This is a genomic window from Anaerolineales bacterium (assembly GCA_003105035.1).
In the GTDB taxonomy this organism is placed as follows: Bacteria; Chloroflexota; Anaerolineae; order Anaerolineales; family UBA4823; genus FEB-25.
This window is the reverse complement of record PQAL01000013.1, coordinates 1-111801: the sequence shown is the minus strand read 5'-3', so window position 1 is coordinate 111801 and position 111801 is coordinate 1. Positions and strand designations below refer to the sequence as shown.

The following is a 111801-nucleotide window of genomic DNA, read 5'->3' as shown; positions in this document are numbered from 1 at the left end:
CCCCGGACGAAGTCAAGATGACCGGTGCGGATGAGGTCAAAGCCCAGGCGCAGAAGTTTCAGGCTCCTGATGAGGTCAAGATGACCGGCGCAGACGAAGTCAAGGCCCAGGCGCTGAAGTTTCAGGCTCCCGACGAGGTCAAGATGACAGGTGCCGACGAAGTCAAGGCCCAGGCGCTGAAGTTTCAGGCTCCTGACGAGGTCAAGATGACCAGCGCCGATGAGGTGAAGGCTAACCGTTTGCTCTACGCACCCGATGAGGTCAGGATGGCTGGTGAGGATGAAGTCACGGCTCACTCAATGCCCGTCAGCATGCTGACAAAACCTGGCTTCCCCAATCCGGTTTGGGTCAAGATTATCTACGATCCTCAAATGGAGTGCTACAAGGTCATCTAACCTTGTGCTGAAGTCATTGAATAAATAAGTAAATTCTGCAGCGCAGACCAGCTAGCTGGCTCGCTGTAGAATTTTCGCGTATGATTGGATATCTACTATAGATGGAGAAAATAGCCAATGGTCGACACCACTGAACCTCAAGAAGATAATCCACTGGTCGATGAGATTCACCGGTTGCTGCAATCCTTGGAAGCCGCGGGTAAGGTGACGTTGCTGGGAACCCCGGATGCCCTCTTGAAGTCCATCATTGAGGCAGCTGCCCGGATATTCGGAGCAGCTGCGGCGTCTATACTATTGGTAAACGAAGCTGAAGGTGTTCTGGAATTTAAGGTGGCCTATGGAGCTTCGAATAAAGACCTGGTTGGCATTCGCATCCCCCTAAACCAGGGGATTGCCGGGTATGTCGCCATGTCGGGGCAACCTATTGCGATCTCAGATGTTACCCAGGATATGCGTTTCGACCAGGATTTTGCTAAAAGTACCGGCTATGTACCCCACTCAATCCTTGCCACTCCACTGCTAGCAGGTGACCAGGTGTTGGGGGTAATGGAGGTATTGGATAAGATCAATGCTGCCTCATTCGGTATGCAAGACATGGAACTGCTTGGTCTGTTTGCCGGTCAGGCTGCTCTGGCGATTAACCAGGCTCAGATTATCGAAAACCTGAGCGTAGTTTTGGTGACGAACCTTAAGCGATTGGCTGCGGTTGATATGGAGGGTTCCACTGAACATTTACGTGAGGTTTTGGAAGTTTTTCCTTCCGTTGGTAGCCAGGAGGATATGCTTAAGCTGGTGGAGTTGTTCGCTGAGTTTTTCCGCATGGGAGATGCTGAGCGTGAAACCGGGTTGAAAATCCTGTCCGCGTTCGCGGAGTACAGCCAGCGACAACGCCAGCTGAGCAGGGGAGGCAGCTGGTAATGACTGAAGAAGCGCAGATCCTTCCGGCACATTCTCAGCCATTCCTTTCAGCAGCCATCCGTCAATTGACCTCCTCCGGGCCAATGGCAGAGATCACTCCCGAATGGGCCTGGGGTGGTTCAACCGGTCAGGGAGTTAAGGTTGCCATCGTAGACACAGGAGTGGAGTACGATCACCCAGCGTTGAGTGATATGGTGTGCGGTGGGGTAATCATTGAATGGGACGAGAGTGTCCAGGATAAGATCCGTCATATCCCTGATCTAAAGCCTAGCGATGTAGCTGGCCATGGCACAGCCTGCGCTGCCATCATCCACAGTATTGCTCCCCAAGCGCTGCTGTATAGTGTGCGCGTATTGGGGACCAATATGAACGGGCGGGCATATCAATTTGCGGCTGGAGTGGATTGGGCGATGGAAAATGGCATGGATGTGGTCAACCTCAGCTTGAGCACTTCGAAAAAAGATTATTTTGCCCTGTTTCACTCGCTCTCCGACGAAGCTTATTTTAAAAATGTCATGCTAGTGTCAGCAGCCAGTAATTTCGATGAGCCGAGTATGCCATCGCTTTACTCTTCGGTATTCTCGGTGGCTTCACATGCAGGGAAAGACCCGTTTACCTACTACTACAATCCCACCCCCCCAGTGGAGTTCGGTGCCCCGGGGATTGATCTTCGGGTGGCCTGGAAGGATCACTCATATGTGCTCAGCACAGGTAATAGCTTTGCTGCTCCGCATATCGCTGGCATCATCACCCTGATCCGGGCCAAGCACCCCGAGCTGACTCCTTTCCAGGTCAAGTCAGTTTTATGGGCATGCGCGGCGAATGTGCGTCGTGAGTGAACCATCTACGCAAGTACGGGTAAAATAATAGCGGTATTACCAACAATTAAATAATTGCATTGGAAAGCTCTTACAAGCTCTGCCCATTTCGATGATATTTATCCATGAGGAGCATTAGGGTGATACTCAACCGACGTGCTTACCAATCTGAAGAGGATTTTTGGCGGATTCGAAATTTTCTGCGCCAGGTATCTCTAACGAATGACCACCACATGTTCTCCTGGCCGGTAATTCGCCTGGATTACTGGCGGTGGCATGGCATACGTAATTTGGGGGATGGTTCTTTAGAGCGGGACGTAATTATTTGGGAAACTGAAGACCAGCAAATCGCGGCTGCACTGAACCCTGAGGAGCGAGGGCAGGTGTTCTTACAAGTCCATCCCTCACATAAATCCTCTGAGCTTGAAGATGAGATGGTGGCTTATGCAGAAGCCCATTTGCAAGCCCCAAGCCGGCGAGGCGGCCAGGTGATCTGGATTTGGTCTGATTCAAACGATAGCCAACGGCAGGCAATCCTGCAAGCCCGCGGCTTTATTCCAATCCATAATGCGACTGAGCACCAGTGGCGGCGTAGCCTGGTTTTACCCCTGCCTCAGAGATCCATCAGTGACGGATACATCATAAGACCCTTGGGTGATGTTTCGGAGCTACCTTCGCGGTCCTGGGCATCCTGGAGGGCATTTCATCCTGACGAACCGGATGAAAAATATGATCCTGACTGGTCCTGGTACCAGAATATTCAGGCTGCGCCATTGTACCGATCCGACCTGGATCTTGTCGCCGTCGCACCAACCGGTGATGTGGCAGCTTTTACCACGATCTGGTACGATGATGAGACCAATTGCGGCTATTTTGAGCCAGTAGGGACTGTGCCGGAGCACCAGAGACGAGGTATTGCAAGCGCGTTGTGTTGTGAAGGTCTCCGCCGGCTGAAGGGAGCCGGTGCCACTTTTGCGATGGTCGTCGGTGGTACAGTGCATGCCAATGCCCTTTACCGGTCCGTATTCGGTCCAGAATTTGACCTCTCCGTGCCGTGGGAAAAACGCTGGGATTGAGCGCTGGTCAGCCTGCTACTTAGATTAATCATCTCTGGTGAAAACAAGGAGATTGCAATGAAAGCAACCATTCGACAATTACAAGGGCAGGAAATGCTTGAAACACTTTATATGCTCAATTCCTATGCCCTGCACCCCTCGCCGCCGTTACAAAATCGAGAGGAATGGTTTACGATCGTAAGCGCTCGCCAGGGTATCACCTGTTATGCAGTATTCGAGGGGGATGAGCCAGTTTCTGTTGTAGCCAGCACACCTTTGACGCAAAATATCCGTGGCAAGTTATTCCCGGCCAGCGGGATTTGGGGAGTTTCTACTTCGCCGGCTGGGCGGCGTAAAGGTTATTGCCGGCGGGGTATGCAAAGCCTTTTGTCTGCCAATCATGAAGAAGGCAAGATATTCTCGGACCTGTATCCCTTCCGTGAGTCGTTTTATGAGCGTATGGGCTATGTGGGTTTCCCACTTTTCAAGATCGTGCATTTCAACACACTTAGCTTGCAGCCGTTACTTAAATTTAAAATAGATGGTCACATTCGCTTGCAGTATATCGGTGATTCTTTTGATGCATACCGCCAGTATCTTTTTGGAATGCGCCAACACTGCCATGGCATGGCCTGCTTCGATTTTGGTGACCGGGTACGCGCTGACCAGAACTTGTTCTGGATCGCGCAAGCGATTTTTGAGGATCAACTCGAAGGCCTGATGATGTATCGAACCTTGGGTGAAGAAGTGTCGAAATATAACTTCATTGCCTCTCGGTTTTATTACGCAACCAGCCGGGCGCGTTACCTGCTGCTCAATTGGATTGCCCGTCACATCGACCAGGCTGACAGGGCTGAGCTCTGGCTTGCTCCTGATGAATTTCCCGAAACATGGCTGTCGGATCTGCAGGTCAAGGTTGAAGCCGCCGTGCGCCCTGCCATGTGCCGCGTGCTTAATGTGGAAATGATGGGTGGCATGCAGGTCGGTGAGGGTAGTTTTTCTGCCAGGGTTGTCGATCCATTATGCCCATGGAACGAAGGAATCTGGCATTTTGAGTCGCTGGGAGGCAAGCTCGAGGTGTCTCGGGCGACGATGCCAGATTGCGAGCTCACCATCCAGGGTTTATCTGCCTTGATCAACGGCACGCATGACCCACAGGATTTTCCATTACGCGGTTGGGGCAACCCTGATTCACGACTTCAGCAAGGCATGCGAACCATGTTCGCGGCGATGATACCGTATATGCATGAGCTCTTTTAACCTTGTATTGAAACGTTACATGCCCAGACAGCTCATTTTCCTTAGATGACCCACTCAAGTAAACCTCTCTGGAAATCCTTGGAATATTGTTACATCGTATTGGATCCTCGAATGGAAATATGATCTGAGATGAAGCCTTTTCGTGAGCTCTCCAGGCGTGGCAGGTTATTCAGGCTACGAAAACTTGCCAATCAAAGCCTCAAATCCTATGGGTTAATGGACGCACATCTGAATTTTATTCAGTATAGTCAGAATATTATCTATCGCGTGGATTGCCCGGGCGGAATACCCATGGGTGGCATCGCGGATTGTTTCGTCCCTAACCGTTTCGTATTGCGCATCCTTGCCTCAAGTGATGCAGATATGATCGCATCTGAATTGGCCTGGCTGGCAGCTTTAAGCACAGAAGGTGGTTTACCAGTGCCAGCGCCTGTCCCTAACACTGATGGTGAACTGGTAATAAAAATCAAGACTGATGGGATTCCAGCTGGCCGGATGGTATCACTGATGCACTGGCTGGATGGGCGCAGATTACATGCTAGATTCAAGCCAAAGCATTTTACGGCGTTGGGGCAGACTGTAGCCCGGTTGCACGCTTTTTCTTACGGATGGCAGCCTCCAGCCGGGTTTGATCGCCCCCATTGGGATTGGGATTCTCAGCTGGGTGGGAGCATGTTCAGGCACCCGATGGCAGACGTGGTTGCTACGATCCCAGAGAAATTCCAGCAGCCGTTCCACACGATATCCAGCGAAGGTAGGGATGCCATGGAACGCCTGGGTAAAGGTCCTGATGCGTATGGGTTGATCCATGCTGATCTATACCCGGAGAATATCTTATTCAAGGATAATAGAGCCTTGCCCATCGATTTTGAAGATTGTGGTTATGGGTATTGGATGTGGGATATTGCCGTTGCCCTATGCGAGTGGGCCTGGGGGCCTGAATGGGAGATCATCAGGGATGCGTTTTGGGATGGATATTCGAGTATTCGGACCTTGCCCGATACCCAATGGTCCTTGCTTGATCTTTTCATCGCCATTCAGTTTGCTACGATGGTGTTATGGTCTTCAGCCTTGCTAATCAACGATCCCAAGCGCATTGGAGAGTATGAGCCCTGGCGGAACAAGGTTGGAAACCAATTATTAGGATACTTCAAATTATGAGTGACGAATATCCATCGATGCAAACAGCACGCCTAACCTTACGCCCGCTAGATGAGAACGATGCACCTGTATTGTATTGCATCTACCAATCGGAAGGGGTGCTGAGGTATTTCCCAAATCCCAATCCACCTCCGCTGGACCGGGTGCAACGCTTTATCCAGCAACAGGAAATGCATTGGGAAAAATATGGCTATGGGGATTGGGGCATCTTGCCCGAAGGGCAAACCGAGATCGTTGGCTGGGCGGGTTTGCAGTATCTACCCGAGCTGGATGAGACTGAAGTTGGCTTCCTGCTTGACCGTCCGTTTTGGGGTAAGGGCTATGCCACTGAAGCTGCCCAGGCATCCATAAATTTTGGCTTTGGTCAGCCAGGCCTGGAGCATATCATCGCCCTGGTGCACCCGGGTAACCTGGCTTCACAGCGAGTCATTGTTAAATGCGGGATGGAGTATCAGCACATACTTTCTTTATGGGGGATAGAGTTGCAGCGTTATCGAATTGACCGGTCCTTATCGATATAAGCCTCGCAATATGTAAGTGAGAACCGACCTGGTAAGCCTGGTCAGGTTGCGGGGTGATCAACGTGAAACTTGGTTACCTTATCGCGCTTCGTCTGTTTCGATCAAAGTAAGACCGAAGATGAATAAAGGTTAATATTATTACCAAGATTATGCAAATAATAATCTGGACAAATTTGGTATGATATATATAATATAATATTGTTACTGTTAGTAAGGGGTCGATTAATCCTCGCAAAAAACTTCGACGTTCATTTTGTCCATCAGATGTATCGTTTGCGAGAAACGTAATCTTCAGTCTACTAAATGGGAAATGGGGAAGGAAAAACCTTCTCTACTATATTTTCATAGGAGGAATATCATGTCTGACATGCAAACTGAGATGATGAAGGCTACCGCTATCAGTCAAGATGCGCTAGCCGCACTACGCATGAAGCTGCGTGGTGAGCTTATCCAACCGGGCGAGCCGCAATATGAGTCGGCTCGCAAGGTCTATAATGCCATGATCGACAAACATCCAAGGCTGATTGTCCGTCCCGTGGATGTCGCGGATGTGAGCAGTGCAGTCGGATTTGCAACTGAACAAAGGCTGGAATTAGCTGTGCGTGGAGGGTCTCACAATGGGCCTGGTTTTGGCACGGTGGATGGTGGGTTGGTACTAGACCTCTCGCGGATGCGTGGAATCCGAGTCGATCCAGAGCAGAAGACTGTGCGAGTGGAAGGTGGTGCATTGCTGGGTGACGTGGATCATGCAACTTATCCATTCGGGTTGGCTGTACCATCGGGCACATTTTCGACCACTGGTGTGGGGGGGTTAACCTTGGGAGGTGGTATGGGTTATCTTTCTCGTCGCTATGGATTATCTATAGATAACCTGCTTGGTGTTGATCTGGTGCTTGCAGACGGTTGTTTTGTGACCGCTAGCAAGGAGCAAAATGAAGATCTTTTTTGGGCGGTGCGCGGAGGAGGTGGCAATTTCGGAATTGTCACTTCCTTCCTGTTTCAGGCCAGACCGGTGGCGACCGTCTATGGTGGCCCAATGATGTGGTCCATTGAAGAAGCCTCTGTGATATTTCCATATTGGCAGGATATGATCCTAAAGGCACCCGAAGAGCTCTATGGCATCTTTGTTTTCTTGACCATTCCCCCAAGCCCCCACTTTCCTGAGCAATATCACCTTAAGAAAATGTGTGCAGTCATTTGGTGCTATTCTGGCGCACTGGAAGATGCCGAGCAGGTTCTGAAACCAGTAAGAGAGTTCCGAAAGCCAGCTATTGATATGGCTGGACCAATTCCATTCCCTGCCTTACAGAGCATGTTTGATCCGTTATATCCCGCAGGGTACCAGTGGTATTGGAAAGCAGATATCTTTAAACGCTTTGACGAACAAGCCATAAAAGATCTCATCAAAGGTAGCAGTGAGTTGCCGACTGGCCTGTCTGCAATCCATATTTTCCCCATCAATGGTGCTGTCGGGAGAGTCGGGCCGCATGAAACGCCGTGGGGTTTTCGTGATTCGAATTTTTCTATGGCGATCATTGGAGTGGATCCGGACCCAATAAACAACGAGCGTGTCACCAAATGGGCCAAGGATACCTGGTTGGCTCTTCATCCGCATGCAACAGGAGGCACATACCTAAACTTTGCGATGGATGAAGGCAGCGACACTGTAGAATCAGGTTATAAGGAAAACTACTTGCGCCTGTCGAAGATAAAAGCCAAATACGACCCGAATAATTTCTTCCATATAAATCAAAATATCCTTCCTACGGCATAAGGATATTTTCATCAACTCTTGCAGCCAGCTCCAGGTTTAAGCTGGCTGCATTTTTTTCGGTGATTCCTGTAAGATGTTGTGTTTACTTCTCTACCGGTTTGCTAATCAGGCAGGAGCGATTTTGCTTCGTGGGCAGCTGCTTCCATTTTCTCGAACATCTCATGGGCTTCCTTCGGGGTTAGTTTTTCATCCAGCAGGGGAAGGTAAACTTCCTCTTCCTTTACGAAGTGCACCTTCACCAAGGCATACAAGCCATACAATACGCGCCGAAGTGCCATAGCCTGGATCGAGGTAATGGACAGCTGAGATCTGTGTACACGCAGCGTTCCCAGCTCTTCGGTTAGCCGGGCAACCTCCATGTGGTCATGGCTCATCGTTGCTGTAGCTAGTTCTGCTCCCATCACTTTTTGGACCACGGGGTAAAGGGCCTTCTCCTCCGCTTGGGCATGTGGTAATAATTGGCGGGTCAGGAAGTTGTAAGCTTCTTCAATTCGTTCATGAGCCTGGCTTGTCAGGCTTTCATTCACCAGATCACCTGCCTGACGCAGGGTTTCGACATATGGGTATAAGTCTTTATGCTCATCCCTCAAGGGTTGGGTTATGCTTGCCATTGATTTTTCTCCTTAGATATGCTTGCATTTTTCTAGTATATTATATCTTCCTGCAAAGCCTGACATCAGTTTATCTGAGGTAATGCCAACCCATTAACCTCCGAATGTTTTCACCCGTTTCCACGAGCCTGCCACAAATGACACTACCCCTGCCAGTTCTCCCAACCTGCCCAACAGCACGAGTATTGGTTTTGAGGTCAATGATCCAAGGATGACCAGGATGATACCCGGGTTAATCAGCCAAATTGCTGACCATGCCAGGCCCACCGCACCGCGTGGCGCTGTGCCTGATATCCTGGGAAGGATCCAGTATGCCATCCCAACCGCCAGCTGAACGAACCATCCCACTAAAAGCACCTCGGCGTGGATTGGTAACAATCTCCAAACCCGGGTGTCAATCTGGATACCCTTATTGACCAGCAGGACGGCTCCAAGGGTGAAACCGAGTGCCAGGTATACCAGGGAGAGGCGTATGAAGTTTCTGCTCAAAAGTGGCATTTACTTCACCTTCACCCGTCCCCAGGCATTGAACACAAATGCTATCCCGCCCAACCACTGCAGTAGCGCTGCCAGGATCAGGATGGCTGCCCAAAATGTCGCCCGTGAATCATCTGACCCAATGATGGGTTCACTGATAATGCGTAACAGAAGCCCAGTGTTCAGTAAGAGATAGCTTGCCCAACCTAACCCCTCGATACCGCGTGGTTTCTCCTGGCTGAATTTGGGGAACATCCAGATCGCCACACCGATGATGAGCATGGTGATCCAGCCTTCCGCCATCAGGTGGAGATACGTGGGGTAGATGGGAACAGCTGGTGTGGGGAAACCCCAGGTTGCCTGGACCCCTAGCAATACTCCTACCAGAAGAGCCAGAATGAAATAGATAAATGATGTCTTGATGAACCAGCGTGAAAGGGTACGCATCAGTCGATGACCTTTACAGGAGGATAATCCATGTCCAACTGATTATATATAGTGTGGAAATCTGCCAACGTTCTTTAGGATAATAATCGGATTAAAGTCATAGAGTTAATTATTTCATTGTCAGGGCTATGAGGAGGCCTCCAAGGAAGTTTCCTCGCTTATTTTAGAACTTATATAAGATGGAATTATGACGCCCTTTTTTCAAGCGTTGCTGGGAGAATCGCCAAGCATTAACGAGTGCCCATTTCACGGAGATCACAATGACTTTCCATAAACTAGACCTGTTCTTCGCGCATGGTTAGCTTATGGCTGGCAGTTTTATCAACCAGCCAGATAGGATGCTTGCCAGCAGGGCGGATTAATTGGGCGGGTAGCTGGTTTGGTTGATATGGACCTTCCAGCACATCTTCGAGTACCTGGGCTTTGTCTGCCCCTGAAACGAGGAAAACCACCTGGCTGGCCTGGTTGATGTATGGGGCAGTGAAGGTTACGCGGTACATCCCCAGCTCTTCTATGTACACTTCCGATACCCAACGCTCCTTTTCGTCAAGCACGGAGGTGTGTGGGAAAAGTGAGGCAATATGCCCATTGGCACCTAATCCTAAAAAGATGAGGTGAAAATCGGGGTTGGACGTGCTGAAGAATTTTCTCAGCTCTGCTTCATAATCGAGGGCAGCCTGGTGAGGCGAAAGGTCACAATGGATTGGATGGAGATTCTCAGGCGGGATAGACACATGGTCAAGCAGTGCCATGCGCGCCATGAGAGCGTTATTGCGCGGGTCATCTGCAGGCACGCAGCGCTCATCACTCCAAAAGACATGCACTTCGCTCCAGTGGATTCGATCACGATAAGGTGGCATTGCCAGGATCTCGAATAAGCGACGAGGGGTATCTCCTCCGGAGAGGGCCACGCAAAAACGTCCGCAGATCAGGCTGGCCTGGCGTGATTGGAGCATGAATAGCTCGGCGGCAGCCTGGCTCAGCGCTTCCAAGTCATTGAAAACACGGATCATTTCATCCTCCTGTTTTGGGTTGATCAAGAAACATGGGTTGGAGCCACCTACGGCCATCCTGGGCGATCAGAGCCTCGGCACTGGGAGGCCCCCAGCTACCGCTGGGATAATTTGGGAAGTCAGAGGGTGCCACGTTTTCCCAAACTTCCAGGACCGGTGCAATGACTGACCAGGCGCTTTCCACCTGGTCGGCACGCATGAACAGGGTCGCATCACCCCGGATTACATCCAAAAGTAGGGTTTCGTATGCTTCTGGCGGGCTGGTATGGAAAGCATCAGAGTATCGGAAACGCATTTCTTGTGAGCTCAGTCGTAAATCTACTCCTGGTACTTTGGCCTGAAAATGCAGGTTAATCCCTTCGTCGGGTTGGATAACGATTTCCAGGCGATTGGGAAGCCAGTCCTGATTGGCAGAGGCTGGAAAAGCTTGGTGCGGAACCGGTCGGAATTGGATGACAGCCTGGGAGACTTTTTGAGCCAGGCGTTTGCCAGTACGTAAGTAGAAGGGTATATCCTGCCAGCGCCAGTTGTCGATAAAAAGCTTCAAGGCTGCGAAGGTCTCGGTGTTCGATTGGGGATCCACATCCGGCTCGTTGTGGTAACCATCTACACGTTCTCCTTCTATCCACCCCGGCCCGTATTGGCCTCGGGATGCGAATTGGTGCAGCTCGTCGATGGGGATGGGTCGAATGGCACGCAGCACATCGACTTTACGGGCGCGTATTTCGTCTGCGGTAAACGCGGCTGGTGGCTCCATAGCCACCAATGACAGGATCTGCAGCAGGTGGTTCTGGATCATGTCGCGCAGTGCCCCAGAATGATCATAATATCCACCCCGGTGTTCCACCCCAACCTGCTCAGCCACGGTGATCTGCACATGGTCGATATACCGCCGATCCCAGATTGGCTCGAACAAGGCATTGGCGAAACGGAACGCCAGGATGTTCTGGACCGTCTCCTTGCCCAGGTAGTGGTCGATACGGAAGATCTGGTTTTCATCAAGGGTTTTCAAAAGGGTCTGGTTCAGATGGCGGGCAGATTCCAGGTTGTGACCGAAGGGCTTTTCAAAGACCAGGCGGGCACGTTTACGATCATGAACCAGGTGCGCCAGCCCCAGGTTGTGGACGATAGTATCAACGACGGTTGGAGGAGTAGCCAGGTAAAAGACGCGCTCAGCGTGTTCGCCCCATGATTTATCCTGGTCGTTTAGAGCCCTGGCAAGTTTATCAAAGGTGCTCTGATCACTGAAGTCCCCCGTCAGGCAGGCTGTGATGTGGCTGGAAAATTCATTCCATTGGCTGGCTTTGGCTTTTCCTTGCCGCGAAAACTGATTCACCCCTTCCAGAAGTCGTTTACGCAGGTCATCAAGGCTGGTAGGCTTGGCATCCACCCCATAGATGGCAAATTTTTCCGGCATCAGCTGATCCAGATACAGGTTATAGAATGCCGGTATCAGCTTACGCCAGGTAAGGTCACCAGCGGCGCCAAAAATGGTGATGATTACGGGAGGTAGCTCGAGTCCATTCATCCAGTCACTCCTCCTTGGTCCATTGTGTATGGAATATGCCACGTTGATCAACGCGCTCGTAAGTGTGGGCGCCGAAATAATCACGCTGTGCCTGGATCAGGTTGGCAGGTAAGTGGCTTGAACGCAGGCTGTCAAAGTAAGCCAGTGAAGCCATACTGGCTGGGACGGGGATGCCCATCCCGGTGGCAGCTTGAACCATCCCGCGCAGCTCTTCAATATGCTCCAAAACCAGCCCTGATAAGGTGGGATCAAGCACCAAATTCATTAATCCGGGATTCTGCTGGTAAGCCGCCTGGATAAACTCCAGCAACTTAGAGCGGATGATACATCCGCCCTTCCAGATACGCGCCACGGCAGACAGGTCAAAGTTGTACTGGTAAGCTTTGGACGCCCCCTCGAGCTGGGCAAATCCCTGGGCGTAGGTCAGGATAATGGCAGCATATAAACCGCCCCTGGCAAGCTTGATGATTGCTTTGGGGTCACCTGGAAGCTGGCTTACCACACTCCCAAATTTCTGGTTGATGGCATGCCGCTGGTATTCCATCCCCGAGAGGTTACGCATCGATACCGCGGTGTCTATGGTGGGGGTTGGCACATGCAGAGAGAAGGCGTCCTGGGACGTCCACATACCCGTGCCAAGCTGGTGAGCGGCATCCAATACTACATCCACCAGGCGCTTGCCGGTGACCTCATCCACCTTCCTAAAAATGTCGGCGGTGATCTCCACCAGGTAGCTGTTCAACTCAGCTGCGTTCCAGGATGAAAATAGCTCACCGAGTGCATCATCATTCAGCCCTCCCCCGCGCTTCAGCAGGTCATATGTCTCAGCGATCAGCTGCATGATTCCATATTCAATGCCATTGTGGACCATTTTTACATAATGGCCTGCCGAGTGTGGCCCCAGGTAGGTAACACAGGGTGTTCCATTCACATGCGCAGCAGTTGCCTCAAGAATATCTTGCACGCGCTGATAAGCTGCTTGGGCACCACCAGGCATCATGCTTGGTCCATATCGAGCCCCCTCCTCTCCGCCTGAAACTCCCATTCCAAAAAAGTGCAATCCTTTCGCTATCAGGGTTGTCTCGCGTATGTCCGTATCGGTAAAGTGTGAGTTGCCTGCGTCGATGATCGTATCTTCAATTTGCAAGTATGGCAACAAGTCATGGATGACATTATCGACAACCGGCCCGGCTGGTACGAGAAGCATTATTGTGCGTGGCACCTGGAGTAATGAAACAAAGCTTGCCACATCTTTTGCTGACTGAATGGGAAGCCCACCTGCCGCAGAACTTAAAAGCTGGACTTTCTCTGGATCTTTATCATAGCCAGCCACCCTGAAGCCGTGTTCTGCCATGTTGAGCAGCAAATTTCGGCCCATCACCCCCAACCCTACCATGCCTATACGGTAATTTCCTTCAGTCATTTTTTTTTCTCCTTGTAAATCCCAGCGAGACCCTATATTTTCAAACCCAGCTCAGCCAGCCGACCTCGCGTGGTGGCCACATCGGTGTGTAATATGCCATGGATACCCAGGCTGCCAGCTACTTCAATGAATAATGCACGATCATCAATATATGCCACCGCTTCAGGCTGTGCCTGTGCTATATCCAATGCAATCCGATAGATATCCAGATCGGGTTTACGGTAATGCACATAACAGGATGAGACAAACGTATCAATTGTCTCGTTCAGCTGGAATGTCCGAATGCGGTAATCGTTGATTTCCCTACCCTCATTATTCACGGCTACAGTCATGATTCGATATTTCTTTTTTATAGCCTGGATCAGCTGAATCGTCTCTGGGAAGGATTGCGAGCGGCTCAGCATAAATTCTTTGAATGTGTCCATCGAAAAGGGGCGTTGCTGGTAAAAGACCACCCTCCGCAGGTATTCAGCCAGGCTGAGCTTGCCTGCTTCGTATGTGTCATAAGTCAGGTGATGGCGTTCTTCAAGATCCGCATGATCCAATTGAAAATGCTCAGCTGCCTGCTGGCGTGCAGTACGGTCCCAACCATTGGTAAGCAACACGCCGCCGATATCAAGAAACAAGGTGCTTATCTGGGGAACATTCATTCCAGGCATCCGTTTTTGATAGCGTCGTTTTCTGGCAAAGGGGTAATCAGGCGTACTACTCGCTCATACAAGAGGTAGTCCATCGACCAATTGAGGAACACCAGCAGGCGGTTGCGGAATCCGATCAACCGATACAGGTGGATAAGTGCCCAGATGATCCAGGCAAGGAACCCGGTGAAAGTGACGGAACCCAGGCGGACCGCGGCGGCATTCCTTCCTACGACAGCCATCGTGCCTTGGTCCTTGTATCGAAACGGCAGAGGAAGGCTACCCTTAACCTGCCGGAGGATATTTTGGGCTGCCCAGGTACCTTCCTGTGTAGCGACCGGTGCAACCATTGGTAGGTTGCGCCTATCTTCCTTCACATGAGCCAGGTCACCAACCACATAAATTTCAGGGTAATCAGGCACTTGTAGGGTCGGCAAGAGGTTTACTTGCCCATTGGGTAAAGTGGGGAATTTCCACTGTTGTTTCAATCCTGCGCCTTGTACTCCTGCTGTCCATACCACGGTTTCAGTCGGGATAATTTGACCATCATTCAGTGTCACAGCAGTTGATGTGATCTGCTGGACATGTGAATTCAGCCTCACTTCTACGCCCATCCTGGTGAGACGATCGAGTGTGTATTGATGCAGGCGTTTGGGGAGGCCGGTGAGCAGACTTCCCGTCGCTTCCAGTAAAATGATGTGCACCTGACTCATATCGAGGCTGGGATAATCCCTTTCCATGGGCTTACGAACCAGTTCAGCCAGGGCCCCGCAATACTCAACCCCTGTAGGCCCACCGCCCACGATCGTGAAAGTTAGAATCTGCCGGCGTATTTCTTTATCCACTTCATAATTGGCTGCTTCAAACTTACACAAGATATGGTTGCGTAACCGGACTGCATCATCCATATCCTTCAGGGGGAAGGTGTGTTCTGCGGCACCATGGATGCCATAGTAATTCACTGCACTACCCAGCGAGAATAGCAAATAGTCATATCCGATACGGCGTTGTTGGGTGTTCACTACCCTTTGGAGCGCATCAATGCTGGTAACTTCGCCTAATACAAAATGGACATTTGGATATTTATGAAAGATGCTCCTCACCGGGTAGATAATATCATCCGGCTCAAGCTCCGCAGTTGCCACCTGGTAGAGCAAGGGAGAGAAAGTATGGTAATTATTCCGATCCACCAACCACACATCCACCCCTGAACAAGCCAGTGTCTTTGCGGCCCATAAACCGCCGAAACCTGCCCCGATGATCACTACCTGGGGACGATTGAGAACTGTCATTCTACTTCACTGATTTCAGCTGTTTTTCGAGATAGGCTCTGAGGGAGACGGCATTATTACGCTCCAGCTCTGTAGTGCTAAAGAGCAGCGTGATATCACCCATTCGCGCGGCTTCAAGCAGAGGTTGCCAGGTTTCTGGATGATCATCCAGTTCCTTGAAGTACCTCTCATTAAATTCACACCACTTATCAGGGTCGTGTCCATACCATTGGCGTAATTCATTGCTTGGGGCAACTTGTTTGAACCAGGCCTGGATCACTAAATTTTCCTTTTTGATACCCCTTGGCCACAGGCGATCCACCAAGAACCGCGGCCCATCTTCTGTTTTGGCAGGGGTATACACCCGTTTTATTCTGATCATAGGAAACTCCTAGGTTTTCAAAAGCTGACTTTTTAACGTTTTCACCAACCAAATTTGGTATTCATCAATTGACCAGCCAGAGTGCCTCACCAGCTCATCGAAGACTTCGGGTAGGCACAGTGCCTGCAGGATGGAAGCTGCATGGGTTGCATCCAGCCCTGCTCGCAGGTGCGGTTCCAGGCTTTTCGCGAAGGTCTGCAAACCTTCCCTGCGCCCGATCAAGGCTTGGGTCAGCTCTGCAGCTGCCCGAGGATCGGCTGCTGCGGCACCGGTATAGATGGCGGTTACTTCCGCACCCATTTCCCACTGCTTGCGGGTCGCCTCAGCCAGTTGATCAAGCCGTTCTTCCGGGCTGGCTGAAGCCTGGCTGCTGTTCAACACTTCTCTGATATGGGTACGTTCATGCCACGAATCGCGGATTGCCCGAAGGATGCCCCGCTTCGAGCCGAAAATTGCATAAACTGTGCTGGTAGCCACACCGGCTCGCTCGGCAATCGCATCAATGGTTGTGCAGATATAGCCTTGTTCCAGGAACAATTCCTGCGCTGCAGCCACGATCATCTTGCGTGTTTCCTGAGCTTGTCGCTGTCGGTGGGAGATTTTTGTCTGAGTATTGACATCGGTCATGTTGTGTAGTATACCTATATTCATTAGAGTTAGACTATATTATATTAGAGGTGGACATTAATGTCAAGAGACGAGCAATTTAATACGGTTGTAATTGGGGGTGGGCAGGCAGGTTTGGCCACTGGTTATTTTCTTAGCCAACAGAGAAAACATTATCTCATCTTAGATGAAAATCCCAGGTTGGGCACACCCTGGCGTAAACGTTGGGATAGTCTACGCTTGTTCACCCCAAACCACAGCAACCACTTGCCGGGCATGAAATTTCCCGGTGAGGCATCTGACTTTCCTACCAAGGATGAAGCTGCAGCCTATCTTGAGGCTTATGCCGGGAGATATCAGCTGCCAATCCAGCAAGGTGCAAAGGTGACCAGGCTGGCGCGTAATGAGTCAGGCTATCAAATTTCCGTTGGCGACACGAGCTACCATGCCGATCATGTCGTTGTTGCCACAGGAGCATTTCATACCCCCTTTATCCCCCCAATCGCCCAGCAGTTATCCCCAGATATTTTTCAGCTGCATTCTGATGATTACCATAATCCTGGGAATATCCAGGGGAAAAATATCTTGGTTGTAGGAGCGGGAAATTCTGGAGCTGAAATTGCCACGGAGCTTTCTAGGGCCGGTATAAATGTTTGGCTGGCTGGAAGAGATGTTGGACGTATCCCTGCTGATACGTTTGGAAAAATTCTTGGAGGCAAGCCTTACTGGTGGTTCATGCGGCATGTCATGACCATTAACACACCGCTTGGGAGGCGGATGAAATCTAACGTTCTCACCCATGGCAACCCGTTGATTCGTGCTCGGCGTGAAGAAATTCGCGCATCCGGAGTGGAATTTACACCTCGCCTCGCAGGAGCTGTCTCCGGTAAACCCCAGCTGGAAGGGGGGCGTATCCTGGCAGCAGACAGTGTGATCTGGGCGACAGGTTTCAAGCCTGATTACCAGTGGATCGACTTGCCAATATTTGACAGCTCAGGTCACCCGTTTCACGAGCGAGGTGTCATTGGTGATGCACCTGGACTGTTCTTTGTGGGCCTACACTTTCAGACCGGTCTCACGTCATCATTAATGGGTGGTGTGGGTGAGGATGCAAAATATATAACCAGTCAGATATAATTGCTGAGGACCGTTTACCGAAAGGAAATCGTGATGCAAAGTGCTACCCAAGCCTCAAAAACGATCGATGAGTATATCGCTCAATTTCCCGAAGAAATGCAATTAATTCTCCAAAAGGTCAGGGAAGTGATCAAAGAAACCGCTCCAGGGGCCGTGGAGAAGATCAGCTATCAGATGCCGGGTTTTTATCTAAAAGGAATGCTGGTATGGTTCGCGGGTCATAAGAACCATATCGGTTTTTATCCCACTGGCGAAGGTATCGAAGCATTTAAAGGAGAGCTATTGCCTTACAAGTTCTCAAAAGGTGCAGTGCAATTTCCCCTAGATCAGCCTATCCCGTATGACCTGATCCGAAAGATGGTTAAATATCGCGTTGAACAAAATTTGAAGAAAAAGTGAGTTTCGATGATTACCTATGAGCAATTAGGGGGTGAGCCGTACCCTTAACTATCCCCTGCCTCAATCCTAGATTGAGCCATCGCTTGTTTTTCTCTGTCCAGGTTAGCCCCCACATGGTCTCCCAACTTCTCGCGTGCGATCGCTCGTGCTGAGTAAGCCCTCGCCACTCCTGGCCAGTTCTCGAGTGGTTCCAGGATTTCCAATGCTTGCGAGGCGATATTTTCCAGGTCAACCGGGTCCTTCTTGATCAAACCGGCATTGGCTAAGTCAGCCTCCAGGATCCAGTACCACCCCAATCCTTGCCGGTGGTCATAACTCTTGCCTTGTTCAAACAATTGTCTAGCTTCATCGATCAGCTTAAATCCATCGTCGATCATCCCAGAAACGATGAGGTTGGTGCCATTGGACATCAAAGCCCTCGCCAGGGTGATGTCGTCTGCAGATCGGCGGGCAGCTAAAATCTCCTGCTCACTCAACGGTAGGGCTTCATCAGGTTTTCCGAGCTGCCTTAGGATATTTCCCTGACGCATCAGGCAGTAGGACAACACCCTTTGCTGGTCAGCATACTCTGGCTCTTCCTGCCCAATTTCTAATGCACTCAGCAACTGCCCGTACTGCTGGTAGCGGTCAAGTGCTTCGTCAAGTTTCTCATGCAGCTCCAGCTCATGCAACGCATTCTCGATTTGGTTTTCAATTGTGAGAATTTCTTGTGACGCTGTGCTCATGGGCTCTTTCCATGCTCATTCAACCATGCGGTCAGCATTTCCAGGTGCTCCTGATGGTGGTCGTATGAACCCATGACGCTGGCCGAGAGTGAATAGCCCCCCATCCATTTAAATCTTCCCACAGTGAGTAAATCTTCATCAGGGATTTGAGCGATCAATTTCAGGTATTTCGAAAACTGGGTCGACCAATCCACATACACTTGCTGCCAGGGTTTCTCGCGGCAGCGCTCATAATTCCAGGCATTGGTGCGGTCGACATCTTCATTGGGGTCCGGGCCGAATAATTCCCACCAGGTGGGATAATGTGGATCGTTGCCTTGCAGTACAGCCTCGGCACGCGCCACTGATGCCTCCTGCCAGAACCAAAGGTGAGCAATCACATCCTTGGTCGTCCAGGGGGAGGGCTGGAGTGCTGTAGCAATCTGCTCTTGATTTAGACTGGCAAGCAGCTCCTGCCAGCGGTTGTAAATGTCTTCGAGTCTCGAAATGACCAGCGACTTTTCATTCATACTTTGTCTCCTTTCCAGTTCATAGAATTGGAGCCACACAATTGTAGCACCGAACCCCAACCCTTAATGGTATGACGCAGGTTGCCCAATATATTTTCTCATGCCTGGCCACACAGTTTATTTTCGCGGGTTAATGAGAATAACAAGCTCTTCGTCTGATCAATACTGGCTGATTAATCACCAGCTTAGAAGACAATATAGACTATTAATATAATATTTATCATATACGGAACGAATTTTCTGATATGGTCGTTATAATAGTGAAAGGAAATTGACCGATGAAAACAAAATCGATTTTTGCATTTTTGCTTATTGTGAGCTTTTTAGCTGCCTGTACCCAGGCCACACCCTCAGCTTCGTACCCACCACCTGGGTCAATATCCGCCACGACTACAACCGCCATCATTTATCCAGGCCCTACCGTAGTGGCGTCACCCATACCGACCGTTGCGACCATGATCCCTGCGGAGCAAGCTGCAGTGGATGCCCTATCAAAAAAGTACAACATCCCGGTTGGCCAAATCAGCATTGTTAGCACTGAAGCAGTCACCTGGACTAACGGTTGCCTGGATGTTGTCATTCCTGGCGTCCTGTGCACGGACGTGATGGTGGATGGTTATCGCATCATCATGGAAGCCATTGGCCAGCAGTATGAATTCCATGCCAATCTGGATGGTACCAACGTGATGGATGCTTCCCAACAGCTGGCTACGCTTCAGTTTGTGGTCCGCACCCCAGGGCAGGCAGTGACAACCTTTACGCCTGATTTCAGCCTTGGCCCAACGTATAATCCAGCATTTAATGGTTTTCTACCAGTTGGGGGATCTATCAATGGGATAGCATATGTGTATGATGCAGCCCAATCAAAAGTTTTGGCTGTGGATACCAATGGCGAACATGAGCTGCCCTTTATTCAAAGCCCCACCTACGGGTTAGCAATCTGGCGGGGCGGCTTGGGATCACAGCCAATCCTTGCATGGGGAACCCAGCTTTATCCCGCTGATAGCTCTGCGTTGATGATCGCTAATCCTGATGGCTCGAATCAGGAAACCCTCTTAACCATTAGCTCTACAAACGAACCGCCGGTACAGATTGTGGCTGAGACTTGGTCAGCTGATGGACAATCGCTGTACTTCAGCAAGGAACCGGTGGGGATTGGCGGATATATCCTGTTTTCAGGCGCTTCGAACCTGTACAAGGTTGATATTCACTCCAAGGAGGTAACCGAAATCATCCCGCAAGCCTCACCAAGTGGTCCCCAGACCTGCCTGGACGCCATCTCTGGAGATTATCGGAATGTTGCTGATCATTGTGTTGCAGATATGATTACTATCCGTGACCTGCAATCCGGCACTTTGACCACAATCCAAGCGCCATCCGGTTTTACGAGTTACAAGGTGATGGGCAGTACACAATTCAGCCCGGCGGGTGATCGAGTGGCATTTGCTATGGCCAAAAACAACCCGGACGATGAGCAGGGGTGGGTGGCAATCGGGAACACTGCTGGAGGAACGGCGAATATCATCCTGACCAGCGGTCCAGGTGAGTATTACACCGTTCAAGGCTGGCTGGATGACCAGACCTTGCTGGTGCAGTCCTTCTCGGTGGGAAATCCGGGTGGGGTCAACCAGATATGGACGATTTCGGCGGATGGCAGTGTTTTGACGAAGATATCTGATGGCACCTTTCTTACCCTGATCGACAACCGTTAATCAATTGTTCATTTGACAAATGCGATAAATGGGAGTAAGATAGTCTTGTATGACCAATAAGGTCATCATGAGGTCGAGAACAAATATCAGCATAATATCTGATTGTGGAGAACCTTTATGATGAAATTAGAATGTAAAGATTTGGGAACGAATTGCAGTTACGTGGCCAGGGGGAACACACTCGAAGAAGTGAAAAAGAAGGCCATAGAGCACACTCAAAGCGTGCATCCGGATTTCCTGGCAAAGATGTCACCACAGCAGAAAGCAGATTTGGATAAGACCTTGACGCGCCTGACTCATTAGCTATATGCTTAGGGGGAATTCTGCTAAAATCACGCGACGTATGAGGTGCATGGGCACCTGAATTGAGCAGGGGGAAATGGGTTCCGAGGATAAAATATATACCACCTCCCAAACAAGCGTTTGGGAGGTGGTAGCTTTAAAATCATCATCTCGTTTTATTAATACCCAATCTTATGATTTTGTCTAGTACCTTCGATAAGCCTGGATATCATAGGATGTATTTCCATTAATCTGAGAATCACATGTTTTGATTTTCGTTATATACTTAAAATCTGGCCTAAGAATGTTCGCTAAGGAGTAGTCCCATGCAGGATGTTGTTGTTCAGGTACATGATTTCCGCAAGGTCTATGGTGAAACGGTGGCCGTGGACAAGATTAGTTTTGAAGTCAATCGTGGTGAGATTTTTGGATTGTTAGGTCCTAATGGAGCGGGAAAAACCACTACGATGGAGACCCTGGAGGGCCTGCGCCATCCCACTGCTGGATCATTAAATATTTTAGGCGTCGATCCGGTCCACTCTCCAACCCGCGTGACCAGCCTGATCGGTGTCCAGCTGCAATCTTCAGGGCTGCCAGGCAGCATGACACCGCATGAGGCGATGGAATTTTTCTGTGCATACCATCGGGTCAGCCCCCGCCACGACATGTTGGAACGCTTGGGGTTAGGTGAGAAGTTAAACGCCCAGTTTTCCACGCTCTCAACGGGTCAACAGCGACGGCTCTCACTGGCACTCGCAGTTGCCCATAACCCGCCGCTTGTGCTGCTTGATGAACCCACTGCTGGATTGGACGTCGGTTCACGGGTCGAGCTCCATGAGGTCATGCGTGAGCTGCAGGCCAAAGGAACGACGATCATCCTGGCAACCCATGACATGGCTGAAGCTGAAAAAATGGCTAACCGTGTGGCGATTTTACTCAAAGGCAAGATCGCGGCTACCGGTTCACCAACTCAGCTGACTGCTACTGGAAGCGGGCTGGTCAAGATTTCCGTTTCTTCTGAACTATCAAGTTTATCTAAGGGTACGCATGAGTTTCCTGCAGTCTCTCAGATGTTTAGCAAAGATGAGTATGTGGTTTATTACAGCCGAGATGCTGGTGAGACAGTTCCCGCAGTCTTAGCATACCTCAAACTGAACGCAGATAAACTGATCGACTTGCGTGTGGAACGGCCGTCGCTTGAAGACCGCTTCCTTGAGATTACCCAACCCGAAAACCTCACCGGAGACAAGCTATGAACGCATTTTCACATCATTTTCTCTATGATTTTCGGACTGGCCTGCGCGATAAATCACTGCTCTTATTGAACTATCTGTTTCCACTTGGCTTCTATGCCTTGATGGGCTTGCTCATGACAGGCCTTAACCCTACCTTCGCACCCACCATGATCCCCGCCATGATCCTGGTAGCGATGATGGCCTGCACCCTTTTAGGCTTGCCTAATCCGATCGTAGACGCACGCGAAGCCGGGATTTTTCGTAGTTTCAAGATCAACGGCGTTCCTGCACTCTCGATCATCACAATTCCTGTTTTGAGCAGCTTTGTTCACATGCTTTTGGTTGCCCTGATCATTACCTTCACAGCTGGACCGCTATTTAAAGCTGGCATACCCATAAATTGGGGATATTTTATCCTGGTCTTCGTGATCACCGCCTTCACTTTCGCCAGCCTTGGCATGTTAATCGGGGTGATATCACCCAATTCACGGCTGATTGTCTTATACAGCCAGGCCATCTTTCTGCCTTCCATGATCCTGGGTGGCTTGATGATTCCTGCCAGCATGTTGCCACCTGCGTTGTACCGCGTATCACTCCTCCTCCCCACGAGCTACGCCATGAACGCCTGGCGCGGGTTGGCATTTGGCATGCCACCTTCCTTCGACCCGATTTGGTCGGTTGTCATTTTACTTGTTAGCTGTATTATTTCCTTTGGATTATCTGTCTACCTATTTAGCTGGGATAACAAAAACCGGCGAAAAGGCCGGAATCCGCTACTTGGCCTGTTAGCACTGTTACCCTATGTGCTGGGCATGATATTTTTAATCCAATAATCTATGGAGGTAGGGAGAAGTAACGACTGAATACTCATGCTTATTTAATCCCCCTATTTTCGATAATTGATGTATGATTAATTTATCCGAGTAATTCGGCTCGGAAAATTATTCTCATACCATCCAAATGAGAAGAAAGGAGCACATCTATGGCATTCAGTTTTAAAAACTCGAAGGGGCAAACTTATTTTCTCCATGCCACGACGCGTGTCCTAAAGAGTGGAAAGAAACAGCACCTTTATTACTTTGCAAAGACTCAAAAGGCGGGCGCATTGGATTTGGTTCCACAAGGTTATGTGGTGACCGAAAGCAAGACCGGGCTGCCCGTTTTGAAGAAAAAGTAAATCGTCTGTTTTTACACTGGCTTGCCAACCAACCAGTGGATCTCTGCTTTCAATAAGCGAGAGATAGAAGCAACTCTCATTTGGTTGGATTTACGAAATTAAACGGTGCACTTCTGAAGAAGTGCATCGTGCTTTTAACCTTTATAGTTTGCTAATGAAGACCTTTACTACCTCGGGATCAAAATGCCTGCCCGACTCTCGCAAGATATATTCCAAAGCTTGCTGTTCGGACCAGGCATAACGGTAAGGCCGTTTCGAAGTAAGGGCATCCCATACATCAACAACGGCAAAGATGCGCGCCGAAAGCGGGATGGCAGTACCCTGCAAGCCTTGTGGATAACCTTTCCCATCCCACCTCTCATGGTGGCAGTATGGAATCTCAAGGGCTGGGGAGAGGTAATCGATGGTCTTCAGCATCTCAAAGGCATGCAATGGATGTTGACGCATGATCTCCCATTCAGCTGGGGTAAGTGGGCCAGGTTTTAACAATATTGAATCGGGAATGCCCATCTTACCGATGTCATGCAACAATGCACCTCGTCTTAAGTGAAGCAACGTTTCGCCGTCGATTCCGAGTATGTTCGCCACTCGCAACGTCATTTCAATCACCCGGTGAGCGTGACCAACCGTTTCACGGTCGCGCAGCTCGAGAGCCTTGGCCCAACCTTCCAGGGTAGCGTCATACGCGATCGAAAGCTCACTGTTCGAATCCTGCAATTGCTCAAACAGGGATGAGTTATCGAGTGCGATGGCAGCCTGCCCAGCCAGTGCTTCAAGAAATTCCAGCCGTTCAGGGTCGATCGACCGGGGTGCGCGTAAAAAGATCTCCAGCACGCCTTTCAGCTGCTTCTTAGCGATCAGAGGTATCCCGTAGTACCCTCGAAATCCTTCCGCTTCGATAGGCAGGGGTTGAGCTCCCATATTTGATTCGGGAGGTAGGTCCGGGATATGGATCATCTGCTGCGTTAAAGCCACCATCCCTGCGAAACCTTCACCCATACGGATCATCTTATTGAGCAAGGCTTCTGTGCGGAATCCGCGCCAGGCACTATACTCGAGAACCGGTGAGCCAATCTTATGCAGGAGAATGGAGGCAGCATCCACGTTGAGCTGGGCCACAATCTGCTCGAGCAGCACGCCCAATGTAAATTGCAGGTCAGGTCCCGCGGAGATGGCCGTGTCGATCGTGCGTAGCGCTTGCAGGCGGCATACCTGGCGCTGGATCGTTTCCTCCGCAACCTTCCAATCGGTAATGTCGGAGATGAAACCTTCCAGGTACTGGTGTGATCCGTCTAGTTTTAGAGGGCCACTCCCGACTTCCCTGACCCATTTGATCTGGCGGTTTTGGGTATGGATGCGGTAGACCAACTCAAATGGTTTCTGCTGCACAATGGCATTTTGGATATTGATCCACACCATTTCCCGATCATCCGGGTGGATCAGGTCGCCATAGGCAGTGAGCCGGTTCCTAACCAGGTCCTCCGCCAGATATCCGGTTAGTTCCAGACATCCCCTGCTGGCGTATTCCAGAGTGCGCCTAGAATCATTGCGACACTGGTATACCATGCCAGGGATGTGATCAAGCAATGTATTAAAGCGGGGATTTAATTCCCGCAGCACAACATCTCTGTTCAGGCTAGAAATTCCTTCTACTAGTAATATTTGTTAATATCTAGTTCTAATTCACTCTCACATACTGTCTGACAGGTTCAACGGGTAGATTTACCCGGCTTTCCTGGGCATTTTTCTGGTAGTTCGCCAGGTTGGCAGCAAAATCCACCAGGCTGGTGGGGCGCATGGATGAGAGCCAGCTCTGATCCTCATCGTTCAGGTTGAATGTCTCTCCCTGATACCCGGATGACGCAGCGAGTGTTGGATTTGCCATCAGCATGCCGCGGAAGCTCTTGCTTACCACAGCTGCACACAACAGGCGATTCAGCTCATCATTCGATGACGGATGATCAAGCTGTGTACTGATTTGTGTTGATGGGGAATCAATCATTAACATTGGATTTTCCTCGATCATTAGGATCATATGGATATTGGTGATGATTTCTGATTGGCATGTGTGGATTGGCTGGATACCAATTATCCACTCACATCACCAGGCATGGGCAGGCCCATGATAACAAAACGACCCGAAGCGACTAATGTGATGATTACGAGGGCAAAGCGAACATAGCGGGCATCGAACTTGGCGAACTTTAAATAAATATTGGAAAGGCAGGTGTTCATTTGAATATCTCCTCTTAAAAAATGGTATATGATCGTACTTTATCTCCATATTATTACACAATCAAGTCCTCGAAACAGTCTGTTAAAGATTAATAAATCACCAATTCTATTGCATGGATTGATTTGCTTCTGAGTGGTTAATTGATTAATTTATAGAGTTGCTCTGTGTCTGATGAAGGTTCGAGCCCCAACTCTTCCATCAGGTATTGCTTACATTGCTCATACTGGTTCTTTATCCCCGAGCGGTTGCCCAGTGCGGCATAGGCTTGCATAGCCAGTCGGTGGGCCGATTCCATGCAATGATTATCTGCCAGGATTAGCTGAGAGTACGATAACGAAGCTTTAGCTTCGCCCTGCTCTAATAGCAGTTGTGCCAGGGTCAGTTGTGCGTGCTCGTGAAGCTCACCTAATCGCTGGCGCTCAGTCACAACCCACATCCCCTCTCCTTCTGGGAAGAACTCTCCCTGGTAGATAGCCAGGCCTTCCTGAAGCAGGGCGATTTTTTGTGCGGGCGTTTCTGCACGTTCTGACTGGAGCACTTTGTGCTCAAAATCCTGCGCATCATAGCTGTAATCGAGGTCAGCATTAAAATTGTACCGGCGATCACTGCTGATGACCACATCTTGTCCGAGGGAATAGCGGATGTAATATAACGTATTCCTGAACTGAAGCCGCAGCTGTTCCGTTGAGCTATCGGGCCACAGGACCAATCCGATTTCTTCCTTGGTCAGGCTTTTGTTCGGATGGGTAGCCATAAAGAAGAATAGCTCACGTGCGCGCTTCTGGTTAGCCCAGCTCGGAGTAGTCACTGGTTTACCATCCAGTTTTACCTGGGCACGGCCAAGCGCATGGATGCTGAGTTTTGGAGGAATGAGTAGCACCGTCGCGGTATGCGGTCGAAGCTTGCGTCGCAGCCCTGGGATTTGCCGCTCAAAATTCTCGATCCGGTTAAGTAGCTTTACAACTGGAGCTCCAATTCTGACATCTTCCATATACTTTCGAAGTACTTCTTTAGCAACCCGACCCGCCACGATCAGTGGTTGGATGCTTTCCAAATCATGCACCCAATCAAGCACTTGCTCCATCGATGTTTGTGCAGCTTGTAAGTCACCTTTAAGGGAGTAAGTATTACATAGCAGCAGAGCCGCACTAGCGGCTTCTAATTTCTGCCCACCTTCACTGAAGATGTCATAGGCACATCTCAGATGTTCAAGGGCAGCCTCCAGCTTATTCTCAGCGAGGGCGACATTCCCTGCCTCCAATGCCCACAGGCTATTTTCGAAGCTGGAATGGCTTTTTTCAACCAGCTCTTTAGCCGACCGCAGATATGCATTGGCGCGCACGTATTTACCTTCACGCCTGGCCAGCGTGGATTCGGCCAGCTCCACATTGAGCAGCAGGAAATGGTCATCCAATTTCTGGCAGATATCGCTTGTTTTCTGGAATGCGTCGCGAGCGCTGTCGTTGGCTTCAAGGTCTGCATACAGGTTACCCAGGTTAAATAATAAGTAGGCTTCACTGCGCAGGAAGTTGTTGCTCCTCGCCAATATTAGCGCCTGTTCAAAGAGCTTGGCTGCTTCAGAGTAAGCTCCTGCCAGGTGGTATAAGCTCCCCAAATTGTTCAGTACGGATGACTGGCGGGTCGTATTGCGTACTGCCTGCCAATATGACAGCGCTTGTTCATTATGGCTGACCGCACCGCTTGTATCCCCTTGATATTGGCTGCAGATACCCAGCTCCATATGAACCAGCGCCACGTTCTGGTCTTCTCTTAGTTCTTTAAAAATCGATAACGATTGGTGCAACATTTTCGCAGCTTTTTCAAGCTGCCCCTGGTAATACAGGCTTATCCCGATTGACCGGAACGCTCCAGCGCGAACAGAACGTAACTCACGCAATCCTTTGGAAAGTTCCAGCGTCTCCGTGCCATCCTGAATTGAAGCTTCGTAATTACCGCGATACCGGTGAGCAGTTGCGCGCCGATCAAGTGTGCGTGCCAACCCAAGGCAATCATTTGCCTGCCGTTGGGCAGCTTCGGCTCGGTCAAGATATTCCAGGCTTTTCTCCACCTGCCCCTGGATTAATAATACCGTGCCCTTGAGGGAAATCAAGGTTGGCCTCACCTCCAAAAGGTCAGTCGGCAGTTCATCCAGCCATTTAGCCAATAGGCCTGACTGGGTATTACGGATGAGCGACGTGCCGGCTTGTTCGAGCAGATCAGCGGTAGCCTGAGGGTCACCGAGGCGATTGTAAATTGAATGGGCGTTTACCCATTCTTCGCGCCCGGCATACACTGCGGCGATCCTGCGTAACAAGCCATCCAGTTGCTCGGGCTTTTCTTTCACAAATTGAGCTCGCAAGAACTCCCCGAATAAATGATGGTAGCGTAGCCACCTGCCATCCTCTCCCACGGGTAGCACGAACAGATTGTTTTGGATCACCTGATTAATCAGCGCGCGCCAATTGGCTTCAGTTCCCCAGATGGCACTACACAAGCCTGCATCGAACTCGTATAAGAATGAGGTGCGCAGCAGAAAGTCTCTTACTTCCGGGGTCTGTTGATCCAGGATCTCTTCAGCCAGGTAGGTATACAGCTCAACGCCTGTCACTCGTGCTGCCCGCATCTGGTTGGTCATCCCCGGTCCCATCACCTGAGCAGACAACATCAACCCGGTGATCCACCCTTCTGTGTCACGTGCCAGGTCCTGCGAGGCAGCCTCGGATAACGTCACGTGGTAGTACTGCAATACAAAAGATTGGATCTCATCCGCCCGGAATGCTAATTCTTCAAAGCCCATGCCACCCACTTGCGACCGGGCGACCAGCAGTGGCAGGTCTGGCAGGCTGAGAAGGGTGCGCGAACTCAAGATTAAGTGGCAGTTCTCGGCTGATTCATTGATGAAGCGGTTGATGAATGCCTGGATTTCCTTTACACTACTGACGAAATGATAATCGTCCAGGATGATCAGGAAATGCTCCTGGATGTGTTCGTAGGCATCGTTAACGATCACCGAGACAAGCTGGTTGATATCCGGGTTGAAGGGGTTGATCGCCGCCAGGGCTGTTTTCGATGACTCACCAAAAGCCGGGAAGCGCTGGTTGAGGGCGGCGATGAAATAGGTGAAGAAACGCTCGGGCGTCTGGTCGAGCTCATCCACCGCATACCAGCACACCGGTAGATCTACCTGGTAAGAAAAGTCGATCAGTAAGGAGGTTTTTCCATAGCCAGCAGGGGCGATCACCAGGATGAGCTTCTCGTCCAGCAGGTCGTACAGCAAGTTGATCAAGCGCTGACGGGTAAACAGCTCCTTACGGCGCTGAGGTAGTATGACCTTGGTGAGCGTGGGTTTCCGTGCCATGTGTTTCTGCTTTACTTCTAGGCCTTATTTTACAGTATAGCATAATCCGGTTGGTTTCTACATTATATAAATTACATCAAGAATTTGACTACCTGGCCGATATACTATAAACTATTGCATCCCACCTCCTGGGTATTTTCGATCTCGTAATCTGTTCTGGGCACTTCACATCAAAACACCAGTAACGAGGGCAGTGTTGCGAAGAATAGTATTCATCCTTTTGGTTTTATCCTGCTTGTTAATTCTTCCCCAGCAGGTATTGGCAGATGAATCGCTATACGTGTATTACGCTGGCCCTGTGGGTGGCGTATCCACCGCCTTGAGCCTGGATAAAAACATAAAACTCGTCACCGATCCGAATGTTGCCGATGTCTTCGTCTTGAATGGCAAGATCCCCGCCGATCTTTCGATGCAAACCAGGATCATGAATGGCGCTGGATTGGTGCTGATCATGGGATCAGATATCACCGCCTCCCAGCTGAGCTCATTGTTTGGCGAACAGGTTTCCATTGAGTATAAGGAAGATCCGCTCAGGTTGACCACTTCTCCATCGGCTACAGATCCAATTCTCGCTGAAATCGACTGGATGAGTGCCCCACAGGTCCGCAGCCGCGATCTGGTCAGCAACACCAGCTTCTCACCAATAATTATCGGTTACGAAGATGGCTCGCTGGTGTTGGGAAGCCACTCCACCGGGGTGGGAACAGCCTATCTCTTTACTGCATTTCTTAATGGGGATAATCCACAGTTCCAGGAATGGGGCTATTTCAACTATTTCATTTATTACATGGTCGAAAGTGCGGCTGGGCGCACACCTCTCTCGTTTGGAGAATATCCTGCCTCGCCAGTGCCACATACCCGTGACCAGCTCATCTTATACATTTTGCTGGCCGGTTTGCTACTTGCATCTGTCGTCGCCTTCTGGGTGGTCAGGCGTTATAGCGTCAGTCACCCTGAGGCGCTGAATATAATTGTCGCGGATCGGGCAAAATTTTCCGTGCGTGAAGCCACAACCGACTGGGAGAATATTGGCTTTCACCGTCCACTGGCTGGTTTCTTAACGGCATTCTTTTTAGGCATCCTTATTTTTGTTCCGCTGATCATCTACCAGAACCTGATCCTGCCGGTATACCTGCTGCCATCCGCCCAGGCGATCGGAATTTGGGGACGGGTGACCCAATTTTTCCTCGTTGTCTGGAGCTTCTTTGATATGGGGACAAGCATCGCTTTTGCCAAGTTCTTGTCTCAGCATCGAGTGAGTGATCCACGGCGGGCCGTACAGTATGGTCAGGTGTTTGTCTGGTGGCAGGCGCTCTCGGGAGCTGTCCAGGTTGCCCTGGTGGTGGCCATTGCCGGCTCTATTTTGCCGAAGACTGCCCTTGCCATCTATGCCTGGAGCATTATCATCCATACGTTTATCCAGATCCCTGGTTTTTATCAGGTGATGCGTTTAGCCCTGGTGGGTTTACATCGTTACGATTATGCAGAGATCGTTGAAATCGCCTGGTCGGTCGTCTTTCCCATGATCACAGAGCCAATTTTCGTCACAGTTATGGTCGTCTGGGGCAAGGCACATCCAGCCTTCGGTTCATCCATGGGCGGTTTGTTTGGTTTGGGGATAGCTGCCTACGCGACCGAGCTACTGACCTTCTTGTCCGGATTATGGTTTTATAAACGCCTGGGCTACAATGCTCGCATCTATTTCATGGCACATTTCGACTGGTTGGTGATTAAGGATTCAATTCGTTTTGGAGTTTTTGAGATGCTGGGATCGGTTGCCTACGGAATTGGCCAGGCAGCAGAAGTTGCCATCAGCCAGATTTATCTGGTCAACTACACTGAGATCTGGGGGAATTGGAGGCTGGCGCAAAACTTCGTGTACGCCTTCAATGTTATGCAGCCCCTGATGAACAACCTGATGCCCTCCATTTCTGAAGCTATCTCCCATGGACGAAAGAAGCTAAGCCAGTATTACTCGGCCATGGGTTACAAGTGGGGCGGTATGATCAGTGCCATGCTGGCTGCTATCTTGCTGGCGGTTGCCGACCGCTTCATCTTAGGCGCCAGTGGGCCAGAGTTCGTCAGGGCTGCCCAGTACAGCATCCCGTTGTTGATTTGGGGTACCATCCAATACCCTTCGTGGGTGGGTGATAATATCCAGCTAGGTTCCAATAAGCCGTGGATGAAAAGCGGTCTGATTGCCATGGAACAATTCATGCGCATCGTGCTGGCTTACCTGTTAATGCCCAGCTTGCAAATTAATGCCCTGATCATTGCCTATATTGTGGCCATCATGACGAAAAATATCGTGGCCTACATCGCCAACCATAAGCTGTGCTTTCCTCAGCGAATTTATTTCTGGCAGTCCCTGGGGGCTCCGATTCTGGCGGGGGTGGTGCAATACGGCGTGATACGCTGGATCACTGGCCTCATCTGGCAGGGCGATCAGGTCACCAGCATCCTGATACTCACCATTGCCATCCTCCCATCTTACCCAATCTATGCATTCGTATATGGCTTGTTCGGTGGCTGGGATGATGCCACGCTTGAAGAAGTTCACCGTGCCGCACAGATCAGCACCATCACGAAGCCATTTGCCTGGTTATTCTGGAAAGCAACTGCAATTGGAGCGCGCCTGAGTCCGCTCCATAATCGTTTTCCCATATCCAACCGCCAGGCTGCATTGGACGAAGCCCAGTCACTTATCCAGGAACGCGTCACCCTGTAAAAAAAAGCGAGCCTTCAGCAGGCTCGCAGAATACCAGTTATTCAGTTTTATTTGTCCCTGAGTTACTCTACCCAGGCACATCCTTCCATGATCATCTCGAGGGCCATGGTGTGACTGCAGGTCTGGCGTGTCTTGAAAAAGTCACAGTCGCACTGCCAGGAATTCTTATCATAGATGACATTATGGGGGTTGTTATCCCCGTCGAAAGTAACCAACAGCGACTTAACATGGATACGTTCACGCTGTTCAGCATAGCGTTTTGCTTTCTCTCGCTTGCGGATCAAGCCAGAATCCATATTTTTAAATTCGTCTCCTTTCGTTTGTCAATATCTGGATAAAAAAAGCACGCGTCAAGTAACGCGTGCCACCGTTAACTACAGTCACTATTCAGTTTTGAGAGAGAAACTCGCATAGCGGTATCTTCTCCGTTCAATTTCAGTATAAGCCAATTCAATGGGAAAGTCAACCGACTTTTGGTTTTTATAACCTACGATTCACCTACAATCGGAGGGCGATCATAGCTCGATGAGTCTGTTTTCCATCCAGATTAACGTCTGGTGGGGGTAAAAACCAGCTGCTTGTAATAAGTCCACGGCCGTTCGTGCCGGGAAATTGAGGCTCAAAGGCTGTTCCCTGCGCATGCTGCTACGGGCGGAGATCAACAAGCTCAGGATGGCTTCATGATCGAATAGCTCGGGGATCGCCAGCCAAAGGGTATCCGTAAACCCGGTAGAATGTTTCCAGCTCAAGACACCCTTGAGCACGCCATCACGTTCCACACTCCAATGCCGCAGGAACTCGAGGCTGAACGCCCGGTAGAACTTACCCCAGATATCGGGGCGGAACAGGTTCCAATCAAAGGGGATGTTCCAGGCCATATCTCTCGGATAGAGTGCCTTCAACCACAGGCGTTGACTGGCCCAGTGATAAGGCTGGCGATTGACCACATTGACTCCCGCAGGAGTGGTTTCATTGGGAAAACTTGGACCGCTAAACCAGCTTGTGCGGCGTAGCCGCTCAATAAAACCATTGGTCTCATAGATATGGATGGCACTCGGGTTGTCCTCGCGTACCTGTAGCCACACCGAGCTCACTCGGTGTTCACGCGCATGCCTGAGAGAAGCGATAGTCAGGGCAGTGGCGATCCCCTGCCCGCGATAATCGGGGTGGGTGGCTACGTTGGCGATCATGTAACCCCGCTTCCCCTCGATTGTGACCGGGATCAGGCTGCAATTGCCCACCAGCTGGCCAGCCTCCTCCCACACATAGCCGGAGGGCATGAAGGCAGATTCCTCCATTAGGCTATTTGCCAACCTGATGACGGATGGATTTTGAGCGGCCCTACGCATCTCGTTGAGATACTGCCTGCCTTCCGGGTCGAGCGTGTCGAAGAAACACAGCTCCACCAGGTCAGCAACCCTGGTCAGGTCTTTGCGTACATCCAGGCGGCGTAGATGCTCTTTGGCATTTGTGGATAAAGCAGCTTCCATACTCGTCATCGACATCATTTTACCCCAACTGCCAAAGTTCATGAGGCAGGAGCCTGGCGGGCAATATGCGTAGAATGCTCGCAAGCCAAACTTCATAAAATCAGTTCAATAGCGGTGTATCTGGGCTAGTTGATCTGCCGATTAAATCTAATATCCCTTATATAGAACTTATATACAATTCTTACGGGGCATATCTCTTGCATTAACTTACTCGATGTTATAATCTTCCCGATAAGGAAGGATTATTGCCTATGATGCGATTTGATCGATTTACTGAACGTGCCCAAGAAGCTGCCCAGCGGGCAGCCGAGATCATTCAACGCTATGGGCACAATCAGATTGATACTGAACATATTTTGCTGGCGCTGATTGAGCAACCCCAGGGCGTCATTCCACAGATCCTGGAATACCTCAAGGTTGATTCAAATGCTCTTACCGAGCGCCTGGATTACATCCTGCGGACCAGCCCGAAGGCCAATATCTTTGGCGGAGGCGCCGGGCAGATTTTCATTACCCCGCGTGTCAAGCGAATCATTGACTTGGCTAACGAGGAAGCCAATCGCCTGAAAGATGAATACATCTCCACCGAGCATATGTTCCTGGCCATCTTGAATGAGCGCAGCACACCAGCAGCCCGCTTGCTTGAAGGGGCTGGAGTGACGCGTGAACGTGTCTACGAAGCCATCCAGCAAATCCGCGGTGGCCAACGGGTTACCGACCCGCAAGCCGAGACCCGCTACCGCACGCTGGAGAAGTACTCACGTGACCTGACCCAGATGGCGCGGGAAGGCAAGCTTGATCCCGTGATCGGGCGTGATACCGAAATCCTGCGTGTTATCCAAATCCTTTCCCGCCGCACCAAGAACAACCCTGTTCTCATCGGTGAGGCTGGTGTGGGTAAGACTGCTATCGTGGAAGGATTAGCTCAAAAAATCGCCTCCAACGATGTCCCCGAAATTCTGGTGGGCAAGCGAGTGATTGCCCTTGATCTGGGAGCCATGATCGCCGGTTCGCGCTTCCGGGGTGAGTTCGAGGAGCGTCTCAAGGCCGCCATCGAAGAGATCCAGCGGGCCCAGGGAGAAGTCATCCTGTTTATTGATGAGCTTCACACGGTGGTAGGTGCTGGTGCCGCCCAAGGTGCCATGGACGCTTCCAATATGTTGAAGCCTGCCCTGGCCCGTGGAGAATTGCAGTGCGTAGGCGCCTCCACCCTCGATGAATATCACAAGCATATCGAGAAGGATGCCGCTCTTGAACGGCGCTTCGCACCCGTATATGTTGAAGAACCCAGCGTGGATGACACCATCCAGATGCTGCGCGGTTTACGCGACCGATACGAGGCCCATCACAAGGTGACTTTCTCAGACGATGCTCTGGTTGCCGCCGCACGCTTATCCTCCCGCTACGTGACCGACCGCCACCTGCCGGACAAAGCCATCGACTTGATGGATGAAGCTGCCGCCAAGTTGCGGGTAGCACTGTATTCGCTTCCTCCCGAACTGAAGGTCATGAAGAGTGAGGTCGATCGCCTGCAGGCTGAAGAAGAGCAGGCTGGGCTGACGCGCGATTACGAGCGGGCTGCCGAGAAGAAAGCTGAACGGCTGCGCCTGGAAGGTGAGTTCAATACCTTGCGCGATAAATGGGAAAGCGAGCACAAGCTCGACGAGGTGGTGGATGTAAACGACATCGCTGCCGTTGTAGCCCAGTGGACGGGCATCCCCGTTTCTCAGATGATGGAAACCGAGTCTGAAAAGCTACTTAGTATGGAAGAACGTCTGCATGAGCATATCATTGGCCAGGATGAAGCCATCCATGCCATCTCTGATGCCATCCGGCGATCCCGGTCTGGCTTAAAGGATCCGCGTCGGCCGATCGGCTCATTTATTTTCATTGGCCCCTCCGGTGTAGGAAAGACGGAGCTTGCCAAGGCGCTGGCTGAATTCCTATTTGACGATGTGGATGCACTGGTACGCATCGACATGAGCGAGTATCGCGAGCAGCATACCGTATCGAGGCTGTTCGGTGCCCCACCGGGATATGTGGGTTATGAAGAAGGTGGCCAGCTCACCGAAGCTGTCAGACGACGACCATACCGGGTGATCCTCTTCGATGAGATCGAGAAAGCTCACCCTGAAGTGTGGAATGCCCTGTTGCAGATCCTGGACGATGGCCGATTGACCGATGGCCAGGGACGGGTGGTGGACTTCCGCAACACCGTGTTAATTATGACCAGCAACCTAGGCACAGAATACGTACGTAAGTCGGGCAGCCTGGGATTTGTACCGCCGACCTCCACGACAGAGGACCGCGAAGCCCAGGATAAGATCCAGAAAGCGCTCAAGAGTACTTTCAGGCCTGAGTTCCTCAACCGCATCGATGAGATCATCACTTTCTCACCGCTTTCTCTAGAAGACATGGTGAGGATCGTCGATTTGCAGATGAAGGAGATTGAGGAACGCATGGGAGACAGCGGGTTTACCATCCAGTTGACCGATGCCGCCCGTAAGTGGCTGGCGGAAACTGGCTATGACTCGGCATTCGGTGCCCGGCCGCTGCGCCGTGCCCTTCAGAAATTCCTGGAGTCACCTCTTTCGCTCAGCCTGCTGAGCCGTGAATTTCCACGCGATGCCCACATCCTGGCGGATGTGAATGAATCCAGGGATGGATTGGTGTTCAGCACATCTGAGAAACCTATCCCTGTAGAAATACCTCAAGAAACAACCAAGTAACCTCATGGGTCGGGATAGAACTCCCGACCCATTTTCTTTTATCTATTTCTGTCAAGAGAACGGTGAGGAATGGGGGTATAGGCAAAATCACCATATATCCGGCTAGCTTGTTATGATTTCCGCCATAAAATCACCATGCACCTGTAACCTGTATAGGGTGATATTTGTCTTTCATATGAGGATATTAACCACTTGGTAATTTACCCCTATAGTATAAAATTTTTATCGTGGAACATCAACACATGGACGCTGAGGTTTTTACTAGCCTGTTCCTCTTCCGGGATCTTTCACAAGAGCATCTGCAATTGCTCCTACCTCTCTTCATGGCGTACGAATTTACAGGTGACACGATCCTGTTTGAGCAGGGTGACCCGGCAGAGAACCTGTTTGCCGTCGTTAGTGGCGAAGTGCTGGTAAAATTCAAGCCGGATGACGGACCGATAATCGAAGTTGCCCGGGTGCAGCCTGGCAGCATCGTGGGCTGGAGTGCGGCACTGGGAAGCAGGCGCTATACATCCACCGGGGTATGCACCACTTCCACTCAGCTTCTCCGTGTGCGCGGAGATGACCTGCGCCGCCTTTGTGTGCAACATCCAGAGACAGGCGCCATTTTCCTAGATCGACTGTCCACCGTCATCGCCGAGCGGTTGCACTCCACGCATGACCTCGTTCTTTCACTGCTGCAGCTTGGGCTCCAGGCCACCCCTGAACCAAGCGGAGGATAAATTATGGCAACTCCAAGCAATGGTAATGCCCCAGTTGAAGAGCAAGTGCGCGTGCTCGTCCAGCGCTTGAGCGCATATATCGAGCAGTTCCACGGCGGCTCGGTGGAATTCATTTCTTTTGACGGAAAGGTTTTGAAAGTCAGGCTGGGGGGTGCCTGTTTGGGCTGCCCACTATCGCCCAACACCCTGCATGGCTGGGTGGAAGGCACAGTCAAGCAATTCTTCCCGCAGATTGAAAGCGTAGAGTCGGATGCTTGACTCTTTAGAATGACCGAATGGTAAGGGAGGGTGAAAGCCCTCCCTTATTTTTTAACCCTTTCACTCCACACCCGGCATATTGATGATCATTGGGCTCAGGTACGGGATCAGCCAGATAAACCACACCACCAGGCTGAATTTATGGAAATTTAGGATCATCTGTTCTTCCTTGCGAATAAGCACCACCGTGGCCCACACAGCGTGGATCAACATCAGTCCGATGGCAATCACTCCGGTGATTCCATGGATATCAGCCGTCAGCCCACCCGCCATTTCGATCATTAGTCCCGTCCCCCAGGTGTCGCATACCAGCCCCAGGTAAAAGAATACCAGGTGCCAGGGTTTTAGTCTGCCCTGGATACGCTCACTCCATACGCCGATCGTGTAAAAAACCAGGGCCAAGCTGATGATGATGAGTGGTGTAGTAGCCATTCCGGTCATGTGATCTCCTTATATTTGTTGATCCATACCACGTTGAATGCGGGGTGGTACTTGATTATGCCTGTAGTGCCCTTGAGATAGCCGGGCTCAAGTTCGATGACCATGAATACTTCGGGCGGAACATCTTACTCGCACTTGATTCCAAAGTTTACAGACGGGGTAAAACCCGAAGCGGGGGTAATAATCCTTGTGACCCAGCACGACACATGCCCCGAAACCCGATCGCTTGCACTGCTCCAGGCCTGCCTTGATCAATGCTGAGTCTGTCCATTGATCCTGATGCTCAGGGAAAATAACGATCAGCTCGAGGCACATAAGCTTGAGTTCTGGACGATCTCTGAGATTGATTGGAATGAAGAGGCTATGCTCAATGAGAAAGCCATCTTCTTCAGCAACCAGAGAGATGTGTGGTTTCTCCATTTGCCGAAGTTCTTCAACGAGGTTAGCTGCTGCTTCTGTGTTGAAGGATGAAGCATTGGTCGCACTAACGATCTTGTAATCTTTGGGTGTTTCATTCCGGATGATCATTTTGCTTCCAGGAAAAAACACTTGTTATCCGTCATGGAGTTGTCATTGCACAGCGGAAACCTATGTTGTCAATGGCATCATATGGCTTGCTCCACATGCGGATAGATGAGCGTATGTCTAGGTTACTGTGGTTCCAGCTGCCACCCCGGAATACACGGCCTTCACCGGAGGTGGGACCAATTGGGTTAGTATCTGGCGCGGAAAGATAGTACGTCGCCCGGTACCAGTCGTTCACCCATTCCCACACATTGCCTGCCATATCCAGCGCTCCATATGGACTAGAACCTTGAGGAAATGATCCTACCGGAGCCGTAAACCGATAACTGTCGTTAAGGGCAGGGTCTACTGATTCTGGATAGAGGCTAACATCGCCAAAGTTGAGCAAGCTGCCAGAAGGTGCCGCCTCGCCCCATGGATATGTACGGCCATCGATTCCCCGTGCCGCTTTCTCCCATTCTGCTTCGCTGGGTAAGCGGGCCGCCACCCACTCGCAATAGGCTTTGGCATCGTACCAGGATATATTCACCACGGGGTGAGCCTCCATCCCTGTAATGCTGCTGTCTGGTCCCTGTGGGTACTGCCAGTTTGCTCCTTGTACTTCGCTCCAACCGGCGCCGTCAAAGACCCAGGCACTACTTCGCCATTCTGCATGAGTCTGGTAGCCAGTTGCTTTCATGAAGCGTGTGAACATGGCATTGGTGACCTCGGTCTGGTCTATCCAATATGCATCCAGCCTCACCTTGTGAAGGGGGCTTTCGTCCGGGCGCAAATCGTTACCCATCCAGAATTCTCCACTAGGTACATAAACCATCATCATGCCATCTTGCTGGCGTATCTGGGTGGTTATCTCGAATAGTTTCGTATCGACGGTGGGGGATGAAGTTGGCTGAAGAGTTATTGTCGGGGAAAGAGATGGGATTGGAGATGGGGTAGATGTACTTGACGTAATAACAGTAGGTGTTGACTCAAGTGATACAGTCAGGGTTGCAACTGATACTTTTGATGTTGATCGGACTATGGTCTTTAGTGGTGCAATAGTTGAAGTAACCCCAGCCTTTGGTTGGTTGCACGCTAAAGTTAGCCAAAAAAACAACACAAAAATTTGAACATAATGCAGGGGTTTCTTTTTCATTACGGTCAATTCTCCAATCCAACCAATTCGGTTGGTTCCACACCTTCCCGACTTTTGTGCACCAGGTAGATTCCGATCAGCACCACCAGGCCTCCGAGCCACTGCTCAGTTCGTAAGGCTTCCCCCAGAAGTGGAATCGCTAACAGGGCGGTGACCACCGGTTGGCCAATCAGCGTGGGAGAGACCACCGAGGCAGGCAAATGCCCTAAGGCATACCCAATGGAAAGGTAGCCTCCCACCTGGGAAATTAGAGCGGCGCCCAGAAAGGCCAGGTATGTCTGGGAGGGGTAACCCGTCAATGGCATGCGCATCCCGAGGCTGATAGCCAGCAGGGTCAACGCGGCGATCACATCCACCAGCCAAATGTAAGAGAGTGTATCCAGCTTTTTGCGGCCGCGCTCCGTGACGATGAAATAACCCGCATAGAAAACACCTGCCGCAATCGCCAGCAAGTCACCCATTCCAATCGCGGGGTGGAGCAAAAAGTCGCTTCCCAGCACGATCACCGCCCCGCCCAACGCGCAGGCCAAACCCAGCCAGAACAATCCCTTTAATTTTTCACGAAAGACCAACCAGGCAAATAAAGCCACCCACAGCGGTGCCGTGTTGCCAAGCAAGGTGGCATTGGCGGCCGAGGTGTACCGCAAGCTGGAGTTCCATGTGCCATGGTCCAGGGCAGTGAAGATGCCACCCAGGATGGGGAATAGCAGGATGGCCCATGGGAACTTCACTCTATTTTTCTGTTTGCGATAAATGAAGACCGGGAGCAGGATCAGGGCTGCCAACCCGATGCGATAGAACCCAATCACCGGGCCGGGTGCGTTGGCCCACTTGCCGAACATGGCAGAGAAGCTCAGACAGAGGATGCCGAGTAATAGGGCGAGGTACGGCAGGATGGGGCGCTTGGATGGCATGCTGGATGTCAGGGTAGTCTTGATCAATTGTGCTATTGGCAAGACATTCTATCATGAGCCATGCATCCCGGTAAAAACTGCATTAATATTTCTTATCCAACCTTCAGGATTTTCCGGCAAAAATACCGTTATACTTTGGCAATCACATTAATTATCCTCCCTACGAAAGGGTAAGTTAGCATGTTCAAACGTTCCCGGAATGCACGACTGCTCCTGTCAGTCACATTGTTCTTTGCCTTGGTCAGCCTGGCCTGCGGGGTTTCTATCCCGCCGCTCACCAAGCCCCCAATACCCCCAACCTTAGCAGCCCAACAGGTACTTCCCAATACCAGCATTTCCCAACCCGCGGTGGTAGACAACGATGACCAGGTGGTGATCGACTTATACTCCCGTCTCAATCCTTCGGTGGTGAACATCACGGTGTATCTCGATGAGAACGGTAGCCTGCTTTCGTTCGCTCAGGGCTCAGGTTTCGTCTATGATGACCAGGGCCACATTGTAACCAACGCTCATGTAGTGGATGGCGTGGACGCCATCGAAGTCACTTTTTCGGATGGGTTAATTCGCGAAGCTAGCCTGGTGGGAGAAGACCTTTTCAGTGACTTGGCGGTTATCAAGACGGAACTCCCTGAGGGTGTCGCTGCGATTCCCCTCGGCTCGATGGAAGACATAGCTGTCGGACAGAGCGTCGTTGCGATCGGGAATCCGTTTGGCTTGGAGGGCACCCTGACACGCGGTGTGATCAGCGCCTTGGGCCGTACGATCCCGAGCCTGACGATTTACTCCATCCCACAAGCCATCCAGACCGATGCAGCCATCAACCCGGGGAATTCTGGTGGCCCGCTGCTTAACCTGAACGGTGAAGCCATTGGGGTCAATGCCCAGATCGAAACAGGCGGTACGACAGACAGCAACATTGGGGTAGGTTTTGCCGTGCCGGTCAGCATCCTGAAGCGCGTCATCCCAGCCCTGGTTCAGGATGGCAAATATGATTGGTCATACCTGGGGATATCCGGCTATACCGTCAACCCGTCGCTGGTAAAAGCTATGAACCTGCCCATCGAGCAAGGTGCATATGTAACGACGGTGACAGAGGGTGCCCCGGCAGGGATTGCTGGTCTGGAAGGCACCTCCGGCACAACCACTCAGGATGGCCGCGAAGTGGCGGTGGGTGGAGATGTGATCACGGCTATTAACGGACAGCCAGTGAACACCTTTGATGACCTGCTGGTCTACCTCTCGCTGCAGACGTCTCCAGGTCAGGATGTTACCCTGACGATCCTCCGTGATGGCCAATACCAAGACGTGAGCGTGACGTTGGGTACTCGCCAACCGTAATTTATCAGGCCTATTTCCGCATTCCATAAAAGCTTTCCAGCGAAGTAGAAAATTCACTGGAAAGCTTTTCGTTTACAAATGCGCCAGGGGTGTTTGGTGACAAGTAAACTATGAAATGTCTCGTTAATACCCAAGTGCGGGATCCAAACGGTTGTACAGGGGTAGCTGTTCCAGGTAGCGGCGTAGATTTTGGGTGAACAGCTCGGCAGCACGTTCATCATAATGTGGAGAAAACCCAGCGATGTGCGGTGTGATGATGACGTTGGGTAGCTTCCACAGGGGGCTGTCAGCAGGTAGGGGCTCCACTGGGAACACGTCTAGAGCTGCACCGGCAAGCTTACGCTCGCGCAGCAAGGGGATCAAGGCATTGTGATCCAGGATCTCACCTCGCGAGATATCCACGAGGTATGCTCCGGGCTTACACGCGGCTAACTCCTTGGCACCCAGCAGGTTTTTAGTGGCAGAGGTGCGTGGCAGGCACACCACCACATAATCACATTCTTTGAGCATGGAGCACAGTGCTTCTGGAGGGTAGAGACGGTTCACCAGGTCTCCGCCCGGGTCACCCAATCCATCGGGTATGTAACCGGTATCTTCCGGATGGCGGATATCACGTTTGGTAGCCAGCACTGTAGTTCCGAAGACCTGGAGCAGGCGGGCGATCTGCCGGCCTATGCTCCCGTAACCCACAATGCCCACTGTGCTATCTCTCAGCTCGCGTGGGGTAAACAACTCCCAGCGGCCCGAAGGCCACTCTGCCTTCCGTTGGTACGCTATCAGGTCAGGCAGGTGGTGCCCAAGTGCCAGCATCATCGATATGGCATGCTCGGCCATCTGCGGTGCAGAAGCACCGCTCATGCTGGTGATTGCCAGACCTTCTTTTTGCAGGATAGCTTCATCCAGGGCGTGATCCAGCCCGGCCCAATGAAATTGTATCCAGCGCAGGCGAGGAGCTTGCTCGGGTTTGGGCAGCACCCGGTTGGTATACAACACCTCGACCCGCTTCCACACCTCATCATTCACCTCCTCGAGCTTACGGGCCACAATCTTTTCCAGGGTGATGCGGGGTGAGACATCGGCAACCTTTTTCATCAGCTCATCAGAGAAGGGTAGTGTGATCAATATTTCGATTGGGTCATCCATGGCTCACCTCATTGGTGTGGGATAGTGTGGGATAAATGTGGGATAACATGGGTTATCTATCATGATCTATATTTTACCTAATGGGGGTAAAACCCTCCATGTTTCTGGGTATTATCAAGATATTCCCAATCATCTCTAACCAAATTCTCATCCATTGCAGTCACACATAGGTTTACAGATTCTAAAGACATCGATATAATCAAGCCCGCTTAACTATTCAGAAAGGTTAATGGATGAATGCTACAGATTCGTTAGTTGACACACTGCAGGAAGCGTTTGGCATTTTCCGCCATCGCTTGATGGGAAATATATTCGTGTTCGCCAGGGATAAAGGCCTGACCATGGGGCAATTTGGTGCCTTGCTTCATATTTTTAAGACCGAAGGCTGTGGCGTATCAGATATCGGCTCTGATATGGGCATCACCAACTCCGCGGCCAGTCAGATGATGGATCGGCTGGTACAGCTACAGCTGGTCACGCGCTCGGAGGATCCAAAAGATCGGCGCTCCAAGCAAATTGTATTGACCGATAAAGGCCGGCAGATCCTTCAGGAGGGCACACTGACCAATCAGAAATGGTTGGAAACCCTGGCTATCTCTATGACCCCGGACGAACAAGAACTTGTCAGACAGGCAGTTGAAATACTGATAATAAAAGCCCGCCAATTCGAGACCGAAACCAATTAATGCATTAGCAGTAACTGACGATCTCAGCTTCGCCGAAAACGGCTGGTAAGTTACCCGGCAATATTCAAACGAGATGAGTGCGATTATTATGAAAGGAACATGAGGGCAATCGATAAAGGATAATTGGATTATGTTACGCATAGCAAAATACCTTAAACCTTACCTACTTCTAATCCTGGTGGCCATAGCCTTGCTCTTCGTACAGGCGAATGCCGACCTGGCCCTCCCCGATTACCTTGCCCGGATTGTCAACACCGGCATCCAGTTGTCAGGGATTGAGAATGCGGTTCCCCAAGCCATCCGCCAGAGCACCATGGATAAGCTGACCTTGTTCATGAGTGCCCAGGATAAAGCTTCTGTCCTGGCGGCTTACACCCTGGCTGATAAAACGAGCAACAATTATGCTGAGCTGGTTAAACAATACCCAGCCCTGGCTACTGAATCAGTCTATATTCTGAATAAAACAGACCAGGCAGAGATTGACCTGCTGAACCCGATCATGGCAAAACCTCTGCTGATCATATACACCATCGATCAAGCCATGGCTGACCCGACCAAGCTAGCGGGCTTGGCTCAAGGTATGGGGATCGACCTATCCAAGATTCCAGCCGGAATGGATTTATTTTCGGTGTTGGCTAAGCTGCCCGATGCACAGCGGACGACAATCATCGCTTCGATCACCAAGACCGTGGATGAGAAAATGGGGGCAATGAGCGATAAGATGCTCGTCCAAGCAGCCGCTGTGGCGATTAAATCCGAATACACCGCCCTGGGCATGGATGTAGGCAAATTTGAGTTAAATTATCTGCTGAGGGTGGGCAGCATCATGTTGGGCCTGACCTTGCTCTCAGGTGTCTGTACCGTGCTGGTTAGTTTCCTGGCTGCCAAGACTGCTGCCGGGTTTGGACGCGATGTTCGTAAAGCAGAATTTACCAAAGTAGAGAATTTCTCCAGCACAGAGTTCGACAAGTTTTCGACCGCCTCCTTGATCACCCGCTCTACCAATGATATTACCCAGATCCAGATGGTGGTCTTCATGATCATACGCATGGTGCTGTACGCACCCATCATCGGAATTGGAGCCATCATTCATGCCTTTAGGCTGGATACCTCCATGTGGTGGATCATTGCCCTGGCAGTGGGTATCCTGTTAACCATCATCATTATTGTGTTTACTTTAGCCCTGCCCAGGTTCAGGATCGTCCAGAAATTAACAGACCGATTGAACCTCGTCATGCGCGAGAACCTCTCCGGTATGATGGTCATCCGTGCTTTCAACCGGCAGGACTTTGAGGAAAATCGCTTTGATAAAGCGAATCTGGATATTACTGCTGTCATGCTTTTTATCGGGCGCATTATGGTGGTTATGATGCCCCTGATGATGCTGATCATGAACGGTGTAACGGTTTTGATCATCTGGATTGGTTCGCATCAGGTGGCTACGGCGAACATGCAAGTTGGTGATGTGATTGCATTTATGCAATACACCATCCAGGTGGTTTTCGCTTTCCTGATGATGTCCATGATGTTCATCATCTTGCCCCAGGCTTCAGTCTCTGCCGGCCGCGTCGCCGATGTCTTGGGAATAGAACCCGTGATCAGTGATCCCGAAGAGCCTAAACACTTCAGTGACCATTTCGTCGGGACGGTTGAGTTCCGTAATGTATCTTTCCGCTATCCCGACGCAGAGGAAGACGTCTTGCATGACATCAATTTCATCGCCAAGCCTGGGCAAACCACTGCGTTGATCGGATCGACGGGGTCAGGTAAATCCACCGTTGTTAACCTGATCCCGCGTTTTTACGATATCACTGGTGGATCGATTCTCGTGGATGGCATCGATATCCGCCAAGTGACCCAGCACGATCTGCGCGACAAAATCGGGTATATCCCCCAGAAAGGTGTCTTATTTTCTGGCACCATTGAAAGCAACCTGCGTTATGCAGACGAAAATGCCAGCGATGAATTATTACGCCAGGCAACCGATATTGCCCAGGCAACTGAATTTATCCTGGGTGAAAATGGAAATGGTGCCCACAATGGTAATGGATCTGCTCATAAAGAGGATCTCAACCATGGAGATGGGGCAGTAAATGGTGATGGAGACCATGATGGGAACGGCTTTCAGACTGAAATTTCGCAAGGGGGCACAAATGTCTCCGGCGGTCAAAAACAACGCCTATCGATTGCACGTGCATTGGTGAAGAAACCACCCATTTATATATTCGATGACAGCTTTTCGGCGGTCGACTTTAAAACTGATGCTGCTTTACGCCGGGCGCTTAAGCAACAAACTACAAATAGCACCATTCTGATCGTCACTCAGCGGGTATCAACTATCAAGAACGCAGAGCAGATCATCGTCTTAGATGAGGGCAGGATTATCGGTAAGGGAACCCATCAGGAGCTGATGCGGGACTGCAAGGAATATCAAGAGATTGCCTTATCACAGCTCAGTCAGGAGGAGCTACTATGATGCACCCAGGACCTGCACGTGGAGGTCAACGACGCGGACCCATGGCTGGAGGACCCATGGCGATGATGAAAGGTGAGCGTGCCCATGACTTTAAAGGTACCATGCTCAAACTATTCAATTATCTAGGCAAATATCGAGTGAGCTTGATTATTGCTTTGTTCATTGCTGCAACTTCGACGGTTGCCACGATTTTTGGACCAAAGGTGATGGCCAGAGCAATTGACGAGCTGGTTTCCGGCGTAATGGCGATGAGTTCTGGCACTGGATCGATCGATTTTGTTGCTATTGGGAATATCCTGTTGGAGACAGCTGGCTTGTATATTCTTTCTGCCGGGTTGAGCTTCGCCTCAGGTTGGATCCTCACCGGTGTTTCTATGGATATTACCTACCGTTTACGCAAGAATCTTTCAGAAAAGATCAACCGGATGCCGTTAAAGTATTTTGATGGAACCAACCATGGTGAGATCTTGTCCCGTGTTACCAATGATGTGGCGACAGTCAGCCAGACCTTAAGCCAAAGCCTGTCCACAATTATCTCTTCAGTCACCGGTGTGATCGGGGCATTAATCATGATGCTTTCGATCAGCTGGATTTTGACCCTGGTGGCAATCTTGATCATCCCTCTGTCAATGATATTCCTGCGGTTGATCCTACCCCAGTCTCAGAAATACTTTTCTCAGCAGCAGGATTACCTCGGTCATGTCAATGGGCACGTGGAGGAAATGTTCAGCGGCCATATCGTTGTAAAAGCTTTCAATGGCGAGAAGAAAAGCATCGAAAAGTTTGAGGGATATAACAATACGCTTTATGAAGCCGGGTGGAAATCGCAATTTCTGACCGGCCTGCTGTTCCCAATCATGAACTTCATCGGCAATCTGGGATATGTGGCGATAAGTATCCTGGGAGCCTGGCTGGCACTTTTGGGAAGAGTGACGGTAGGCGATATCGTTGCCTTCCTCCAGTATATCCGCAGCTTCACCCAGCCGCTGACCCAAATCGCTAATATCTCCAACATCCTCCAGCAGACTGCCGCAGCAGCTGAGCGGGTGTTTGAATTCCTGGCTGAGAGTGAAGAGATCAAGGAAACCGAGAATCCCATCCAGCTGCCTGCGATCACTGGGCATGTGGAGTTCAGGGATGTACACTTTGGTTACAACCCAGAAAAAATCATCATCAATGACTTCAGTGCTTCGGTAAAACCAGGCCAAAAGGTGGCAATCGTTGGGCCGACGGGAGCTGGCAAGACCACCATGGTGAAGCTTTTAATGCGCTTTTATGATGTAAACAGCGGTGCCATCCGGATCGACGGGCATGATCTCCGGGAATTTTCACGTGGCGATCTGCGTTGTTTGTTTGGTATGGTCTTGCAAGATACCTGGTTGTATAACGGGAATATCCGCGAAAATATCCGCTATGGCCGGCCGGAGGCCACTGACGAAGAGGTCATCGCCGCTGCCAAGGCAGCTCGCGTTGATCATTTCGTTCGCACCCTGTCTGAAGGATACGACATGGTCCTCAATGAGGAAACTACCAACATATCCCAGGGGCAGATGCAGCTGATGACCATCGCCCGGGCTGTGCTTGCCGATCCTACCATGTTGATCCTGGACGAGGCCACCAGTTCGGTGGATACCCGTACAGAAATCCTGATCCAGGAGGCTATGGACGAGCTGATGAAAGGCCGGACGAGCTTCATTATCGCCCACCGGCTTTCCACCATTCGCAATGCCGACCTGATCCTGGTAATGGAGCATGGTGATATCGTCGAGCAAGGCACGCATGAAGAGCTGTTAGCTCGGAATGGGGCCTATGCCGAGATGTATAACAGCCAGTTTGAGCATGTGATGGCTGTATAGGCAGCTATTCATTATACGAAAGCAATTGTAAAGGCGCAGCGCCGCTGCGCCTTTACTCTTATATTGGGGTTGTGTGTCCGATCAGGTCATATAAATGTCATAAATGTGAAAATGACATATGATATTTGAATTTAACGTTTGTTCTTTGCTATTATTATGTTGACAACTGAATAAGCCGGAGCAATCTGAAAGAACAATATCCTGGCAATAATCTAGCACCGCTAGACAGCTGGTCAGGCTGTACATAAAATGCCAGATAAAATCCCGTTATTGGCGGGAGAAAAAGATTGCCCCGGCGATTTTTGTTCTATAATAGCCGCATGAGCCCAGAATATCAAACCTACCAATCACCATTCACGTGGCGTTATGCCAGCCCTGAGATGCGCCGCGTATGGAGTGAAGAACATAAGCGTAACCTGTGGCGCCAGTTATGGGTCACACTGGCAGCAGTTCAGGCAGAATACGGTTTGGTGACAGCCAGCCAGCTGGAAGATCTTCGCTTGCACATGACTGATGTGGATGTGCCGCATGCGTTGGAGATCGAGGCTGAGATCCATCACGACCTGATGGCTGAGTTGAGAACCTTTGCTGAGCAGTGCCCGTTGGGTGGTGGCAGCCTGCACCTGGGTGCCACCTCCATGGATATTGAGGATAATGCGGATGTCTTGCGCCAGCGCCAGGCACTTGACTTGCTGCTGGAGAAGCTGCACCATGTGCTCCTGCTGCTTGCTGGCAAGATCGAAACCTGGGCTGACCTACCGCTGATCGCCTTCACCCACCTGCAGCCTGCTGAGCCATCGACATTGGGATATCGCTTGGCCAGCTACGCCCAAGACCTTCTGATGGACTGGCTTGCTTTGCAAAACACCCGCATGGAGCTGCGCGGAAAGGGTTTCAAAGGCGCGGTGGGGACGGGGGCTTCATTTGCCGAGCTGGTTGGCGACGAAAACCTGGAGGCGTTCGAAGATCGATTATCTACTCTTCTGGACCTGCCTTTCTATTCTATTACCACCCAGGTGTACCCGCGTAAGCAGGATTATGCCTTGCTCAGCAGCCTGGCTGGCTTGGGTGCTTCACTGCACAAGTTTGCCTTCGACCTGCGCCTGCTACAGTCGGCTCCGCTGGCTGAGCTAGCCGAGCCGTTCGGGAAGCACCAGGTGGGCTCATCCGCGATGCCCTTCAAGCGTAACCCGATCAACGCCGAGAAGATAGACTCATTGGCGCGTCTGTTAGCCCAGATGCCCCGCACCGCCTGGGATAATGCTGCCAATTCACTGCTTGAGCGCACGCTGGATGATTCAGCCAATCGCCGGGTTGTGCTTCCTGAAACTTTCTTGATCTGTGATGAGCTGTTGCTAACTACCAGGCGAATATTGGAAGGGTTGCAGGTCAACGAGCCGGCTATCCAGCACAACCTGGAAACTTATGCCCCCTTTGCTGCGGTCGAGCGCGTCTTGATGGCACTGGTCAAGGTCGGGGCTGACCGCCAGGTGATGCATGAGTACCTGCGCGAGCACTCCCTCACCGCCTGGGCAGAGGTTGAGGCAGGCAGGCCAAACCACCTGGCGGAGCTGATCAGCCATGACCCGGAGCTGACCATCTACCTGCCCGAGCCCGAGTTATGCCGGTTGATGGACATCTCGCATTACGTGGGGGATGCTCCACAGCGAGCTCGCCAGATGGTGATCAACATCCGTGCAAGTTTGATGAGCTAGTTTAGCAGGACAAAAGAAACCCCGATTGAGAAAATTCAGCCGGGGTTTTTTCATTAACTCAAGCAAGAATGAGTACAGTTATTTCATGATCGTAGCGTTACGCTCGGGTCCAACCGATACCATCGACACTGGTGTCTCCACCAGCTCTTCAATCTTTCTCACATAGGCCTGAGCCTGGCTGGGCAGCTCGCCGAACTTGCGTACCTGCTTGGTGGGTTGCAGCCAGCCATCCATCTCAATGTATTCCGGTTCAAACTGCTCCAGCCAGCGTGCATCCCCTTCCCAGTAATGCACCAACGGCTCTCGTTTGCCATGCAGATGATATCCCACGCAGATCTTGATCTTTGGCAGGGTATCCAACACATCCAGCTTGGTCAGGGCGATCTCACTGTAGCCATTCAGCTGGGAGGTAAATTTCACCAGGTCGGCGTCGAACCAGCCACAGCGTCGCGGCCGGCCGGTCACTGTTCCGTACTCCTGTCCCTCTTTTTGCAGCACCTGGCCGGTTGCGTCATTCAGCTCGGTCAGCATCGGGCCCCGTCCCACGCGGGTGATATACGCCTTGGCCACCCCGATGACCCGGGTGATCCACTTTGGTGCAATGCCCAATCCGGCCGTCACCCCGCCTGAAATCGTGGTGGAGGCAGTGCAGAATGGATACGTACCCCAGGTGTTATCCAGGAGGGCACCTTGAGCGCCTTCCAGGACAATGCTTGCATTCTCCTTCAAAGCCTTTTGGACCAGTCCGAAGGATTCACGCACCATGCTCTGTACCTGCCTGAATTCAATGATCTTTTGCTCGATCAGTGCATCCAATTCCAGGGTTTCCAGGCCATTTGCCTGGAATAGGCTGTTTTTTACCTTCAGCTGGATGGAAAGTTTCTCTCGAAATGTCGTTTCGTCCTGCATATCTACCAGGCGGATGCCGTTGTAGCTTACTTTATCGGCATATACCGGTCCCATGCCGCGCCTGGTGGTGCCGGTGCTGGCATCACCCTTGGCTTGCTCGTAGATCGCTTCCACCAGGGGATGATATGGCATGACCACATGGCAGCGTGGTGAAATCCACAAGCGCTCGCTCAGATCGATGCCAGCTTCCTTGATGATCTTGATTTCAGAAATCAGTGTAGCCAGGTTTACCACCACGCCTGGACCGATGATGCAAGTGGTGTGCGGGTTGGCAAAACCGTTCGGCGTCAGCCTCACCTTAAACGTCCCATAATCGTTCACCACGGTATGCCCCGCATTATCTCCGCCATTGAACCTGGCAGTAATGCTCGCCGCCTGTGAAAGCAGATCGACGATCTTTCCTTTGGCTTCGTCTCCCCATTGAGCTCCCACGACCATACTCACGCTCATATGCAAATCCTCCAATCTTTGTAACACCGGATACTTTATTTTACTTCCTCACAGGAGTTGGAGCAGTAATATTAAGGCGGATTAGCGGATATAATCAATTCCTGTGGCTGTAATCGAAGATAACGCTAACCGCCAGATTGCCCGTTCAGCCGGCGTGGTGATGATCGCCCTGCTGATCAGCAATGTCGCCAACCTGGTCAGCCTGATCTTAAATGCCGTAACTTTTGGCACATCGGCTGATATGGATGCTTTCCTGGCTGCCAACCGCGTCTCTGAAACACTGTTCGTGCTCATGGCTGGCGGGGCATTAGGATCAGCCTTCATCCCCACCCTGACTGGATTATTGACCAAAGGTGAGCGTAAGACGGCCTGGAAGCTGGCTTCTGCCATTGCCAATCTGGTGCTGATCGTGCTGATCATTGCCGCTTGTCTGGCATTTGTCTTTGCCCAGCCACTGGTCCACTATATTCTCGCCCCCGGATTTGCCAACAACCCAACCCAGGAAGCGCTCACGGTGAACCTGCTGCGCATCATGCTGCCTTCCGCCGTGATCTTCGGCATCAGCGGGCTGGTGATGGGTATCCTTAACGCGCACCAGGTGTTTTTCATCCCTGCCCTTACCCCTGCCATGTACCGCCTGGGTATGATCTTTGGCATCTTGTTCCTTGCGCCAAGCATGGGAATTTACGGCCTGGCATGGGGTGTGGTGATCGGTTCCGGCCTGCACCTGCTACTGCAGGTGCCCAGCCTGTTGAAGCTCAAGGGCATTTACGTGCCTGGCCTGGGGCTAAAAATGCCCGAGGTACGCCATGTGGGTTTGCTGATGTTACCTCGCGTGTTCGGTGTCGCGGTGGTGCAGCTAAACTTCTGGGTCAACACTCGCCTGGCATCATACATGATTGAAGGTAGCGTCACCGGCATCAATTGGGGCTTCACCATGATGCTCTTCCCGCAGGCGCTCATCGGGCAGGCGGTAGCCACGGCTGCCCTACCCACACTCTCTGCCCAGTTTTCTCAGGGTAAAATGGACGACCTGCGCGGCTCTCTGGCGGCCAGCATGCGTGGCATCCTGTTCCTGGCAATCCCAGCGTCGGTTGGGTTGGTCTTGTTACGGCAGTCCATCGTTGCCTTGATGATGCAGTATGGTGAGTTTACTGCGCAGTCCACCCAGCTGATCTCATGGGCGTTGTTATGGTTTTCGCTGGGGCTGGTGGGGCACTGCCTGGTGGAGATCCTGGCCAGGGCATTTTACGCCATGCACAATACCAAGACGCCTGTCTTCGTGGGTGCAGCTGCGATGGGGTTGAACGTCGTCTTCAGCTTGCTGTTCTCTGCCTGGTTCGCCCGTATCGGTTGGCTGCCGCTGGGTGGGCTGGCACTGGCTAACTCGCTGGCCACCGCCTTGGAAGCGATCGGGTTGGTGATCCTCATGCGCCGCAGGCTGGGTGGGTTGCAAGGCCAAAGGGTTTTCAAAGGCACCCTCCAGGCACTGCTGGCCACCTTTTTTATGGCCCTCTCTATCTGGGGCTGGTTGGTGCTGACAAGCAGCCAGGCAGCCTGGCTGGTAGGCATAGGTGGGGTAATCATCGGCGGATTAGTTTACGCATCTTTTATATTTTTGTTGAAAGTACCAGAAATGCAGATGTTGCTGGGAGAAGTAAAACGGCGGTTGAGGCCAGCTACGAACTGACATGCTCCCAGAGATTTACCACGCCCACCATACCATGCACCTGGAAGACCTCCCATTCTGGCTGGAGCTGGCCGACATGGCTGGTGATCCAATCCTTGAGCTGGGGTGCGGTACCGGCCGTGTTTTGCTCTCAATGGCAAAGGTAGGACATCACTGTGTGGGTTTGGATAATGACCCAGCCATGCTGGCTTATTTACAACAAGGGGTCGGCTCGATCACACCTACCCCACTGCTGGTGGTCGAAGATATGTGCCGATTTAATCTGCACCGGCAGTTTTCGCTGGTCATCCTGCCATGCAATACCTTCAGCACCCTGTCGGAAGCTCAACAACTCTCCTGCCTGGCCTGTGTTTATGAGCATCTGAAACCTGGTGGGTTTTTTGCCTTCAGTATACCTAACTCCCAGGTGTTGCTCAGCCTGCCTGCCCGCGCAGGCGTTGAGTATGAGGAGGCATTTACCCATCCTCAAACGGGCAATCCGGTACAGGTCAGTAGCAGCTATCACCGCACAAAAAAGCTTTTTCGCCTTACCTGGTACTATGATGAGTTGCATCCGGATGGGCGGGTGGATCGCTTCACCGCCCTGGCTGCCCATTATTTACTTCCCACACAGGCATATCTGGATAAGCTGCGGCAAGTAGGGCTGGTAGTTAATGCCCAGTACGGTGATTTTGACCGATCCGAATTTGTCGATGAAAGCCCGTGCTTGATCTGCATTGCTTCGCGCTGATCTGTTAACAATCCCAAACAGGATTCTTTCAAATTTCATATATAACGTTTGCAGCGCTCTTATATCGCTAAAGTATCATTCACGCATTGATACACAAAATAGTGATAATAAAGGAGAAAATATTATGACATTCTACGTTACCCCCTACCATCGCATGGCTGCCATGCGGCGTGCAATGAACAACTGGTTCGAAGATGCCTTGACCGATCAAACCCCCACCGAGCGTGAAATGCTCCTGGCTGTAGACGTCAAAGCACTTGATGAAGGTTATGATATCACCGCCCTCGTCCCCGGTCTTGAGCCTGACGACGTGGATATCGAAGTTTTAAACAACACGGTTAGCATCCGCGGCGAATTTAAATCAGCTGATGGCGTTGAGGCGAAGTACATGGTTTGCGAGTTGCCCAGCGGCCGGTTCAGCCGGGTGATCACCCTGCCCACCGCAACCGATGCCAGCCATGTGGAAGCCTCAATCAAAAACGGTGTGCTATCCCTGCGCATCCCTAAAGCTGAGGCCGATCGACCCAAGACGATCAAAGTTAGCACCAATTAAGATTGTGACAGATTGTTATGAAGCCAGCTTCATCCAAAAGAGGCAGCTTTCAGCAAATTGCTAATTGAGTGTTATTGGTTGAAACTTATTAATTGAGAAGAGCTCAACCTTGCATCTAGCAAATATCCAGCTGGTAATCGGTTGAGCCCTTCGCATTTAATTTGCTGATTATCGCCAACGGGCAAATTCTATCCTGGTTTAGAAAACCGAATTAATTCAATCATTTCTGATTGACTTGATAGCTAGCTGCCAGGGCAGCTCCAACAATCCCGGCGTCATTGCCAAACTCGGCGGCGATGATTTTTGTGTGAACTGTCAGGTATGGCAAGAACTGGTCCTGTTTCTTAACCGCTCCGCCGCCCAGGATGAACAGGTCCGGTGAGAAGAGGTTTTCCAGCGTAGTCAGGTATTTATCCAATCGCTTGGCCCACTTTTTCCAGGATAGATCCTGCTCCTTGCGAGCAACATCCGAGGCAATGGTTTCGGCATCTTCGCATTCCACTTCGATATGGCCGAGTTCTGTGTTGGGCACCAGCTTGCCATCGATGAACAATGCTGAACCGAGCCCGGTGCCGATCGTGATCATCAGCACCACCCCGCGCACTCCCTTGCCCACCCCGAATGTGACTTCCGCCAGCCCGGCTGCATCAGCATCGTTGACCACATACACCGGGCACTGAGTTGCTTGAGAGAACAGCACAGCCGCATTCGTGCCGATCCATTTCTGGCTGATATTTGCTGCACTTTCAGCCACCCCGTCGCGAATCACTGCCGGGAAACCGCACCCAATGGAGCCGTGCCAATTAAAATTTTCAGCCATCGATTTGACGACTTCCGCTACCGCCCCAGGTTTCGCTCCTTCCGGTGTGGGTAAGCGGAACCGTTCCGCCAATAGAACTCCCTCTTCCGTTTCAACGGGTGCTCCTTTGATGCCCGTACCACCGATATCAATTCCAAGTATCTGCATGTACATCTCCTAACAAGCATTCTAGTTGCAGGTTTATATATTATATCGCCGAGCTCAACGAATGAGTGACCATTCATGCCATCGCTTTGGAGCAGGCTGGCATACGACACGTATTTCCATCCTACCGGTATTATCCTTCTGCCAGTTGTAAGGCTGGTTTCTGGCACAATTTGTGCAAATGATGCTTTATAATTACCTCGACCAATTGTCTACGCCCGTTGAATCAACTCATACTACCTGCCTCCAGCGATAGTAAGGAAGGCTTTATGAGTGTCATGTATATTAATAATAAAGATAGTAGGTCTTCATGAGCCATGAAGTCATCTTAGTTGTAGATGATAACCGCCAGATCAATGATTTCCTATCCCAGACAATGCTTCCAGGACTGGGCTATGATGTGGCGGTGGCGCGGGATGCCAATTCCGCAATTAAGGTCATCAAGCAGCACAACGGTAAACTAGACCTTATGCTGCTTGACCTACAGCTCCCTGACCTCACCGGCCTTGAACTGTTGCGGCGACTTTCTCAAGATGGATATCATATTCCCACCATTTTGATGACCGGACACGGCTCCGAGCAGGTAGCTGCCGAGGCGTTTCGCCTGGGAGTGCACGATTACCTGAGCAAGCCTCTCGATGAAACCCTGCTGACTGAAGCGATTACACGTTCAATGGCTGAGAGCCGGCTCCAACGCGAAAAGGCCATCCTGGATTCCCAGCTAGCTGAGCAGGTAGCCTGGCTCACCTCGCTCTCCAAGGTTGGCCAGAGCGTCACTTCCACTTTGGAGCTCGGCGAAGTGCTGGTGCGTATCGTGGAAGCTGGCGTTTCACTGACCAATGCTGAAGAGGGTTTCCTGGCCTTGCTTGACAAGGAAACTGGCCTGTTATATCTGCGGGCGGTCAAGAATATGGATGAAGATTCGATCAAGACCCTGCGGATCCCAATCACTGATTCACTGGTCGGGCAGGTGATCCAATCGAAACGCCCACTGCGTGCTGTCGAACCCAGCCTGCAGGCTCCGCTAAAAGTTTCCACCGGCTACCTGGTACACAGCCTGATGTATGTACCGATCCTTTCCAAAGGAAAGCCTCTAGGTGTGCTCTCAGTTAATAATCGCAAGAACAATGTGCCCTTCAAGGAAAAGGACGAAGAGGTACTGAACTCCCTGGCAGCTTATGCTGCCGTCGCCCTTGAAAATGCCGACCTATACCAGCAAGCCCGGAACGAGATCACCGAACGTCAGAAAGCTGAAGTTGCCCTGCGCGAAAGCGAAGAGCGCTATGCCCTGGCGGTGCGCGCTGCCAACGACGGTTTGTGGGATTGGAACCTGAAAAAAGGGCAGATCTATTATTCGCCGCGCTGGAAGCAAATGCTTGGCTTCGCGGAAGATGAAATCAGTGACAATCCCAATGAATGGTTCAACCGTGTCCATCCCGACGATATCACCCAGTTACGCACCAACATCTCCGCCCATGTAAAAGGATTATCAGCACATTTCGAGTGCGAGTACCGCATCCAGCATTCCAGTGGTGCCTACCGCTGGATGCTCAGCCGTGGCATGGCCGTCATTGGCTCTGATAAGACTGCCATCCGCCTGGCTGGTTCGCAGACGGATATTACGTTACGCAAGCAGGCTGAGACCAAGCTGTTGCATGATGCCTTCCACGATTCACTTACCGAGCTTCCCAACCGGGCCTTGTTCGTCGATCGTCTGAAGCACGTCATCGAGCGCAGCAAACGCGACCACAGCAACATCTATGCGGTCTTATTCCTGGACCTGGACCGTTTCAAAGACGTCAATGACAGCCTTGGCCACCTGACGGGTGACCAGTTGCTCGTGGCCACCGCCCACCTGTTGAAGTCTATCCTGCGCCCCATGGATACGGTGGCGCGCCTGGGTGGTGACGAGTTTGTCATCCTGCTTGAAGACATTCGGGATGTGAGTGACGTCACGCGTGTGGCTGACCGCATCCAGAAAAAACTCATGCAGGCTACCTTGCTGCCCAACCATACCATCTTCATGTCGGCTAGCATGGGAATTGTGCTGAGCACCACCGGATACAACCGCCCGGAGGATATCTTGCGTGATGCCGATACAGCCATGTATCGCGCCAAGGAGAATGGCCGCTCGCGTTATGAGATCTTTGACAGTGCCATGCGCGAACAGATCATGTTCCGTCTTGAAATCGAATCGGCTTTACGCCAGGCTATAGAGAAGGAAGAGCTAGATGTGTTTTACCAGCCGGTGGTGGATGTGAAACTGGGCCGGATCGTGTGGTTCGAAGCCCTGGTCAGGTGGAAACATCCCACACGTGGTTTATTAACGCCCAATGAATTCGTCCCCCTGGCAGACGAGACAGGTTTGATCATCCAGTTGGATCGCTTGGTGATGCGCAAGGCTGCAGCCCAGCTGGTCAAATGGCAAAAGCAGTTCACGAGCATACCGCCCATTGGGGTGAGTGTGAATATCTCTGGTAAGCATATCAATCAGATCGATTTCGTGGAGTACATCAACAAAACCCTCGAACAGACCGGCTTAAGCCCATCCAGCCTGAACCTGGAGATCACAGAGAATGCCGTGATGGGCAACTATGAGATCATCCTGGATGTGCTTGATAAGCTGAATGCCCACGGCATCCAGGTGCAGATCGATGATTTCGGCGTTGGTTATTCGTCATTAAATTACCTATCGCATTATGCGATCAAGGTACTGAAGATCGACCGTTCCTTCACAAGTAAGATACTCAAAGATCCTAACTATATGAAGATCGTCCAAGCTATCATCAAGCTGACCCACGGTTTGGGGTTGACGGTGGTCGCGGAAGGCGTGGAGACCAAGGAGCAGCTGACCCAGCTGAGCAAGCTGGAGTGCGAGTACATCCAGGGGAAATTAATCTCGATGCCTGCCGATGACTTGAAAATCACCAACCTGCTGCAAAAGGAACACCGTCTGAAGACACCTTAGCCATACATGGAAATTCCCACAAATATTGCTATCACTTGCAGGGCACAGTGGATGTACTGAGCCCTGCTTCATTTTTAACAGTGTTATACTTTTAGCGCATGATCCTCTTCTCCGATCTATCTTTCACCTACCCGGGTGCTAACCAGCCTGTTTTCCACGGGGTAAACCTGACCATCCCGGATGGTGCGCTGTGTTTGGTGATGGGCTTGTCTGGTTCAGGCAAGTCCACCCTGCTGCGCTGCATCAATGGCCTGGTTCCCCATTTCAGTGGTGGGCGTTTGAGTGGGACGATTCGAGTCGATGGGCAAAACCCGGCTGTGCTTTCACCGCGTGAGATGAGCCGAACGGTGGGCTTTGTCTTTCAAGACCCGGAGACCCAGTTCGTGGTTGACCGCGTGGAAGACGAAATTGCGTTTTCGCTTGAAAACGCTGCCCTGGCGCGCCAGGAAATGGAAAACAGGGTGGCTGCGGTGCTGGAATTGCTCGAGCTGACCCACCTTCGTACCCGCCGACTCGAAACCCTCTCCGGAGGGGAGATTCAACGGGTGGCAATTGCGGCAGCTTTGGCACTCAGACCACGCATCCTCGTTTTGGATGAGCCTACCTCCCAGCTCGATCCGCATGGGGCCGAGGAAGTGCTCGAAGCCCTGGTGCAGCTGAACAAGCAGCATGGTCTCACAGTCGTCCTGGCTGAACACCGCCTGGAACGGGTCATACCTCATGCCAGTCAAATCGTCTATTTATCGGAGGTGGTTCCAGAGGGGTTGTCGGGGGAACCAAGGGAAGTGTTAAGCCTTATCGACCTTAATCCACCATTGATTACCCTGGGCAAGCATTTTGGCTGGGAACCCCTCCCACTTACCATCGAAGAAGCCAGCAGCTTCGCCCAGTCAGGCTTGCCAGGATTTCATGAGCTTGGTGAAAAGACCCAAAATACACAACAAAAACCTCGTAAAGCTGCTGAGCCATTGATCCAGGCCATAGGATTAAAGGTGAATTTTGGTGATACTCAGGCGCTGCGTGGGGTGGACTTCCAATTATACCCGGGTGAGATCGCAGTGATGATGGGGCACAATGGTGCTGGTAAATCAACCTTACTGCGTACGCTGGTAGGCCTGACGCCTTTCGATGCCGGGAAGATCCTGGTCAGCGGTATAGATACCAAAGGCAAAACGGTTGCTGAGATCTGCCAGACGGTGGGATACCTGCCCCAGGACCCAAATGCGTTGCTATTTTCTGATACGGTGAAGGATGAGCTATTGCTCACCTTGATTAATCATCAAATGGACAGCGCCGCCCCTCAACATCAACCCCAGCTCTTATTAGATCGGTTGGGCATCGGTGATAAAGCCGATTGCTACCCGCGCGACCTGAGCACCGGAGAACGCCAGCGGGTTGCCCTGGGAGCGGTTATGGTCACCCAACCAGGGGCCTTGCTGCTGGATGAGCCGACACGCGGGCTCGACTATGCTGCCAAGCAAGCGTTGCTCGGTCTGTTAAAAATTTGGCGTGATGAAGGCATGGCTATCCTGCTGGTCACGCATGATGTCGAAATGGCTGTCCAGGCGGCAGATCGGGTCATCCTGCTGGATAACGGCCTTCTCGTGGCAGATGGCGAACCCTGGGAAGTGCTTACCGAATCACCGACTTTTGCGCCTCAGGTAGCGCGGATTTTCCCCCACCAGGGATGGCTCACGGTTAAAGACGTGATTGGAGAACAGGATGCCAGCCAACATTGAGATCAAAGCCCTTGTTTCCGATTTTGAAGCCCTGCGCCATAAAGCAGAAAAAATCAGCGATTCTCCCGTCCAGGTGATCCCACAAGAGGACACCTTTTTTAGCTGCCCCCATGGGCGGCTCAAGCTCCGCGAATTAGGGCCTGCTTGTGGGCAGCTGGTATATTACCTCCGTCAAGATATGGCGGGTCCTAAGCATTCAGAATACCAAATATCCAACACCACTGACCCGGCTGGATTGAAGCAGATCCTTGCGCAGGCATTCGGGGTGCTGGGAGTGGTGACCAAGGTACGTTACCTGTATCTGGCTGGGCAGACGCGCATCCATCTGGATGATGTACAAGGCTTAGGGAAATTTGTGGAGCTGGAAGTGGTCCTTCAGCCTGGCCAGTCAGATGCCGAAGGTCAGGCTATCGCCGATGACTTGATGAGCAAGCTAGGCATCCAGGAGGCTGACCTCATCGAAGGGGCTTATATGGACTTAATAAGAAAATGAACCGCGCACAGTGCATTGTCCATCGCGGCGCAGAAATCCTGATGGTCAGGCACTGTCTGTATGGTGATGAATGGTGGTGCCTGCCAGGTGGGGGTGTTGAGCCGGGGGAGAGCTCCGCTCAGGCTGCCTTGCGCGAGCTAAAAGAAGAATGTTGCGTGGAGGGTGAGATTACTCGCTTGCTGTCTTCCTATACTGATGATGAAGGTACTGATAGTATCACCTACCTGATAGATATTGGCGACCAGCAACCGCACATGGGTAGCGACCCTGAATTAATTCACCGCGAGCAAATTCTGAAGGAAATCCGTTGGATGAAGCTGGAAGAAATCTCGGAACGCGACCGGGCCTACCTGTGGGCGTCAGGGCTATTATGCGTTCCGGTTTTTCTTGCGGAAGTATCGAGCTGGGGTGATGTCATCAGCTACCCCGTCCATAAATAAAAGTATAATAACCCTATGTGCGATTGCTTTCACCCTCCCCGTTGATCTGTAATCTTTCATAATTATGCCCGTGCACCACCTCCTTTTCTCACCCTGCATTGAGTTCCACTGGAGAGAAGGAGGCTGAAATGATTCAACTAGACAATCCCAAGCGTTCTGTCTATCTTTCAAGGATCTTGCGAGGTATCACCTCGCTGACGTTCCTGTTCCTTATTATCGAGTTCTTTGATGAGCTGAACTACAGCGTTGGCAACGCGGCATTACCAGCGCTGCGTAACGATCTCAGGTTGACCTATGTCCAGGTCGGCATGCTGTTAGGGCTGCCATCCATGATCAACACGTTTATTGAGCCAGTGTTGATGCTGGTTGGAGATACCAGATATCGCAAGCACATCATGCTGGGTGGTGGCCTGGCGATAACGTGTTCTTTGCTCGTTATCGCCTGCACGCATTCCTTTGTACTGGTTCTGATCGGCTTCATCATCGCATTCCCTGCTTCAGGGGCTTTTGTCTCCCTTTCCCAGGCCACCTTGATGGATCTCAACCCCAGGCGCGAGCCGCATATGATGGCCAGGTGGACACTTGCTGGCTCGATAGCTAACCTGGTGGGACCGTTGATCCTGGCAGCTGGCCTTGCCCTGGGTTATGGTTGGCGCTGGGCGTATTTTGGCCTGGCATTTTTCTGCCTGGTATTAGTCGTATTAACCTGGCTCAGGCATATCCCCATGCCTCACCTGATCCGGCTGGATCAACCTGTAGCCCGACCGATCAAGGACATATTATCCGGGTTGTGGGTATCGATACGCAACCCGATGCTCATGCGCTGGCTGATCCTGGTTCAGTTCTCGGATCTGTTGCTGGATGTGTTGACTGGCTACCTTGCGCTGTACTTTACGGATGTGATGGGCTTTACCCCGGCACAGGCCAGTCTGATGTTCAGTATTTTGATGGGCGCTGGGTTGGTTTCGAATATTGTGCTCATCCCCCTGCTCGAGAGGGTTCCTGGTCGGTCTCTCGTGCGGCTATCTGCCGCAGTGACTGGCATCCTGTATGCTGCCTGGCTGATCCTCCCCTGGTTATGGGCCAAGATCGGATTGATCATCCTGATCAGGCTGGTGACCCTGGGATGGTACGAAGTGCTCCAGGGGGAGGCGTTTGCTTCTACCCCCGGCCGGTCAGGCACAGTGATGGCGATTAATTCTGTCGTCGGACTGCTAGGAGGGGGCATTGCATTCCTGATCGGTTGGGTGGCTGCCCGAGCTGGGCTGCAAGCTGCCCTGTGGATTCTTCTGGCCGGGCCAATCAGCTTGGTCCTATTTGTACCCCGTACAATACTAACCAAGCATGCTCCGCAGGAGCCTCCTCATTAAACGGGTGGATTGTCATATTGAATCATTACCAGTTGTCAGTATCCAGCACCTGCCAATGCGTGTAAAATCTAGCTTAGCCAACATGCAGTACATCGTTTATCAGATTTGAACTTTAATTCATGAACCTGCGGAGGTCATCATGCAAGATATCACCGAGAATATCCTTGAGCTTGTCCGGCTGACGTCCACCGACCTTCCGCCGGATGTGGAAGCTTCCATCCGACGGGCGGTTGACCAGGAAGAGCCCGGCTCAGCAGCCCGTGGAGCGCTGGAAACCATCCTGAATAACGTGGAGCTGAGCCGAAAAAACTCCACTCCCATTTGCCAGGATACCGGCACCCCGATTTTCTATGTCTATTCCCCGGCCGGTTGGAGCACGCTTGCTTTACGCCAGCAAATTGAAAATGCTGTTGTTTCAGCCACAAAGAAAGCTTATCTGCGACCGAATTCGGTAGACTCGATCTCCGGCAAGAACAGCGGCAATAACCTGGGCGGCCGGCATTTTCCCAGCATTCACTTTGAAGAAATCGAGGGCGATACCCTTACCATTGAGCTGATGCTCAAGGGCGGGGGCTGTGAGAATGTAGGCGCCCAATACTCACTACCTGATGATGCCTTGAATGCCGGCCGTGACCTGCCTGGTGTACGCAAGGTTGTGCTGGATGCAGTTTACCGGGCACAAGGCCAGGGATGCGCACCGGGCATCCTCGGAGTTGCCATCGGTGGTGACCGGGGCTCAAGTTACTACGCCTCCAAGGAAACCCTGTACCGAAAAATGGATGATACCAACCCCGACCCGCAGCTGGATGCCCTGGAAAAACGCCTGGTCGATGAAGGCAATCAGCTGGGGATCGGCCCAATGGGATTCGGTGGCAAGACCACCCTGCTGGGTACCAAAGTTACCCATCTTAACCGTCTTCCTGCCAGCTTCTTCGTCAGCGTGTCTTACATGTGCTGGGCGTACCGCCGGCGCAAGATGACTATCACCGGCGACCTGGTGAAATACGAGTAAACGGAGGATCGACATGCGAACACTTAATATGCCCCTCACAGACGATACCATCCGCAGCCTGAAGGTTGGTGACCCGGTCCTATTGAACGGGATCATGATCACCGGACGGGATGCTGCCCATAAATGGATGGTGGATACCTTCATTAAGAAGACACGTGAACCCAGCGGTGATGATCTTGAAGTCTATGAAGCGATCAAACCTTTACTCAACGGGAGCGTGATCTACCACTGCGGCCCTGTGGTGGCCGGGCTGGACACGAAACAGTACAAATTTGTGGCGGCTGGACCCACTACCAGTATCCGCGAAGAGCCCTATCAGGGCATCGTCATGAAGCATTTCAATGTCAAGGGCGTCATTGGCAAGGGCGGCATGGGTCCCAAGACCCTGGTAGCCTGCCAGGACGTGCCCGGGGTTTACCTGCACGCCATTGGAGGGGCGGCTTCATTGATCGCCCAATCAGTCACGCGCGTACTGGGTGTATATAAGCTGGATTTCGGCGTGCCTGAAGCCATGTGGGTCACCGAGATCAAAGACTTCCCCGTGGTGGTCACCATGGACAGCCATGGGGGTAGCCTGCATGCCAGCGTTGAAGCCCACTCGAAAGTGGTTTTGCAACAGCTGCTATCGATTAAATAACTCAGAGGATGATTATTTGAAAGGGCACCTGTGAAACCACGGTGCCCTTTATTTATAGATTTGGAACCCTGGTTCCCGTTATCCGCGAACCTTACGCACAATGCCCAGCAAGCCATCCCGATCGGTGATCTCGAACTCTGTGCGGGTGATCTTGATGAGCTGCTCGTCGGCGAATTGCTGTAAAAAGCGGCATACCACTTCACGGGTTGAGCCAATGCGGGCTGCCATGTCGTCCAGGGTCAACGAGCGTGCTACCGGTCCAGCGGCTGATTGCCCGGGGTAATCGATCAACAATCTAGCCAGGCGGCCTGCTACAGGCTGGAAGGCAAGCTCTTCCACGATCTCACTGGCGCGCAGCATGCGGCGGACCATCAGCCGGCTCAGCTCCCACGACACACCCCCGTTCTGCATGAGCACCGGCAGCATCTGCTCTCGCGACCACAGGTATACGCTGCTCTGGCTGTCCGCTTTTAAAGCTACAGGCATGGGCAGGTTAAGATCAAAGAAAGAAACTCCCCAAAAGACCTCATCTGCTTTGAATGTCGTGGCAACCAGGCTGCGACCTTCCAACGATTCTTTGATGGCACTGATCGAGCCTTTCAGCAGGTAAAAGAGGTATGGCCAGGTATCCCCGGGATGGGTCAAATACTGCCCTTTGTGATACTGCCGGATGATGGCGCCTTCTATCAGGTCATCCAGCATACGCTCATTTAGGTTACTGAAAACGATATTCTGTTTGAGTAATTGACTGGTCTCCATGCCGCCACCTCACCAAGTCATTATACCTGCAGATAAAACTAACCTGACCTGGATTTGCTTTAAGGCAAAGACATGGTTGAAGCTTTGTGTTACATTTCACATAACAGAGATCATCTCAGCATGGGAATAGATATCATTGAATATTAAACTATGCCTGGCGCTCATTAGCCTCGCCATTTTCAGCGTGGGCTGCGGGAAGGCAGAACCCGTTTGCCCCCCAGCCACGGGCACCCCGCAGTACCTGTCGGTCCCCCCTGATCAGTTACCCACTCCAATACCCGCTAAGGGTCAATCCCAAATGAAGATTGGCAACCAGGAGCTACAGGTAGACAAAATTATCGACGGTCCGCTGTGTAATGATACCTGGAGTGGGGTGGTCTATGTTGGCTGCGATGTCCAGGTTTATCCCTGGGTGGAGGAGCCCTTATTTCTCAAGCAATGCCAGCTAACGATAGAGCCACAGACGGTCGTTTATGTGGCGGATCACAACAATTCAGCCTATTACAACGGTTGCTCATGTCATACGGGGGCAACCCCCGAACCTTGATGCAGATAAAAGAGGAGAATGAATATGAAAAAAGAAAACTTGATCGGTGGCATCCTGTCCATCATAGCAGCCCTGATGGGGATCATTGGGCATATGATCTTGTTCCTCAAGTGGTACCAAATCGGCATGCACACCCCCTCCGCAGAGCCTGGCTGTGAGATATTACTAAAGACCATTCACCCCTTGATGGCTGACCTGGGTATGCTGGCTGGAGTGATGTTCGCCGTCAGCGCCTATGGCTTTTTTACTCGCCGAAATTGGGCATTCTTCGTCTCGGTAATTGCCCTGGTATTGGCCTTGTTAGGCAGCTGGTTCATCAATGTGCCATATATGGCTGCTGGTCTGCCGCCAATTTACTTCCCTCTATTCTGGCCTTACCTGGTCTTATACTTCTTGTTCCTGGTCGTGGTTGGCAAAGTACCCTGGAGCCGCACCTTGTTGGGTTTGCTGACGGGGATTGCTTATATCTTCTGCTGGATGAACGGTGTCGCCAGCACCAGCCGTATCATCACCATCGGAGCGCCGATATTCACCCTGGTTCAGCACCTGCATTGGGTGGCGATGCTCGGTTTTGCGGTTGTGACGGTCGGGATTATCATGAAGCCGCGGGAATGGATGCGTGTTGTGGGCCTGATTGCTGCGGTCGCAGAGCTGGTGGTAGGCATCCCGCTGACCATCGCCACTGCCCAGGCACTGGGACGCTTCTCTCTCTTCGCCCTGGCGCCCATCTCCTGCCTGATCCTGCTTGTCCTGCTAGTCTGGCCCAACCTGTGGCAGAAGTGGACACAGGCAGAAGAAACTGAACAACCTTAGAACCCGGTGTAGGTGTGGCTTAACCAGCGATGTATTTGGAGTTTTTCCGAAGGCAAATTTCCACCCCTGGAATTTTGCTGCCAGAATAGTGATTTTTATCATGGGAAAAACCGGCTGATTCATGCAATAATATTACTTGCTGACTTTTTATTGTATAAGTGAAGGACGGGTTACACATCTACTGATTTTTAACATAGAGGATTGCTCATGGGTTTTTTCAAGGATCGGCTGAAATATCTGTTTGCATCGACTAAGGGGCTTATCCTGGTTGCCATTGCCATGATCGCCCTGGAGACAGCCATCTTCGGTATGCTTTCGGGACCGATGGCAGAGTACGGGGTGCGAGATGTGGTGGTGAAGCTGCTGAGGATGGACCTGGTGCAGGCAGAGCGGGAAGGTCGCATCATCATCCTCTACCATTCTATCGCCATGGCCATGGTCGCCATCGAGACCTATATCATCACCGCCATGCTCAAGATGAAGGCGTTTTATAAGACCACCATCCGCCTGCTCATCACCATTGGTTATTTATCCGCCATGATCTTTGGCATGGGTTTCGCTTATTGGGGTCATATTTGGCCTTTACACGGTTTATACATTGCCGGGCTCTCCATTGTCTTTATCGCTGGCCTGCTGCTTGCCATCGCACTCTGGCCCTGGAACCCGGAATATTATCAACCCGATAAAGCCTACTCCAGGTCGAAGAAAGGTGTGGATATCGAGCGGGTGGCTTTTTTTGCCATGGCCGTTACCACCCTGCTTTCGGTCCTTTTTGGCGCAGTTCCCGGCTCGTACTTCGGCAATGGTTTCCAGGCCTTCCTGGCTGAAAACATCATCCGCGCCCCCGAAAAGACCACCCTGCAATTCTCGGTCATCGGCCACCTGCACATCATGCTGGCCCTCATCGCCATTGCCCTCACGCTGATTGTCGGGCGCTGGTTGGATTTTAAAGGCGTCTTGCATAAGATCGCCATGCCGCTGATGATCCTGGGCACGATCGTGCTCAACCTGGGTGTCTGGGGCGTGGTCACTCCCCTGGAACCGGCCGCCCACATGATCATCTATATGGGTGCCACTCCCTCCATGCTGGCTGCGTTGTTCCTGGTGATCTTTGGCTGGGATAAGTTTATCCGCCAGGGCATCCGTGGAATTCCCAAACCCAACCTAGGACATAAACTGTCCGCTCTGGTCCGTGATCCCTTGAAGTTCGGTGCCCTGTGGCAGATGGTGTTCATGAACTTCACTGTCAGCGGTATCGGTATTTTCATGGCAGTCAGGCTGGACGAGATTTTCCGCCTCTGGCCAGCCCGCGAAGAGCGCATTGAGCTGACCGGGCACTGGCATATCCTTTCAGCCATCATTGCCACGATCATCCTGCTGTATTATGGTGATCTCATCGGCTTGAAAGGGAAAATCCGCCAGTGGTATGGCTGGGGCATCATTGTCCTGTCTGACCTGGCGTTTGCATCCGTGACTATATTTGAAATGAAACGACTCTTTGTGAGTGAAGCCGAGCAGCAGCCGCTGGTTAATACCATCATGTTGTTGACTGATGTTGCCTTGGGTTTATTACTGGTGATTTTAGCCGCTTTGCTGGTCTGGCGGCTGATCGATCTGTTCAAGTGCAAGGGGCGGTGGGCTGAAGAGGCAGCTGAAGAACAGCTGGCAATGGAGGTGAAGCCATGAAACTCCTGGCGTTGCTTCTTATCCTGATGGCAATTTTGCTGACTGGCTGTGCCTCTGTTAACCTGGCAGCCCCTATGCCGGTGTTCGATACAGGTGTTGACCCAGAAGCATGGGTCAACATCCCCGCTGGAGAGTTTCTTTCCGGGCAGTACGACGAGCCGGTTACGATCGCGTATGATTACCAGATCATGCTCACGGATGTAACTGTAGCACAATACGTCAGCTTCCTCAATTCAGGATTGGCTGATGGCAGCTTGAAAATCGATGGTGACCAGGCTGTTGTTTACTATCCTGGCGATGCATTTCATGGTGTGAAGCATGAGGTCGAGATCACTCCAGGTGACTATATTGTCATTCCGCTCAATGATCCAGCTTCGCGCTTTACTTTCGATGGCTTGCAATTTAGCGAATTAAGTGGATATGAGAATCACCCCGTGACGAATGTATCCTGGTTTGGAGCCTGGTCTTACTGCGGTTATAATAGCGGTAGGCTGCCAACCGAGCTGGAGTGGGAAAAGGCCGCACGTGGCCCGGCGGACAACCGACCATTCCCGTGGGGTGAGGAGATTGGCCGTAACAATGCCAATTACTATGCCAGCCAAGACCCTTACGAAGATATGGGCTCATTCGGATCCTGGACGACCCCAGTGGGCTTCTATAATGGGCAGAGCTATGACGGTTACCAGACTTTGAGTTCCGCAAGCCCCTATGGATTGTACGATATGGCTGGGAATGTCTGGCAATGGACTGGGAATGTATATGAAGGGCAACACTATCGCTATCTCCGCGGTGGCTCGAAGGATACGTACGACATGGACTTGCGCATTTGGGTAAGGAACAACGCTACACCTACATATTACAGCCCTGCTGTTGGCTTCCGCTGTGCCCGAGGGGGTGATTGAGCTATGCGCATTTCACAATTGTTCAGGACGAAATTTAAGGCATATCTACCACTCATAAAAACCCTACAGACCGGTTTACTGCTATCCACCGGCGTGGCTGGCTACATGAGCGCGCATACCCATTTATCCCTGGGCACACTTCTTGGATTAGCTGGCAGCCTGTTCCTGGCCATCAGCGGGTCGACCATCCTGAACATGTGGTATGACGCAGATATCGATACGGTGATGAACCGCACCCACAACAGGCCATTGGCTTCGGGGCAAGTCACCCGCCGTGAGGCCTTATGGCTCGGCTTGTTATTATCCTTTGCCGGTGTAAGCTGGGCAATTTCGTTGAATGTGCTGTATGGTATTGTAGTATTCAGCGGACTGTTCTTCGATGTGATTGTCTACACCATCTGGCTGAAGCGCCGCACCTGCTGGAGCATCGTGTGGGGCGGTATTTCCGGCGGAATGCCCATTCTGGCTGGGCGGGTGCTGGCGGTTGGTCATATTGATGTGGTGGGCTTGCTGCTCATGATGGCAGTGCTGTTCTGGATACCGACCCATATCCTCACCTATACCATGCGCTATTATGATGATTACCAGGCAGCTGGCGTGCCAACCTTCCCATCATCCTATGGTTTCGATGCTACACGGGCCATCATTGCCCTCTCCGCCATCATTGCAGCTGCTTCGATCGGTGTAGCAGGAGTAATGATTGGCATCCAGGCTGGAGCGCTGCGCTTGATGGCTGTTCTGTCCTCGGGCCTTTTGTTGCTCTCCGTGGTGACAGTTTTTCGCCCCTCCGAACAGGTAAACTTTAGCCTGTTCAAGTATGCTTCTATCTATATGCTTGCATCAATGATCCTGCTATCCCTATAATCAGGCTGTTGAAGAAGCTAACCCCTCTCGATCGCATCCTGCTGCTCATTACCTGCCTTTTGGCAGCCTATATGGTCGTTGTGGGTATCAACGGCCTGGAAGGCATCCCTACGATTGCATATACGATCGCTTTTGGGGTGCTGATCGTCGCCAGCTTGCTGGTCATCATCCTCGGTTTTGATGTCTTGAACAGCCGGGTCGTGGTGATCGTTTCCACTATCATCCCGCTCAGCCTTTCCCTGGGGCTGATCTGGGAACACGTCGAAAAATACAAGCTAGCCTACCTTATCTTCACCATAGCAGGCTTCCTGGCCATCATTATTACCCGGACCATTAGCTTCCCATCCCAGGTATCGGTGGTTATATTAACCATCGTGCACGGGGCGGCAGGGATGGTCGTGTTTCTCTTGCCCACTATCCTGGCTGCCCAAGGCATCACCGCACCGGGCTTTGCTTTTGTGGGTCTTGGCGGCGCCTTGATGGGATTGGGCGGTTTGCTGCTCTATTTTTTGCGTACGGGGAGGCCGATCGTATCGCGTGAGATCATCTTGAGCATCCTACCGGCATTGTTCATGCTGACTACCCTGGCATTTGTCACTGGTTTCAGGCTTGCATAACGTATCTAAAGGAGAATGCAAATGAAAGATAAATGGTGGGCTAAGGTTTTACGCATCATTGGCATCGTGTTGATGGGATTGACAGCAGTCTTCACCTTGATGGGTGGGATCGGGACTACCTGTGTTGCTCTCAACCCAACCGGTTTTAGCGGCTCATTTTCAGGGATTGCCCCATACCAATGGTTGTATATCCTGTTCGTAATCGTGACTACTGCCTTTGGGGTGATGGGTGTCCGGGCGGTCGTCCTACTCATCCGCAACCGACCAAATGCCTACCGCTATTCCCTCATTGCCCTGATCGGTGGATCAGTCGTCGGCGTCATCCACATGCTGGTCTCACGGAGCCTGCGCGGTAGCTCCATGCCGGTGGACATGGTGACCTACGTCAACCTGCTCACCCTGGTAGTCTTCCTGATCTACCGCATCCCAGGTTTATGGGAGCATATTGGTTATGGCCGTCCGCATCCGTCCAACACAGCCGGCCTGGCAGGTGGATCGGCAGCTATCGCCATGGGTGCGATGTGCTTGACTATCCAGTACTTTATGGGATTTACCCATACGATCACTGGAGTTAACTATGCTGATGTTTGGCACATGCCGTTCCAGATAGCGGGCTGGTCCTTGGTGATCATCGGGCTATCCCTGGTGATGTGGAGCGCAGGGTTAATAAACCATAAAGCGTACCTGAAAGAAGCTGCACCAGCCTCCAATTAAAAAAATCCCGGAGGCATTTCCTCCGGGAAGGTTGTCAATCAAAGCTCATGGGCAAGCTTGCAGGCTCACGTCATCCACGAACATCGATGAGATGCCGCCTGTGCCATTATTGTATGTGCCCCACTGCAACATGATCGTCCGCCCAGCGAATTCCTTCAGGTCCATGATATTGTTCGTCCATACCTGGCTATTGCTGCGCATCCATAGCAGGGTATCAATCCAGTATTGGTTTTGATCCAGCACCAGCAAGTATTGGGAATCATCAGCCATAGGCTCGAGACCGAAGAACTGCGTGCGTTCAGGCATGGGCAAGGATCCCAGTGTTGTTCCGCTACTTTGCGGGTAAACCCACATATTCAAGGTGACGTGGTTGGCATTCGAGGGGATGCTGACCACCTGCCGGAAGTCGGAATAGCTGTAGGTGTTATCAGCCGAGTTTGTGATCCCGGTACGCATTGAGCGGAAGGGGGAATGATACTGGGCATTGGAGTAGGCCGCCGGGTAGTTGGTCTTCAGGATGATCCAGCCATTATTGCTGTCGAAATTATTGTTGACGATCAGCTCCTGGCACTGGCCGGGGGGTGGGGTCGGCGTGGCTGGGCAGTCACTCAAGCTGACATCATCCACGAACATGCTGGTTATGCCATTATAGCCATCGTTATAGGTTCCAAACTGCAGGTAGATTTTCTGGCCAGCATAGCGGCGCAGGTCGAACTCATAATAATGCCAGTAGCCTTCAGCTGTGCGTTGCCACACCAGGGTGTCGATCCAATTTTGGTAGCGATCCAGGATCAGTACGTACTGTAAATCGCCACTAAGGACAGTCTGCTCGAAAGGCCTTCCGGTAGGAGTGATCGCCTCGAGCTGGGACATGCTTTTCGTTTCCCCGCTCAAGGTGTAAAGCCAGAAGCTGGCCTTGGCAACAGCTGCGCCATAGGGGATGGTCACCGCCTGGCGGAAATCTGAGTAACTGTACTTATTTTCTCCGAGATTAAGTATTCCCGTACGCATCGAGCGGGCGCCGCTATGAGCCTGGACGGTGGAATAACCTGCAGGGTAGGCAGTATTGGGGATCTCCCAATCGCTACTCGACTCAAAACCAGGGTTGCGGATCAGGTTCGTGCATGGACCTGGTGGGGGGGTGGGAGGAGGAGGCCCTCCCGGGCAGATTTCCAAAGAGACATCATCGACGAACAGGGAAGATATTCCATCATAGCCATCGTTATAAGTGCCGAAATGGAGGTAGATGGTTTTGCCAGCATAACCAACCAGATTGAACTGTAATTGGGTCCAGGTCTGGCTATTGCTGATCTGCCAGACCAGGGTGCCGATGGTATTGAGGTTACTGTCCAGGATCAGCACGTACTGTACATCCCCTGACATTTGGGCAGCATCCACGGATGCACCTGCATCGGGTTTGTGCGGTAATGCCTGCCCCATTACTTGCCCGCTATAAGGTTTGATCCAGAAAGTGAGATAAGCACTGGTGCTTCCGGATGGGATACTCACCTTTTGGCGGGTGGATGAATAGCTGTAGATATTGTCCGCCGGGTTAACGATGCCTGTCCGGGCTGAGCGGCTGCCACTGTGTTTTTCAGAGGTGGTGTACCCCGCGGTATATGCGGTGACGGGGAACTCCCAACCAGAGTTATCTTCAAAACCACTATTGATCACCACCTGGGAGCAGCTCACCTGAGCTGTAAAGTTCAATTTTTCTACGTTAGGGGGGACGATCACGGAAGATGAGCTCGGCGAAAATACTGTGCCCCCCTGGGATGGGGTGAGCACATATGAACCGTCATTTAGACCATCGATGACATAATCGCCCTCCAGATCCGTAACTACTGACTGGCCGTGATCGGTACGAATTGTGACCCCTGGAAGGGGAACGCTTTGAGGGCTGAGCACCCTACCACTTATCGATTGGCCTCCCTGTGGCTCCTTGAAAAGCATGGGCAGGTAAACTACTGCATCAGCCAGAAGAACACCATCCTGAGCCCTGGCAACAACGATCCCAATGCCGGATAAGAACATCAGGATCAAAAATATATACCCGATTTTACGCAGATTTTTAATCATTGCTTTCTCCTCCAGGCAGGTTACAGCTAGCTTGCCCGATACTATTATCAGTGTACAGAAATTAATATAAATAATCAAGCCCAAAATAGGGTATTAATAATTCTTTTATCAGGTACTCTCACCTCGCTTTCGTGATTTATAATATGCCAACTTCTCTGTTGAAAGGATCATTTACATGTCAGATAACCCTGCGAGCATTGTTTATTATGGCTCACCCCGGCAGGCGCGCCTTGAAGCCAAGGAGACCCTGCCGGCTAAACTTGACCTGCTCATCGACCAGCTGCACCTGCGCGACCGGGTGAAGGATGAGTCTGTGGTGATCAAGATGCATACGGGCAATAACATTGTTTATTCCACTATCCATCCGGTGTTTGTGCGTAAGGTGGTTCAGGCGATCAAGGATGGGGGTGGCAAGCCGTTCGTTGCGGATGTGAGTTGGGATGCGCGCGGCGCGGAAACCCGCGGATATGCCTCTGAGGTGATCGGCTGCCAGGTTTACCCGGCAGCAGGACCGGATGAAAAGTATTTTTACAGCCATCATCGTCCGTACAAAAATATCCAGGACTGGCACCTGGCCGGGATGATCCAGGATGCCACTTTCCTGGTCGATTTTGCTCATGTCAAAGGGCACCCCAGCTGTGGCTTTGGGGCAGCTTTCAAGAACCTGGCGCTGGGTTGCATGGTAGGTGAGACGCGCAGCGCCATCCATGATACGACGCAATACGATCAATATTGGTTCCCTGACAAGTGCCCGGATGAAGAAACTCGCCAGGCCATTAAGGCTGCCTGCCCGTTTGAAGCCCTGGTTGATGATAAAGAGCACCCCGGTGGGCTCCACATGCATATAGAACCATGCAATAATTGTGGTAGATGTCTTCAGGTTGCACCTCCAGGAAGTCTTAAGATTGATGCAGTAAATTTCCATGCCTTCCAAGAGGCCTGCGCACATAGCACGGCGATCACCCTTTCTACATTCAAACCCGGTAAGGCAATCCATATTAACCTGGCCACCCATATGACCCCCGTGTGCGATTGTTTTGGCTTCACCAGCATGCCCATCCTGCCCGATGCCGGCATCTTTGGCTCGGATGACATCGTGGCCCTCGAGCAGGCCACCCTGGATGTAATCGGCAAGAGCCGCTTGATCGAGGAAAATATCCCAACATGTATGGAAGTTCACACTCGTACAGGTCATCCCTTCCAGGTGCTTCACGGTCCACTCAAGGATCCGTACAAGGTCATTGAATATGGTGAGCAGATGGGTCTCGGCACTCGTAAGTATGAGCTGGTGGATGTGCTGCCCGTAGAGCTTATATCCTACGCCCCATTAGGATACATCCCGGCTCGTTAAGCGTCACTGATCGTAATCATGGAAACACGCCCGTTCCTCCGCTCGATCAAGGCCTGCCTCGGTGATTTTGTCTGGTTGGATTTCACCCATGCAAGTCTGCCGGAGGCACACCGCCTGCTTGGACAGCACGTGGCGCTCCAGGTGCATAAGATCATCACCCACCGGCTAGAAACGCTGCCACCTACCCGCATAGCCCAATTGTTCGACCAGGTACAACACTGCAAGCAGGCTCTTTTTCAAAAGGTGAGTGATTCCCATGTTGAGCCGCTTCTGCGAGTGGCACTGGATGAATACCTGGAATGTTTGGCAGCCTGGTCACGAGGATCAGGGCTGGATAATTATCACCACCCAGCCCTGGCGCCTCACCAACCCATTGGGAGTCTTGAGCTCGCATTGTTCCTGCAGAACGACAGCACTGGCTGCCAGACCGGCATGCTACGCTGTGATGATGGCACCATCACCCTATGGCATACCGAAGAGGATATCGAAACTGAGCCGGGCACTGGTTTCGACCAGCTGCGGATAGCTTCATTCAATGTGCAGGAAGGGCAAAGACAGGTGGTGATTAACGCTTTTATCTATCCCGATCTTCTACCTGGCCCCGCCTTTGGGTGGCGCAGTGATGGGTGTGTGCAGGCAGCTGACTTACTCTATATCAAGCCTTTAGCGCAGGGTACTCCGGCTATCCTGGGTAATATCGTCACCTGGTTGGCACTCCGCCTGGGAGCTGCATACGATACACAAGCCCTGATCGAGGCAATGCTGCCCACTTTCGATGGTTATGCCTTAAACGTTGCCACCGTGAAAGGAGGAGAAGTACAGGCTCTGAAATGCGAGTTTGGAGCGAGCTACTCCCTCCAGAGCAAATTGGAGAAGAAGCCTGGCTCCTACGTATACCAGGCCAATATCTTCACAGACGGGGCTGACCCACGAATTCAGGAGATTGAAGACTTGGTGCTGGAGGAACGAAGATGGTTTGAAGATCGAGCGGAAAACACACGCCATCTGATGGAGGCTCGAGGTGAGGCTAAAGCTGACCCGGGCGAGCTGCGGGCTCTTTTTAAGATGATCACTTCACAGGTGGGTGAGAAGTGGGCGTATGCCAACCAGCACGTCAAAGCCTATTTCCTGTGCCACCTGACTCAAAATGAGGCTGAATTATGGCTGGGAGTTGGTCCTGCGTTCCCGGATGACAAACCGACCGTAATCAAAATAATATTTTAGCCGCCTCAGGGAATATATCGCAGGCAAGGTGCATCACCATCAACCGATGGTGTAATCCCCATCCAAATAGATCGTGCTTCTCCCCGAACTTATTTGGTCTATATAGAATTACGCAAACAAGGAAGAGAACCTACTCCCGTTTGATTAACCCCATCACCACCCACGGCAGCATGGCGAAGATGCCTACCAGGGCAGGGCCAGGTAAGCCGAATTCGAAGTCTGCAAGTAGACTGCCTAAGCCGGTAATCACATAACTCCAAATCGCCAGGTAGTTGTAAGGGTCGCGTGGAGCGCCACCACCTGGTTTAATGCGGGCAATCGAGAGGAACAGGAAAAAGGTGAGAAAGGATGTCAGCCACCAGCCCCAATAGTTCTGTAGAGGAATGCCGAAGTAGGCTCCAGCCTGATCCCAAATCCAATGCCCTCCCGAAACCATCATTGGGTCCATCGCCAGATCCCAGGCCGTCATAGCCACCGCACCAATCGCTGCAGTGAGCAGGCGCCAAGTGAGCACGTTTTTAAGCGTAGGAGTGATCATTCTGGAGATGACCAGGGACGGGTACGTCATCATGAACCAGGCAACGGGGATGAGCAAGGGTACTAAACCCAGGAATTTATACCCGAGTTTATCGGTGTAGTGGTAAGCGCCATAAACCCACCCCGTGGCGACCCCCACGCATTCGAATAGCAAACTGATAACAAAAGTGAGACCGAGCAGTAGCAAGGTTTGTTTCCATCCCAGGTTTTGAGACCCGTGTAACAATGCGAAAGTGAAAGCCACCAGGGTTAGCAGGGGAGTGAAAAAGAGATGGTAGGGTAATCCCAGCGATGGGCCGATCAGCGTGTAAAGGGTCAGCAGGGCATAAATGGCGAGCAGGCTAATGGTCAGTCGTCGGATGGTCATTTTTCCGTGTCCACAGAAGATGATGGTGAGCTAGAAGAATTATAACAACCAATTTGCCGGGGTTGCGCAGCTAATCGGGCCAGGATATTTCGCCCAAATTAAAGAAAAACCGGGATCTGCGACCCCGGCTCCAATATGGTCATATCTGTTGCACTTTACGGATGGGTTCAAGGAACAGGCGCGTACGCTCGTCGAGCGGGTGGTTAAAGATCTGGTCTGCATCACCTGATTCGACGATCACTCCTTTATCAACAAACAGGATCCTGTCCGAAACGTCGCAAGCAAAACCCATCTCGTGGGTAACCACCACCATCGTGGTGCCTTCGAAGGCGATTCGCTTCATCACGTCCAGTACTTCCCCGATCAGCTCAGGGTCGAGGGCAGAGGTCGGCTCATCGAACAGCATCACCTTGGGTTCCATAGCCAGGGCACGCGCGATGGCCACGCGCTGTTTTTGCCCACCAGACAAGCGGATGGGGTGTACATCACACTTCTCCTCCAACCCCACCTTTTGCAGGAATTTCATCCCCATCGGGATAGCCTGATCCCTGGGCATTTTCTTAACTGTTACCAGGCCTTCAATGACATTCTGGAGAGCAGTCATATGCGGAAATAAATTGAAATCCTGGAAAACCATGCCAGTGTTCAGGCGCATTGTAACAGCCTTGTTCTGGTCGAAGCGGATGCCCGGCCCCATGGTCATCGTTTGGTCGGCAATGCTGATTGTGCCTGAAGAAGGTTCTTCCAAAAAATTTAAGCAGCGCAATAATGTGCTCTTGCCCGACCCGCTGCGGCCAATGATCACCAGCACTTCCTTGGGTGCTACCGTGAAGGAAACACCTTTTAGGACGTGCAGCATGTCGAACCATTTGTGCAGATTTTCAACGCGGATGATCTCATTATCGCTCATAGGCGTGCCTCATGCGCTTCTCTACGTATCCCACCCCCCAGGAAGAAACAATCGTTAGAGCCCAGTAGAAGAAAGCAGCAACAATGTACATTTCCATGAACTTGCTATCCACCCGGGCAAAGCGGCTGGCTCGAAAGGTCATTTCCCAGACGCCCATTACGGATACCTGGGCAGAATCCTTTTGCATGGCAATGAACTGGTTGCCGATGTCGGGGATGATCACACGGATGGCCTGGGGCAGGATCACGCGCCGCATGACCTGGATGCGACTCATCCCGATCGATTCAGCGGCCTCACGCTGGCCTCCGCTGATGGATTGGATGCCAGCTCGAAAGATCTCGGTCATGTAAGCACCGTAGTTAAGACTCAGGGCGAGTATACCGGTTTGAAAAGCGTTCAGGGTTAAAGCTTGCTGGAGTTGTGGATAACCTTTGGCTGCTAACGCGGCACCCATCATGGGCAATCCATTATAGATGATGAAAATTTGTACCAATAATGGGGTGCCGCGGAAGATGGAGACGTACAGACCGGAAATGCCCAAGGCAATAGAGTTATGCGAGAGGCGGGCAACGGCCCCGAGGAGAGCTAATATGGTAGCCAGGGCAATTGAGAGCACCGAAAGCAAAATGGTCGTCGATAAACCGGCTAAGACGAACTGGTAATGCGCAAACATATACGCAGGATCGAAATTAAATTGGAGCAGGATAATCGCCATAAAAACAATCATCATCACCCAGACGATTCCAATTTTGACCGTCATGATGATGCGCTCCCTGCGTTTTTGAGCCATTAAAGCCTCACCTATCCCGATGTCTGGGTCAAGACCCGGTTGGGCTGGTAATTTCATCGTATCTACTGCCATTGGTACCTCGCAATCCTAAGATACAAACTTATGGGGCTGACTGAGTGTTAATTCCTGGTATCTTCAATCAGCCCCATCTAGCGAGTAGTGAAAAGTGACGGTGGCCAGGTAGCGGAAGCTGGTTTGTCTAGTTTCTACCTGGAAACCATAAGGAGGAATTTTATGGCCACTGAGCCAGAGCTGCCAGGTCAAAAGCTTTGGCGGCTGTTGTCAGGTCTATCCCGTAATATTTCTGCGAAAGGGTGAGCAGTGTACCATCTGTATTCAACCCATTGATCACTTCGCTGACTTTTTTCAGGAATGGTACAGGATCTGGTGTGCTGGCTTTGTCAACCGCACCAGCCAGATATTCGAAGTAGACCGGATCGCCAAGCTGGCGGAAGGGTTGGCCTTTATTAATTTCATTCTGTCCGGTGGGCTGAGCTGTCAGCACAGCATCCAGTCGGACGCCATCACCCAATGCCAGGTCTTGCAGGGCATAGAGATCGGTCTCATAACCCATGAACTTGGCATCCTTGACCACATAATTAATTGTTTCGCCGGGGATTTGCAGTGAACCTGACAGATAGGCGTCGTAAGTACAGCCGGTGCAGGCACCGATTTTCTTGCCTGATAGGTCACTTGGCTGGGTGTAGCTGGTGTTGTCTTTATAGATAAAGAAAGCCGCGGGGGTTGTGTAATAGGGCTGGGTGAAGTACAACTTCGTCATGCGCTCGGGTGTGATGGTCATTGAGCCGATGCTGAGATCCCAACGGTTGGCCCAATTACCTGCGGTGATCAAGTCCCAGGCAATTGTAAGGAAGCAGGGCTCAACACCAAGCTTATTCGCGATGGCAACCGCCACATCAATATCGAAGCCTTCCATCTGGTTGGCGGTCTGTGCATCTGAAGGGCACTTTGTACCAGCTGTCCGCTGAGCAGTCTCCACCAGCTGTGATTGGGGCGGGTATGCCGGGTCAGTGGAGACCAACAGGTAACCCCGGGCAAGGATTTCGTCAAGCTTATTGGTAGGCGCAGATGCTTTTGGAGCACAGCTGGCCAGAATGAAACTGAAGATGATAAGCATGACGATGGCAATATACGTCTTCTTCATAGATTCCTCCAAGGTATGGTTTTTTGAGTGTTGTTTCGTGAAGAAAGTTCAGAAATAGGTGAATCAGGGGTGAGCTTATATAGCGCCTCCTTCTCAAGAGAAGCATAATCAATGTGAAATTGGTACAGATGCCGGTTCAAATCGCGGGTCAAAAATGCCCTCCGGTAGTGATACCGATTTCCAAGCCTGGTTTGCTTATAGAAAGTAATCGATCTATGCCTATGGTCATCGAGCGTGGCAGTGGTACTGTTTATTATAGACCATTCTGACACTGCTAAGCAAGTGAATTTCCAGGATTCACCCACGACTGCAAAACCGCCCAGATAAGATTAAGGCGCAGGCTCTGGCGGATCACATTGCGATAAGGCGCATGGGCAGATACTGCATCGAACAGGGCCGATTGTAAAGGCGTGGATTTTCGGGCAGCCCGGATGACGGGATCTAGAAGACGATGGCGGGCTAAAAACATGGTGAAGTAACGCATCACCTGACCGTAAGGAAGGTCTTGAATGATATCTTGATTGGCATGGTTGTAGTATTCAGAAAAAGCTGTCTCGGAGACGCCGTGCTGGAGAATAGCCTCGGCGGCGCGGATGCCGGTCATGACTGCTGTCGTCACTCCTTTTCCTTTAAACGCACGCACTAAACCAGCCGCGTCTCCGACAATCACAAAGCGATCGCCAAAATATCCATGAGCTTCTGAATAGGGGATCCTGCCTTTATAGAATTGCAGATCGAGTGGGTTATCTGCAGTCTCACAACATGGATCCGGCAATACACGGCGTACTTCGGGTAGCTCAAGAAATATTTTCATCAGCTCTGCATCTACGTTTTTCCCAGCGATGTTGATCGAAATGTGGTTACCCTTCGAGGTGATACCGCCAAATTCGATGTTGTGGATGGACGGGAGAAAAGCATGGATGCAAGGACCGAAGGTCTGCATGTATTCCAAAGGGGGGTGATATTTGGTCACAATCGAGCTGAGTGCCTGGGGAGGACGATAAGGCGTCAGGCGGCGAAACATGGATGAGCTGCCGTCGTCCATACCGAAGGCTCCGACAATCACATCGGCTTCAAGAGGGGCGCTATCCGTATAAACCACCGCCCGGTCAGCATGGAACTCAAGGTCAACCGCCCGGGCTGTCAGGACCGATATGCCGTGCTCCCTGGCTTGTTCGAGCATGTAGTCATCGTACTGAACCCGTCTCAGGGCAACGGAAGGCTGGTAGATATCATCCAGGATGATCATTTCTTGAGCAGTGTGCAGGATGTAGCGGCTTATCTGGCTGCGGCTTAAATGATAAGGGAATTTGACTCCCAATTGCTCAGAGAGCAGGCTAGGCAACGGCGGTGCAAGCACTCCAAGGCACTGGTTATAATGCATCTCTCCCACAAACTGCTTGCCTTCCACGATGGTGAGCTTGATATCACGCCCCATATCGGCTGCCATGCGCTGCAGTGCCAGGGCGCAGGCAGTCCCCCCGGGGCCGCCTCCGATGATAACCACGCTCCCATTTTCTAATGGGCCAAGTGAGTTAAGCATGTCATCCACCCTTCCAGCTGGTACCCAACCCGTAGCCAAGATTCAGCAGTGCCGTTAAATTCACTCCGCGGAAGAAAAGCTGGCGATATGGCTCATCGCCGGTCAGCATGCCCCACAAGATATGCATGTGCCGCCGCTGTGTTGCAGGCAGCGACATTTCGCGCTGGATGGCCCCTCTCCAGGCGCTCAAGGTGATCGGTGACTTCAAGACGATATTCCACAAGCGAAACAGCAGGGCTCCATAAAAGTTATCTACATCGATCGACCGGCATACAGGGGCATAATTTTTGGAGAAATCCTTTCGAGAGATCCCCACTTCCACAGCCGTGGTCATGGCTTGTTTTGATGTCTGGTACGCAGAACCAATACCGTCCTTGTACAGGCGGGTAACTGCTGCATCACCAACCGCCACCCATCGGTCGCCGAAATACTGCCGGGCTGCAGTGACAGCAATGCGCGGGTTGCACCCACACAGCGTGTTGCCCGGGTCATACTGCAAGATTTGGGTGAGATTTTGAGCTGCGATGAATTCGTTGACCGAGTTTTTTGTAAAACCCTTTCCTAGCAGCGATATGTTCAGATAGCGTCCTTTAGGAATGATCGCCCCAAAGCTCAGCCCAGGAGGTCGCCTGAAATATGCGTTGACCTCGTCAGAGATCCAGTCTACTGGGCGAAAGACTTCATCCTGAGCCATGACCTCTGTTTTGGGTGGGCGGTATCCAAAGCCAGCCTGCATGGGTGAGCGGGTATTGATTCCTACCGCGAGCACCACCAGGCTGGCAGAGTACCGCTCTTGAGCGGTATATGCCACCGGCCCGTCTTCCCACTTCACCTCATGCACCCGATGGGGGATGAGGACGGCTCCACGCTCAACTGCCTGGGTGAGCAGGAAGTGATCGAAACTTGCCTCAGGGATGTCCTCCACCAGGCGTGGCCCACCACCACGGTAGACACTGATGATCCGGCGGGTCGGGTCAGGGCGCTCAAGGTGGATTGAGTGGTGGTCTAGGTGAATACTATATGAATGGAGGTCTGCCTGGACCACCGCGTCGGGAATGGTCAATCCCAGTTCGGATAGATTATTCCACAAGCGGGAGGAGAGTACACCCGCACAACGGTTGCAACCGGCTGGCCCTGGCCTTGAGAAATCACGCGGCTCAAAGATCATTATTTCCAGGTTAAGTTGTTTAAGCTTGCTCAGGCGCAGGAGATGGAGGGCGGCAAAGCTTCCGGCGGGTCCGCCCCCGATGATGCATACACGACTGTGATCTTCTAATTGTAGATCTGCCAGGTCGTTCTCCTCCAAGGCGATAAAATCAACCAGTAATACGAGGTAGTTTTTCAGTTATTGGAAAACAATTTTACCTGATTAATGATGAATTTGACCACTTTTGTTTAAATAAAATCTCCCGGTTGGCTGTAACAAACCTAGCTTCCGGGAGATGGCTTACCTGCCGGAGAGCAACCGGGCAGCCATGCACGAGTTTAATGGATCTTCGTCATAGAGCTGCTTGCAGTCCGGGCCGCAGAAATAAACAATCTCGCCACGGTAGTGGATGTAAGGTGTATTCGGTGTGATGTGAATGCGAGCCCCACAGGCTGACTCACCAATTGATGGAAGCTGGGGTTCGCTATTTGTGTTATTCGGACTCATTTTTCATTGTGCTCCATTTCTTCAAGCGTTGCCAGGTCACGTTCCAGGTTACGGCGACGGAGAATTAGGCTGAGAATGTACAGGAACATGACTGAGAAGATCACCGCATAACCTGCGATCATGTAGCGGGTGGTCTCAGCGGGTGCGTATTGTAAGATCGTATTAAGCATGAACTTCCCTCCTATTGCAGGATTTTAAGCCTGAGATTTTCAAGTTTATCTGCCAGCCTGCCCAGGCGGATGCGGTGCCAAAGCAGATCGGCAAAGATGAACGAGAAGGTGAACAGGCTGAACATGAAGGTTTGCAGCATTCTGGCAGTCATTTCGAAGCTGCCTTCAGCACCTGCGCCTCCACTGCCAATAATGACGGGATGGATGGTGCGGAAGATGCGGATCGAGATAAATGTGAGTGGTACGCTGACGAAACTCAGAATGGCATATACCGCCCCAAAACGTGCACGCCGGTCAGGGTCATCAATGCCCTGGCGCAGCATAAAGTAAGCCGCATACACCAGCTCAACAATAGCTGCGGTGGTTAAGCGCGGGTCCCACGTCCACCAGGTGCCCCATGAGCCACGCGCCCAGATCGAACCGGAGATGATGGCAGTAAAGAAGAACACAAAGCTGATCTCGATGGCAGCCAGCCCGACGATATCCCACTTCCGATCACCTTTACGCAGGTAGGCGATCCCGGCAATGGCTGCTACCATGAACCCTAACATGCCCACCCAGGCATTGGCGACATGAAAATAGAATACCCGCTGCACCTGACCCATGATGGCTTCCAGGGGGGCATAGAAAAACACGGCGCCGACAGCAGTGATGAATAAAAGGATGCTGATAATATCCAGGATGGTTAAAATGCGAGGTTTGGATTCCATGAATTACTCCTCAACTATGTAATCGAAGACCATAAAGGCCACTGCAGTAAATACCACGTCGTAAACCAGCAGAAGGTTAATCCAGGGCTGGAGATCGGCGATGGCTGTGCCCTGCAGGAAGCCTGTGCTGGCTTTCACGGCAGCGATAAGAATGGGGATGACCAGCGGGAACAAGAGAATGGGCAATAAGATATCACGCGTTCGGGTCTGGACTGCCATGCTGGATAGGAGCGTCCCTACAGCAACATATCCGATTGAACCCAGCAGGATGACCAGCAATAAACCAGGTAAAAACAGGTTGACGCCATATAAAATAGTATATACAGGAAGCACAATGGCTTCAACGATCACCATAAATATCAGGTTTCCAACGGCTTTTCCGAAGTAAATGGCACTGCGATCGACGGGTGCCAGCAACAAGCCATCTAGGCAGCCGCGATCTTTTTCCATAGCCATTGAGCGGTTCAGCCCCAAGGTACCCGCGAAGGCAAAGGTGACCCACAGCACTCCGGCGGTGATCGTGGCACGTGCCGTGGCATCCAGCTCCAGGGCGAAGTTGAAGATCAAGATGACCAGCAGGGCAAAGACCAGCATGGCAGACAGCAGCTCGCGGCTGCGTAATTCGGTTGCCAGGTCCTTCCAGATAATCGCCCCCAGCGAACGTAAAAACTGCCCTGCCCCCGGCGAGTGCTTCCGAAGCTTAGATCGTTGGTCGGTGCTCGGTATAATTTGCATTCTCAGCTTTCAGCCAGCGCTTGCCGGTAGAATCCTAGCAGCTGATTGGGCTCGATCTGGGTGCGTTGGATGGTGGCAGTGATCACCCCCCGAGATAACACGTCGAAACGGGACGCCAGGTCGGCTACCCGGGCTAGGTCATGGGAGGTCATCACAACGGTTCGCCCCCGGGCTGCCACTTCGTTTAAAACCGTATCCAGCATCAGGCAAGCATCCTGATCCAGCCCGGTATGGGGCTCATCGAAGAGCATCACCTCAGGCTCGTGGAGCACTGCCCGGCCGATGGCCAACCGTTGTTGCATGCCGCGCGAAAACGTGCGTACCAGGTCGCGCCGGCGCGCCTGCAAGCCCACCAGGTCGAGTACCTCGCTAATCCTATGATCTGCATCCGCAATGGAATACATGTGGGCGTAGAAGCGCAGATTTTCTTCAGCCGTCAAGTCGCCATACAGCAAGGGTAAATGCGAAACAACTCCCAGCCGGCTGCGTACTGCGGAGGCCTGACCTGGGAGGGAATATCCCGCAATTTTTACGCTACCTAATGTTGGACGTGATAATGAAGCCAGGATACGTAAAAAGGTCGTCTTGCCAGCCCCGTTAGGGCCTAGCAATGCGACGAATTCTCCCGCCTCAACGGTAAAGTTCATCCCGCGCAAGACGGTTTTCAAACCAAAGCGTTTGACTAGTTTATGAACCGTGATCATATAATACAACCAGTGATTGTAATTCGATTATCCCTGCCCTAATTTACGCAGTTTTTCCTTTAGAGCTGCCCGGCGTTCAAGGTAAGCTGCTTCGGGGAGGTTCCCAGAATGGTACTGATCGTCCAGGGCGATGATCGCATCCATTAAGGTATCTTCGTCTTCTGGACCAATTGCCTCACTGGTTAATGGTGAATCGAGGCTCACCTCACCCAGGGGAGTCTCTGCGATTAACTTGCGCTGATGCCTGCGGTACAACCACAACCCGGCTACCACAAGAGCCACTCCAAAGACTGCCAGGCCGATGGCCATGCTCTGTATTGTCCCTGCAGAAAAGAATGAGCCAGCAGATTGCTTTGGTGTTCCGGATAGGGTGAATTCCAATGCACTACCCGCGATCAGACTGCTACCGTTATACATGCGGAACGTGGTGTCCTGATAATCACGAGTGCCACCTTCCTGGAGCATTTGGCTGTCCACTTTGATGCCATTATCTGGCACCATCACCACTACCGCATTGGTTGGCAGGTACATGGATTGAACAAAATTAAGCTTGCGGTCATATGGCAGCTGGTAGGCAAAGATGACCTGATACTCGCCCGACCCTGGAGGAACGGCTGTGGTGTCGGCGAAGCCTTGCGACACTTCGATATAAGGATCACCGAGAGCGCCATTTTGAAATTGTAGACCCGAGTATCCATCAGGCAGGGGGAAAGTGACAACAGACCCACCCGGGGTGGGAGCTGCGACCGTCTGGGTGGTCGGGTTTGAGATGATAAAGACCTCCACGACATTAACTACGTCGGGGGTCGAAAAATCAAACAGCAGGTGGACCCGGTCCGTTGTCAGTACAGATACATCAGTGGTGGCATCATAGACGGTGATCGGTATATTGAGGTTGGGAGTAGCGGGGTCTATCATCACAACATCTGAGCCGTACGTGGTTGAAGAGTACTCCACTCCGGCCAGGAATGCCCGCCCTTCAGGCATCTCAACATCGCTAAACGTGTATACGCCACCTAGCCCACTGGTCAGGGTTTCAGAATAAGTATTCTGCATATCATCGAAACCATACAGTGTCACGGGTACATCCGAAGGAGCTTCCCCACCTGAACCATTAATCAGTGCCACCGAGACCGATCCAATAAATGTCGTCGATGTAATGGTGGTCGTTTCTGTAGACTGTGGGGAATCCGTCACCATCGGGCTTTGATCGGTCTGGGGTTCGGGGTAAGGGTAAGCGGATGAAGTAACCGACGCACTCGTTACAGGCGTGGGAGAGGAGCTCGCTGTGCTTTGCAATGCGATGTAGGTCAATGAGCGTAGGTAAGCTACCAAGGCGTAGCGTTCGTTGTCAGTCAAAGTACTTGAATACGCGGGCATATCCGGAGTAATGCCGGAGGTAATGGTTCGATACAGGTTTTCGGATGACCGCTGGGCCATAAATGCCTGGTTGGTGAAATCAGCGGGTTGAGAAGTCAGGTCATTGGCTTCAGTGCCGTTGCCTTTCCCAGTTTGACCATGGCATTCGACACAATTTTTGATGAAGAGGGATTTCCCCTGGCTGACAAGCGCATTGGAGCTGCTCAAGCTCATGGCATACGACACCACATCCCAGCGCTGGCGGTCAGTAAGATTGCCGAAGGCAGGCATGAACCGCTCCATGTTTCCATGGGTCACCACGGAATACCAGTCAGCTGGAGAAAACTGGCGGGCGTAGTCAGATAAACCGAGCGAAGCGACCGGCACAGACAATTGGGCGGATTGCGGGCCATCACCCAACCCCGTCGTGCCATGGCACTGGGCACACTCACGGTTGTAGATTTCCGCTCCTTTGGTCAAGTCGGGTGCCACGATCGGGTATGCCTGATTGGTGGCAACACTCTGGGTCGGCTGTGGTGCAACCGGCAGCTCTGATCCTGGAGGAGGGGTGATATCAGCTGCGAGGGAACAAGCTGAGATCATGATGGTGAAAAGGATAATAATGGTTAATACCAGGGATTTCGACATATCAGTTCTCAGGGATAAGCTAGATAAGGGTGGCCCCACACTTAGGGCAAAAGCGGTCGGAGGCATGCACGGGTTTACCACATTTTGGACAGAAACCTGCTGCTTTTTCGCTCATGGTGCGACGGCGGAGGGCGATGCGTTGCTCCAGGTCATCATCCGGGACGGGTGGGACAGCATTGCCATTCTTCTTAGCTGCGGTGGGAGTGGCTTCGAGGGCACTCCGCCGGGAGAGGATAGCTTCCTCGATGCGGTCTGGTGCAGGCGCTGACGAAGATGCCGGGTGCTGCGCATCGATCTGGCGCAGGATCTCCGCACCCGATTGCAGCAGGGCTAAACGGCTTGGCTCGTAATTCTCTGGGGGGATTTTTCCAAGATTGTAGTCATCGTCCAGCTCTTGAATCGACGCCACCACCTGGTCACGCTGAGCTAACAGAGAAGAAACATCATCCGTAGGTTTGACTGCCATGCTTGTTCGCTGCTCAAGGATGGGGCGACTGATAAACAGAACGACGAAGATCAGCAGAGCGAGGGTGAGGAAGATTGAACCAATATCCATGATCAGGTTTCACATTTCCGAGTGAATTATGGGCCGAGGAGCGGGTCGATTGCAGCCTGGATCTCAGCTACAGACGTATATGGGCTCAGCTTCAAAGCAGCCAGATTGCCATTTTTATCGATAATATATGTTTCGGGAACACCGGTTGTACGGTAGGCCTGAGAGATAGACGTGCCCAGGTCTGGCCCGTTCGGGTAGGTGATATCAAATTTGTCGATGTATGCCAGCGAAGCCGATTCAGTGTCCGTCCAGGCGACCCCGAGAAAGAGCACATCGCCGCGCGGCTGGTAATATTCCCAGGCGGTCTGCAAATCAGCAGCTTCTTGCTCGCATGGTTTACACCACGACGCCCAGAAATTGACCAGCAATACCTTACCAGCCATATCTGGCGCTGTAATCTGCTGGCCATCAAAGGTCGTCAGGGCGAAGGTGGGTGCTGTTTGCCCAATGGAAACGGGGCCTTGCTGTTTACGCATCAGCACCATGGCGACAACCACCAGCAAGCCGAACAATCCTGCCCAGACAATAATTTGTCCCCAATGGACCTTGGTTTTTTGCTTCGGATTTTCAGATGGAATAGTGGTCGTCTCGTTCATGGCTCTCTGCTTAAGGGTTATGGCTCTAGCGTTTATGTACTTCTTCTTCCAGGCGACGGATATAGTCATCCTGGGTGGTATCCTGCGTTTGTGATGGCGCATTTTGTTCAACGGGTGCGCCAGATGAAGGATTCGGTTTTCTCCAGGAACGATAGGCGCGATAGAGGATATAAACGCCTACTCCGAAAGCGATGGGTGGTACCAGGTATACCAGCCAGTTGATGCCTTTGACCGGAGGCGTCCCTAACACCCGGGAACCGTACTGCTGGACGAAGTAATCTTTGATCTGCTGTTCTGTCCAACCGGCAGTCAGTTTCTCGCGAATCAGCTCGCGCCACTGGGCGCAGGCAGCCGTTCCGCACACATCCAGGGGAATGTTCTCACATACCGGGCAGTATAGCTGCTTGGCGATGGCGTTCACCTGGTCATCAGAAGGGGTGGGCTGCTGTGCCACCACGACTTGCTCAGCCAGTGCGCCGACAAAAAGCGTGATCAGGATAGCCAGCAGGTAGCGTATATTCTTCATATGATCACGCCTTTATCGTCTCAGGAACTGCGTGGGTCTCTATCACCACCTCCGGCTCCTTGGATGGCCAGGTGGCAACAATCGATCCGATAATGAATACAATTGCTCCGAACCATAACCACCAAACCAAGGGGTTGTGGTAAATTTTGAATGTAGCTGCCGAAGTGGATAGGGGCTGCCAGTCCACTAACAACACGTACAGGTCGTCTTCAGGCGTGCTCCGCACAGCTGCAATGGTCATCGACTGTTGTGATTCATAATAGTAATCACGGCGTGGGTGGAGCTCACCGATGTATTTTCCGTCCTTGTAGACGCTCACCACAGCACGCGCCACATTACGCCCTTCTGCTGTGTCAAAAATGGATAAGGAGTCAAACTGGACGATGTACTGCCCAAGGCTGATCTGCCCTCCCTGGGGAACGGTTGCCTGGGTTTCCGTTTGGAAAAGCTCAATCCCCAGGATACCGATCGCCATCAACACCATCCCCAGGTGGATGACATATCCCCCGTACTTTCTTCGACTCTTGCCAATCATGGTCCAAAATGCTTGGAGTAAGTTTTCATCCCTGGCGTTGTGGCGAGCCCAGGCAGATCTCCAAAACTCATAGACGGTGACACATATAACAAACGAAATTAGCCAAAAACCCAGGAAGGCGGGAACGGAGCGATAACCGACTAAAAGCAAGGGGATGAATACCAGCAACGAAGCGAGGGTGGGTTTCCAGATTGACCTGCCGATGGTCTTTGCCGTTGAATACTGCCAGGTAGATAACGGAGCGATCCCCATCAAGAGCATCAAGCCAGCCACCGGCAGCCAAACGATGCCTTCATACCACTGCGGGCCGACGGTCACCTTTTGGCCGGTGAAAACACCAGCCAATGCAGGGATGCCCTGCCCGACAATGCCCAGGGCTTCCGACAGGACAGGAAAGATCACCCCCCAAAAAACAACCATGAAAAAGCCTATAAACAGCAGGTTATTGAGCAGGAATAAGGCTTCGCGTGAGAATAGTGAACCCAACTCTCCTTCAGACCTCAAGTCGTTCCAGCGCCGGCTAAGCAACAAGAGGGAGGTGATCAAGGTCACCCCGATGAATGCAAAGAACAAGGGCCCGATGGCGCTCTGAGCAAAGGCATGCACCGAAGAGAGCACCCCTGAGCGGGTTAGGAAGGTGCCGAAGATTACCAGGTCATAGGTGAGGATGATGAGCACCATGTTCCATTGCTTAAGCATGCCACGTTTTTCCTGAACGATGACGGAGTGCAGGAAGGCTGTCCCGATCAGCCACGGCATGAAGGCTGAGTTTTCCACTGGGTCCCAGCCCCAATAACCGCCCCAACCAAGAACGTCGTAAGCCCAGCGCATTCCGAGTACGAGCCCTAACGAGAGGAACAGCCAGGCAACGATTGTCCAGCGGCGGGTGATGCGGATCCAGCGGTCATCCGTCCGGCCGGTGATCAGGGCAGCCATGGCAAAAGCATAGGGAATCACGAAGGCCACGAAACCCAGGTAGAGCATGGGGGGATGGATGATCATCCCCGGATGGCGTAGGAGCGGGTTGAGACCATTCCCGTCCTGTGGAATGAATGGGGTGGTACCCGCTGGCTGGAACATGGCAGTCGTGATGTTACCCGTGGGGGTTTGCCAAAATCGCACGAATGGATTCTCGATAAAGATACTTAAGAGCAGGAAAAACGCCAGTGTGATCAAGGAGATCACGATCACCCAGGGAAGGAACTCGCGATCGCGGTCCCACTTACGCAGCATGACTGCTGATGCAAAAGCAGACATCAACCACGACCAAAATATCAGCGAGCCGGCTTGCCCACCCCATAAAGCGGTGATGCGTAAATAGATTGGCATGCTGTTGCTGGCAACTTCAGTCACATATTGGACCTCATAATGGCCAGTTATCAACAGAAAGATAATGCATAACGCCGAAAGGGTGAGCAGAGGGAACGTGAGCAGCATGGCATTGCGAGCGCTATCCACCCAGGCTGGTTTTTTCGCCCGGGCGCCATAAAAGGCTGCCCCCACGCCATATAGTGATATCAAAAATGTAATGATCAGTGTGCCATAACCAAGGTTAGCAACCATGCCACTCTCCCGGCTTTAGGGTGCTGCCTGGCTAGGTACAGCTTCTTCATACTTGGTCGGGCATTTCAGCAATAGCTCATCGGCATAGAAAACATTATCACCATCAATATGCCCGGTGATAATCGCTTGAGCTTCATCTCTCAGCAAGTCGGGTTTTGGACCTGAATAAACCACCTCCATGCGCGTGCGGGCTGGGTCGGTCACAGCAGCATGCAGAACGGCTGCCAGTCCGCCTTCGGCTTCGATCTGTTTGTTATCAGCCGGAACGTTAGCAATGGTGAAATGCAGGGACAAGTCCTGGGGGTCGTACTGGATGGAATCGCCGATGACGGCACCTGAGATGCGTACATCTTTGCCTGCCATCGATTGGCCGCGCGCTAGTAATTCATCGATGGTGAAGAAGTATTGTGCATTCGCCTTGGTAGAAGATATCACCAGATAGATGATCGCCGCCAGGATCAGCAGACCACCGATGATAAATTTTGCCCGGCCGCCAGCCTTCGGGCGCTCTTCGATAGCTTGTTCCATTAAATAATCTCCTATGATTGATAGGCAAAGAGAAATGATGCTTATGAAATTTTACATGATTACATTAATACAAGGTGAGATAACACCAATAGTAGGGTGAGAATGAGTCAGATATCAAGTAAATGAAATATCCCTGAGTATCCAACTTAGCAGATTCAAAAAGTCATCGCCTGCGAATAGCACTGCCACATGAACGGCAGAATTGGTCTCCAGGTGCGGCTCGCTTGCCGCATTGAGAACAATATATTGATTCCTCATCCGCTTTTTGGTCAGTCTGCGCAGCTGATTGGTCTACGCTTGAGCGACGCCGGCGGATTTTTCGCGCCGGCTTTTGCTTGCCCGAGCGCCAAAACCAGACGATGCCTCCGACGATCAGGCCTGCTCCAAGGATGGCGAGTAACCAAGGTAATGCGTAGGAGATGTTGATATCGGAAATCGAGCTTTGCGGGATTGGGCCACTCGGTGCCACGGGTAAATTCTGGGCACTTAATGAATCGGTGGCTTTCTGATAATCTATCGTGATTTGAATGCTCTGGTCTGCTGTGATCGAGCCAATATCTTGAGTGTAATAGGTCAGGCCATCACTACCGTTAGCTCCAGCGCCGAGATTGGGTGATATCAGCATCTCGGTCGCTCCGGAAGGCTGTTGCACTTGCATGGTTAGCTGGTTGATGGCATACCCGCCCGGCCAGGTATATATAAAATGACGCGAGGTGCCATTGATCTCCAGGCTGGGGTCATAAAATTCGATCTGGATTGCGGAAGCAGTGGTGGTGAAGTTGATGCTCGACCACTCTTCTTCCAACTGGCGTGTGTAATTGATTGAATAGAGTGAGCCATCTGCCTGGCGCTCGGCGACTGCGTTAGGGGCACCAGCTGTGGTTGGAATGCGGATGGAGAGGGTGGCTGGAAAAGAAGTGGATGAAGCCAGGGTTATCTGGTAGATAACCAAGACGCTGGGTTTGTCATATTCCGGCCAGATTTCAATGAACATTGAGCTAAAGGAGATGGGGTTCTGAGCGCGTACCGATATCGGTGCGAGCAACGAAATAATGGCAAGAAGGAGTATGACCCATTTACGCATAAGTTGACCTCTCGAAAATAACTGATTAATCTTACCATGTCATCCAGTGTGGGGGAATAGCGCCTCAGCATTGAAACAGCCTGGGTGTCTAGCAGCGAACTCGAATACTGCCCGATCGATGATCATTGACATTTGTCATATATAATGATAATATATAAATATATTATATAGAAATAATATTACAACGGAGGATCTGATGATAAAACCTGATACATCACAAATTGATGAACTGACGGGTCTATTAAGCCGGAAAGGTTTTTTAGATAAGTTCAGCGAAGCACTGGGAAAAGCTAAATCTAACACCCAAGAGAGACCTCTTGCACTGGCTTTGCTGGATGTGGATATCTTTAACAAGATCAATGAAACCTACGGGCACGTCACCGGCGACAATCTATTGGTGGAGGTAGCCAAGACCATCCAGGCACACGCAGGTGAGCAAGCCCTGGTTGGTCGCTACGGGGGAGACGAATTTGTCATCGTCTTTCCAGGCGAAGAACGAGAGCAAGCTTTCCTTAAAATGGAAAGAATCAGGCATGAGCTGAGCCAGAGCACAGTCATGTCCAGTGACGGGCGGACCTTGCAGGGGATTTCCATCAGCGCAGGTGTGGCTGCCTTCCCGATGGATGGCAGGACTGAGAACGAGCTCTTGCGTAAGGCTGACCATGCCTTGTACCGGGCCAAATCGAGCGGGCGCAGGCAGGTAAAATTGGCGTACGAGGAACGCATGGTTCCCAAAACCACCCATTACACCCAGACCCAGCTTGAGCGGCTTTCCAAGCTGGCAGAGGAACGCGGGGTGAATGAAGCTGACCTGTTGCGTGAAGCCATGGATGATTTCCTGACCAAATATGGGGTCAACGATATTGAGAGCTGACCCGTAATTATTCGATCGCTGAGCGGACCTGCCTGGCTAATTCTGAAAAGCGCGTTGAGTAGCGAATATCCTCTTCACGGGGTCGCGGAAGGTCGACGGTCAGATCCAGGCGTAAATGCCCTGGGCGGGGGCTGAGCACCAGGACCCGGTCGGCCAGGAAGAGCGATTCACTGATCGAGTGGGTTACCATAACCACTGTTTTTCGCCTGGCCTGCCAGATGCGGGTAAGCTCATTGCCCATGCGCTCGCGGGTGAGGGCATCGAGCGATCCGAAGGGCTCGTCAAGGAGTAGGATATCCGGTTCGTGGATCAGCGCCCTGGCGATAGCTACCCGTTGAGCCATCCCCCCTGAGAGGTCGCGGGGTAGTGAATTTTCGAATCCCACCAATCCCACCAGCTCAACCAGCGCCTGGGCTTTGTCAAGGGCCGCGTGGTGGGGTACGTGCTGGATTTCAAGGGGCAGCAGGATGTTATCCATCACTGTTCTCCACGGCATCAGGTTAGCTTTTTGAAATACCATGCCTACGCCATGCTGTGGAGCCATCGGTGATGAATTTCCAAAAATCACCTCGCCTCTTGTTGGAGGCAACAACCCGGCCAGGTTACGCAGCAAGGTTGTCTTACCCGACCCGGAAGGTCCAAGTACACAGACAAATTGCTCTGCATACACAGAAAACGAGATATCATCCAGGGCGTGCAAACCGCTATTCCCATCTGGAAAGACGGTCGTCAGGTGCTTGACCTGAACCATAGGTTCACCGGCTGGGAGGATCATCTCAAAAACTCACTGGCTATTTCGTGGGAAGGAAATCGTTACTGAATGTCTGGCTGATATCTAGCGGTGTGGTCAGGAAGGCGATATCCAGCAGCACCTTTTGCGTGTTTTCCCAGGCCACCGGATCTGAATATCCGATCTGATCGGCGTTCCATAGCTCAATCGAAGTAAGCAACACCTGCTTTTGAATAGCCTGATCAGCCTGCTTTAGTCCTTCCACGTACTTCAGGCAGGTCTGGTAGGCTGCGTCAGGATCGGCAATCGTATCTGCGATGCCCTTGATGATGGCCTGATCCATTCGCCTAACCAGGTCGGGGTCTTGGCTGATGGTGTTCTGATTGGTGATCAACCCATTCGACACCAGATGGTCGTAATCCTTGACGCGGATTTCATCCACCGGGTAGCCCATGGCACGCAGCTGGATGGGCTCGTTAGTGGTGTAGACCACCACAACCTGATCTTGATCACTGACCAAAACTTCCACCTGGTTATAACCGATGGAATCAAGCGTGACATCACTCTCCTTCAAACCTGCTGTGCTCAGCAGGGCACGTAAGCCGATATAACTTGTGCCATATAAGCCGGGCAAGCCGATTTTTTTGCCTTTTAAATCCTCCGGCTTCAAGATGCCTTGCCCTGACTTGGAAACCACCGAAACGGGATAATCTTGATACCAGGCCAGGACGTACACAACGGGAAGACCTTGGGCGCGAGCTAATAAAACCTGGTCACCAGAGACGACCGCGAATTGGATCTCATTAGCTCCTACCAGGGCAACGGCATCCGTTTCCATGCTGTAATCGAACTCGATGTCGATGCCCTCTTGGGCGAAATACCCTTTTTCCACCGCCACATAGAGCGGGGCAAACTGGACGTTGGGGATGTACCCCAATGGCAGACGGACATGCACCAGAGCGGGAGCCTGTGTAGAGATGGGTGTTGTGGGCGCGCTCGTGTTTGTGGGAGCTGGTGTCGTTCCGGTAACAGGCGTCCCGGTGGAAATGGCACAGGCAGATAACATACACACCAGTAGCGAGAATGTGATCAGTCTGGTTGTTCTGTTCATAGGTTCTCCTCTATGTAACTTCTCAAGCTTTTGCCGGCACTTCGGGATTCAACAGCACTTCATTCTCGGGTCGCTGTTGCCACCATAACAACTTCTTTTCAAGCAATGAGACCAGGCCGTATAAGATCAATGCCAGGGCAATCAAGGTGAAAACCGAAACGAAGACGAGGGCGGTATCATAGACGCCACGCCCCACATTGACCAGGAATCCCAACCCACTCTTGGCACCAACGAACTCTCCCACCACCGCCCCAATGACAGCCAGGGTAGCCCCGATGCGCAACCCGCCTAAAAATACAGGCAGGGCAGCCGGCACTTCGAGGTTCTTGAGAGTCTGCCAGCGGGTAGCTTGCAATGAGCGCATCAGATCACGCAAATCTTCAGGGACTGAACGCACACCTACGACCGTGTTGACCAACACCGGGAAGAAAACGACCAGGGCACAGATCAAGACTTTCGAAAAAAGACCTGGGCCAAACCAGATTACGAGCAAGGGGGCAATGGCTACAATTGGAATTGCCTGGCTGGCAATAATATATGGGGAGAGCAAGCGTTCCAGGTGGATTGAGCGCGCCAGGAAGTATCCCAGCACGGTTGCCGTGGTAACTCCCAGTGTCAATCCCACCAAAACTTCTAGCAGAGTTACCAACGTGTTGCGCAACAAGGTACCGTCCAACAATGCCTGGATGAAGCGAGCTCCCACCTGCTCAGGTGAAGGGAGGATAAAAGCTGGGAACCTGCCAAACCAGACTGCTAGCTGCCAGGCCACCAGCATCAGCAGGATCGACAGGAGAATTAACCACGGTTTCGTCTTCATATAATAGTAATGCCCCGAAGGGTACTCCGGGGCAAATACATTTGACTTTACAGAATCTCCCACTCTGTAGGGAGGCTCTGAAAAGAAAAACAACCTTCTCTCATCCGGACTGTACCGTCGGCTCCGGAATTTCACCGGCTCATGCCTGTTAATTTGGCTCGTGGGCTATACCACCGATCGGGAATAGGCGAACTTTCCGCCATCACCCTGCCCCGAAGGAATTATTCGATTAGTACTATTATATCGAGAGTGCTAAAAAAAATCAACCAGACCCTTGTTAGAGTTTTATAAGAACCTCCCACCCCCGCTTGACTTACCTTATTCGTCATGGTATCATAGAAACGTTCTATTTAGCACTCTCATGCCGAGAGTGCTAAATTATAGGCAGCTCAAATGACTACACTAACCGAACGTCAAAGATTAATCCTTGCCCTCATCATTCATACCTATGTGGATACGGCTCAGCCGGTTGGGTCAAAAGCATTAATCGAAAGATATAAGCTCGACACCAGCTCAGCGACGATCAGGAATGATATGGTTGAGCTGACTGAAGCTGGTTACTTGCGTCAGCCTTATACTTCAGCCGGGAGAGTCCCGACGGAGGAAGGCTACCGTTATTTTGTGCGCCAATTAATGGGCCAAACTGAGTTGCCCATGAACACCCGCCGGACGATCACGCACCAGTTTTACCAGGCTGGAAGGGATGTCAACCGTTGGATGCGCCTGGCCGCGTCAGTCTTGGCGCACCAATCCCAGGGTGCTTCGCTGGTTACTTCTCCCAGGCCTGAGTCGGCCCGCTTCAAGCACCTCAGCCTGATCTCTACTCACGGGCGGCAGGTCTTGATGGTGATGGTATGGACGGGTGGGCAGGTGCGGCAGCAAATGCTAACCCTGGCTGAACCGGTTTCGCAAGATCAGCTGACGGCAGCGGCCAGTCATATTAACCTGGTATGTGAAGGGTTGGATACAGAAGCTATCACCGCATTACGCGATCAGTTTGATGCTCTTGAGCAAGATGTGGTCAAGCTGATCCGTGAAGAATTCGATCGGATGAAGCTGTTGGTCACCGGTGAAGTCTTTCGTGATGGTTTGACGAATGTGCTTTCTGAGCCGGAATTTGCCGAATCTGAATCAGCGCGCAAGGCACTGCGTGTGCTTGAAGAACGTTCCATGTTGGAAGATTTGCTCTCACGCACGGTGTTGACCAGCGGGATGGATGACGTCCAGGTGTTGATCGGTGGGGAGGGCACCTGGGAAGACCTGCGTGATTGCTCGATCGTTTTAGGGCGCTATGGGGCACCAGGTCTGGTCACCGGTGCATTAGGCGTGCTCGGACCTACCCGTATGGCATATGGGCGTACTGTTTCTGCAGTGCGCTTTGTTTCGGGTTTATTGAGTGATCTGGTGATTGAAATGCTCGCTGAAGATAATTAAGGAGAGTGGCGATATCATGACTTCAAAAAAGCAAAAGTCAGCTGAAAAAGATACCCCCGAGGTGAACTTGCAGGAAGAGACTGCTGTGCCTGCGCAGTCGGAAGAAATTAACGAGGTACCGGCAGTCATACCTGAAGAGGAAATCGAACAATTACGTGCTGAGCTTGATCAGGCGTTAGCAAAATCCAATGAATATCTCAATGGATGGCAACGTGAGCGGGCAGAATTCATTAATTATAAGAAACGCATCGAGCGCGAACAATCCCAGGGGGGTCAGAATGCCCTTGGGAACGCCATCCGCAGGTACCTGGATATTGCCGATGATCTTGGGCGGGCTCTGAAAGATAAGAACCGACCGACGGAGGGGAATGGGGCGATCTGGGCGGAAGGCATCGACTTGATCCACCGCAAGCTGCTCGCAGCTTTTGAAGCCGATGGAGTCAAGCTGATTGATGCGAAGGACCAGTTCTTCGATCCAAACCTGCATGAAGCCATATCTCACGAGGACAGCCCGGACCACGAGAGTGGTCAGATCATCGACGTAGTACAGCCCGGATATACCCTGGGTGAGCGGGTAATTCGCCCGGCGCGCGTCAGGGTGGCACGGTAAATATATCGTGGAAATTATTACGGAACTATCATTAACAAGGAGAATCATAGAATGGGAAAAATAATTGGTATCGATCTTGGCACAACCAACTCGGTTGTGGCGGTGATGGAAGGTGGCGAACCCACCGTGATCCCCAGCGCTGAAGGTGAACGGCTTATTCCTTCCGTGGTGGCAGTGAATAAGAATCACGAACGCCTGGTAGGACGCGTGGCGCGTAACCAGGCAGTTGTTAACCCTGAAAACACAATTTTTTCGATCAAACGCTTCATGGGCCGTAAATTTGATGACCCCGAAGTTAAAAAGGCATTGTCGCGAGTGCCTTATAAAGTTGCGAAGGCACCCAATGGAGATATTCGCGTGGTGCTGGACGGGCGCGAGTATTCTCCCCCTGAAGTATCAGCCATGATCCTGGCCAAGCTTAAGGTCGATGCTGAAGCTTACCTGGGCGAGACGGTCACCCAGGCGGTCATCACCGTACCAGCCTATTTCAATGATGCCCAACGGAATGCGACCAAGGATGCTGGGAAGATCGCCGGCCTGGAAGTGTTACGCATCATCAATGAGCCAACTGCCTCCTCACTGGCTTACGGTCTCGATAAGAAAAAAGACGAGGTCATTGCGGTATATGACCTGGGTGGGGGTACGTTCGATATTTCAATCCTGGATGTTGGAGATGGGGTTTTCCAGGTCCGTTCCACCAGCGGTGATACCTTCCTGGGTGGCGATGACTTTGACATGCGCCTGATCGACTACCTGGCAGACGAATTTAAAGCTGCCAATGGGATCGATCTTCGCCAAGACCGCCAGAGCCTGCAGCGATTAAAAGAGGCATCCGAGAAAGCCAAGATTGAGCTTTCCAGTATGATGCAGACCGAGATCAACCTGCCCTATATTACCGCCGACGCCTCCGGCCCGAAGCACCTGGTGATGAATTTGACCCGCTCTAAGCTGGAACAGCTGACCGGTGATTTGATCGAGCGCAGCCTCACCCCGGTGAAAAACGCCCTACGAGATGCCGATATGGACACTTCCAAGATCAACGAGGTCGTCCTGGTGGGTGGCATGACCCGCATGCCTGCTGTACAGGAAGCCGTACGCAAGCTGTTCAATAAAGAACCCCATAAAGGTGTGAACCCCGACGAAGTGGTAGCGATCGGTGCTGCCATCCAGGCGGGAGTGCTAGGCGGAGATGTCAAGGACATCCTGTTGGTGGATGTGACCCCACTTACCCTTTCAGTGGAGACCCTGGGCGGCGTGGCTACACCTTTGATTGAAAGGAACACCGCCATTCCCATCCATAAGAGCCAGGTTTTCTCAACTGCCTCCGATAGCCAACCCCAGGTGGAGATCAACGTCCTGCAGGGTGAGCGGCCGATGGCAGCCGACAACAAAAGCCTGGGTAGGTTCATCCTGGATGGAATCCCACCTGCCCCGCGTGGTATGCCGCAGATTGAAGTGACCTTTGATATCGATGCCAATGGCATCATCAAAGTGACTGCGCAGGACAAGGCTACCCAGCGAAGCCAACACATCACCATCACAGCTTCCTCAGGCCTTAACGATTCAGAGGTCGAGCGTATGCGCCGTGAAGCTGAAACGCATGCCGATGAAGACAAGAAACGGAAAGAGCTGATCGAAGCAAAAAATACTGCCGACAATGCAATTTATACTGCCGAGAAAGCCGTGCGGGATTTCGGTGACAAGGTGCCGGCGGATGTACGCAGCAAGGTTGAGTCGGAAGTTGCTAATGTCAAGCAGGCTCTTGAGACTGAAGATCCAGCCAGGATCAAGAGTGCCACGGAGCAACTCTTCCAGGTAGTCCAGCAGATTGGTGCGTCCGTTTACCAACAGGGTGGTCCGCAGGCTGGTCCGGCAACAGGCGACCCAGAGCAGGGTCCTGAGCAAGGTCCTGAAGGTGGCCAGCGACCTGGTGGCAGCGATGACGATGTTGTGGATGGTGAGTTCAGGAATGCATAATCTCTAGCTATATTTTGTTCAAAAGTTGGAACAGGATTCATCGATAACAACGCAATGTTAATCAGAGAAAGAAATAACCTGGCATCCTATCCGTGAGCAATCCCGAGCTTGGCTTGAGGCTCACGGATAGACTGCCAGGAATTTTGGTAAAAATATATATTATGCGAAGGCAACTGCCTCTATTTTGCGTAAGTAACTCGAGACGAAGGGATGATGAATAGCATGTAAACCTCTCAAGGTTTCATGTTGTTTAACAACGATCATGGCGAAACGCGATTACTACGAAGTCTTGGGTGTGTCACGTACTGCCACATCCGATGAGATTAAGGCTGCCTTCCGCAAGCTGGCCCGGCAGTATCATCCTGACGTCAGCCAGGAAGCCAACGCAGAAGAGCACTTTAAAGAAATTAATGAAGCATATAGCGTGCTCTCAGATGCCGATAAACGCGCGGCCTATGACCGTTTTGGGCATGCCGGTGTACAGAATACCGGGGGTGTGCCAGATTTCACGGTTGATTTCGGTGATCTATTCGATGAGTTCTTCGGAGGATTTGGTGGTTTTGGAAGGAGCACCAGCCGCCGGGCACGTAACGCTCCCCGGCGAGGGCCTGACCTGCAGATCAATGTCGACCTTTCTTTCGAGGAGTCAATTTTTGGGATTGAAAAGGAGATCGAGATCACCCGCGATGAAGTGTGCGAAACATGCGGCGGTAAAGGGGCTGAACCCGGCACCAGCCCAATACGCTGCTCGACCTGCAATGGGACGGGTGAGGTACGCCAGGTGCGCCAGACCCTGCTCGGCTCCATGGTGCAGGTATCAACCTGCCCGGTGTGCAATGGAAAGGGCGAAACCATTGCCACAGCCTGCCATACCTGCAACGGACGTGGGTTGGTGCGTCGAAATCGTAAAAAGGTGGTCTCAATCCCTGCTGGTGTAGACAATGGCAACCAGATCAGGCTGGCTGGTGAAGGGCAACCAGGTGAAAATGGTGGCCCGAACGGGAACTTATACCTGGTGATACGCGTGCTTCAACACAAGTATTTCCGGCGTCGTGAAAATGACATCCTGCTTGACCTGGACATCAACATTGCTCAAGCCACCCTCGGAGCAGAAGTGGATGTGCCGACCGTGGATGGGAGTACAAAGTTAAAGATCCCGGCAGGCATACAGCCTGGGAAGGTATTGCGTATGCGTGGGAAAGGTGTTCCGCACCTGCGTGGGAATGGCCGCGGCGACCAGATGGTAGTGGTCAATGTGGAAGTGCCGCGTAACCTGACCTCTGAACAACGCAAGTTGATGGAAAAATTGGCTGAAAGCCTGGGCAGTGAAGTGAGACCGGCTGAAAAAGGGTTTCTGGATTGGTTGAAAGACACCCTGGGCGGGTGATGCAATTCCTTCCCGATATACATCCGATATTCTTTAAAAAAAGTGATTCGATGGCAGAAAAGTATTGGCTGGAAGTAAGCCTGACATTAAATGGGGAGCTGGCCGAAGCAGTTGCCGAGGTGCTTGCCCGCTACCTACCAGATGGTGTAGTCATTGAATCGACCGCGGTGAGGGCTGGCCCGGCTGATGAAAATGGAGAAACGGTTGGGCCACTCAGAGTGTGTGGTTACATCCCCGCTGATGAGAGCCTGGAGGATACCCGGCAGAAGATTGAGCAAGGCTTATGGTACTTGGGGCGTATCTCACCGATCCCTGAACCTGAATTCAAAATAATCCAGGAAGTCAATTGGATGGAAGCCTGGAAGGAACATTACCACCCCATCCCAATTGGCAATAAATTGATCATCCAGCCAGCCTGGATCCCGGTTCAGGATAATACGCGCATCCCGGTGCGGATCGACCTGGGTATGGCCTTCGGGACAGGTACCCACCCAACCACTCAGCTATGCCTGGCGCTAGCTGAAGATTATCTCGCTTCCCAGGCACATCCTGCTCACATAAGGATCATTGATATTGGCTGTGGTTCGGGGATCCTTTCAATAGCGGGTCTGTTGCTAGGCGCAGAGAAAGCCCTCGGCGTGGATATAGATGCCGAAGCCTATCGGTCATCCGCCGAAAACGCTGCTTTGAATGAAGTGAGTAATCGCCTTGAGTTGGGTGTCGGCTCGGTGAATGAGGTAATCGCGGGTAAGTTCGGCATCCATCAGGCGCAGCTGGTGTTTGCCAATATCCTGGCACCGATATTGATCCAGCTGCTTGACCAGGGATTGGGTGAGCTGGTGATGGACGGCGGATGCATAATCTTATCAGGCATCCTGGTAGAGCAAGGCCAGGAAATGCAAGACGCCTTGATACAGCATGGCTTCCCATTCATCGAACAGCGGCAGATCGGCGATTGGCTGGCTTTCTCCGCTCGTCGATAACACCACCCTGCTATCAATCTAACAAAACTAGGTATTAAATAAACCTTATTTCAGCATCGGCATCTTGAGACCATGCCTTTTCGCGGCCTCGATGGCGATTTCATAGCCTGCATCCGCATGGCGCACAATGCCCATACCCGGGTCGGTGGTCAAAACCCGCTCCAGGCGTGCGGCTGCTTCAGCAGTCCCATCTGCCACGATCACCTGGCCGGCGTGCTGGCTGAAGCCGATGCCTACGCCTCCGCCATGGTGGAACGAAACCCAGGTCGCCCCACCCACAGCATTGATCAACGCGTTCAGGATAGCCCAATCACTGACCGCATCCGTGCCGTCCAGCATCCCCTCGGTCTCACGGTTGGGTGAAGCGACCGAGCCGGCATCCAGATGGTCACGCCCAATCACGATCGGTGCTTTCACGATGCCTTCAGCCACCAGGTTATTAAAACAAAGCCCGGCCTCGGCCCGTTCGCCGAACCCAAGCCAGCAGATGCGCGATGGTAGTCCTTGGAACTGGACTTTTTCACGCGCCATTTTTAGCCAGCGGTGCAGGTGGAAATCCTGGGGGAAGAGCTCGACGAGAGCCTCATCCGTCCGGTAGATATCCTCCGGGTCACCCGAGAGAGCCACCCAGCGGAAAGGTCCTTTGCCTTCACAGAAGAGGGGACGGATATACGCTGGAACAAAGCCTGGGAATTCGAAAGCCTCCGTCACTCCCTCATCATATGCACGCTGGCGCAGGTTGTTGCCGTAGTCAAAAACTTCGGCGCCTTTTCGCTTGAATTCCAACATCGCTTCGACGTGTCGTGCCATGGACTGCATCGAGCGTTTGTGATAGTCATTCGGATTGTTGATACGCAGCGCATCGGCCTGTGAGACGCTCAAACCGCTGGGGACGTACATCAGCACATCATGAGCAGGTGTTTGGTCGGTGACCACATCCGGAATTATGCCCCGCATCGCCAGCTCGGGGTAAATCTCAGCTGCATTGCCGATCAGGCCGATGGATTTGGGGATTTCTTTCTTCTGATATTCCTCCACCAAGGTCATGGCTTCTTCGAGGGTATCCACCACCATATCCACATAGCCTGTCTCAAGGCGGCGTTGAGCATGGGCGGGATCCACCTCAACGATCAACCCCACCCCCTCGTTCATGGTGATCGCCAGCGGCTGGGCGCCGCCCATTCCGCCCAACCCGGCGGTCAGGCAGAACTTGCCCTTGAGCGATCCCCAACCCCGCAAATGTGCCAGGGATCCCAAAGTTTCATAGGTACCCTGGAGGATTCCCTGGGTGCCGATGTAAATCCACGAACCGGCTGTCATCTGGCCGAACATCATCAAACCGCGTGCAACGAGCTGGTCGAAGTGCTCCTGGGTGGCCCAATGCGGCACGAGATTGGAGTTGGCGATCAACACCCGCGGGGCATCTGGATGGGTCTTAAAGACCGCCACCGGCTTACCCGACTGGACCAGAAGGGTCTCATCGGTCTCCATCTCCTTGAGAGTAGCCAGGATGGCATCGAAACACTCCCAGTTGCGGGCAGCCTGCCCGCGCCCGCCGTAGACCACCAGGTCTTGCGGGCGCTCCGCCACTTCCGGGTCCAGGTTGTTCTGGATCATGCGGTAAGGGGCTTCGGTGAGCCAGGATTTGCAGGTTAGCTGAGTACCGCGTGGGGCGCGTACAACGCGTGGAGTTGACATGGTTCCTCCTGCTAAGCTATGTGTACGAAAAGACTTGTGGAGGTGATATCTGGCAGTTTGTTTAAAAACCAGACATCCCTTCCTGGTTGATTATACGCCAGGAAGGGTGAGAAAGACAATTATGAATGTTTAAGCGATCAGTCGGGTGCCAGGTTAATTTGTGGATACTTTGGCAAATTGGGCAAAATTAGCTTTCGAAAGGTGATCGACAAGCATTTTCTGCGCATCGCACCAGACGGGCTTGAGTGGGCAGCTGTCATCGTACGTGCAGGTCATTGAGTCGCCGACGCAATCGTTCAGTAAGATTGGTCCGTCAATGGCTTCGATCACGTCCAGCAGGCTGATCGCTCCGGCGGGTTTAGCCAGTGAAACACCACCTCTTGCACCACGCGAGGTTTGAAGCAAACCTGCTACTGATAATTGAGAGACTATTTTCGCCAGGAACGAGGGCGGAATATTCTTTTCCTGAGCAATCTGACCAGTGGCTGCCCGCTGATCGGGTTCTAATTGGGCAAGATATACCATTGCCCTAACTGCATAATCTGCCTGTCGAGTGATCTGCATAATAAACTCCCATATTTTGATAAGAATACTATGATTAATTGTTTATATTTTAGACTAAAATAGGCCGAATTACAAGTGACAGGTGTCATGCCAAAAATATGATTGTCATCATCCCATAGCATGCACCTCAGGTGCCTAACAAAATTGATAAAACTCTCCAAACCACTTACCTTTATGATAAGATAATCACGTAATTTCATGATATGGAGGAGAATGGATGAAGCAAATCTGTGTGGTTGGTGTTGGCTATGTCGGTTTGGTGACCGCAGCTTGCTTTTCTGACCTGGGAAACAGGGTGATCGCTCTGGACGTCGTACCCGAAAAAATTGAAGGTCTAAAGCAAGGTAAGATGCCAATCTACGAACCTGGTTTAAAGGAATTGGTGGATCATAATGTTCAAGCGAAGCGGTTGACATTTACGACGTCATATGCAGAAGCATTAGAAGGGACCGAATTTGTTTTTATTGCAGTTGGCACGCCCATGGGCGTGGACGGCGAAGCCGACCTTCACTACGTGGAAGCTGCGGCGCGTGAGATTGCCGTGAGTATGACCGGTCCGTTGGTAATTATTAACAAATCCACCGTGCCCGTCGGTACGGGTGACTGGGTGGCCGATATTATTCGCCGCAGCCAAAAGCAGCCCATACCTTTCTCTGTGGTATCGTGCCCCGAGTTTTTACGGGAAGGCTCAGCCATCAGTGATTTTATGCAACCTCACCGCACGGTGCTTGGCTCTCTGAACCCTGAGGCTGCAGAGAAAGTGGCCCAGTTACACCTGCCACTGCGCGCTCCGATCGTCATTACCGACCTGCGGACCGCAGAGATGATCAAGTACGCCTCGAATGCGTTCCTGGCTACCAAGATCTCCTTCATAAACGAAATTGCGAATATCTGCGAGTGCCTGGGTGCGGATGTAAAAGAAGTGGCTATCGGGATGGGCTATGATGCCCGCATTGGCAAGCAGTTCCTGGATGCCGGGGTAGGTTACGGCGGCTCGTGTTTCCCGAAGGATGTTAAAGCCCTGGCATATATGGCCGCTGAAAAAGGACGCCACCCCCAGCTTCTTTATACTGTCATGGAAATCAACGATGACCGCCGAAGCATGGCTGTCGACCATATCAAGGAGTTAGTGGGCGAGCTGAAAGGGAAGATCATCGGTTTACTCGGCCTGTCCTTTAAACCTAACACCGACGATATGCGCGATGCCCCGTCCATAACCATAGCCCAGCTGCTGCAGGCTGAAGGTGCCACGATCAGGGCCTACGACCCGGTGGCTATGGATATCGCCATGCCATTGATGCCTGGTGTTGAAATGATGCCGGACCCTTACGCATTAGCACAGGGATGCGATGCGCTGGTTGTCCTCACTGAGTGGAACGAGTTCAAGCAGCTGGATAAGCCTCGCCTGCGTGACCAGATGCGCCATCCAGTCATATATGATGGGCGCAACCTTTATGAACCAGATGAAATGGTGAAATCTGGCTTCATATACCGCGGGGTTGGCCGGGGTTATAATGGCATGAAATCGGAAAAAGAAGCTGCTTAGAGGACTTCAAGCGTCAATCAATCTCAAAAATAACACTGGTTATACCTTCAAGTAGCATTTTCACCCACCTGGTCGGGGAATGTATCGAGCTGGTTCAGATTTTTTCAACACGTGAGTTTATGGTGATGAAATTCCCCCTTGTGAGGTATTAAGAGCACAGATCTGCTCATTAAGCTTGGCACATTCGGAATCAGCCAGAGTGTTTTAAGGACCATGTGACCACTCCTACCCCTCCCATCTGCAATTATGAAGATTCTAGCTACCAGACTGATTTTTGGGATCAGGGTGGACGCGTTTATGAAGATCAGGCAGAAGCCATTGCCCTCAGGCGGCTGCTCCCCAAAGGTGGCGAGCAGCTATTGGAGCTGGGTGCAGGAGCAGGGCGTAATACGCCAAGGTATATTGGCTATAAAAAGGTAGTCCTGCTGGATTACTCACTCACGCAGCTACAACATGCGCGAACACGCCTGGGCCAAGATGAACGATACACCTATGTCGCCGCTGATATCTACCGGCTGCCGTTTGTGGATGGTCTATTTGATGGGGCGACGATGATCCGCACGTTGCACCATATGGCCGAACCGGCTCTGGCCTTGAGACAGGTACGCCGCACATTACAACCGGGAGCCATATTCATCCTGGAATTTGCTAACAAGCATAACCTAAAGGCCATTTTCCGATATCTGATCCGCAAGCAATCCTGGTCACCTTTTTCGCATCAGAGCGTGGAGTTTGAAAAATTGAACTTTGACTTCCATCCCCAAGCGATTAAGGGTTGGCTGGCAGACACAGATTTTGCCGTGCAACAACAGCTGGCAGTATCTTATTTCAGGCTGGGAATTTTTAAACGCTTCTTGCCTATAAAAATGCTGGTCATCTTGGAATCCTGGCTGCAACCAACCGGGCAATGGTTTCAGTTTTCTCCCAGCGTGTTTTCCAGGTGCCTGGCAGTCAATGACACCCCTGTAGCTCAACCGGGCTCGTTTTTCAAATGTCCAGTGTGTGCTTCAGCCAACCTGGAAGGTCATGAAAATCACTTGCTTTGCCCAGGATGCTCAGCAAATTGGCCCATTCAGGATGGGGTATACGATTTTCGAGTCAAAACCAGCTAGCTCAGATCTTCTCAATTATCCACAAGTGGGATAAGCCGAAAACCTTCAGGGGGGTATTTTCCAGCCATTGCAGCAGGCGGCGTAAGAACCTGCCCATGGTGGGGAAGCGGTTAATAATGTTGTCGTATGCGCCAAAAATGATCTTTCGATCCGTGATTCGCACAGGCATTCCCTTGAACAGCTTTGCCAGATCGGAGCTCGAGTATACACGCACGTGCGGCATCAGCTGCTTCCGCAACTTCACCGGCAGGTAATGGATCAAGGGGATGTTACCGAAATGATAACGACCATGCCAGTAGATTCCGTGGGTTTCAAACGGGTAGCCCAGATTTGGAACGAACAGCACGATGATGCCCCCTGGGCTAAGCACGCGTAGCATCTCGCTGACCGACCGCTGGTCATCGCTGACATGCTCGAGGACTTCATGGCTCAGGATGACGTCAAAGGCATTCGCTGGGAAGGGAAGATGTTCGCAGGCACCATTGATCACTTGAGAAGAGTGGGCTTGAGCTTCCTTCGCCCGCTCCAGCTCATACTCCAGCCCAACGATCGACTTCACCTGCGAAGCGAGGTGTTGCAGGTACATCCCCACGCCACAGCCATTTTCGAGCATACGCCCCTCCAGGCGCTTCCCTGCTGCTGCGGTGATCATCTCCAGGCGACGCTCCTGCCCAGCGCGCCAAACATAAGAAGGCTCACCGCGCAAGGCTGCTTTTTCGAGATCGCGCTCCGTCACCTATTCACCTGCCTGCGGACCCTGCCACTCGGAGTACAGCTCGTTTTTAATGCCCAAGCGCATTAAAACGCGCCCAACCGTATGATTAATGATCTCCTCGACTGACTTCGGGCGGATATAAAACGCAGGGATGGGAGGAAAAATGACTGCACCGCATTCTGCAGCCTGGCTCATCAGGCGCAGGTGGCCCAGGTGATAAGGTGTCTCCCGAATGACCAGCACGAGGGGCCGACCTTCCTTCAGGGTGACGTCAGCAGCGCGCGAGATCAGGTCATCCGAATAGGAATTTGCCACGGCCGAGAGTGTTTTTATGGAGCAGGGGATGATCACCATCCCTAGTGTGAGATACGTCCCGGATGCGATGCATGCCCCGATATCATGGAAATCATAACTTGCATCCGCGAGAGCCATAACCTGATCCAAATTAAGATCGGTTTCATGCTGGATGGTCAGGAGAGCCGAGTCCGATATGACCAGATGCGTCTCAATCGGGGTGGGTTTAAGTGTTTCAAGCAGTCGGATCCCCAGTATGGCACCTGAAGCTCCCGTGATTCCAATGACTAATCGGCGTGGCTGGGGCAAAGGAGGCAGGGTTGGGTCAGGAGGTCCAGATAGCATGCTAATCTCTAGAAATTTGTTATTTGTTGGTGGTCCAGCTTCAGCCTTGAGATGAAGCCGAATTCCACTCGCTGGTGCGATTATATCAGCAGTGAATCGAACCCAACCAGGCAGCTTAAGATCTTCAATTTCCTGGAACAAATCCAATCATTAACGATATAATGCAATCAACATAAGCGGCGAGAAACCATGGGTATGAACCCTCACCGGGTCGAAATTCTTTTGCACTTATTTTCTTTATCTTGTTTATTACAATAAATGGTGAGGGGAATTTAGAAATCTCCGTCCAGGGCAAGTTATCATCCGTGGTCGGAATATCTTTACAGAATATCTAGTAAGATGGCTCTCGCAGCGATTTGAACGGGAGGCTGCAATGAGTGTTGAATTTATTTTCCGACTTATCGGAATGGTTGTGTTTGGTATTATTGGAACCTATTTGGGTATCCTGCTTGGAAATTCAACCGGCCAATCTCCAGAGTTAGCCGGCTTCATGTTATGCCTGGTGGGAATCCTTTTTGGGTTGATCATGACCCCATATTTCACCACCCGGCCACTCCGCTATATCCGCAGGACTTTATTGAGTGTCTCAACCCAGACGCTAGCTTCGGGATTGACTGGCCTGGTGGTTGGCCTGATCATCGCCGCGCTTCTGACGTTTCCGCTCTCACTCTTGCCTCCACCGTTTGGCAAGGTTCTCCCCTTCGTAGCTGTGGTATTGTTTGGCTATCTGGGTATCGCTGTGTTTGTCATGCGGCAAGCTGACCTTTTCTCACTATTCAGGGTCGGCCAGAGCCGATCGGGCGAGGAATCATCTTCAAGCGCTCAGCCACCCTCACGAACTGTCCTTCTAGATACCAGTGTGATTATTGACGGTCGGATAGCCGATATTGCCCGGACAGGCTTCCTGGTAGGCACCTTGCTGATCCCACGCTTTGTTCTGAACGAGCTACAGTTCATTGCCGATTCATCCGATAACCTGCGCAGGCAGCGTGGAAGGCGCGGGATCGAGGTGATCTCCCAGCTGCAGAAAGATACTACCACACCGCTTCGCATCAGCGACATGGATGTGGAAGGTGTGCGTGAAGTTGACGATAAGCTGGTTGTGTTAGCCCGCCAGCTGCGTTGCCCCATACTCACTAACGACTACAATCTAAATAGGATTGCTGAGCTGCAGGGGGTCAGTGTGCTCAACGTCAATGAGCTGGCTAATGCGGTGAAGTTAGTATTCCTTCCGGGTGAATCCCTGGAAGTTAATGTCATTCAGGAAGGTAAGGAATCCGGGCAGGGTGTGGGCTACCTGGATGACGGCACCATGGTGGTTGTTGAAGATGGTCGCAGTTACCTGAGCAAGAAGATCAATGTCACCGTAACAAAAGTTCTGCAGACTGCTGCAGGGCGGATGGTCTTTGCACGGCTGGAAAGAGAAGATTAACCCTGAGGACTGGCTATGGCTCTACGAATCTATAATACATTAACGCGACAGAAGGAAGACCTCCAGACCATCGAGCCCGGTGTGGTAACCATGTATGTCTGCGGCCCAACGGTGTACGATAAAGCCCATGTAGGGCACGCCATGTCTGCCCTGGTATTTGACATTATTCGCCGCTATCTTGAATATCGCGGTTTTCGCGTACGCCATGCCATGAACTACACCGATGTGGATGACAAGATTATCAACAAGGCGAACCAGCTCGGCATGGACCCAATCAAATTAGCCGAAAAGTATATTGAGGAGTTCGGGAAACACCTGGCTGACCTGAATATTTTACCGGCAACTGTTTACCCGCGAGCCACCCACGAGATTCAAAATATCATACAATTGATCACCCGCTTGGGTGAAGAAGGCTATGCATACGAAGTTAACGGCGATGTTTATTTCCGGGTTAGCAAGGATAAGCAGTACGGAAAATTGTCAGCGCGTCAGCTGGAAGACATGCAAGCTGGAGCAAGGATCAATATTGACGAGCGTAAAGAGAACCCGATGGATTTTGCGTTGTGGAAATCCTCCAAGCCCGGAGAGCCCGCCTGGGATAGTCCATGGGGAAAAGGCCGCCCAGGCTGGCATATCGAATGCTCAGCCATGAGCATGCACCACCTGGGTGAGCAGATCGACATTCATGGCGGGGGTAACGACTTGATCTTCCCGCACCACGAGAACGAGATTGCCCAGACGGAGTGCGCAACGGGTAAGCCATTTGCCCATTACTGGGTGCACAATGGCATGATGCAACTGGCCGGTGAGAAAATGTCGAAGTCATTGGGTAACCTGGTGACGATTGAAGATTTCCTGGCCTCCCACGAAGGTGATGTGCTGCGCATGATGGTGCTGAATTCCAGTTACCGTAATCCACTGACGTTCGGAGATGAGATCATCACTCAGGCTGAACGGGCTCTGGAGCGTCTGCGGCTTGCCCTTCGCCCAGCCGCTGATGGAAATGTCGATGAAGGTGAGCCGGTTAACAACCTGCAGCAGCAGGTGGAAGCCACGCGCAAGGGTTTCACTGATTGCATGGATGACGACTTCAATACCGCTGGAGCCCTGGGATATCTCTTTGAGCTGGTGCGGGTGATCAACCAGGCTAAGGATGCTGGGGTTACTGCCGGGATCGTTGGGGAAGCACAGGGCTTGCTGCGTGAATTGATGAATGTATTAGGCTTGCGTGCTGAACGCCCCTTGCAGGGTGGGGAAGCCACACCGTTCATCCAATTGCTGATCGATATGCGGCGTGAACTACGCCAGCAAAAATTATGGCGGCTTACCGACCAGATTCGCGCTCGACTCGTGGAACTTGGCGTGCTGCTTGAAGATACCAAAGATGGTACGACATGGCGCTGGAAATAATACTGCTTCCGGAGCTTGATGCTCCGGTTTTTTTTAGGTGAATAATGAAGGAATGGTTATACGGTCGGAATGCAACCTATGAAGCCTTGCTTGCCCAGAGACGGCAATTCTTCCGCTTGAAGCTGGCAACCGGGGTGGAAGAAAAAGGCCACCTGGCAGAAATAATAAAAATGGCTTCTATCTTGAAGCTTCCAATAGAAAGAGTCTCGCGTGGCAGCCTTGACTCACTCGGCTACGGTCACCAGGGTGTAGCCCTGGAAGCCAGTGGTTATCCATACAGCGCTGTTCAGGACGCCTTGCACCAAGCCGCCCGACGAAATGAAGCACCTTTTTTACTCATCTTGGATGTGCTGCAAGACCCTCAGAACCTGGGCACACTGCTGCGTACCGCAGAAGCAGTAGGGATCCATGGAGTGTTGCTGCCTTTCAAGCACACCGCCACAGTCACCCCTGCAGTGGTGAACTCATCATCAGGAGCTTCCGAGCACCTTTTGATTGTTCAGGTCAATCTTGCCCAGGCGATCGAACAGCTGAAGGCCGAAAATATCTGGGTGATCGGGTTGGAGGCGGGAACAGATGCCCAACCCCTGGATAAGCTTAATCTGAAAGGACCCTTGGCGCTGGTTGTGGGGGGTGAAGGCAGCGGCATGCGCACCCTGGTGCGGAAATCCTGTGATGCCTTGCTACAACTTCCCATGCAGGGCAGGGTGGAGTCATTGAACGCCGCGGTCGCTGGCTCAATCGCGCTTTATTTTGCATGGCAGGCTCGGGGATTTCACTCCCAACCCCCTAGTCAACTCAAAAGATAATGTTACCGAACGCCCCATTGACGATATCGCGAAATCCTGATAGACTCTCATCCCAGAACCTAGGTAAGATACCTGTTTTCAGGTTGAAGCCGGGTTTTTTTAATCTTGTCGCAAACATATGCGTCTGGTATAATGCAGTCCGCTTTAAGACCAGTACTTTTACAATTTAACCCGCCGACGTAGCTCAATCGGCAGAGCAACCGCCTTGTAAGTGGTAGGTTATGGGTTCGATTCCCATCGTCGGCTTCAGGTACAGCATCATCGTTACATGAGGATCAGTCAATTAGCCTCATTGTCCACCTCAAGGGTCGGGAGACAAGGGGACTAATTGACCAATTTTCGATGTAACGAGGCGACCCAATTGGGCGGTTACCCAAGTGGCCAAAGGGGACTGACTGTAAATCAGTTGGCAGAAGCCTTCGGAGGTTCGAATCCTTCACCGCCCACTTTTGTTGCCCTCATAGCTCAGACGGTAGAGCACATTCTTGGTAAGAATGGGGTCATGGGTTCAAATCCCATTGAGGGCTCTTGTTAC

103 protein-coding genes, 3 tRNA genes, 1 pseudogene and 1 riboswitch are annotated in these 111801 nt (G+C 51.8%); of the genes and pseudogenes, 56 read left to right on the top strand and 51 right to left on the bottom strand.

Annotated features, from left to right (window positions below; translation table 11 throughout):
- Nucleotides 1-17 precede the first annotated feature (17 nt).
- The 8 genes from C3F13_06535 to C3F13_06500 all read left to right on the top strand — a co-directional run bounded on the left by C3F13_06535 (nucleotide 18) and on the right by C3F13_06500 (nucleotide 7902).
- Nucleotides 18-395 carry a hypothetical protein gene (locus C3F13_06535; GenBank protein PWB54669.1) on the top strand — a complete coding sequence of 126 codons (378 nt, stop codon included), beginning with the start codon at nucleotides 18-20 and terminating at the stop codon, nucleotides 393-395.
- A gap of 117 nt (nucleotides 396-512) precedes the next feature.
- Nucleotides 513-1313 (top strand): hypothetical protein, encoded by an 801-nt coding sequence (locus tag C3F13_06530; GenBank protein ID PWB54668.1) that lies wholly within the window; start codon nucleotides 513-515, stop codon nucleotides 1311-1313.
- Nucleotides 1313-2152, top strand: a complete 840-nt coding sequence (locus C3F13_06525) for a serine protease (GenBank protein PWB54667.1) — start codon at nucleotides 1313-1315, stop codon at nucleotides 2150-2152. The genes C3F13_06530 and C3F13_06525 overlap by 1 nt, the downstream gene beginning before the upstream one ends.
- A 104-nt stretch (nucleotides 2153-2256) precedes the next feature.
- Nucleotides 2257-3207 carry a GNAT family N-acetyltransferase gene (locus tag C3F13_06520; protein PWB54666.1) on the top strand — a complete coding sequence of 317 codons (951 nt, stop codon included), beginning with the start codon at nucleotides 2257-2259 and terminating at the stop codon, nucleotides 3205-3207.
- A 57-nt stretch (nucleotides 3208-3264) separates the two neighbouring features.
- Nucleotides 3265-4446, top strand: a complete 1182-nt coding sequence (locus tag C3F13_06515) for a hypothetical protein (GenBank protein ID PWB54665.1) — start codon at nucleotides 3265-3267, stop codon at nucleotides 4444-4446.
- Between the two features lie 129 nt (nucleotides 4447-4575).
- Nucleotides 4576-5607 carry a hypothetical protein gene (locus C3F13_06510; GenBank protein PWB54664.1) on the top strand — a complete coding sequence of 344 codons (1032 nt, stop codon included), beginning with the start codon at nucleotides 4576-4578 and terminating at the stop codon, nucleotides 5605-5607.
- Nucleotides 5604-6128, top strand: a complete 525-nt coding sequence (locus C3F13_06505; GenBank protein ID PWB54663.1) for a hypothetical protein — start codon at nucleotides 5604-5606, stop codon at nucleotides 6126-6128. Before C3F13_06510 ends, C3F13_06505 begins: the two co-directional genes overlap by 4 nt.
- 382 nt (nucleotides 6129-6510) lie before the next feature.
- On the top strand, nucleotides 6511-7902 hold the full coding sequence (locus C3F13_06500) for an oxidoreductase (GenBank protein PWB54676.1): 1392 nt from the start codon (nucleotides 6511-6513) through the stop codon (nucleotides 7900-7902).
- Nucleotides 7903-8003: 101 nt separating this feature from the next.
- On the opposite strand, the gene C3F13_06495 is transcribed toward C3F13_06500, so the two are convergent.
- The 10 genes from C3F13_06495 to C3F13_06450 all read right to left on the bottom strand — a co-directional run bounded on the left by C3F13_06495 (nucleotide 8004) and on the right by C3F13_06450 (nucleotide 16343).
- The gene (locus tag C3F13_06495; GenBank protein PWB54662.1) at nucleotides 8004-8513 is read right to left on the bottom strand and encodes a hypothetical protein; all 510 of its coding nucleotides are present in this window, start codon (nucleotides 8511-8513) and stop codon (nucleotides 8004-8006) included.
- Nucleotides 8514-8606: 93 nt separating this feature from the next.
- The gene (locus C3F13_06490; GenBank protein PWB54661.1) at nucleotides 8607-9011 is read right to left on the bottom strand and encodes a hypothetical protein; all 405 of its coding nucleotides are present in this window, start codon (nucleotides 9009-9011) and stop codon (nucleotides 8607-8609) included.
- Nucleotides 9012-9437 (bottom strand): hypothetical protein, encoded by a 426-nt coding sequence (locus C3F13_06485; GenBank protein ID PWB54660.1) that lies wholly within the window; start codon nucleotides 9435-9437, stop codon nucleotides 9012-9014.
- Nucleotides 9438-9712: 275 nt separating this feature from the next.
- A complete protein-coding gene (gene pgl, locus C3F13_06480; protein PWB54659.1) occupies nucleotides 9713-10450 on the bottom strand; it encodes a 6-phosphogluconolactonase in 738 nt (245 codons plus the stop codon).
- 1 nt (nucleotide 10451) lies between these two features.
- Nucleotides 10452-11978 carry a glucose-6-phosphate dehydrogenase gene (gene zwf / locus C3F13_06475; GenBank protein PWB54658.1) on the bottom strand — a complete coding sequence of 509 codons (1527 nt, stop codon included), beginning with the start codon at nucleotides 11976-11978 and terminating at the stop codon, nucleotides 10452-10454.
- A 4-nt stretch (nucleotides 11979-11982) separates the two neighbouring features.
- Complete coding sequence (locus tag C3F13_06470) at nucleotides 11983-13401, bottom strand: phosphogluconate dehydrogenase (NADP(+)-dependent, decarboxylating) (protein PWB54657.1); 1419 nt, start codon at nucleotides 13399-13401, stop codon at nucleotides 11983-11985.
- Between the two features lie 32 nt (nucleotides 13402-13433).
- Nucleotides 13434-14051: a hydrolase gene (locus C3F13_06465; GenBank protein PWB54656.1), complete on the bottom strand. Its 618-nt coding sequence runs from the start codon at nucleotides 14049-14051 to the stop codon at nucleotides 13434-13436.
- Nucleotides 14048-15331 carry an FAD-dependent oxidoreductase gene (locus tag C3F13_06460; GenBank protein PWB54655.1) on the bottom strand — a complete coding sequence of 428 codons (1284 nt, stop codon included), beginning with the start codon at nucleotides 15329-15331 and terminating at the stop codon, nucleotides 14048-14050. Before C3F13_06460 ends, C3F13_06465 begins: the two co-directional genes overlap by 4 nt.
- Before the next feature lies 1 nt (nucleotide 15332).
- Complete coding sequence (locus C3F13_06455; GenBank protein ID PWB54654.1) at nucleotides 15333-15692, bottom strand: DUF488 domain-containing protein; 360 nt, start codon at nucleotides 15690-15692, stop codon at nucleotides 15333-15335.
- 9 nt (nucleotides 15693-15701) lie between these two features.
- Nucleotides 15702-16343 (bottom strand): hypothetical protein, encoded by a 642-nt coding sequence (locus C3F13_06450; GenBank protein ID PWB54653.1) that lies wholly within the window; start codon nucleotides 16341-16343, stop codon nucleotides 15702-15704.
- 36 nt (nucleotides 16344-16379) lie between these two features.
- On the opposite strand from C3F13_06450, the gene C3F13_06445 reads away from it, so the two are divergent.
- Together C3F13_06445 and C3F13_06440 are read left to right on the top strand one after the other, a co-directional pair.
- Nucleotides 16380-17435 carry a hypothetical protein gene (locus C3F13_06445; protein PWB54652.1) on the top strand — a complete coding sequence of 352 codons (1056 nt, stop codon included), beginning with the start codon at nucleotides 16380-16382 and terminating at the stop codon, nucleotides 17433-17435.
- A gap of 33 nt (nucleotides 17436-17468) precedes the next feature.
- Nucleotides 17469-17834, top strand: coding sequence for a hypothetical protein (locus tag C3F13_06440; GenBank protein ID PWB54651.1), 366 nt, complete (start codon nucleotides 17469-17471; stop codon nucleotides 17832-17834).
- Nucleotides 17835-17878: 44 nt separating this feature from the next.
- On the opposite strand, the gene C3F13_06435 is transcribed toward C3F13_06440, so the two are convergent.
- Together C3F13_06435 and C3F13_06430 are read right to left on the bottom strand one after the other, a co-directional pair.
- The gene (locus C3F13_06435) at nucleotides 17879-18559 is read right to left on the bottom strand and encodes a hypothetical protein (GenBank protein ID PWB54650.1); all 681 of its coding nucleotides are present in this window, start codon (nucleotides 18557-18559) and stop codon (nucleotides 17879-17881) included.
- On the bottom strand, nucleotides 18556-19068 hold the full coding sequence (locus C3F13_06430) for a hypothetical protein (GenBank protein PWB54649.1): 513 nt from the start codon (nucleotides 19066-19068) through the stop codon (nucleotides 18556-18558). Before C3F13_06430 ends, C3F13_06435 begins: the two co-directional genes overlap by 4 nt.
- 278 nt (nucleotides 19069-19346) lie before the next feature.
- Here C3F13_06430 and C3F13_06425 point away from each other — a divergent pair, with 278 nt between their 5' ends.
- From C3F13_06425 to C3F13_06405, 5 genes are all read left to right on the top strand, one after another.
- Nucleotides 19347-20780 (top strand): hypothetical protein, encoded by a 1434-nt coding sequence (locus tag C3F13_06425; GenBank protein ID PWB54648.1) that lies wholly within the window; start codon nucleotides 19347-19349, stop codon nucleotides 20778-20780.
- A 117-nt stretch (nucleotides 20781-20897) separates the two neighbouring features.
- Nucleotides 20898-21083 (top strand): DUF1059 domain-containing protein, encoded by a 186-nt coding sequence (locus C3F13_06420; protein ID PWB54647.1) that lies wholly within the window; start codon nucleotides 20898-20900, stop codon nucleotides 21081-21083.
- 305 nt (nucleotides 21084-21388) lie between these two features.
- Entirely contained in the window at nucleotides 21389-22318 is a 930-nt protein-coding gene (locus tag C3F13_06415; protein ID PWB54646.1) for an ABC transporter, read from the top strand.
- A complete protein-coding gene (locus C3F13_06410; GenBank protein ID PWB54645.1) occupies nucleotides 22315-23130 on the top strand; it encodes a hypothetical protein in 816 nt (271 codons plus the stop codon). Before C3F13_06415 ends, C3F13_06410 begins: the two co-directional genes overlap by 4 nt.
- A gap of 149 nt (nucleotides 23131-23279) precedes the next feature.
- Nucleotides 23280-23474 carry a hypothetical protein gene (locus tag C3F13_06405; protein ID PWB54644.1) on the top strand — a complete coding sequence of 65 codons (195 nt, stop codon included), beginning with the start codon at nucleotides 23280-23282 and terminating at the stop codon, nucleotides 23472-23474.
- 141 nt (nucleotides 23475-23615) lie between these two features.
- On the opposite strand, the gene C3F13_06400 is transcribed toward C3F13_06405, so the two are convergent.
- The 3 genes from C3F13_06400 to C3F13_06390 all read right to left on the bottom strand — a co-directional run bounded on the left by C3F13_06400 (nucleotide 23616) and on the right by C3F13_06390 (nucleotide 29068).
- The gene (locus tag C3F13_06400; GenBank protein PWB54643.1) at nucleotides 23616-25094 is read right to left on the bottom strand and encodes a hypothetical protein; all 1479 of its coding nucleotides are present in this window, start codon (nucleotides 25092-25094) and stop codon (nucleotides 23616-23618) included.
- A gap of 58 nt (nucleotides 25095-25152) precedes the next feature.
- Nucleotides 25153-25482: a hypothetical protein gene (locus C3F13_06395; protein PWB54642.1), complete on the bottom strand. Its 330-nt coding sequence runs from the start codon at nucleotides 25480-25482 to the stop codon at nucleotides 25153-25155.
- Nucleotides 25483-25846: 364 nt separating this feature from the next.
- The gene (locus C3F13_06390) at nucleotides 25847-29068 is read right to left on the bottom strand and encodes a hypothetical protein (protein ID PWB54641.1); all 3222 of its coding nucleotides are present in this window, start codon (nucleotides 29066-29068) and stop codon (nucleotides 25847-25849) included.
- A gap of 259 nt (nucleotides 29069-29327) precedes the next feature.
- Here C3F13_06390 and C3F13_06385 point away from each other — a divergent pair, with 259 nt between their 5' ends.
- Entirely contained in the window at nucleotides 29328-31796 is a 2469-nt protein-coding gene (locus C3F13_06385) for a hypothetical protein (GenBank protein ID PWB54640.1), read from the top strand.
- Between the two features lie 62 nt (nucleotides 31797-31858).
- On the opposite strand, the gene C3F13_06380 is transcribed toward C3F13_06385, so the two are convergent.
- Both C3F13_06380 and C3F13_06375 read right to left on the bottom strand, forming a co-directional pair.
- Complete coding sequence (locus C3F13_06380; GenBank protein ID PWB54639.1) at nucleotides 31859-32092, bottom strand: hypothetical protein; 234 nt, start codon at nucleotides 32090-32092, stop codon at nucleotides 31859-31861.
- A 219-nt stretch (nucleotides 32093-32311) separates the two neighbouring features.
- Nucleotides 32312-33382, bottom strand: coding sequence for a hypothetical protein (locus tag C3F13_06375; protein PWB54638.1), 1071 nt, complete (start codon nucleotides 33380-33382; stop codon nucleotides 32312-32314).
- Nucleotides 33383-33537: 155 nt separating this feature from the next.
- Between C3F13_06375 and C3F13_06370 the strand changes: the two genes are divergently transcribed.
- The 3 genes from C3F13_06370 to C3F13_06360 all read left to right on the top strand — a co-directional run bounded on the left by C3F13_06370 (nucleotide 33538) and on the right by C3F13_06360 (nucleotide 36998).
- A complete protein-coding gene (locus tag C3F13_06370) occupies nucleotides 33538-36015 on the top strand; it encodes a Clp protease (protein PWB54637.1) in 2478 nt (825 codons plus the stop codon).
- A 242-nt stretch (nucleotides 36016-36257) separates the two neighbouring features.
- Nucleotides 36258-36740, top strand: coding sequence for a hypothetical protein (locus C3F13_06365; protein PWB54636.1), 483 nt, complete (start codon nucleotides 36258-36260; stop codon nucleotides 36738-36740).
- A gap of 3 nt (nucleotides 36741-36743) precedes the next feature.
- Nucleotides 36744-36998, top strand: a complete 255-nt coding sequence (locus C3F13_06360) for a NifU family protein (protein ID PWB54635.1) — start codon at nucleotides 36744-36746, stop codon at nucleotides 36996-36998.
- A gap of 60 nt (nucleotides 36999-37058) precedes the next feature.
- Here the strand turns inward: C3F13_06360 and C3F13_06355 are convergent, their stop codons facing one another.
- The 4 genes from C3F13_06355 to C3F13_06340 all read right to left on the bottom strand — a co-directional run bounded on the left by C3F13_06355 (nucleotide 37059) and on the right by C3F13_06340 (nucleotide 40055).
- Nucleotides 37059-37430, bottom strand: coding sequence for a TIGR03987 family protein (locus C3F13_06355; protein ID PWB54675.1), 372 nt, complete (start codon nucleotides 37428-37430; stop codon nucleotides 37059-37061).
- A gap of 96 nt (nucleotides 37431-37526) precedes the next feature.
- Nucleotides 37527-37967, bottom strand: a complete 441-nt coding sequence (locus C3F13_06350) for a GNAT family N-acetyltransferase (protein ID PWB54634.1) — start codon at nucleotides 37965-37967, stop codon at nucleotides 37527-37529.
- 31 nt (nucleotides 37968-37998) lie between these two features.
- Nucleotides 37999-39099, bottom strand: a complete 1101-nt coding sequence (locus C3F13_06345) for a serine/threonine protein phosphatase (protein ID PWB54633.1) — start codon at nucleotides 39097-39099, stop codon at nucleotides 37999-38001.
- Nucleotides 39100-39104: 5 nt separating this feature from the next.
- Nucleotides 39105-40055: a hypothetical protein gene (locus C3F13_06340; protein PWB54632.1), complete on the bottom strand. Its 951-nt coding sequence runs from the start codon at nucleotides 40053-40055 to the stop codon at nucleotides 39105-39107.
- Between the two features lie 138 nt (nucleotides 40056-40193).
- Here C3F13_06340 and C3F13_06335 point away from each other — a divergent pair, with 138 nt between their 5' ends.
- Nucleotides 40194-41351 carry a hypothetical protein gene (locus tag C3F13_06335; protein ID PWB54631.1) on the top strand — a complete coding sequence of 386 codons (1158 nt, stop codon included), beginning with the start codon at nucleotides 40194-40196 and terminating at the stop codon, nucleotides 41349-41351.
- Nucleotides 41352-41474: 123 nt separating this feature from the next.
- Here C3F13_06335 and C3F13_06330 read toward each other — a convergent pair whose 3' ends face one another.
- The gene (locus tag C3F13_06330; protein PWB54630.1) at nucleotides 41475-42494 is read right to left on the bottom strand and encodes a D-2-hydroxyacid dehydrogenase; all 1020 of its coding nucleotides are present in this window, start codon (nucleotides 42492-42494) and stop codon (nucleotides 41475-41477) included.
- Nucleotides 42495-42727: 233 nt separating this feature from the next.
- Between C3F13_06330 and C3F13_06325 the strand changes: the two genes are divergently transcribed.
- The 4 genes from C3F13_06325 (at nucleotide 42728) to purB (ending at nucleotide 49227) form a co-directional block, all read left to right on the top strand.
- A complete protein-coding gene (locus tag C3F13_06325) occupies nucleotides 42728-43180 on the top strand; it encodes a hypothetical protein (protein ID PWB54629.1) in 453 nt (150 codons plus the stop codon).
- Nucleotides 43181-43310: 130 nt separating this feature from the next.
- The gene (locus tag C3F13_06320) at nucleotides 43311-45656 is read left to right on the top strand and encodes an ABC transporter (protein PWB54628.1); all 2346 of its coding nucleotides are present in this window, start codon (nucleotides 43311-43313) and stop codon (nucleotides 45654-45656) included.
- Nucleotides 45653-47512, top strand: coding sequence for a multidrug ABC transporter ATP-binding protein (locus C3F13_06315; GenBank protein PWB54627.1), 1860 nt, complete (start codon nucleotides 45653-45655; stop codon nucleotides 47510-47512). The genes C3F13_06320 and C3F13_06315 overlap by 4 nt, the downstream gene beginning before the upstream one ends.
- A 320-nt stretch (nucleotides 47513-47832) precedes the next feature.
- Nucleotides 47833-49227: an adenylosuccinate lyase gene (gene purB / locus C3F13_06310; GenBank protein ID PWB54674.1), complete on the top strand. Its 1395-nt coding sequence runs from the start codon at nucleotides 47833-47835 to the stop codon at nucleotides 49225-49227.
- 78 nt (nucleotides 49228-49305) lie between these two features.
- Here purB and C3F13_06305 read toward each other — a convergent pair whose 3' ends face one another.
- The gene (locus C3F13_06305; protein ID PWB54626.1) at nucleotides 49306-50586 is read right to left on the bottom strand and encodes an adenylosuccinate synthase; all 1281 of its coding nucleotides are present in this window, start codon (nucleotides 50584-50586) and stop codon (nucleotides 49306-49308) included.
- 103 nt (nucleotides 50587-50689) lie between these two features.
- Between C3F13_06305 and mviN the strand changes: the two genes are divergently transcribed.
- The 3 genes from mviN to C3F13_06290 all read left to right on the top strand — a co-directional run bounded on the left by mviN (nucleotide 50690) and on the right by C3F13_06290 (nucleotide 53559).
- The gene (gene mviN / locus C3F13_06300; protein ID PWB54625.1) at nucleotides 50690-52276 is read left to right on the top strand and encodes a murein biosynthesis integral membrane protein MurJ; all 1587 of its coding nucleotides are present in this window, start codon (nucleotides 50690-50692) and stop codon (nucleotides 52274-52276) included.
- A gap of 1 nt (nucleotide 52277) precedes the next feature.
- A complete protein-coding gene (locus C3F13_06295) occupies nucleotides 52278-53006 on the top strand; it encodes a hypothetical protein (protein PWB54624.1) in 729 nt (242 codons plus the stop codon).
- 124 nt (nucleotides 53007-53130) lie between these two features.
- Nucleotides 53131-53559, top strand: a complete 429-nt coding sequence (locus C3F13_06290; GenBank protein ID PWB54623.1) for a heat-shock protein Hsp20 — start codon at nucleotides 53131-53133, stop codon at nucleotides 53557-53559.
- Between the two features lie 220 nt (nucleotides 53560-53779).
- Here C3F13_06290 and C3F13_06285 read toward each other — a convergent pair whose 3' ends face one another.
- A complete protein-coding gene (locus C3F13_06285; GenBank protein ID PWB54622.1) occupies nucleotides 53780-54526 on the bottom strand; it encodes a polyphosphate glucokinase in 747 nt (248 codons plus the stop codon).
- Nucleotides 54527-54833: 307 nt separating this feature from the next.
- On the opposite strand from C3F13_06285, the gene C3F13_06280 reads away from it, so the two are divergent.
- From C3F13_06280 to C3F13_06255, 6 genes and pseudogenes are all read left to right on the top strand, one after another.
- Nucleotides 54834-57491: a two-component system response regulator gene (locus tag C3F13_06280; protein PWB54621.1), complete on the top strand. Its 2658-nt coding sequence runs from the start codon at nucleotides 54834-54836 to the stop codon at nucleotides 57489-57491.
- A gap of 98 nt (nucleotides 57492-57589) precedes the next feature.
- Entirely contained in the window at nucleotides 57590-59230 is a 1641-nt protein-coding gene (locus C3F13_06275; protein ID PWB54620.1) for an ABC transporter, read from the top strand.
- The gene (locus C3F13_06270; GenBank protein ID PWB54619.1) at nucleotides 59214-59723 is read left to right on the top strand and encodes an adenylate cyclase; all 510 of its coding nucleotides are present in this window, start codon (nucleotides 59214-59216) and stop codon (nucleotides 59721-59723) included. The genes C3F13_06275 and C3F13_06270 overlap by 17 nt, the downstream gene beginning before the upstream one ends.
- On the top strand, nucleotides 59720-60163 hold the full coding sequence (locus C3F13_06265) for a hypothetical protein (protein ID PWB54618.1): 444 nt from the start codon (nucleotides 59720-59722) through the stop codon (nucleotides 60161-60163). The genes C3F13_06270 and C3F13_06265 overlap by 4 nt, the downstream gene beginning before the upstream one ends.
- A 128-nt stretch (nucleotides 60164-60291) precedes the next feature.
- A complete protein-coding gene (locus tag C3F13_06260) occupies nucleotides 60292-61533 on the top strand; it encodes an MFS transporter (GenBank protein ID PWB54617.1) in 1242 nt (413 codons plus the stop codon).
- Nucleotides 61534-61672: 139 nt separating this feature from the next.
- Nucleotides 61673-63182, top strand: a pseudogene (locus C3F13_06255) (fumarate hydratase).
- A gap of 78 nt (nucleotides 63183-63260) precedes the next feature.
- Here C3F13_06255 and C3F13_06250 read toward each other — a convergent pair.
- Nucleotides 63261-63941: a hypothetical protein gene (locus C3F13_06250; protein PWB54616.1), complete on the bottom strand. Its 681-nt coding sequence runs from the start codon at nucleotides 63939-63941 to the stop codon at nucleotides 63261-63263.
- A 136-nt stretch (nucleotides 63942-64077) separates the two neighbouring features.
- On the opposite strand from C3F13_06250, the gene C3F13_06245 reads away from it, so the two are divergent.
- The 7 genes from C3F13_06245 to C3F13_06215 all read left to right on the top strand — a co-directional run bounded on the left by C3F13_06245 (nucleotide 64078) and on the right by C3F13_06215 (nucleotide 70084).
- Complete coding sequence (locus C3F13_06245) at nucleotides 64078-64488, top strand: hypothetical protein (GenBank protein PWB54615.1); 411 nt, start codon at nucleotides 64078-64080, stop codon at nucleotides 64486-64488.
- 24 nt (nucleotides 64489-64512) lie between these two features.
- The gene (locus C3F13_06240; GenBank protein ID PWB54614.1) at nucleotides 64513-65301 is read left to right on the top strand and encodes a hypothetical protein; all 789 of its coding nucleotides are present in this window, start codon (nucleotides 64513-64515) and stop codon (nucleotides 65299-65301) included.
- A gap of 207 nt (nucleotides 65302-65508) precedes the next feature.
- Complete coding sequence (locus tag C3F13_06235) at nucleotides 65509-66987, top strand: hypothetical protein (protein PWB54613.1); 1479 nt, start codon at nucleotides 65509-65511, stop codon at nucleotides 66985-66987.
- Nucleotides 66984-67889 (top strand): hypothetical protein, encoded by a 906-nt coding sequence (locus C3F13_06230; GenBank protein ID PWB54612.1) that lies wholly within the window; start codon nucleotides 66984-66986, stop codon nucleotides 67887-67889. Before C3F13_06235 ends, C3F13_06230 begins: the two co-directional genes overlap by 4 nt.
- 3 nt (nucleotides 67890-67892) lie before the next feature.
- Nucleotides 67893-68753 carry a protoheme IX farnesyltransferase gene (cyoE, locus tag C3F13_06225; protein PWB54611.1) on the top strand — a complete coding sequence of 287 codons (861 nt, stop codon included), beginning with the start codon at nucleotides 67893-67895 and terminating at the stop codon, nucleotides 68751-68753.
- An 8-nt stretch (nucleotides 68754-68761) separates the two neighbouring features.
- Complete coding sequence (locus C3F13_06220) at nucleotides 68762-69370, top strand: hypothetical protein (GenBank protein PWB54610.1); 609 nt, start codon at nucleotides 68762-68764, stop codon at nucleotides 69368-69370.
- A 21-nt stretch (nucleotides 69371-69391) separates the two neighbouring features.
- Complete coding sequence (locus tag C3F13_06215) at nucleotides 69392-70084, top strand: hypothetical protein (protein PWB54609.1); 693 nt, start codon at nucleotides 69392-69394, stop codon at nucleotides 70082-70084.
- A gap of 45 nt (nucleotides 70085-70129) precedes the next feature.
- Here C3F13_06215 and C3F13_06210 read toward each other — a convergent pair whose 3' ends face one another.
- Nucleotides 70130-72163: a hypothetical protein gene (locus C3F13_06210; GenBank protein ID PWB54608.1), complete on the bottom strand. Its 2034-nt coding sequence runs from the start codon at nucleotides 72161-72163 to the stop codon at nucleotides 70130-70132.
- 175 nt (nucleotides 72164-72338) lie between these two features.
- On the opposite strand from C3F13_06210, the gene C3F13_06205 reads away from it, so the two are divergent.
- Nucleotides 72339-73514 (top strand): 4Fe-4S ferredoxin, encoded by a 1176-nt coding sequence (locus C3F13_06205; GenBank protein ID PWB54607.1) that lies wholly within the window; start codon nucleotides 72339-72341, stop codon nucleotides 73512-73514.
- An 18-nt stretch (nucleotides 73515-73532) separates the two neighbouring features.
- The gene (locus tag C3F13_06200; protein ID PWB54606.1) at nucleotides 73533-74738 is read left to right on the top strand and encodes a hypothetical protein; all 1206 of its coding nucleotides are present in this window, start codon (nucleotides 73533-73535) and stop codon (nucleotides 74736-74738) included.
- Between the two features lie 130 nt (nucleotides 74739-74868).
- On the opposite strand, the gene C3F13_06195 is transcribed toward C3F13_06200, so the two are convergent.
- The 18 genes from C3F13_06195 to C3F13_06110 all read right to left on the bottom strand — a co-directional run bounded on the left by C3F13_06195 (nucleotide 74869) and on the right by C3F13_06110 (nucleotide 91418).
- Nucleotides 74869-75642, bottom strand: coding sequence for a hypothetical protein (locus tag C3F13_06195; protein ID PWB54605.1), 774 nt, complete (start codon nucleotides 75640-75642; stop codon nucleotides 74869-74871).
- Nucleotides 75643-75781: 139 nt separating this feature from the next.
- Entirely contained in the window at nucleotides 75782-76537 is a 756-nt protein-coding gene (locus C3F13_06190) for a hypothetical protein (GenBank protein PWB54673.1), read from the bottom strand.
- A gap of 4 nt (nucleotides 76538-76541) precedes the next feature.
- The gene (locus tag C3F13_06185; protein ID PWB54604.1) at nucleotides 76542-77414 is read right to left on the bottom strand and encodes an amino acid ABC transporter permease; all 873 of its coding nucleotides are present in this window, start codon (nucleotides 77412-77414) and stop codon (nucleotides 76542-76544) included.
- Nucleotides 77415-77574: 160 nt separating this feature from the next.
- The gene (locus C3F13_06180; protein ID PWB54603.1) at nucleotides 77575-78507 is read right to left on the bottom strand and encodes a cysteine ABC transporter substrate-binding protein; all 933 of its coding nucleotides are present in this window, start codon (nucleotides 78505-78507) and stop codon (nucleotides 77575-77577) included.
- A gap of 274 nt (nucleotides 78508-78781) precedes the next feature.
- Nucleotides 78782-80050, bottom strand: coding sequence for a hypothetical protein (locus C3F13_06175; GenBank protein ID PWB54602.1), 1269 nt, complete (start codon nucleotides 80048-80050; stop codon nucleotides 78782-78784).
- A gap of 1 nt (nucleotide 80051) precedes the next feature.
- Nucleotides 80052-81356 (bottom strand): hypothetical protein, encoded by a 1305-nt coding sequence (locus C3F13_06170; GenBank protein PWB54601.1) that lies wholly within the window; start codon nucleotides 81354-81356, stop codon nucleotides 80052-80054.
- Nucleotides 81357-81497: 141 nt separating this feature from the next.
- A complete protein-coding gene (locus tag C3F13_06165; GenBank protein ID PWB54600.1) occupies nucleotides 81498-81704 on the bottom strand; it encodes a hypothetical protein in 207 nt (68 codons plus the stop codon).
- Nucleotides 81701-81874: a hypothetical protein gene (locus C3F13_06160; protein PWB54599.1), complete on the bottom strand. Its 174-nt coding sequence runs from the start codon at nucleotides 81872-81874 to the stop codon at nucleotides 81701-81703. Before C3F13_06160 ends, C3F13_06165 begins: the two co-directional genes overlap by 4 nt.
- 11 nt (nucleotides 81875-81885) lie before the next feature.
- Nucleotides 81886-82584, bottom strand: coding sequence for a cytochrome C assembly protein (locus C3F13_06155; protein PWB54598.1), 699 nt, complete (start codon nucleotides 82582-82584; stop codon nucleotides 81886-81888).
- A 3-nt stretch (nucleotides 82585-82587) separates the two neighbouring features.
- Nucleotides 82588-83319, bottom strand: a complete 732-nt coding sequence (locus C3F13_06150) for a cytochrome C biogenesis protein (GenBank protein PWB54597.1) — start codon at nucleotides 83317-83319, stop codon at nucleotides 82588-82590.
- 2 nt (nucleotides 83320-83321) lie between these two features.
- Complete coding sequence (gene ccmA, locus C3F13_06145; protein PWB54596.1) at nucleotides 83322-84023, bottom strand: heme ABC exporter ATP-binding protein CcmA; 702 nt, start codon at nucleotides 84021-84023, stop codon at nucleotides 83322-83324.
- A gap of 27 nt (nucleotides 84024-84050) precedes the next feature.
- Nucleotides 84051-86096, bottom strand: coding sequence for a hypothetical protein (locus C3F13_06140; protein ID PWB54595.1), 2046 nt, complete (start codon nucleotides 86094-86096; stop codon nucleotides 84051-84053).
- Entirely contained in the window at nucleotides 86050-86145 is a 96-nt protein-coding gene (locus tag C3F13_06135; protein ID PWB54672.1) for a hypothetical protein, read from the bottom strand. The genes C3F13_06140 and C3F13_06135 overlap by 47 nt, the downstream gene beginning before the upstream one ends.
- 467 nt (nucleotides 86146-86612) lie before the next feature.
- Complete coding sequence (locus C3F13_06130; protein ID PWB54594.1) at nucleotides 86613-87284, bottom strand: hypothetical protein; 672 nt, start codon at nucleotides 87282-87284, stop codon at nucleotides 86613-86615.
- Nucleotides 87208-87708 (bottom strand): hypothetical protein, encoded by a 501-nt coding sequence (locus C3F13_06125; GenBank protein ID PWB54593.1) that lies wholly within the window; start codon nucleotides 87706-87708, stop codon nucleotides 87208-87210. The genes C3F13_06130 and C3F13_06125 overlap by 77 nt, the downstream gene beginning before the upstream one ends.
- A gap of 4 nt (nucleotides 87709-87712) precedes the next feature.
- The gene (locus C3F13_06120; protein ID PWB54592.1) at nucleotides 87713-89806 is read right to left on the bottom strand and encodes a cytochrome C biogenesis protein; all 2094 of its coding nucleotides are present in this window, start codon (nucleotides 89804-89806) and stop codon (nucleotides 87713-87715) included.
- 15 nt (nucleotides 89807-89821) lie between these two features.
- Nucleotides 89822-90334 (bottom strand): hypothetical protein, encoded by a 513-nt coding sequence (locus C3F13_06115; GenBank protein ID PWB54591.1) that lies wholly within the window; start codon nucleotides 90332-90334, stop codon nucleotides 89822-89824.
- 163 nt (nucleotides 90335-90497) lie between these two features.
- Nucleotides 90498-91418 carry a hypothetical protein gene (locus C3F13_06110; protein PWB54590.1) on the bottom strand — a complete coding sequence of 307 codons (921 nt, stop codon included), beginning with the start codon at nucleotides 91416-91418 and terminating at the stop codon, nucleotides 90498-90500.
- A gap of 196 nt (nucleotides 91419-91614) precedes the next feature.
- Between C3F13_06110 and C3F13_06105 the strand changes: the two genes are divergently transcribed.
- Nucleotides 91615-92292 (top strand): GGDEF domain-containing protein, encoded by a 678-nt coding sequence (locus tag C3F13_06105; protein PWB54589.1) that lies wholly within the window; start codon nucleotides 91615-91617, stop codon nucleotides 92290-92292.
- Nucleotides 92293-92299: 7 nt separating this feature from the next.
- Here the strand turns inward: C3F13_06105 and C3F13_06100 are convergent, their stop codons facing one another.
- The 3 genes from C3F13_06100 to C3F13_06090 are packed head-to-tail and all read right to left on the bottom strand — an operon-like array spanning nucleotide 92300 to nucleotide 94950.
- Complete coding sequence (locus C3F13_06100; GenBank protein ID PWB54588.1) at nucleotides 92300-93067, bottom strand: ABC transporter; 768 nt, start codon at nucleotides 93065-93067, stop codon at nucleotides 92300-92302.
- Nucleotides 93068-93083: 16 nt separating this feature from the next.
- Entirely contained in the window at nucleotides 93084-94133 is a 1050-nt protein-coding gene (locus C3F13_06095) for a hypothetical protein (protein PWB54587.1), read from the bottom strand.
- Nucleotides 94134-94155: 22 nt separating this feature from the next.
- A complete protein-coding gene (locus C3F13_06090; GenBank protein ID PWB54586.1) occupies nucleotides 94156-94950 on the bottom strand; it encodes an ABC transporter permease in 795 nt (264 codons plus the stop codon).
- An 88-nt stretch (nucleotides 94951-95038) separates the two neighbouring features.
- Nucleotides 95039-95174, bottom strand: a riboswitch (FMN riboswitch).
- 169 nt (nucleotides 95175-95343) lie between these two features.
- On the opposite strand from C3F13_06090, the gene hrcA reads away from it, so the two are divergent.
- The 5 genes from hrcA (at nucleotide 95344) to prmA (ending at nucleotide 101341) form a co-directional block, all read left to right on the top strand.
- Nucleotides 95344-96384, top strand: a complete 1041-nt coding sequence (gene hrcA / locus C3F13_06085; protein ID PWB54585.1) for a heat-inducible transcription repressor HrcA — start codon at nucleotides 95344-95346, stop codon at nucleotides 96382-96384.
- Between the two features lie 16 nt (nucleotides 96385-96400).
- On the top strand, nucleotides 96401-96994 hold the full coding sequence (gene grpE / locus C3F13_06080) for a nucleotide exchange factor GrpE (protein ID PWB54584.1): 594 nt from the start codon (nucleotides 96401-96403) through the stop codon (nucleotides 96992-96994).
- A 51-nt stretch (nucleotides 96995-97045) separates the two neighbouring features.
- Nucleotides 97046-98971 (top strand): molecular chaperone DnaK, encoded by a 1926-nt coding sequence (locus tag C3F13_06075; protein PWB54583.1) that lies wholly within the window; start codon nucleotides 97046-97048, stop codon nucleotides 98969-98971.
- Between the two features lie 262 nt (nucleotides 98972-99233).
- Nucleotides 99234-100358 (top strand): molecular chaperone DnaJ, encoded by a 1125-nt coding sequence (gene dnaJ / locus C3F13_06070; protein ID PWB54582.1) that lies wholly within the window; start codon nucleotides 99234-99236, stop codon nucleotides 100356-100358.
- Nucleotides 100358-101341, top strand: a complete 984-nt coding sequence (gene prmA / locus C3F13_06065; protein PWB54581.1) for a 50S ribosomal protein L11 methyltransferase — start codon at nucleotides 100358-100360, stop codon at nucleotides 101339-101341. Before dnaJ ends, prmA begins: the two co-directional genes overlap by 1 nt.
- Nucleotides 101342-101386: 45 nt before the next feature.
- On the opposite strand, the gene hutU is transcribed toward prmA, so the two are convergent.
- Nucleotides 101387-103039: a urocanate hydratase gene (hutU, locus tag C3F13_06060; GenBank protein PWB54580.1), complete on the bottom strand. Its 1653-nt coding sequence runs from the start codon at nucleotides 103037-103039 to the stop codon at nucleotides 101387-101389.
- Nucleotides 103040-103192: 153 nt separating this feature from the next.
- Nucleotides 103193-103603, bottom strand: coding sequence for an Rrf2 family transcriptional regulator (locus C3F13_06055; protein PWB54579.1), 411 nt, complete (start codon nucleotides 103601-103603; stop codon nucleotides 103193-103195).
- Between the two features lie 217 nt (nucleotides 103604-103820).
- On the opposite strand from C3F13_06055, the gene C3F13_06050 reads away from it, so the two are divergent.
- Complete coding sequence (locus tag C3F13_06050; protein PWB54578.1) at nucleotides 103821-105149, top strand: UDP-glucose 6-dehydrogenase; 1329 nt, start codon at nucleotides 103821-103823, stop codon at nucleotides 105147-105149.
- A gap of 182 nt (nucleotides 105150-105331) precedes the next feature.
- Entirely contained in the window at nucleotides 105332-106261 is a 930-nt protein-coding gene (locus C3F13_06045) for a hypothetical protein (GenBank protein PWB54577.1), read from the top strand.
- 1 nt (nucleotide 106262) lies between these two features.
- Here C3F13_06045 and C3F13_06040 read toward each other — a convergent pair whose 3' ends face one another.
- A complete protein-coding gene (locus tag C3F13_06040) occupies nucleotides 106263-106913 on the bottom strand; it encodes a class I SAM-dependent methyltransferase (GenBank protein ID PWB54670.1) in 651 nt (216 codons plus the stop codon).
- Nucleotides 106914-106997: 84 nt separating this feature from the next.
- Nucleotides 106998-107615, bottom strand: a complete 618-nt coding sequence (locus C3F13_06035) for a hypothetical protein (protein ID PWB54671.1) — start codon at nucleotides 107613-107615, stop codon at nucleotides 106998-107000.
- Nucleotides 107616-107988: 373 nt separating this feature from the next.
- Between C3F13_06035 and C3F13_06030 the strand changes: the two genes are divergently transcribed.
- The 6 genes from C3F13_06030 to C3F13_06005 all read left to right on the top strand — a co-directional run bounded on the left by C3F13_06030 (nucleotide 107989) and on the right by C3F13_06005 (nucleotide 111793).
- Nucleotides 107989-109047, top strand: a complete 1059-nt coding sequence (locus C3F13_06030; protein ID PWB54576.1) for a PIN domain nuclease — start codon at nucleotides 107989-107991, stop codon at nucleotides 109045-109047.
- A 15-nt stretch (nucleotides 109048-109062) separates the two neighbouring features.
- Nucleotides 109063-110457, top strand: a complete 1395-nt coding sequence (locus C3F13_06025; GenBank protein PWB54575.1) for a cysteine--tRNA ligase — start codon at nucleotides 109063-109065, stop codon at nucleotides 110455-110457.
- A 44-nt stretch (nucleotides 110458-110501) separates the two neighbouring features.
- Nucleotides 110502-111266 carry a 23S rRNA (guanosine(2251)-2'-O)-methyltransferase RlmB gene (locus tag C3F13_06020; GenBank protein PWB54574.1) on the top strand — a complete coding sequence of 255 codons (765 nt, stop codon included), beginning with the start codon at nucleotides 110502-110504 and terminating at the stop codon, nucleotides 111264-111266.
- Nucleotides 111267-111439: 173 nt separating this feature from the next.
- Nucleotides 111440-111515: transfer RNA gene (locus tag C3F13_06015), tRNA-Thr, on the top strand.
- 114 nt (nucleotides 111516-111629) lie between these two features.
- Nucleotides 111630-111712: transfer RNA gene (locus tag C3F13_06010), tRNA-Tyr, on the top strand.
- A gap of 8 nt (nucleotides 111713-111720) precedes the next feature.
- A tRNA-Thr gene (locus tag C3F13_06005) sits at nucleotides 111721-111793 on the top strand.
- Nucleotides 111794-111801: the final 8 nt, after the last annotated feature.

What these genes read in the sequence shown, in the direction of transcription:
- C3F13_06535 (PWB54669.1), top strand. Translation starts at nt 18, where the DNA reads ATGACCGGTGCGGATGAGGTCAAAGCCCAGGCGCAGAAGTTTCAGGCT.
- C3F13_06530 (PWB54668.1), top strand. Translation starts at nt 513, where the DNA reads ATGGTCGACACCACTGAACCTCAAGAAGATAATCCACTGGTCGATGAG.
- C3F13_06525 (PWB54667.1), top strand. Translation starts at nt 1,313, where the DNA reads ATGACTGAAGAAGCGCAGATCCTTCCGGCACATTCTCAGCCATTCCTT.
- C3F13_06520 (PWB54666.1), top strand. Translation starts at nt 2,257, where the DNA reads ATGAGGAGCATTAGGGTGATACTCAACCGACGTGCTTACCAATCTGAA.
- C3F13_06515 (PWB54665.1), top strand. Translation starts at nt 3,265, where the DNA reads ATGAAAGCAACCATTCGACAATTACAAGGGCAGGAAATGCTTGAAACA.
- C3F13_06510 (PWB54664.1), top strand. Translation starts at nt 4,576, where the DNA reads ATGAAGCCTTTTCGTGAGCTCTCCAGGCGTGGCAGGTTATTCAGGCTA.
- C3F13_06505 (PWB54663.1), top strand. Translation starts at nt 5,604, where the DNA reads ATGAGTGACGAATATCCATCGATGCAAACAGCACGCCTAACCTTACGC.
- C3F13_06500 (PWB54676.1), top strand. Translation starts at nt 6,511, where the DNA reads ATGAAGGCTACCGCTATCAGTCAAGATGCGCTAGCCGCACTACGCATG.
- C3F13_06495 (PWB54662.1), bottom strand. Translation starts at nt 8,513, where the DNA reads ATGGCAAGCATAACCCAACCCTTGAGGGATGAGCATAAAGACTTATAC.
- C3F13_06490 (PWB54661.1), bottom strand. Translation starts at nt 9,011, where the DNA reads ATGCCACTTTTGAGCAGAAACTTCATACGCCTCTCCCTGGTATACCTG.
- C3F13_06485 (PWB54660.1), bottom strand. Translation starts at nt 9,437, where the DNA reads ATGCGTACCCTTTCACGCTGGTTCATCAAGACATCATTTATCTATTTC.
- pgl (PWB54659.1), bottom strand. Translation starts at nt 10,450, where the DNA reads ATGATCCGTGTTTTCAATGACTTGGAAGCGCTGAGCCAGGCTGCCGCC.
- zwf (PWB54658.1), bottom strand. Translation starts at nt 11,978, where the DNA reads ATGAATGGACTCGAGCTACCTCCCGTAATCATCACCATTTTTGGCGCC.
- C3F13_06470 (PWB54657.1), bottom strand. Translation starts at nt 13,401, where the DNA reads ATGACTGAAGGAAATTACCGTATAGGCATGGTAGGGTTGGGGGTGATG.
- C3F13_06465 (PWB54656.1), bottom strand. Translation starts at nt 14,051, where the DNA reads ATGAATGTTCCCCAGATAAGCACCTTGTTTCTTGATATCGGCGGCGTG.
- C3F13_06460 (PWB54655.1), bottom strand. Translation starts at nt 15,331, where the DNA reads ATGACAGTTCTCAATCGTCCCCAGGTAGTGATCATCGGGGCAGGTTTC.
- C3F13_06455 (PWB54654.1), bottom strand. Translation starts at nt 15,692, where the DNA reads ATGATCAGAATAAAACGGGTGTATACCCCTGCCAAAACAGAAGATGGG.
- C3F13_06450 (PWB54653.1), bottom strand. Translation starts at nt 16,343, where the DNA reads ATGAATATAGGTATACTACACAACATGACCGATGTCAATACTCAGACA.
- C3F13_06445 (PWB54652.1), top strand. Translation starts at nt 16,380, where the DNA reads ATGTCAAGAGACGAGCAATTTAATACGGTTGTAATTGGGGGTGGGCAG.
- C3F13_06440 (PWB54651.1), top strand. Translation starts at nt 17,469, where the DNA reads ATGCAAAGTGCTACCCAAGCCTCAAAAACGATCGATGAGTATATCGCT.
- C3F13_06435 (PWB54650.1), bottom strand. Translation starts at nt 18,559, where the DNA reads ATGAGCACAGCGTCACAAGAAATTCTCACAATTGAAAACCAAATCGAG.
- C3F13_06430 (PWB54649.1), bottom strand. Translation starts at nt 19,068, where the DNA reads ATGAATGAAAAGTCGCTGGTCATTTCGAGACTCGAAGACATTTACAAC.
- C3F13_06425 (PWB54648.1), top strand. Translation starts at nt 19,347, where the DNA reads ATGAAAACAAAATCGATTTTTGCATTTTTGCTTATTGTGAGCTTTTTA.
- C3F13_06420 (PWB54647.1), top strand. Translation starts at nt 20,898, where the DNA reads ATGATGAAATTAGAATGTAAAGATTTGGGAACGAATTGCAGTTACGTG.
- C3F13_06415 (PWB54646.1), top strand. Translation starts at nt 21,389, where the DNA reads ATGCAGGATGTTGTTGTTCAGGTACATGATTTCCGCAAGGTCTATGGT.
- C3F13_06410 (PWB54645.1), top strand. Translation starts at nt 22,315, where the DNA reads ATGAACGCATTTTCACATCATTTTCTCTATGATTTTCGGACTGGCCTG.
- C3F13_06405 (PWB54644.1), top strand. Translation starts at nt 23,280, where the DNA reads ATGGCATTCAGTTTTAAAAACTCGAAGGGGCAAACTTATTTTCTCCAT.
- C3F13_06395 (PWB54642.1), bottom strand. Translation starts at nt 25,482, where the DNA reads ATGTTAATGATTGATTCCCCATCAACACAAATCAGTACACAGCTTGAT.
- C3F13_06390 (PWB54641.1), bottom strand. Translation starts at nt 29,068, where the DNA reads ATGGCACGGAAACCCACGCTCACCAAGGTCATACTACCTCAGCGCCGT.
- C3F13_06380 (PWB54639.1), bottom strand. Translation starts at nt 32,092, where the DNA reads ATGGATTCTGGCTTGATCCGCAAGCGAGAGAAAGCAAAACGCTATGCT.
- C3F13_06375 (PWB54638.1), bottom strand. Translation starts at nt 33,382, where the DNA reads ATGAAGTTTGGCTTGCGAGCATTCTACGCATATTGCCCGCCAGGCTCC.
- C3F13_06370 (PWB54637.1), top strand. Translation starts at nt 33,538, where the DNA reads ATGATGCGATTTGATCGATTTACTGAACGTGCCCAAGAAGCTGCCCAG.
- C3F13_06365 (PWB54636.1), top strand. Translation starts at nt 36,258, where the DNA reads ATGGACGCTGAGGTTTTTACTAGCCTGTTCCTCTTCCGGGATCTTTCA.
- C3F13_06360 (PWB54635.1), top strand. Translation starts at nt 36,744, where the DNA reads ATGGCAACTCCAAGCAATGGTAATGCCCCAGTTGAAGAGCAAGTGCGC.
- C3F13_06355 (PWB54675.1), bottom strand. Translation starts at nt 37,430, where the DNA reads ATGGCTACTACACCACTCATCATCATCAGCTTGGCCCTGGTTTTTTAC.
- C3F13_06350 (PWB54634.1), bottom strand. Translation starts at nt 37,967, where the DNA reads ATGATCATCCGGAATGAAACACCCAAAGATTACAAGATCGTTAGTGCG.
- C3F13_06345 (PWB54633.1), bottom strand. Translation starts at nt 39,099, where the DNA reads ATGAAAAAGAAACCCCTGCATTATGTTCAAATTTTTGTGTTGTTTTTT.
- C3F13_06335 (PWB54631.1), top strand. Translation starts at nt 40,194, where the DNA reads ATGTTCAAACGTTCCCGGAATGCACGACTGCTCCTGTCAGTCACATTG.
- C3F13_06330 (PWB54630.1), bottom strand. Translation starts at nt 42,494, where the DNA reads ATGGATGACCCAATCGAAATATTGATCACACTACCCTTCTCTGATGAG.
- C3F13_06325 (PWB54629.1), top strand. Translation starts at nt 42,728, where the DNA reads ATGAATGCTACAGATTCGTTAGTTGACACACTGCAGGAAGCGTTTGGC.
- C3F13_06320 (PWB54628.1), top strand. Translation starts at nt 43,311, where the DNA reads ATGTTACGCATAGCAAAATACCTTAAACCTTACCTACTTCTAATCCTG.
- C3F13_06315 (PWB54627.1), top strand. Translation starts at nt 45,653, where the DNA reads ATGATGCACCCAGGACCTGCACGTGGAGGTCAACGACGCGGACCCATG.
- purB (PWB54674.1), top strand. Translation starts at nt 47,833, where the DNA reads ATGAGCCCAGAATATCAAACCTACCAATCACCATTCACGTGGCGTTAT.
- C3F13_06305 (PWB54626.1), bottom strand. Translation starts at nt 50,586, where the DNA reads ATGAGCGTGAGTATGGTCGTGGGAGCTCAATGGGGAGACGAAGCCAAA.
- C3F13_06295 (PWB54624.1), top strand. Translation starts at nt 52,278, where the DNA reads ATGCTCCCAGAGATTTACCACGCCCACCATACCATGCACCTGGAAGAC.
- C3F13_06290 (PWB54623.1), top strand. Translation starts at nt 53,131, where the DNA reads ATGACATTCTACGTTACCCCCTACCATCGCATGGCTGCCATGCGGCGT.
- C3F13_06285 (PWB54622.1), bottom strand. Translation starts at nt 54,526, where the DNA reads ATGCAGATACTTGGAATTGATATCGGTGGTACGGGCATCAAAGGAGCA.
- C3F13_06280 (PWB54621.1), top strand. Translation starts at nt 54,834, where the DNA reads ATGAGCCATGAAGTCATCTTAGTTGTAGATGATAACCGCCAGATCAAT.
- C3F13_06275 (PWB54620.1), top strand. Translation starts at nt 57,590, where the DNA reads ATGATCCTCTTCTCCGATCTATCTTTCACCTACCCGGGTGCTAACCAG.
- C3F13_06270 (PWB54619.1), top strand. Translation starts at nt 59,214, where the DNA reads ATGCCAGCCAACATTGAGATCAAAGCCCTTGTTTCCGATTTTGAAGCC.
- C3F13_06265 (PWB54618.1), top strand. Translation starts at nt 59,720, where the DNA reads ATGAACCGCGCACAGTGCATTGTCCATCGCGGCGCAGAAATCCTGATG.
- C3F13_06260 (PWB54617.1), top strand. Translation starts at nt 60,292, where the DNA reads ATGATTCAACTAGACAATCCCAAGCGTTCTGTCTATCTTTCAAGGATC.
- C3F13_06250 (PWB54616.1), bottom strand. Translation starts at nt 63,941, where the DNA reads ATGGAGACCAGTCAATTACTCAAACAGAATATCGTTTTCAGTAACCTA.
- C3F13_06240 (PWB54614.1), top strand. Translation starts at nt 64,513, where the DNA reads ATGAAAAAAGAAAACTTGATCGGTGGCATCCTGTCCATCATAGCAGCC.
- C3F13_06235 (PWB54613.1), top strand. Translation starts at nt 65,509, where the DNA reads ATGGGTTTTTTCAAGGATCGGCTGAAATATCTGTTTGCATCGACTAAG.
- C3F13_06230 (PWB54612.1), top strand. Translation starts at nt 66,984, where the DNA reads ATGAAACTCCTGGCGTTGCTTCTTATCCTGATGGCAATTTTGCTGACT.
- cyoE (PWB54611.1), top strand. Translation starts at nt 67,893, where the DNA reads ATGCGCATTTCACAATTGTTCAGGACGAAATTTAAGGCATATCTACCA.
- C3F13_06215 (PWB54609.1), top strand. Translation starts at nt 69,392, where the DNA reads ATGAAAGATAAATGGTGGGCTAAGGTTTTACGCATCATTGGCATCGTG.
- C3F13_06210 (PWB54608.1), bottom strand. Translation starts at nt 72,163, where the DNA reads ATGATTAAAAATCTGCGTAAAATCGGGTATATATTTTTGATCCTGATG.
- C3F13_06205 (PWB54607.1), top strand. Translation starts at nt 72,339, where the DNA reads ATGTCAGATAACCCTGCGAGCATTGTTTATTATGGCTCACCCCGGCAG.
- C3F13_06200 (PWB54606.1), top strand. Translation starts at nt 73,533, where the DNA reads ATGGAAACACGCCCGTTCCTCCGCTCGATCAAGGCCTGCCTCGGTGAT.
- C3F13_06195 (PWB54605.1), bottom strand. Translation starts at nt 75,642, where the DNA reads ATGACCATCCGACGACTGACCATTAGCCTGCTCGCCATTTATGCCCTG.
- C3F13_06185 (PWB54604.1), bottom strand. Translation starts at nt 77,414, where the DNA reads ATGGCAGTAGATACGATGAAATTACCAGCCCAACCGGGTCTTGACCCA.
- C3F13_06180 (PWB54603.1), bottom strand. Translation starts at nt 78,507, where the DNA reads ATGAAGAAGACGTATATTGCCATCGTCATGCTTATCATCTTCAGTTTC.
- C3F13_06175 (PWB54602.1), bottom strand. Translation starts at nt 80,050, where the DNA reads ATGCTTAACTCACTTGGCCCATTAGAAAATGGGAGCGTGGTTATCATC.
- C3F13_06165 (PWB54600.1), bottom strand. Translation starts at nt 81,704, where the DNA reads ATGAGTCCGAATAACACAAATAGCGAACCCCAGCTTCCATCAATTGGT.
- C3F13_06160 (PWB54599.1), bottom strand. Translation starts at nt 81,874, where the DNA reads ATGCTTAATACGATCTTACAATACGCACCCGCTGAGACCACCCGCTAC.
- C3F13_06155 (PWB54598.1), bottom strand. Translation starts at nt 82,584, where the DNA reads ATGGAATCCAAACCTCGCATTTTAACCATCCTGGATATTATCAGCATC.
- C3F13_06150 (PWB54597.1), bottom strand. Translation starts at nt 83,319, where the DNA reads ATGCAAATTATACCGAGCACCGACCAACGATCTAAGCTTCGGAAGCAC.
- ccmA (PWB54596.1), bottom strand. Translation starts at nt 84,023, where the DNA reads ATGATCACGGTTCATAAACTAGTCAAACGCTTTGGTTTGAAAACCGTC.
- C3F13_06140 (PWB54595.1), bottom strand. Translation starts at nt 86,096, where the DNA reads ATGCCTCCGACCGCTTTTGCCCTAAGTGTGGGGCCACCCTTATCTAGC.
- C3F13_06135 (PWB54672.1), bottom strand. Translation starts at nt 86,145, where the DNA reads ATGAGCGAAAAAGCAGCAGGTTTCTGTCCAAAATGTGGTAAACCCGTG.
- C3F13_06130 (PWB54594.1), bottom strand. Translation starts at nt 87,284, where the DNA reads ATGCGCCATCACAAACGCAGGATACCACCCAGGATGACTATATCCGTC.
- C3F13_06125 (PWB54593.1), bottom strand. Translation starts at nt 87,708, where the DNA reads ATGAAGAATATACGCTACCTGCTGGCTATCCTGATCACGCTTTTTGTC.
- C3F13_06120 (PWB54592.1), bottom strand. Translation starts at nt 89,806, where the DNA reads ATGGTTGCTAACCTTGGTTATGGCACACTGATCATTACATTTTTGATA.
- C3F13_06115 (PWB54591.1), bottom strand. Translation starts at nt 90,334, where the DNA reads ATGGAACAAGCTATCGAAGAGCGCCCGAAGGCTGGCGGCCGGGCAAAA.
- C3F13_06110 (PWB54590.1), bottom strand. Translation starts at nt 91,418, where the DNA reads ATGCGTAAATGGGTCATACTCCTTCTTGCCATTATTTCGTTGCTCGCA.
- C3F13_06105 (PWB54589.1), top strand. Translation starts at nt 91,615, where the DNA reads ATGATAAAACCTGATACATCACAAATTGATGAACTGACGGGTCTATTA.
- C3F13_06100 (PWB54588.1), bottom strand. Translation starts at nt 93,067, where the DNA reads ATGATCCTCCCAGCCGGTGAACCTATGGTTCAGGTCAAGCACCTGACG.
- C3F13_06095 (PWB54587.1), bottom strand. Translation starts at nt 94,133, where the DNA reads ATGAACAGAACAACCAGACTGATCACATTCTCGCTACTGGTGTGTATG.
- C3F13_06090 (PWB54586.1), bottom strand. Translation starts at nt 94,950, where the DNA reads ATGAAGACGAAACCGTGGTTAATTCTCCTGTCGATCCTGCTGATGCTG.
- hrcA (PWB54585.1), top strand. Translation starts at nt 95,344, where the DNA reads ATGACTACACTAACCGAACGTCAAAGATTAATCCTTGCCCTCATCATT.
- grpE (PWB54584.1), top strand. Translation starts at nt 96,401, where the DNA reads ATGACTTCAAAAAAGCAAAAGTCAGCTGAAAAAGATACCCCCGAGGTG.
- C3F13_06075 (PWB54583.1), top strand. Translation starts at nt 97,046, where the DNA reads ATGGGAAAAATAATTGGTATCGATCTTGGCACAACCAACTCGGTTGTG.
- dnaJ (PWB54582.1), top strand. Translation starts at nt 99,234, where the DNA reads ATGGCGAAACGCGATTACTACGAAGTCTTGGGTGTGTCACGTACTGCC.
- prmA (PWB54581.1), top strand. Translation starts at nt 100,358, where the DNA reads ATGCAATTCCTTCCCGATATACATCCGATATTCTTTAAAAAAAGTGAT.
- hutU (PWB54580.1), bottom strand. Translation starts at nt 103,039, where the DNA reads ATGTCAACTCCACGCGTTGTACGCGCCCCACGCGGTACTCAGCTAACC.
- C3F13_06055 (PWB54579.1), bottom strand. Translation starts at nt 103,603, where the DNA reads ATGCAGATCACTCGACAGGCAGATTATGCAGTTAGGGCAATGGTATAT.
- C3F13_06050 (PWB54578.1), top strand. Translation starts at nt 103,821, where the DNA reads ATGAAGCAAATCTGTGTGGTTGGTGTTGGCTATGTCGGTTTGGTGACC.
- C3F13_06040 (PWB54670.1), bottom strand. Translation starts at nt 106,913, where the DNA reads ATGATCACCGCAGCAGCAGGGAAGCGCCTGGAGGGGCGTATGCTCGAA.
- C3F13_06035 (PWB54671.1), bottom strand. Translation starts at nt 107,615, where the DNA reads ATGCTATCTGGACCTCCTGACCCAACCCTGCCTCCTTTGCCCCAGCCA.
- C3F13_06030 (PWB54576.1), top strand. Translation starts at nt 107,989, where the DNA reads ATGAGTGTTGAATTTATTTTCCGACTTATCGGAATGGTTGTGTTTGGT.
- C3F13_06025 (PWB54575.1), top strand. Translation starts at nt 109,063, where the DNA reads ATGGCTCTACGAATCTATAATACATTAACGCGACAGAAGGAAGACCTC.
- C3F13_06020 (PWB54574.1), top strand. Translation starts at nt 110,502, where the DNA reads ATGAAGGAATGGTTATACGGTCGGAATGCAACCTATGAAGCCTTGCTT.